Annotated in this window: 130 protein-coding genes and 1 pseudogene (1 of these 131 cut by a window edge); 54 read left to right on the top strand and 77 right to left on the bottom strand. The window is 51.0% G+C overall.

Annotated features, from left to right (window positions below):
• Positions 1–164: 164 nt before the first annotated feature.
• Positions 165–1,106 carry a PAS domain-containing protein gene (locus SE18_RS23840; RefSeq protein WP_054536992.1) on the bottom strand — a complete coding sequence of 314 codons (942 nt, stop codon included), beginning with the start codon at positions 1,104–1,106 and terminating at the stop codon, positions 165–167.
• Positions 1,107–1,190: 84 nt separating this feature from the next.
• Between SE18_RS23840 and SE18_RS23845 the strand changes: the two genes are divergently transcribed.
• The 5 genes from SE18_RS23845 to SE18_RS23865 all read left to right on the top strand — a co-directional run bounded on the left by SE18_RS23845 (position 1,191) and on the right by SE18_RS23865 (position 5,588).
• A complete protein-coding gene (locus SE18_RS23845; protein ID WP_054536993.1) occupies positions 1,191–2,123 on the top strand; it encodes a LacI family DNA-binding transcriptional regulator in 933 nt (310 codons plus the stop codon).
• A complete protein-coding gene (locus SE18_RS23850; RefSeq protein WP_054536994.1) occupies positions 2,104–3,207 on the top strand; it encodes an ABC transporter ATP-binding protein in 1,104 nt (367 codons plus the stop codon). Before SE18_RS23845 ends, SE18_RS23850 begins: the two co-directional genes overlap by 20 nt.
• A gap of 166 nt (positions 3,208–3,373) precedes the next feature.
• On the top strand, positions 3,374–3,787 hold the full coding sequence (locus SE18_RS23855) for a hypothetical protein (protein WP_152976747.1): 414 nt from the start codon (positions 3,374–3,376) through the stop codon (positions 3,785–3,787).
• A gap of 78 nt (positions 3,788–3,865) precedes the next feature.
• On the top strand, positions 3,866–4,519 hold the full coding sequence (locus SE18_RS23860; protein WP_054536996.1) for an NUDIX hydrolase: 654 nt from the start codon (positions 3,866–3,868) through the stop codon (positions 4,517–4,519).
• Between the two features lie 31 nt (positions 4,520–4,550).
• Positions 4,551–5,588 carry a glycosyltransferase family 4 protein gene (locus tag SE18_RS23865; RefSeq protein ID WP_054536997.1) on the top strand — a complete coding sequence of 346 codons (1,038 nt, stop codon included), beginning with the start codon at positions 4,551–4,553 and terminating at the stop codon, positions 5,586–5,588.
• Here the strand turns inward: SE18_RS23865 and SE18_RS23870 are convergent, their stop codons facing one another.
• Entirely contained in the window at positions 5,589–6,746 is a 1,158-nt protein-coding gene (locus SE18_RS23870) for a glycosyltransferase (protein WP_054536998.1), read from the bottom strand. It abuts the gene before it with no gap.
• Between the two features lie 6 nt (positions 6,747–6,752).
• Between SE18_RS23870 and SE18_RS23875 the strand changes: the two genes are divergently transcribed.
• A complete protein-coding gene (locus SE18_RS23875) occupies positions 6,753–8,120 on the top strand; it encodes a glycosyltransferase family 117 protein (protein ID WP_054536999.1) in 1,368 nt (455 codons plus the stop codon).
• On the opposite strand, the gene SE18_RS27635 is transcribed toward SE18_RS23875, so the two are convergent.
• The 3 genes from SE18_RS27635 to SE18_RS23890 form a co-directional block, all read right to left on the bottom strand.
• The gene (locus SE18_RS27635; protein WP_160319547.1) at positions 8,056–8,940 is read right to left on the bottom strand and encodes a PP2C family protein-serine/threonine phosphatase; all 885 of its coding nucleotides are present in this window, start codon (positions 8,938–8,940) and stop codon (positions 8,056–8,058) included. The genes SE18_RS23875 and SE18_RS27635 overlap by 65 nt on opposite strands.
• 581 nt (positions 8,941–9,521) lie before the next feature.
• Positions 9,522–9,737, bottom strand: a complete 216-nt coding sequence (locus SE18_RS23885; protein ID WP_054537001.1) for a Franean1_4349 family RiPP — start codon at positions 9,735–9,737, stop codon at positions 9,522–9,524.
• 165 nt (positions 9,738–9,902) lie between these two features.
• Entirely contained in the window at positions 9,903–10,523 is a 621-nt protein-coding gene (locus SE18_RS23890; protein ID WP_054537002.1) for a hypothetical protein, read from the bottom strand.
• Positions 10,524–10,571: 48 nt separating this feature from the next.
• Between SE18_RS23890 and SE18_RS23895 the strand changes: the two genes are divergently transcribed.
• The gene (locus tag SE18_RS23895) at positions 10,572–11,864 is read left to right on the top strand and encodes a lysophospholipid acyltransferase family protein (RefSeq protein WP_054537003.1); all 1,293 of its coding nucleotides are present in this window, start codon (positions 10,572–10,574) and stop codon (positions 11,862–11,864) included.
• A 41-nt stretch (positions 11,865–11,905) separates the two neighbouring features.
• Here the strand turns inward: SE18_RS23895 and SE18_RS23900 are convergent, their stop codons facing one another.
• Positions 11,906–12,829: an MBL fold metallo-hydrolase gene (locus tag SE18_RS23900; RefSeq protein ID WP_083470129.1), complete on the bottom strand. Its 924-nt coding sequence runs from the start codon at positions 12,827–12,829 to the stop codon at positions 11,906–11,908.
• 246 nt (positions 12,830–13,075) lie between these two features.
• Here SE18_RS23900 and rpmH point away from each other — a divergent pair, with 246 nt between their 5' ends.
• The 8 genes from rpmH to SE18_RS23935 all read left to right on the top strand — a co-directional run bounded on the left by rpmH (position 13,076) and on the right by SE18_RS23935 (position 19,261).
• The gene (gene rpmH / locus SE18_RS23905) at positions 13,076–13,252 is read left to right on the top strand and encodes a 50S ribosomal protein L34 (RefSeq protein WP_012188323.1); all 177 of its coding nucleotides are present in this window, start codon (positions 13,076–13,078) and stop codon (positions 13,250–13,252) included.
• Between the two features lie 3 nt (positions 13,253–13,255).
• Positions 13,256–13,627 carry a ribonuclease P protein component gene (gene rnpA, locus SE18_RS23910; RefSeq protein WP_054537005.1) on the top strand — a complete coding sequence of 124 codons (372 nt, stop codon included), beginning with the start codon at positions 13,256–13,258 and terminating at the stop codon, positions 13,625–13,627.
• Positions 13,620–13,826 carry a membrane protein insertion efficiency factor YidD gene (gene yidD, locus SE18_RS27000; RefSeq protein WP_012188321.1) on the top strand — a complete coding sequence of 69 codons (207 nt, stop codon included), beginning with the start codon at positions 13,620–13,622 and terminating at the stop codon, positions 13,824–13,826. The genes rnpA and yidD overlap by 8 nt, the downstream gene beginning before the upstream one ends.
• A 45-nt stretch (positions 13,827–13,871) precedes the next feature.
• Positions 13,872–14,813 carry a YidC/Oxa1 family membrane protein insertase gene (locus tag SE18_RS23915; protein WP_054537006.1) on the top strand — a complete coding sequence of 314 codons (942 nt, stop codon included), beginning with the start codon at positions 13,872–13,874 and terminating at the stop codon, positions 14,811–14,813.
• Positions 14,814–14,846: 33 nt separating this feature from the next.
• Positions 14,847–15,569 carry an RNA-binding cell elongation regulator Jag/EloR gene (gene jag / locus SE18_RS23920; protein ID WP_152976748.1) on the top strand — a complete coding sequence of 241 codons (723 nt, stop codon included), beginning with the start codon at positions 14,847–14,849 and terminating at the stop codon, positions 15,567–15,569.
• A 74-nt stretch (positions 15,570–15,643) separates the two neighbouring features.
• The gene (locus SE18_RS23925) at positions 15,644–16,627 is read left to right on the top strand and encodes a hydroxymethylglutaryl-CoA lyase (protein WP_054537007.1); all 984 of its coding nucleotides are present in this window, start codon (positions 15,644–15,646) and stop codon (positions 16,625–16,627) included.
• A 251-nt stretch (positions 16,628–16,878) separates the two neighbouring features.
• Entirely contained in the window at positions 16,879–17,700 is an 822-nt protein-coding gene (locus tag SE18_RS23930; RefSeq protein ID WP_054537008.1) for a dolichyl-phosphate beta-glucosyltransferase, read from the top strand.
• A 319-nt stretch (positions 17,701–18,019) separates the two neighbouring features.
• Complete coding sequence (locus tag SE18_RS23935) at positions 18,020–19,261, top strand: MATE family efflux transporter (protein WP_054537009.1); 1,242 nt, start codon at positions 18,020–18,022, stop codon at positions 19,259–19,261.
• A 40-nt stretch (positions 19,262–19,301) separates the two neighbouring features.
• On the opposite strand, the gene SE18_RS23940 is transcribed toward SE18_RS23935, so the two are convergent.
• The gene (locus SE18_RS23940; RefSeq protein ID WP_054537010.1) at positions 19,302–20,168 is read right to left on the bottom strand and encodes a plastocyanin/azurin family copper-binding protein; all 867 of its coding nucleotides are present in this window, start codon (positions 20,166–20,168) and stop codon (positions 19,302–19,304) included.
• 354 nt (positions 20,169–20,522) lie between these two features.
• Between SE18_RS23940 and SE18_RS23945 the strand changes: the two genes are divergently transcribed.
• From SE18_RS23945 to SE18_RS23960, 4 genes are all read left to right on the top strand, one after another.
• Positions 20,523–20,810, top strand: coding sequence for a hypothetical protein (locus SE18_RS23945; RefSeq protein WP_054537011.1), 288 nt, complete (start codon positions 20,523–20,525; stop codon positions 20,808–20,810).
• Between the two features lie 140 nt (positions 20,811–20,950).
• Complete coding sequence (gene gltX / locus SE18_RS23950) at positions 20,951–22,438, top strand: glutamate--tRNA ligase (protein WP_054537012.1); 1,488 nt, start codon at positions 20,951–20,953, stop codon at positions 22,436–22,438.
• A gap of 24 nt (positions 22,439–22,462) precedes the next feature.
• Positions 22,463–22,717, top strand: coding sequence for a hypothetical protein (locus tag SE18_RS23955; RefSeq protein ID WP_054537013.1), 255 nt, complete (start codon positions 22,463–22,465; stop codon positions 22,715–22,717).
• Positions 22,718–22,787: 70 nt separating this feature from the next.
• A complete protein-coding gene (locus SE18_RS23960; RefSeq protein ID WP_054537014.1) occupies positions 22,788–23,864 on the top strand; it encodes a hypothetical protein in 1,077 nt (358 codons plus the stop codon).
• Positions 23,865–23,915: 51 nt separating this feature from the next.
• Here SE18_RS23960 and tatC read toward each other — a convergent pair whose 3' ends face one another.
• From tatC to SE18_RS24050, 19 genes are all read right to left on the bottom strand, one after another.
• On the bottom strand, positions 23,916–24,662 hold the full coding sequence (tatC, locus tag SE18_RS23965) for a twin-arginine translocase subunit TatC (protein WP_054537015.1): 747 nt from the start codon (positions 24,660–24,662) through the stop codon (positions 23,916–23,918).
• Positions 24,655–25,125, bottom strand: coding sequence for a Sec-independent protein translocase protein TatB (gene tatB / locus SE18_RS23970; protein WP_054537016.1), 471 nt, complete (start codon positions 25,123–25,125; stop codon positions 24,655–24,657). The genes tatC and tatB overlap by 8 nt, the downstream gene beginning before the upstream one ends.
• Before the next feature lie 134 nt (positions 25,126–25,259).
• On the bottom strand, positions 25,260–25,499 hold the full coding sequence (locus SE18_RS23975; protein WP_054537017.1) for an acyl carrier protein: 240 nt from the start codon (positions 25,497–25,499) through the stop codon (positions 25,260–25,262).
• Between the two features lie 51 nt (positions 25,500–25,550).
• The gene (gene nusB / locus SE18_RS23980; RefSeq protein WP_054537018.1) at positions 25,551–25,991 is read right to left on the bottom strand and encodes a transcription antitermination factor NusB; all 441 of its coding nucleotides are present in this window, start codon (positions 25,989–25,991) and stop codon (positions 25,551–25,553) included.
• A complete protein-coding gene (locus SE18_RS23985) occupies positions 25,969–26,319 on the bottom strand; it encodes an Asp23/Gls24 family envelope stress response protein (protein ID WP_054537019.1) in 351 nt (116 codons plus the stop codon). The genes nusB and SE18_RS23985 overlap by 23 nt, the downstream gene beginning before the upstream one ends.
• Positions 26,320–26,338: 19 nt before the next feature.
• Positions 26,339–27,706 (bottom strand): acetyl-CoA carboxylase biotin carboxylase subunit, encoded by a 1,368-nt coding sequence (accC, locus tag SE18_RS23990; protein ID WP_054537020.1) that lies wholly within the window; start codon positions 27,704–27,706, stop codon positions 26,339–26,341.
• Between the two features lie 48 nt (positions 27,707–27,754).
• Entirely contained in the window at positions 27,755–28,510 is a 756-nt protein-coding gene (fabG, locus tag SE18_RS23995) for a 3-oxoacyl-[acyl-carrier-protein] reductase (protein WP_054537021.1), read from the bottom strand.
• A gap of 16 nt (positions 28,511–28,526) precedes the next feature.
• A complete protein-coding gene (locus tag SE18_RS24000; RefSeq protein ID WP_054537022.1) occupies positions 28,527–29,270 on the bottom strand; it encodes an SDR family oxidoreductase in 744 nt (247 codons plus the stop codon).
• A 9-nt stretch (positions 29,271–29,279) separates the two neighbouring features.
• Positions 29,280–30,029 (bottom strand): 3-oxoacyl-ACP reductase family protein, encoded by a 750-nt coding sequence (locus SE18_RS24005; protein ID WP_083470132.1) that lies wholly within the window; start codon positions 30,027–30,029, stop codon positions 29,280–29,282.
• Between the two features lie 23 nt (positions 30,030–30,052).
• The gene (fabD, locus tag SE18_RS24010; RefSeq protein WP_054537024.1) at positions 30,053–30,985 is read right to left on the bottom strand and encodes an ACP S-malonyltransferase; all 933 of its coding nucleotides are present in this window, start codon (positions 30,983–30,985) and stop codon (positions 30,053–30,055) included.
• A gap of 137 nt (positions 30,986–31,122) precedes the next feature.
• Positions 31,123–32,109 carry a beta-ketoacyl-ACP synthase III gene (locus SE18_RS24015; protein WP_054537025.1) on the bottom strand — a complete coding sequence of 329 codons (987 nt, stop codon included), beginning with the start codon at positions 32,107–32,109 and terminating at the stop codon, positions 31,123–31,125.
• Positions 32,110–32,228: 119 nt separating this feature from the next.
• Positions 32,229–32,420, bottom strand: coding sequence for a 50S ribosomal protein L32 (gene rpmF / locus SE18_RS27005; RefSeq protein ID WP_012188299.1), 192 nt, complete (start codon positions 32,418–32,420; stop codon positions 32,229–32,231).
• Between the two features lie 6 nt (positions 32,421–32,426).
• A complete protein-coding gene (locus SE18_RS24020; protein ID WP_054537026.1) occupies positions 32,427–32,963 on the bottom strand; it encodes a YceD family protein in 537 nt (178 codons plus the stop codon).
• A gap of 67 nt (positions 32,964–33,030) precedes the next feature.
• The gene (locus SE18_RS24025) at positions 33,031–33,543 is read right to left on the bottom strand and encodes a hypothetical protein (protein WP_201783534.1); all 513 of its coding nucleotides are present in this window, start codon (positions 33,541–33,543) and stop codon (positions 33,031–33,033) included.
• A complete protein-coding gene (coaD, locus tag SE18_RS24030; protein WP_054537027.1) occupies positions 33,540–34,037 on the bottom strand; it encodes a pantetheine-phosphate adenylyltransferase in 498 nt (165 codons plus the stop codon). Before coaD ends, SE18_RS24025 begins: the two co-directional genes overlap by 4 nt.
• A gap of 6 nt (positions 34,038–34,043) precedes the next feature.
• Positions 34,044–34,619, bottom strand: coding sequence for a 16S rRNA (guanine(966)-N(2))-methyltransferase RsmD (rsmD, locus tag SE18_RS24035; protein WP_054537028.1), 576 nt, complete (start codon positions 34,617–34,619; stop codon positions 34,044–34,046).
• A 204-nt stretch (positions 34,620–34,823) separates the two neighbouring features.
• Positions 34,824–35,171, bottom strand: a complete 348-nt coding sequence (locus tag SE18_RS24040) for a hypothetical protein (protein ID WP_054537029.1) — start codon at positions 35,169–35,171, stop codon at positions 34,824–34,826.
• A gap of 23 nt (positions 35,172–35,194) precedes the next feature.
• Positions 35,195–36,235 carry a Gfo/Idh/MocA family protein gene (locus SE18_RS24045; RefSeq protein WP_083470133.1) on the bottom strand — a complete coding sequence of 347 codons (1,041 nt, stop codon included), beginning with the start codon at positions 36,233–36,235 and terminating at the stop codon, positions 35,195–35,197.
• Positions 36,235–36,591 (bottom strand): hypothetical protein, encoded by a 357-nt coding sequence (locus tag SE18_RS24050; RefSeq protein WP_054537031.1) that lies wholly within the window; start codon positions 36,589–36,591, stop codon positions 36,235–36,237. Before SE18_RS24050 ends, SE18_RS24045 begins: the two co-directional genes overlap by 1 nt.
• Positions 36,592–36,774: 183 nt before the next feature.
• Here SE18_RS24050 and SE18_RS24055 point away from each other — a divergent pair, with 183 nt between their 5' ends.
• The 3 genes from SE18_RS24055 (at position 36,775) to SE18_RS24065 (ending at position 38,716) form a co-directional block, all read left to right on the top strand.
• Positions 36,775–37,110, top strand: a complete 336-nt coding sequence (locus SE18_RS24055) for a PadR family transcriptional regulator (RefSeq protein WP_054537032.1) — start codon at positions 36,775–36,777, stop codon at positions 37,108–37,110.
• A complete protein-coding gene (locus SE18_RS24060) occupies positions 37,094–37,630 on the top strand; it encodes an HAAS signaling domain-containing protein (protein WP_054537033.1) in 537 nt (178 codons plus the stop codon). Before SE18_RS24055 ends, SE18_RS24060 begins: the two co-directional genes overlap by 17 nt.
• 66 nt (positions 37,631–37,696) lie before the next feature.
• Entirely contained in the window at positions 37,697–38,716 is a 1,020-nt protein-coding gene (locus tag SE18_RS24065; RefSeq protein WP_054537034.1) for a ferritin family protein, read from the top strand.
• Between the two features lie 96 nt (positions 38,717–38,812).
• Here the strand turns inward: SE18_RS24065 and SE18_RS24070 are convergent, their stop codons facing one another.
• The 16 genes from SE18_RS24070 to SE18_RS24145 form a co-directional block, all read right to left on the bottom strand.
• Positions 38,813–39,178: an STAS domain-containing protein gene (locus SE18_RS24070; RefSeq protein ID WP_054537035.1), complete on the bottom strand. Its 366-nt coding sequence runs from the start codon at positions 39,176–39,178 to the stop codon at positions 38,813–38,815.
• Between the two features lie 283 nt (positions 39,179–39,461).
• Positions 39,462–39,881 (bottom strand): ATP-binding protein, encoded by a 420-nt coding sequence (locus SE18_RS24075; RefSeq protein ID WP_054537036.1) that lies wholly within the window; start codon positions 39,879–39,881, stop codon positions 39,462–39,464.
• Positions 39,878–41,434 (bottom strand): tetratricopeptide repeat protein, encoded by a 1,557-nt coding sequence (locus SE18_RS24080; protein WP_054537037.1) that lies wholly within the window; start codon positions 41,432–41,434, stop codon positions 39,878–39,880. Before SE18_RS24080 ends, SE18_RS24075 begins: the two co-directional genes overlap by 4 nt.
• A gap of 10 nt (positions 41,435–41,444) precedes the next feature.
• Positions 41,445–42,542, bottom strand: a complete 1,098-nt coding sequence (locus SE18_RS24085; RefSeq protein ID WP_054537038.1) for a PP2C family protein-serine/threonine phosphatase — start codon at positions 42,540–42,542, stop codon at positions 41,445–41,447.
• Positions 42,543–42,546: 4 nt separating this feature from the next.
• Positions 42,547–44,004 carry a CheR family methyltransferase gene (locus SE18_RS24090; RefSeq protein WP_054537039.1) on the bottom strand — a complete coding sequence of 486 codons (1,458 nt, stop codon included), beginning with the start codon at positions 44,002–44,004 and terminating at the stop codon, positions 42,547–42,549.
• A complete protein-coding gene (gene cheB, locus SE18_RS24095) occupies positions 44,001–45,083 on the bottom strand; it encodes a chemotaxis-specific protein-glutamate methyltransferase CheB (RefSeq protein WP_054537040.1) in 1,083 nt (360 codons plus the stop codon). Before cheB ends, SE18_RS24090 begins: the two co-directional genes overlap by 4 nt.
• Complete coding sequence (locus SE18_RS24100; protein WP_012188282.1) at positions 45,083–45,442, bottom strand: response regulator transcription factor; 360 nt, start codon at positions 45,440–45,442, stop codon at positions 45,083–45,085. The genes cheB and SE18_RS24100 overlap by 1 nt, the downstream gene beginning before the upstream one ends.
• A gap of 50 nt (positions 45,443–45,492) precedes the next feature.
• Positions 45,493–47,799 (bottom strand): hybrid sensor histidine kinase/response regulator, encoded by a 2,307-nt coding sequence (locus SE18_RS24105; protein ID WP_054537041.1) that lies wholly within the window; start codon positions 47,797–47,799, stop codon positions 45,493–45,495.
• 15 nt (positions 47,800–47,814) lie between these two features.
• The gene (locus tag SE18_RS24110; RefSeq protein WP_054537042.1) at positions 47,815–49,317 is read right to left on the bottom strand and encodes a methyl-accepting chemotaxis protein; all 1,503 of its coding nucleotides are present in this window, start codon (positions 49,315–49,317) and stop codon (positions 47,815–47,817) included.
• Positions 49,318–49,339: 22 nt separating this feature from the next.
• A complete protein-coding gene (locus SE18_RS24115; RefSeq protein WP_054537043.1) occupies positions 49,340–49,759 on the bottom strand; it encodes a chemotaxis protein CheW in 420 nt (139 codons plus the stop codon).
• Entirely contained in the window at positions 49,752–50,186 is a 435-nt protein-coding gene (locus SE18_RS24120; protein ID WP_054537044.1) for a chemotaxis protein CheW, read from the bottom strand. Before SE18_RS24120 ends, SE18_RS24115 begins: the two co-directional genes overlap by 8 nt.
• 508 nt (positions 50,187–50,694) lie before the next feature.
• Positions 50,695–51,012, bottom strand: coding sequence for a response regulator (locus SE18_RS24125; RefSeq protein ID WP_054537045.1), 318 nt, complete (start codon positions 51,010–51,012; stop codon positions 50,695–50,697).
• Between the two features lie 76 nt (positions 51,013–51,088).
• The gene (locus SE18_RS24130) at positions 51,089–51,799 is read right to left on the bottom strand and encodes a response regulator transcription factor (RefSeq protein WP_054537046.1); all 711 of its coding nucleotides are present in this window, start codon (positions 51,797–51,799) and stop codon (positions 51,089–51,091) included.
• Positions 51,800–51,805: 6 nt separating this feature from the next.
• Positions 51,806–53,401, bottom strand: a complete 1,596-nt coding sequence (locus SE18_RS24135) for a hybrid sensor histidine kinase/response regulator (RefSeq protein WP_054537047.1) — start codon at positions 53,399–53,401, stop codon at positions 51,806–51,808.
• 24 nt (positions 53,402–53,425) lie between these two features.
• Complete coding sequence (locus SE18_RS24140) at positions 53,426–55,306, bottom strand: ABC-F family ATP-binding cassette domain-containing protein (protein WP_054537048.1); 1,881 nt, start codon at positions 55,304–55,306, stop codon at positions 53,426–53,428.
• 20 nt (positions 55,307–55,326) lie between these two features.
• Positions 55,327–57,918: an SUMF1/EgtB/PvdO family nonheme iron enzyme gene (locus tag SE18_RS24145; RefSeq protein WP_054537049.1), complete on the bottom strand. Its 2,592-nt coding sequence runs from the start codon at positions 57,916–57,918 to the stop codon at positions 55,327–55,329.
• A gap of 333 nt (positions 57,919–58,251) precedes the next feature.
• On the opposite strand from SE18_RS24145, the gene SE18_RS24150 reads away from it, so the two are divergent.
• The 8 genes from SE18_RS24150 (at position 58,252) to SE18_RS24185 (ending at position 65,937) form a co-directional block, all read left to right on the top strand.
• Entirely contained in the window at positions 58,252–58,833 is a 582-nt protein-coding gene (locus SE18_RS24150) for a TetR/AcrR family transcriptional regulator (protein ID WP_054537050.1), read from the top strand.
• A 62-nt stretch (positions 58,834–58,895) separates the two neighbouring features.
• Positions 58,896–59,705: an SDR family NAD(P)-dependent oxidoreductase gene (locus SE18_RS24155; RefSeq protein ID WP_054537051.1), complete on the top strand. Its 810-nt coding sequence runs from the start codon at positions 58,896–58,898 to the stop codon at positions 59,703–59,705.
• Between the two features lie 87 nt (positions 59,706–59,792).
• Positions 59,793–60,794 (top strand): NADP-dependent oxidoreductase, encoded by a 1,002-nt coding sequence (locus SE18_RS24160; protein ID WP_054537270.1) that lies wholly within the window; start codon positions 59,793–59,795, stop codon positions 60,792–60,794.
• A 386-nt stretch (positions 60,795–61,180) separates the two neighbouring features.
• Positions 61,181–62,194: a sensor histidine kinase gene (locus SE18_RS24165; RefSeq protein ID WP_054537052.1), complete on the top strand. Its 1,014-nt coding sequence runs from the start codon at positions 61,181–61,183 to the stop codon at positions 62,192–62,194.
• A gap of 22 nt (positions 62,195–62,216) precedes the next feature.
• Positions 62,217–62,930 carry a response regulator gene (locus SE18_RS24170; RefSeq protein WP_054537053.1) on the top strand — a complete coding sequence of 238 codons (714 nt, stop codon included), beginning with the start codon at positions 62,217–62,219 and terminating at the stop codon, positions 62,928–62,930.
• Between the two features lie 89 nt (positions 62,931–63,019).
• Positions 63,020–64,126 (top strand): DegT/DnrJ/EryC1/StrS family aminotransferase, encoded by a 1,107-nt coding sequence (locus SE18_RS24175; RefSeq protein ID WP_054537054.1) that lies wholly within the window; start codon positions 63,020–63,022, stop codon positions 64,124–64,126.
• A gap of 169 nt (positions 64,127–64,295) precedes the next feature.
• The gene (locus tag SE18_RS24180; RefSeq protein ID WP_083470137.1) at positions 64,296–65,204 is read left to right on the top strand and encodes an undecaprenyl-diphosphate phosphatase; all 909 of its coding nucleotides are present in this window, start codon (positions 64,296–64,298) and stop codon (positions 65,202–65,204) included.
• 37 nt (positions 65,205–65,241) lie between these two features.
• Positions 65,242–65,937 carry a zinc ribbon domain-containing protein gene (locus SE18_RS24185; RefSeq protein ID WP_054537055.1) on the top strand — a complete coding sequence of 232 codons (696 nt, stop codon included), beginning with the start codon at positions 65,242–65,244 and terminating at the stop codon, positions 65,935–65,937.
• A gap of 1 nt (position 65,938) precedes the next feature.
• On the opposite strand, the gene SE18_RS24190 is transcribed toward SE18_RS24185, so the two are convergent.
• The 4 genes from SE18_RS24190 to SE18_RS24205 form a co-directional block, all read right to left on the bottom strand.
• Complete coding sequence (locus tag SE18_RS24190) at positions 65,939–66,544, bottom strand: protease inhibitor I42 family protein (RefSeq protein WP_054537056.1); 606 nt, start codon at positions 66,542–66,544, stop codon at positions 65,939–65,941.
• 101 nt (positions 66,545–66,645) lie between these two features.
• The gene (locus tag SE18_RS27010; RefSeq protein WP_201783535.1) at positions 66,646–67,197 is read right to left on the bottom strand and encodes a DUF333 domain-containing protein; all 552 of its coding nucleotides are present in this window, start codon (positions 67,195–67,197) and stop codon (positions 66,646–66,648) included.
• Positions 67,198–67,338: 141 nt separating this feature from the next.
• On the bottom strand, positions 67,339–67,746 hold the full coding sequence (locus SE18_RS24200; protein WP_054537057.1) for an EVE domain-containing protein: 408 nt from the start codon (positions 67,744–67,746) through the stop codon (positions 67,339–67,341).
• A gap of 71 nt (positions 67,747–67,817) precedes the next feature.
• The gene (locus SE18_RS24205; RefSeq protein ID WP_054537058.1) at positions 67,818–68,420 is read right to left on the bottom strand and encodes a superoxide dismutase; all 603 of its coding nucleotides are present in this window, start codon (positions 68,418–68,420) and stop codon (positions 67,818–67,820) included.
• Between the two features lie 424 nt (positions 68,421–68,844).
• Here SE18_RS24205 and SE18_RS24210 point away from each other — a divergent pair, with 424 nt between their 5' ends.
• Positions 68,845–71,370, top strand: coding sequence for a DUF3656 domain-containing U32 family peptidase (locus SE18_RS24210; protein ID WP_054537059.1), 2,526 nt, complete (start codon positions 68,845–68,847; stop codon positions 71,368–71,370).
• A gap of 85 nt (positions 71,371–71,455) precedes the next feature.
• Here SE18_RS24210 and SE18_RS24215 read toward each other — a convergent pair whose 3' ends face one another.
• The 3 genes from SE18_RS24215 to SE18_RS24225 all read right to left on the bottom strand — a co-directional run bounded on the left by SE18_RS24215 (position 71,456) and on the right by SE18_RS24225 (position 74,905).
• On the bottom strand, positions 71,456–72,241 hold the full coding sequence (locus SE18_RS24215; protein ID WP_054537060.1) for a PhzF family phenazine biosynthesis protein: 786 nt from the start codon (positions 72,239–72,241) through the stop codon (positions 71,456–71,458).
• Between the two features lie 244 nt (positions 72,242–72,485).
• Positions 72,486–73,370, bottom strand: coding sequence for an alpha/beta hydrolase (locus SE18_RS24220; protein ID WP_054537061.1), 885 nt, complete (start codon positions 73,368–73,370; stop codon positions 72,486–72,488).
• 2 nt (positions 73,371–73,372) lie between these two features.
• Positions 73,373–74,905 carry a protein kinase domain-containing protein gene (locus SE18_RS24225; protein ID WP_054537062.1) on the bottom strand — a complete coding sequence of 511 codons (1,533 nt, stop codon included), beginning with the start codon at positions 74,903–74,905 and terminating at the stop codon, positions 73,373–73,375.
• 264 nt (positions 74,906–75,169) lie between these two features.
• Here SE18_RS24225 and cas10 point away from each other — a divergent pair, with 264 nt between their 5' ends.
• The 9 genes from cas10 to csx15 all read left to right on the top strand — a co-directional run bounded on the left by cas10 (position 75,170) and on the right by csx15 (position 84,044).
• Entirely contained in the window at positions 75,170–76,993 is a 1,824-nt protein-coding gene (gene cas10 / locus SE18_RS24230) for a type III-B CRISPR-associated protein Cas10/Cmr2 (protein WP_054537063.1), read from the top strand.
• A 24-nt stretch (positions 76,994–77,017) separates the two neighbouring features.
• Entirely contained in the window at positions 77,018–78,466 is a 1,449-nt protein-coding gene (cmr3, locus tag SE18_RS24235) for a type III-B CRISPR module-associated protein Cmr3 (protein ID WP_054537064.1), read from the top strand.
• On the top strand, positions 78,463–78,867 hold the full coding sequence (gene cmr1, locus SE18_RS24240) for a type III-B CRISPR module RAMP protein Cmr1 (protein WP_054537065.1): 405 nt from the start codon (positions 78,463–78,465) through the stop codon (positions 78,865–78,867). Before cmr3 ends, cmr1 begins: the two co-directional genes overlap by 4 nt.
• 37 nt (positions 78,868–78,904) lie before the next feature.
• Positions 78,905–79,942, top strand: coding sequence for an RAMP superfamily CRISPR-associated protein (locus SE18_RS24245; protein WP_054537066.1), 1,038 nt, complete (start codon positions 78,905–78,907; stop codon positions 79,940–79,942).
• A gap of 69 nt (positions 79,943–80,011) precedes the next feature.
• Positions 80,012–80,893 carry a type III-B CRISPR module RAMP protein Cmr4 gene (cmr4, locus tag SE18_RS24250; protein WP_054537067.1) on the top strand — a complete coding sequence of 294 codons (882 nt, stop codon included), beginning with the start codon at positions 80,012–80,014 and terminating at the stop codon, positions 80,891–80,893.
• A 10-nt stretch (positions 80,894–80,903) separates the two neighbouring features.
• The gene (locus SE18_RS24255) at positions 80,904–81,359 is read left to right on the top strand and encodes a type III-B CRISPR module-associated protein Cmr5 (RefSeq protein WP_054537068.1); all 456 of its coding nucleotides are present in this window, start codon (positions 80,904–80,906) and stop codon (positions 81,357–81,359) included.
• A gap of 14 nt (positions 81,360–81,373) precedes the next feature.
• On the top strand, positions 81,374–82,297 hold the full coding sequence (gene cmr6, locus SE18_RS24260) for a type III-B CRISPR module RAMP protein Cmr6 (RefSeq protein ID WP_054537069.1): 924 nt from the start codon (positions 81,374–81,376) through the stop codon (positions 82,295–82,297).
• Between the two features lie 2 nt (positions 82,298–82,299).
• On the top strand, positions 82,300–83,640 hold the full coding sequence (gene csx2 / locus SE18_RS24265; RefSeq protein ID WP_054537070.1) for a TIGR02221 family CRISPR-associated protein: 1,341 nt from the start codon (positions 82,300–82,302) through the stop codon (positions 83,638–83,640).
• Positions 83,641–83,654: 14 nt separating this feature from the next.
• The gene (gene csx15, locus SE18_RS24270) at positions 83,655–84,044 is read left to right on the top strand and encodes a CRISPR-associated protein Csx15 (protein ID WP_054537071.1); all 390 of its coding nucleotides are present in this window, start codon (positions 83,655–83,657) and stop codon (positions 84,042–84,044) included.
• Between the two features lie 48 nt (positions 84,045–84,092).
• Here the strand turns inward: csx15 and SE18_RS24275 are convergent, their stop codons facing one another.
• The 4 genes from SE18_RS24275 to SE18_RS24290 form a co-directional block, all read right to left on the bottom strand.
• Positions 84,093–84,851 carry a class I SAM-dependent methyltransferase gene (locus SE18_RS24275; protein ID WP_054537072.1) on the bottom strand — a complete coding sequence of 253 codons (759 nt, stop codon included), beginning with the start codon at positions 84,849–84,851 and terminating at the stop codon, positions 84,093–84,095.
• Positions 84,852–84,874: 23 nt separating this feature from the next.
• Entirely contained in the window at positions 84,875–86,614 is a 1,740-nt protein-coding gene (locus SE18_RS24280) for a vWA domain-containing protein (protein WP_054537073.1), read from the bottom strand.
• A gap of 155 nt (positions 86,615–86,769) precedes the next feature.
• Positions 86,770–87,495 carry a tetratricopeptide repeat protein gene (locus SE18_RS24285; protein WP_054537074.1) on the bottom strand — a complete coding sequence of 242 codons (726 nt, stop codon included), beginning with the start codon at positions 87,493–87,495 and terminating at the stop codon, positions 86,770–86,772.
• 17 nt (positions 87,496–87,512) lie between these two features.
• A complete protein-coding gene (locus tag SE18_RS24290; protein ID WP_054537075.1) occupies positions 87,513–88,862 on the bottom strand; it encodes a CoA-disulfide reductase in 1,350 nt (449 codons plus the stop codon).
• 61 nt (positions 88,863–88,923) lie between these two features.
• Between SE18_RS24290 and SE18_RS24295 the strand changes: the two genes are divergently transcribed.
• Positions 88,924–89,700, top strand: coding sequence for a lysophospholipid acyltransferase family protein (locus tag SE18_RS24295; protein ID WP_054537076.1), 777 nt, complete (start codon positions 88,924–88,926; stop codon positions 89,698–89,700).
• Between the two features lie 548 nt (positions 89,701–90,248).
• Here the strand turns inward: SE18_RS24295 and SE18_RS24300 are convergent.
• Complete coding sequence (locus SE18_RS24300) at positions 90,249–90,476, bottom strand: SIR2 family protein (protein ID WP_054537077.1); 228 nt, start codon at positions 90,474–90,476, stop codon at positions 90,249–90,251.
• A complete protein-coding gene (locus SE18_RS24305) occupies positions 90,448–90,978 on the bottom strand; it encodes an SIR2 family NAD-dependent protein deacylase (RefSeq protein ID WP_054537078.1) in 531 nt (176 codons plus the stop codon). Before SE18_RS24305 ends, SE18_RS24300 begins: the two co-directional genes overlap by 29 nt.
• Positions 90,979–91,347: 369 nt before the next feature.
• On the opposite strand from SE18_RS24305, the gene SE18_RS24310 reads away from it, so the two are divergent.
• Both SE18_RS24310 and SE18_RS27015 read left to right on the top strand, forming a co-directional pair.
• Positions 91,348–91,656: a hypothetical protein gene (locus SE18_RS24310; protein ID WP_054537079.1), complete on the top strand. Its 309-nt coding sequence runs from the start codon at positions 91,348–91,350 to the stop codon at positions 91,654–91,656.
• Positions 91,657–91,752: 96 nt separating this feature from the next.
• Positions 91,753–92,835 (top strand): annotated as a pseudogene (locus tag SE18_RS27015) (YifB family Mg chelatase-like AAA ATPase); the annotation flags it as partial.
• Here SE18_RS27015 and SE18_RS28060 read toward each other — a convergent pair.
• The 22 genes from SE18_RS28060 to SE18_RS24425 all read right to left on the bottom strand — a co-directional run bounded on the left by SE18_RS28060 (position 92,732) and on the right by SE18_RS24425 (position 106,019).
• Positions 92,732–94,435, bottom strand: coding sequence for a recombinase family protein (locus SE18_RS28060; RefSeq protein ID WP_054537082.1), 1,704 nt, complete (start codon positions 94,433–94,435; stop codon positions 92,732–92,734). The pseudogene SE18_RS27015 and the gene SE18_RS28060 overlap by 104 nt on opposite strands.
• The gene (locus tag SE18_RS24330; protein ID WP_054537083.1) at positions 94,404–94,640 is read right to left on the bottom strand and encodes a hypothetical protein; all 237 of its coding nucleotides are present in this window, start codon (positions 94,638–94,640) and stop codon (positions 94,404–94,406) included. Before SE18_RS24330 ends, SE18_RS28060 begins: the two co-directional genes overlap by 32 nt.
• Positions 94,641–94,703: 63 nt before the next feature.
• Positions 94,704–94,937: a hypothetical protein gene (locus SE18_RS24335; protein WP_054537084.1), complete on the bottom strand. Its 234-nt coding sequence runs from the start codon at positions 94,935–94,937 to the stop codon at positions 94,704–94,706.
• Positions 94,924–95,244, bottom strand: a complete 321-nt coding sequence (locus SE18_RS24340) for a hypothetical protein (RefSeq protein ID WP_054537085.1) — start codon at positions 95,242–95,244, stop codon at positions 94,924–94,926. The genes SE18_RS24335 and SE18_RS24340 overlap by 14 nt, the downstream gene beginning before the upstream one ends.
• A 9-nt stretch (positions 95,245–95,253) precedes the next feature.
• Entirely contained in the window at positions 95,254–95,838 is a 585-nt protein-coding gene (locus SE18_RS24345; protein WP_054537086.1) for an ASCH domain-containing protein, read from the bottom strand.
• Between the two features lie 23 nt (positions 95,839–95,861).
• Positions 95,862–96,068, bottom strand: coding sequence for a hypothetical protein (locus tag SE18_RS24350; protein WP_054537087.1), 207 nt, complete (start codon positions 96,066–96,068; stop codon positions 95,862–95,864).
• 29 nt (positions 96,069–96,097) lie between these two features.
• Positions 96,098–96,319, bottom strand: a complete 222-nt coding sequence (locus SE18_RS24355; protein WP_054537088.1) for a hypothetical protein — start codon at positions 96,317–96,319, stop codon at positions 96,098–96,100.
• A 3-nt stretch (positions 96,320–96,322) separates the two neighbouring features.
• On the bottom strand, positions 96,323–96,676 hold the full coding sequence (locus SE18_RS24360; RefSeq protein WP_054537089.1) for a hypothetical protein: 354 nt from the start codon (positions 96,674–96,676) through the stop codon (positions 96,323–96,325).
• 8 nt (positions 96,677–96,684) lie between these two features.
• The gene (locus tag SE18_RS24365; protein WP_054537090.1) at positions 96,685–96,900 is read right to left on the bottom strand and encodes a hypothetical protein; all 216 of its coding nucleotides are present in this window, start codon (positions 96,898–96,900) and stop codon (positions 96,685–96,687) included.
• Between the two features lie 17 nt (positions 96,901–96,917).
• Entirely contained in the window at positions 96,918–97,289 is a 372-nt protein-coding gene (locus SE18_RS24370) for a RusA family crossover junction endodeoxyribonuclease (protein ID WP_054537091.1), read from the bottom strand.
• On the bottom strand, positions 97,286–98,266 hold the full coding sequence (locus SE18_RS24375) for a toprim domain-containing protein (protein WP_054537092.1): 981 nt from the start codon (positions 98,264–98,266) through the stop codon (positions 97,286–97,288). Before SE18_RS24375 ends, SE18_RS24370 begins: the two co-directional genes overlap by 4 nt.
• Entirely contained in the window at positions 98,263–99,948 is a 1,686-nt protein-coding gene (locus SE18_RS24380; protein WP_054537093.1) for a DEAD/DEAH box helicase, read from the bottom strand. Before SE18_RS24380 ends, SE18_RS24375 begins: the two co-directional genes overlap by 4 nt.
• Positions 99,949–99,957: 9 nt before the next feature.
• Complete coding sequence (locus tag SE18_RS24385; RefSeq protein WP_054537094.1) at positions 99,958–100,185, bottom strand: hypothetical protein; 228 nt, start codon at positions 100,183–100,185, stop codon at positions 99,958–99,960.
• 126 nt (positions 100,186–100,311) lie between these two features.
• Positions 100,312–102,336, bottom strand: a complete 2,025-nt coding sequence (locus SE18_RS24390; protein ID WP_054537095.1) for a hypothetical protein — start codon at positions 102,334–102,336, stop codon at positions 100,312–100,314.
• A gap of 21 nt (positions 102,337–102,357) precedes the next feature.
• Positions 102,358–103,344, bottom strand: a complete 987-nt coding sequence (locus SE18_RS24395) for a hypothetical protein (protein WP_054537096.1) — start codon at positions 103,342–103,344, stop codon at positions 102,358–102,360.
• A gap of 88 nt (positions 103,345–103,432) precedes the next feature.
• Positions 103,433–103,657: a hypothetical protein gene (locus tag SE18_RS24400; protein ID WP_054537097.1), complete on the bottom strand. Its 225-nt coding sequence runs from the start codon at positions 103,655–103,657 to the stop codon at positions 103,433–103,435.
• A complete protein-coding gene (locus tag SE18_RS24405) occupies positions 103,635–103,841 on the bottom strand; it encodes a hypothetical protein (RefSeq protein WP_054537098.1) in 207 nt (68 codons plus the stop codon). The genes SE18_RS24400 and SE18_RS24405 overlap by 23 nt, the downstream gene beginning before the upstream one ends.
• Positions 103,838–104,146, bottom strand: coding sequence for a hypothetical protein (locus SE18_RS24410; RefSeq protein WP_054537099.1), 309 nt, complete (start codon positions 104,144–104,146; stop codon positions 103,838–103,840). The genes SE18_RS24405 and SE18_RS24410 overlap by 4 nt, the downstream gene beginning before the upstream one ends.
• Entirely contained in the window at positions 104,143–104,361 is a 219-nt protein-coding gene (locus SE18_RS27330; RefSeq protein WP_152976750.1) for a hypothetical protein, read from the bottom strand. Before SE18_RS27330 ends, SE18_RS24410 begins: the two co-directional genes overlap by 4 nt.
• Before the next feature lie 454 nt (positions 104,362–104,815).
• Positions 104,816–105,043 (bottom strand): hypothetical protein, encoded by a 228-nt coding sequence (locus tag SE18_RS24415; RefSeq protein WP_054537100.1) that lies wholly within the window; start codon positions 105,041–105,043, stop codon positions 104,816–104,818.
• A gap of 90 nt (positions 105,044–105,133) precedes the next feature.
• Positions 105,134–105,355 carry a hypothetical protein gene (locus SE18_RS24420; protein ID WP_054537101.1) on the bottom strand — a complete coding sequence of 74 codons (222 nt, stop codon included), beginning with the start codon at positions 105,353–105,355 and terminating at the stop codon, positions 105,134–105,136.
• Between the two features lie 187 nt (positions 105,356–105,542).
• Complete coding sequence (locus SE18_RS24425) at positions 105,543–106,019, bottom strand: hypothetical protein (protein ID WP_054537102.1); 477 nt, start codon at positions 106,017–106,019, stop codon at positions 105,543–105,545.
• Between the two features lie 236 nt (positions 106,020–106,255).
• Between SE18_RS24425 and SE18_RS27020 the strand changes: the two genes are divergently transcribed.
• The 11 genes from SE18_RS27020 to SE18_RS24475 all read left to right on the top strand — a co-directional run.
• Positions 106,256–106,495 carry a helix-turn-helix domain-containing protein gene (locus tag SE18_RS27020; RefSeq protein WP_083470140.1) on the top strand — a complete coding sequence of 80 codons (240 nt, stop codon included), beginning with the start codon at positions 106,256–106,258 and terminating at the stop codon, positions 106,493–106,495.
• 96 nt (positions 106,496–106,591) lie between these two features.
• The gene (locus SE18_RS24430; protein ID WP_054537103.1) at positions 106,592–106,822 is read left to right on the top strand and encodes a helix-turn-helix domain-containing protein; all 231 of its coding nucleotides are present in this window, start codon (positions 106,592–106,594) and stop codon (positions 106,820–106,822) included.
• Positions 106,819–107,043: a helix-turn-helix domain-containing protein gene (locus tag SE18_RS24435; protein WP_054537104.1), complete on the top strand. Its 225-nt coding sequence runs from the start codon at positions 106,819–106,821 to the stop codon at positions 107,041–107,043. The genes SE18_RS24430 and SE18_RS24435 overlap by 4 nt, the downstream gene beginning before the upstream one ends.
• A 63-nt stretch (positions 107,044–107,106) precedes the next feature.
• Positions 107,107–107,820, top strand: coding sequence for a hypothetical protein (locus SE18_RS24440; RefSeq protein ID WP_054537105.1), 714 nt, complete (start codon positions 107,107–107,109; stop codon positions 107,818–107,820).
• Positions 107,821–107,860: 40 nt separating this feature from the next.
• On the top strand, positions 107,861–108,331 hold the full coding sequence (locus tag SE18_RS24445) for a hypothetical protein (protein WP_054537106.1): 471 nt from the start codon (positions 107,861–107,863) through the stop codon (positions 108,329–108,331).
• Position 108,332: 1 nt separating this feature from the next.
• Positions 108,333–108,992 (top strand): hypothetical protein, encoded by a 660-nt coding sequence (locus tag SE18_RS24450; protein WP_054537107.1) that lies wholly within the window; start codon positions 108,333–108,335, stop codon positions 108,990–108,992.
• 317 nt (positions 108,993–109,309) lie between these two features.
• Positions 109,310–109,627 (top strand): hypothetical protein, encoded by a 318-nt coding sequence (locus SE18_RS24455; protein ID WP_054537108.1) that lies wholly within the window; start codon positions 109,310–109,312, stop codon positions 109,625–109,627.
• 83 nt (positions 109,628–109,710) lie between these two features.
• Positions 109,711–110,424: a peptidoglycan recognition protein family protein gene (locus tag SE18_RS24460; protein ID WP_054537109.1), complete on the top strand. Its 714-nt coding sequence runs from the start codon at positions 109,711–109,713 to the stop codon at positions 110,422–110,424.
• 2 nt (positions 110,425–110,426) lie between these two features.
• On the top strand, positions 110,427–110,756 hold the full coding sequence (locus tag SE18_RS24465) for a hypothetical protein (RefSeq protein ID WP_054537110.1): 330 nt from the start codon (positions 110,427–110,429) through the stop codon (positions 110,754–110,756).
• Positions 110,757–110,887: 131 nt separating this feature from the next.
• Positions 110,888–111,271, top strand: coding sequence for a hypothetical protein (locus SE18_RS24470; RefSeq protein ID WP_054537111.1), 384 nt, complete (start codon positions 110,888–110,890; stop codon positions 111,269–111,271).
• Positions 111,231–111,883 carry the start of a terminase large subunit domain-containing protein gene (locus SE18_RS24475; protein WP_160319549.1) on the top strand. It continues 730 nt past the right edge of the window, so only the first 653 of its 1,383 coding nucleotides appear in the window; it begins with the start codon at positions 111,231–111,233; its stop codon lies off the right edge, out of view. Before SE18_RS24470 ends, SE18_RS24475 begins: the two co-directional genes overlap by 41 nt.

The following is a 111,883-nucleotide window of genomic DNA, read 5'->3' on the forward strand; positions in this document are numbered from 1 at the left end:
TGGGCGGGTGGTGTGGTAGAATGCATGGGGAACCTCGTGCTGCTGGTTGGGTGATTGCTTCCAGCATACCACGAGGTTCTTTGTATGCCTATCCCTAAGCCTGTCAGAGCTTAAGTTACCACCTATGCCCCTGATCCCTCGGCTTCATCCCTCATCCTTTACAGTTAGTTGCTGTGCTTGAGGCCAAACGGCAGGCCAATTTCTGCATAAATTGCTTGGCTCTCAGTGTTGGCTGGCAAAAAGGCCACAATCTGTGGAAAATCAAATTGAAAATAGCCCGCCGACATCAATAAAGGCCGCAACCAAGCCCGCTTGGGCGTTGGCTGCGTATGCGGAATTAGCGCTTCAAGCACAATCGTTGGCGATTCAAAGCCGCTGCTTGGTGGCAGAATTGGTTTATCAAGGCTGACAGTTGGCCAGTGGCTGGCAAATTCGGGCAATTGCAACAAACGAGCAACCAATTGTTGATACCACGGCTCATATTGGCACAACAGATTGGCCTGTTTAAAGCCATAGATCGTTTTGCGCAGCATATGCTGCCACGAAGCCCGATTTTGAATCAACTGCTGGTAGAGCGGCAAACTGGGGTCGCATAAGAGGCCCAACACATTCAACTGGGTTGGATCAATCGCCGCCAGCATTGCGGGAGTTATGCCAAATAAATTAAGTAAATGCTGATTAAAATAGTGCATCTGCCAATCGCGATTGATCACAAAGGCTGGCATGCTCAGTTGCTGCACAATTTCAATCGTAATTGCGAGAATTGGGCTGAGTGCCGCACCAGTCAGATAGGGCATAATTGGCGAGCTAGCGGCGGCAATTAATAAGCGATTGCGCTCATCGATCGTACAATTCAAATAATCGCCAATATCCATCACCACCTCGCGGCGGGGCGGACGAGTAATGCGGCCTTTGCGCATCTGTTTGTAGCTGCTATAGACCATATCTTCGAGTTCGCTGCGGTTCCAAGTGCGTGGCCCCCATGGGTCATCGTGTTGCCAACGATTGTGCGGCACATCGCCTTGCTGGCGACGCGCTAACAATTCTTCAACCACCTCGACAAACGCCAGACAATCGGGATGCACCAGTTGTTGCCCAAGCGCCATAGACCCTCCTTGATAAAGCCAACTTGTCAAGTTCAAGCAACTACAGTATACTTTATTTAAACGTTTAAATAGACGAGGCCAACGATGGCAACGATTAAGGATGTTGCGCAATTAGCAGGGGTTTCATTCGCCACGGTATCGTATGTCTTGAACGACAGCATGCCGGTGAGCGAAGCCACGCGCAACAAAGTGCTAGCCGCAGTCACAAAGCTCGGCTATCAACCTCATCGTCAAGGCCGCAATCTGCAACGTCAACGCACCTTAACCATTGGTGTACTGCTCCCCCAAGCCAATCTTTTATGTGAAGTTGATTTAGCAACCTGGCTGCTCGAAGCAACCAACGCTGCGACTAGCGCAGGCTATAGTCTGCTGCTGCAACCAGCAGAGAGTCAAGCTCGCGGTGATTTGGCTGATGGTTGGATTAGCTTTGGTACGCCGCTCGATCCCCAATTGCCGCAGGTTTGGGCACTCGCGCCGCCGTTTGATCAACCAGCCGTCTTATGTGACGCAGCGTTTGCAGCCCAGCGCGCGGTCGAAACCTTGATCCATTCAGGCATGCAGCGGATTGGCCTGATTACGCTGCCGCGCAGCATTCCAGGGTCGGCCCGTTGGTATCTTGGCTATCGGCGCGCGTTACGGCAGGCAGGCCTTGGCTTCGACCCAGGCTTAGTCGTTGAGCCAGCAGCCAATCGTTTTCACGATGGCGTAGCGGCCTACGAAACCCTTGCCGCCAGCGAAAACGACTACGATGGCTTGATTGTCTGTGGCCACCAATTAGCAACTGGGGTTGTGATGGTCGATCACGCCAAAGTGCCAGTGATTGTAAGCCACAGCAGCAGCCAACGCGGCATCTCTGGCTTTCGCTGGCCAACCGAGCTTTGGGCGCACACCTTGGTTCGCAAACTCCTACAACAGCTTGATGGAGCCGCCATTGCCCACCGCACATGGCTTAACCCAAGCTTGGTCATTGGTTCATTAGGTTTCAAGGAGGATCTCGATGGCTTCAATTACGTTTGATCACGTTGATAAAGTCTTTGGCGATGTGCATGTGCTCAAAGACCTCAACATTGATATTCCCGACCAAGAATTTTTGGTGCTGGTTGGCCCTTCAGGCTGTGGTAAATCAACCGCGTTGCGCTGTTTGGCTGGCCTCGAAGAAATCACTGGCGGCCAAATTATGATCGGGGATCGCGTGGTCAACAATGTTGCGCCCAAAGATCGCGATATTGCCATGGTGTTCCAAAGCTATGCCTTGTATCCCCACATGACCGTGTTTGATAACATGGCTTTTGGTTTGAAACTGCGCAAAGTGCCCAAGCCCGAAATCAAGCGTCGGGTCGAAGAAGCCGCCGAAATGATGGCAATCGGCCACTTGCTTGATCGCAAACCACGCCAACTTTCGGGCGGTCAACGCCAACGGGTTGCCTTGGGCCGCGCAATCGTCCGCGATCCAGCCGTCTTCTTGATGGACGAACCACTCTCGAACTTGGATGCCAAGTTGCGGGTGCAAACGCGGGCTGAAATTAGCAAGCTGCACCAACGGCTTAAAACCACCTTCATCTACGTGACCCACGACCAAACCGAAGCTATGACCATGGGTTCGCGGATTGCGGTTATGCGTGATGGCTTGTTGCAACAACTCGATAGCCCACAAACCTTGTACGATCATCCAGTGAACAAATTTGTGGCAGGCTTCATTGGTTCGCCTTCGATGAACTTCATCAAAGGTACCTTGACCAAAGGCGATGGCCGCTTGTTCTTCGATGGCGGCAGCTTCGCGGTGCCAATTCCTAATAGCCGCCGCGCCCACATCGAATCGCACATTGGCAAAGAAGTTGAGCTTGGCGTGCGCCCAGAAGACGTGCACGATGCAGCGCTTTTGCCACCAGGCATTAATGGCGATGCAGTCGTCGAAACCACCGTCGATGTGACCGAACCAATGGGGAGCGAAATCTACGCCTACCTGCAAAGCGGCCAACACTCGATCATTGGGCGCTTCGACCCACGAACGTCAGCCCGCCCAGGCCAGCCAATTCGCGCAGTCTACGATATGGAAAAAATGCATATCTTCGACATCGCCACCGAAAAAGCTTTAGTCTAAAAAATTGGCTTCGGCGAAGCCTAAACATCAGCGCAGCATGGTTCATGCTGCGCTGATTTGCGTTTAAATTCACCCTTGACATCACCCATAATTCTTGAAATACTAGCTAAATCCAACGTGAGATGTTGGGTATGAATCAGTTAGCGCTTCTTGATGAGAGGACACAATGCTCCGAATGTGGTTAATACTTGGATTGTGCTGCTTAAGTGCCTGTGGCAATAACCAACAGGAGCAAGCAACCATGACCGCCCAAGCAACACGCTTTATTCAGCAAATGTCAATCAAGCATGGAACAATGCATCATACCGATAACCAATTTGGCATTGGCCTAGAGTTTGTTGAAAATGGTGAATATACCGACGAACAAGGCCAAACCCAACATGGCCTATTTGCCCGCATTGCGGTCGCCGATGAAACCCAACGCGATCCAGCGTATCGGGCCACAAACATTATTGTCCACGAGGGCAGTATTTTCGAGGCTGGCGGACGCTACGAGGTGATCGAGCTGCATAAAGGTTCATCAAATGGCATGCCTGGCTCGAATAGCAGTTATATGGTTTTTGGCAAATTAGCCGATTAATTTCAGCCCTATCAACGGTATAATAAAAACTGGTGGATGTCACAATCCATCAGTTTTTATTTTAGTGGAATCAGATTTATGCCAAACCAAGCCTTCGTCGCAGCGCTCCAAGCGCAACTCGCCAATTTAAACCACGATGATGAAGCGCGCGCACGGCTGTTGCCAATCTTCGATAATGGCAACCCGAGCCGCAATTTATTGCCGCCAGCCAACATCCAACCACGGCATGGTGCTGTGTTAGCCTTACTCTATCCTGAGGCAGAGCACTTGTTTGTGCCATTAACGGTGCGCAGCGGCAACTTGCGCAGCCATACTGGCGAAATCTCGCTGCCTGGCGGCTCGATTGACCCAAGCGATGCTAGCCCCGAGGCCGCCGCGCTGCGCGAAGCCCACGAAGAAATTGGCTTGCACATTGATCAGCCGACAATTATTGGGCGGCTCAGCGAGTTGTATGTGCCAGTCAGTAATTTTCTCATCACGCCGATTGTCGCATGGCTTGATCATGCTCCCGATTTAGCGCCAAATCCCAGTGAGGTTGCCGATGTATTGCATTTGCCATTACAGCAACTTTGGGCCGCTGATGCAGTGCAAACCGAACAGCGAATGATCCGTGGCGTCGCCTTACAAGTGCCACACTACCCCTATGGCGAGCACAAAATTTGGGGCGCAACCTCAATTATTCTGACCCAATTAGCCTTACGTGCCCAAGCTGCGCTGCAACAAATAGTATAATGGCGACCTAATCATTTAGCGTTGAGAGCCAATGAAACGGATTCTTGTTTGTACTGCCCAAGTGCCTTTTGCCCGTGGTGGGGCCGAATTGCTGGCCGAAGGGCTGGTAAACGCCTTGCGCCAAGCGGGCCACGAAGCCGATTTGGTGGCATTGCCCTTCACGCGCACGCCGCATCGCGAGTTGCTCAATAGCGCGCTAGCTTGGCGCATGCTCGATCTAAGCCACGTCGAAGATCAGCCTGTCGATCAAGTGATCTGTACCAAATTTCCTTCATATGCGGTTGCGCACCCCAAAAAAGTGGTTTGGTTGGTGCATCAACATCGCCAACTCTACGATTGGCGCGGCACAAACTGGAGCGATTGGGGCAGCCAACCTGATGATGATCAATTAGCTCGCACGTTGATGCGGCTTGATCAACAAGCTCTCGCTGAGGCCAAACGCCGTTTTAGCATCTCAAAAATCGTCAGCCAGCGCTTGCAACGCTTCAACGATCTCGCCAGCACGCCACTGTATCCACCCTCGATTTATAGTGGGCGCTTGCGCCAAGGCCGCTACGAACCCTATATTTTGAGTATTTCGCGGCTGGATCAGGCCAAGCGGCTTGATTTATTGCTGCATGCGCTGAGCTACACCGAGCAACCAGTTAAGGCGATTATTGGTGGCCGTGGCCCAGCTATGGCCGAGCTTCAAGCGCTTGCCAAACAGCTTGAGCTGGAACAGCGGGTTGAGTTTCGCGGCTGGATGGACGATCAAACATTAATTGATTTGTATGCTGATGCCCGCGCCGTGTTTTATGCTCCGATCGACGAGGATTTTGGCTTTGCCACGATCGAAGCGCTTGAGGCCGCCAAGCCGGTGCTGACAGCCCAAGATTCGGGCACCGTTTTAGAGTTTATCCACGATGGACTAACCGGATTTGTCGCTCCTGCCGAGCCACGGGCCATGGCTGCGCGGCTTGATGCACTTTGGCAATCGCCCACCTTGGCGGCCCAACTTGGCAGCAAAGGCCCGGCAATGGTTGCCAATATTCGCTGGGAGCATGTCGTCAAACAGCTCGTTTTAGCTTGATTATTCTTTGTAGGTGCGGCCTTTCCAGGTTACGCCGCGCCCCGACCAAATGCGCCATGCTGCTTCTGCCGCGAGCAGCATATAACAGACAATCCCCAAAGGAAAAAGCAGCGCATGGCGCCGCGACAAGCCATACAATTGCTGCATAAAGCGGCCCCAACTCCAGAATGCAAACCCATTTAACAGCGTGGCCATGCCACTCAACAAAAGTTTTGGCCAGAATGTCCAGCGCCGCAGCCAAGCCCACATGCTCAGCAAAGCCAAGCCAAATGGCACAACTCCAACCAAAATCTGCCGGAAACCAGCCCACGAAGAACGAGCACCGCCATTGCGCAAGCCAGCAATCGCGTTTTTAACCAAACCCTCGCGCACCTCGCTGCCATTGGTATACATGCGCACCCGCAGCAACTCGCCAGCATACACGGCCTTCATCACACCGCCAGCCCGCACAATTGCTTGGGCCAATTCAACATCCTCAAGCACCCGATCCCGCACTGCTGCATGGCCGCCAGCGCGCAAATAGGCGCTGCGCCGCACCAAAATAAACTGGCCATTCGCCAAAACCACGCCAGAGCCAGGCGTATTAACTTTGCTCACCGGATAGGCCGCCTGAATAATTGAAAAAAACGCTGGCAACAAGGTTTTTTCCCAAAAACTGCCAAGCTCCGAAAAAGGCAAAAATGTTAGCAAATCGAGCTTTTCTGCTTCAGCATAGGCCAACGCTTGGGCCAACATTGCAGGCTGCGGCTTGGTATCAGCATCAAGAAACAACAGCCACTCGCTCGAACTAGCCTCGGCCAATTGCCAACAAGCCCAGCATTTGCCAGTCCAGCCAGCAGGCAAAGTTTGGCCGTGCAACAAGCGCACCCGTTGATCGTGGGCCGCAACTTCGGCTACAATCGCGCTAGTTTGGTCGGTCGAATGATCATCAAGAATGGTCAGTTGCCAATCGCTGCTGGTTTGCTGGGCCATACCGCGCAACAGATGACCAATATTGTGCGCTTCATTCCGCGCTGGCACCAGCACATCAATGCTTGTCAGTGGCTCAAGCGCTGGGCGTGGCTCAATTTGGGGAATTTTTTTGAGCAACAGCGCATCACGCACCAATAAAATCAACGAAGCCAAGCCAAAACATAGCCCAATCACAACAGGAAGCATAAATCAATGAATCCTCAAACTGTAAAACAATCAGCACACTATATCACGCAGCAGTCGCGCCAATGGATGGATCAAGTCGTGCCATGGTTGATCGTCGGCCTACTTTTGCCAGTTTATTGGCTGATGCGCAGCCCAACTATTAGCACTGCCTATGGCAGCAGTGACAGCGGCGAGTTAGCAACCGCACTCTGGTTTGGCGCAGTGCCGCATCCACCAGGCTCGCCAACCTATTTGCTGGTTGGGCAAGTTGCGCTCCACTGGTTTGGCGGCGAGCCAGCCCAACGCCTAGCATTGTTGAGTGGAGTGGCAACTGCCTTGAGTGCAGGCATCGTCGCAGCCTGTGTTGGATTAAGCGCCAGCGACCAGCCACGCTCGATCCGCTGGAGCGCAATGTTGGCCGCAGGCTTGGGCTTGGGCTTGAGCCAACGGATTTGGCAACAAGCCCTAGTGGTTGAAGTCTATGCCTTGGCAAATTTGTTTCAAGCATTGTTATTGTGGCTCAGCCTGCGTTGGCAGCGCTGGCAACACACCAGCACATTGGCGGCACTTGGCTTGGTCTTAGGCTTGGGTTTGGGCGTGCAACTGCCAGTTGCTGCGTGGTTAGTTGGCTTTGGAGTGTGGTGGTTTAAGGCCAAATGGGCGATTAAATGGCAGCAACTTGGGCTATTGTTGCTTATGCTGTTGCTTGGCGTGAGTAGCTATCTGGTATTGCCATGGCGTGGTGCGGCGGTGCCACAAGCAAGTTGGGGCGATTGGAGCAATGTTACTGGCGCAATCAGCCACATCAGTGCTAGCGAATATCGCTATTTAGTTGGCGCAGTGCCACTGAGCGAGCAACTGCAACGCTTCATTTTAGCCATTCGCGATTTACTAGCCAGCTATTGGTGGATCGTCGGCCCATTGTTAATTGGCTGTGGTTGGCTAAAAATGACGCTTGGCCAACGCTGGCTGCTTGGAGGTTGGGCTGGCGTAACCCTGCTTTGGGCTATCAGTTATGGCGGCGCTGATGCCCAAGTCTATCTCTTGCCAATTCATGGCTTAGCTGCTTGGCTGCTTGGCATGGGCGTGGTGTGGTTGGCGCAAAGGCCAAAGCTTGCAAGTTGGATTTGGCTCGCGCCAATGTTGCTGTTAATCTGCTTGCCTTTGGGGTGGCACTATTCGCTACGTGGCCAAACCCAAAACCGCGATCAAGCAATCGCGCTGTTACAACAACAGCCAACCAATGGCCAATTGCTGAGCAACGACGATCAAACAACATTTAGTGCGTGGTATGTGCAAGCGGTGTTGGGAGTGCGGCCTGACGTACAAATTATTGATCAGCGCCTACAACAACAGTTGTGGTATCAGCGACGGGAAGGGTTATCAACTCGCTAGGATCTTTAATAATATCAACGATCACCAAGGTCAGGTCGTCTGCTTGGCGGGCAGCACCACGAAAGCGATCAACATCTGCACAATAGGCATCAATTAAGCTAGAGGTATTTTCTGCTTCCAGCTCGCGCACCGCCAAGCACCAACGATCAAAGCTATACAACTCGCGTTGCTCGTTCATGGTTTCAATCACGCCATCGGTATAGACCACCAAGCGATCATTGGCTTGCAATTGGATGGTTTGCTCAGCATAGGGGAAGTTGCGAATTGAGCGCAGCGGCGTGCCAAAGGCCTCTAATTCTTGAATCGTACCATTGCGTCGCAAGAGCGGAAACGGGTGGCCTGCGTTGGCAAAGCGCAATTGATGATTACGCAAATTAAGCACCCCATACCAAACAGTCATCATCTGATTGACTGCATCATCGGCGTGCAAAATCGCGTTGACATGGCGCAACACATGGCCTGGGTTACGCGAACGGCGGGCTTCGCTGCGAATAATTGAGCGGGTCATAGCCATAACCATGGCCGCAGCAACGCTCTTGCCAGTTGCATCGCCGACAATAATTGCAATTTCATCGTCATTCAAACGAATCAGATCATACAAATCGCCGCTCGTTTCGAGCGCTGGCTGCACCGAAGCACCAATATCGAGGCATTCGCTATAGCGTTGGGGCTTCGGATAGAGGTCTTGCTGCAAATTACGTGCAATCGCCAACTCCTGACGAATCAGCGTGTCTTGCATTAATTGCTGGCGCGCTTCCTGAAGCGATTCCATTGAACGATCAAGCGTTCGTTGGTAGAGCCAAGCAATCAAAGTAATCATGATTAAGAAACCAATAATTGGAATAATTGCACCAATTGAAGGAACTTGTTTTGTTGGAATAAAAACAGCTAAAATAAAACTAATGTTAATTCCCGTTTGAATAATAGAAAATCTTGAGTTTACAACAAAAGCTGAAATTAATATTGAAAGGCTAAGAACATAACTAAATGTAATTGCTGTATCAAAAGAATTCGAGAAAAGATTAATCAGCATTGTTAATGCAATAAGCACATTAATAAAGATCGATATTATTTTTGCCGATAAATCTATCTTACCTTTTTTCCGAAGCATATCCGCATAAATTAATATACCGATACTTGATAGTATATATAAAATTGAATATATATACTTGCCATTAAAGGTCTTAAATAAAAGAAAAAAGATATATGCTAAAAGAAAGTAATGGATATAAATTACTGTTTTATTGATGTAACGCAGAAACACTGCTTTTCGTTGCAGTGTACTTTGAATTTCAAGATCTCGATTTTGAGCAGATAAATGTTGTTGAGCCATAGTATAGTACTGAGTCACAACCATTATGATTGTGACTCAATAGTTAAAAGATCATTCAATCGCTTGGGTTAATCCCAGAATGAAACACTTCGATGAAAACTCGTATCTTTATAATTAGTGGCAGATTCTTCGACTTGTTTCAATTCAGCATCAGTTAAGTTAAAACCATGGTTTTTAATAGTTTCTGCAATGTTGCTACTATCCAACAGTTCTTGACGGAAGGCTTCGTCCGAGGTGGCTTGATCGATCAGGCGTTGAAATTCATCGCTATGCTTTGAACTCATACGGGTTCCTCCAGGGTAGGATGTTGGATGACCATCATTATATGAAGATCTTGGATATTAGCAATAGGTTATTAGTTCAAACCATTCTTACAGTTCAAGCCAAGCCTCAGCTACATCAACCAATGTATCTTTGGGTACAATCGGCTGTTGGTTATGGCTCGTATATTAGTGCTTGAGTGTCGCGAGAATATAGTTAATCAGGTCGCGGTCGCGATCATCAAGGCCATGGAGTAGGCGTTGCTGGTCGCGTTCGCCAGCCCAAATTTGCTCAACTGGGTTGCTCAGTTGCCAACCAAGGCTCTCAAGGTCGGCCAAGGTCAAGCGTAATTCGACCCGTGGTAGCGCAGGATCATGAGTTGCTGCTACAATAGCATCAAGCAAACTTGCAAAATCTTCGAGATCTATTCCGCCGCTAGTATCACTCTGTTTGGCAACCAGCATTTGAATGCTCAGCAATAACTCGCCAATTTGGTCTTGTTCATGGCGCTCTAAGCGATTATACAAGGCTTGAATTTGGGCTTGATCGTTATTCAACACCGCTTCGCGTAAATCGAGTGGGAGTTGATCGATCAATTGCTCAAGGGTTGGCGCTTCTGCATAGGTGTCAAGCGCTTGCTCAATCTGGAGTTGCTGAAATTGCTCAAGCTGTTGGCTAACAAGAGTTTGTTGTTCGACTGGCATCGCGGCAAAAGCCGCTTCAAACGCCACGCTATCGCCGCTTTCTAGTGCTTGCAGCACCGCTGGGGGTAAACTGGCAAGCAAGCCACGTAGTTCGGTGGTATCCATAACTGCCTCCTTTGCAGCTATCGTATCACAGAAGTTTGGGGGACATTCATGGGTCGTTTTGTTCGTTGGTTGGTGTTTCGCCTCTTACGTTTGTACTACCCACGCATCGCTGTCGAAGGCTTAGAGCAATTGCCCAGTGGCAGGGTGATGTTTGTGCTCAATCATCCCAATGGCTTGCTCGACCCATTATTGTTGATGTTGATTCTCGGCCAGCCCGTCGCGTTTTTGGCCAAAAACACCTTTTTCAACAATCCAATTGGTCGTTGGATGATGCAGGCGTTTGGCGCATTGCCAATTTATCGCCAAAGCGATGCTGCTGAGGGTAGCAATACCCGCGATTTGAATGAACAAACCTTTGCCCGCTGCCGCCAATTACTCGCCGATCAACACCATTTAGCCTTATTTCCCGAAGGAACGTCGCACTCCGAAGCCTATCTGTTGCCGTTGCGTTCAGGCGCGGCCCGCATTGCGCTCGGCGCAGAGGCAGAACACAATTGGCAACTCGATTTAAAGATTGTGCCAATTGGCTTGTGGTATGAAGATAAGCATATTTTTCGTTCTTCAGTGCTCTTATTAGTTGGCAAACCAATTAGTGTTAATCAGTTTCAACACGCCGAGGCCGAACGCGAACAGGCAGTTGCCAGTTTGACCACACGCATGGCCGAGCATTTGGGCGGCGTGGTGTTCCAAGCGGGCAACGCCGAATTATTACGCGGCCTGCCAGTGATGGTTGGCTGGACGGTCGATCGCTTGCGGCGCAAACGCCCAAGTGGCCGCGAAGCCTATACTTCGCTCACGCCCACCGAACGGGTGCAATTGGCAACCTTGGCGGCTAAAGCTCAACGCTATGCCCGCACCTTGCGGCTTTTGGGCATCGCCGACCCTTGGGCACCGCAATTGCCCTTGGCCACCCGCTGGCGCTTTTGGCGCAAGTTTTTGTGGACGTTGCTGGCTTTTATTCCAGCAGCTTGTGGTATTGTGCTTAGCTACCCGATGTATCGGCTCAGCGGAATTATCGCCACGCGCATGACCAAAGAGCTAGAAGTGTTGAGCACGATTAAATTGATTGCAGGCATAGTTTTGCAACCAATTGGCTGGATTATAACCAGTCTGATCATTGGCTTGCTCACAACCTGGCAAGCTGGATTGATTGGGTTACTGCTGGCCCCATTATTTGGCTTTATTGCCTTGCGCTGGAGCGAGCGCTGGCGGGCTGTGCGCGAGGCAACCGCCGCTTCGTGGCTACGGCTTACCCACCCAGACCTCACCAGCCAATTGTTGCAACGTCGCCGCGATTTGGGCGAACAAATTTCCAATACCATTTTGAGCTTAAACGATTAAGCAAACAGGGCGCAAGCTGAAATTCAGCCTGCGCCCCCAATTTAAATTAATTCAACTGCCTGCGGATTACGATCAAAAAAGAGTTTTAAGCCGTGCACGCTCATCGCCAAATTGCCCCACAGCACCAAATTGAGTGCTGGCACAACCGGCTCCTTGGTTGGGAGAGCGCGCTCAACAATCGCCTCAACTGGCAATTCAGCAGCATGCAGATTATCACGCACATCACGCACGATCTTGACCAAACGCTCGTGCATTTCTTCGAGGGCCAAGGCTGGCGGCGCAACTGTCGGGCCAAAGTGCGAAGGCAACAGTTGACGAATTGGGTATTGAGCCAAGGTCTGGAAGGTTTGCAGCTGATCAACCAAATTGAAGGCTGGCGGCGGAGTGACGGGCATATTGAGCTTATAGGTGCTCATCAAAATGCCAATTGAATCGCCAGCCCACATTGTGCCCGAATTGGCTTCCCAAAACGCCAGATGATCGGGCGAGTGGCCAGGTGTTGGCACAGCTTCAAGCACAATCCCTTTGCCAAGCTCTAGGCGCAAATGCTCGGCGGCCAGAATGCGCTCGGCAGCAATAGGCAGCATCGTGCCATAAACCTGCCACATTGGGCCAACCGCCCGCTCCACACTGCGCATCAATCTGCTTGGCTCGACCAAATGCGCCGCCGTCATTGAATGTAAATAAACCTTAGCATTGGGCAAATGTTGGGCCAAAATTCCCGCCCCACCACTATGATCCATATGAACGTGAGTTAAGAGGATATGTTCAACTGCGGCGGGGTCGATTCCAAGTTGCTGCAACCCAGCCAAGGTTGCTTCAGCAGTTAATGATGTGCCAGTTTCAATCAGGGCGACCTGATCGCCTTGTACCACATAGGTTGCGCCAAAACCATCGGTTGTCAGCAGGCCATTATCGATCATGGCAATCTGATCGCTCAGTTGGGTTAGCGGAACTTGCATCATTGCACTCCGTTTCGATTACAAAATTAGTGTATAGCTATTTTACCTGATTCAGTTGAGAATAGCACTTTAGTGTTGGATATAACCAATTGCTATGATAAGCATAATACAATTTGACATGCTTCGGACGGTCAGGCTATAATAGATAAGCTACAGCGCGTCCATGGCGGCGTGCTATCAATTTTGTCTTATCTATACAGAAGCGCGAGCACGCGCTTTTGTTTCGTCTGACACCGGAGGATTCGCACAATGCCAAAACGAACTTGGCAACCAAAACGCATCAAGCGCCGCCGTGTTCACGGTTTCTTGGAGCGCATGCAAACTCGCACAGGCCGCGCCGTATTGAAAGCTCGTCGCCAACGTGGTCGCTGGAAGTTAACTGTAAGCGACAAACGCCGACCAGCAGGCCCAGGCGGTCATCGCTAAACAATGCAACGTTCACAGCGCCTTCGCTCGCCACGCGATTTTCGCCGTGTTCGCGAAGGCGGTCGTACATGGTCACATCCACTCTTGGTGCTGAGCGTCGCGCCAGCGCGGGCCAATCGCGTTCGGTGTGGGATTGTGGTTCGCAAAGCGCTGGGCACAGCCGTCGAACGCAATCGTTACAAACGCCGAGTGCGCGAAGCTATCCGTTTGATCTACGATCAGATTCGCCCAGGATGGGATGTTATTTTTATTGTACGAGCGGGATTTCGCACAGCGGCCTGGGAGCAGATTCAGCAGGCCGTTTCGCGTTTACTGCAACAAGCGCAGCTATGGCATGATCGTGAACAACCATCACAGGAAGATCGCCATGGGTAAGATCTTATTGGCACTTATTCGCTTGTACCAGCGTTTTTCGCGATATACACCACCAAGTTGTATCTATACGCCAACCTGTTCCCACTATGGCTATCAAGCTATCGCGAAATATGGGGCATTCAAAGGTACATGGTTGACACTGAAACGGATCGCCCGTTGCCATCCATGGGCACAGGGTGGTGAAGACCCTGTTCCATAAGTTGGCACAGGGTTTTTTGCTATGACAACGTAGGAATATACGGCTATGAATTTTCTAGGTCCAATCTTTTTACCATTTCTCGAATGGCTGTTCCATCTGTTTGGCAACTTGGGGTGGGCAATTATCGCTTTTACGATTTTAGTTCGTTTAGGCATGTTGCCGCTGACGCTAAAGCAATTACGTTCGCAACGCAAAATTATGGTCATCCAACCAAAATTGCGCGAGTTGCAACGCAAATATGGCAAAGATCGCGAAAAATTGACCCAAGAAACCATGAAACTCTATCGTGAGCATGGAGCCAGCCCCGTTGGTGGTTGTTTACCACTTCTGATTTCGTTGCCAATTCTGTTTGGCGTGTGGCAAGCAATCCAACTGTTTGGTAGCGAAGTTTCAACTACTGCTGAACAAGTGCAGTTTTTGTGGTTGCCCCGCCTGACGCCATTAGTCGATGGTGCAGGCAAAGCGATTGCTGGTAGCGCCAAAGACCCCTATTATATTTTGCCACTCTTGGCAATTGGCTTTCAATTCATCACAACCTTGATGGCAATGCAACGCAACCCAGACCCACAGCAAGCCTCAATGAACAAAGTGATGATGTTTATGCCATTTATTTTTGGCTTTATCTATTTCCAATTCCCATCAGGCGCAACCTTGTATTCGGTCACTGGTTCGTTGATTCAAATGGTGCAACAATATTTCACCTCAGGCTTTGGCTTGCTTTCGAAATATTTGCCATTTTTGCCCGAAAAAACTGGCTTTTTGCACCAACCATTGCCAGAATCGGCTACAATCACGATTGAAGAACCAGAAAGCCCAAGTGATCAGCCCCAACGCCGCGATTTTTGGACTGCGCTTGGCAAATTAGAACCGGTTACTGATGTCAGCGCCGCTGGTGCTGCCGCCGATAGTGGTAGCAGCGACATCGCAACCGAACAAGCAATTGAAGATGTTAAGGCGCAGCTTGGCAAGCCGAAAAAACGGCGCTAGTCTCGGCTTATAATTCGGAGGAACGTGTAGGACATGGCGTTGCAAAAAGTTGAAGTACGCGCAGCAAGCGTGGCCGAGGCCGTGGCTCAAGCCCTCGCCCAACTCGGCAAAGATGAAGATGAAGCTCTGATCGAGGTTTTAGCGCAAACCGCTGATTCAGCCCTTGTCCGCGTCAGCGTCGATGACGATGAGGATGAGTTGCTGGCTGAGTATGGCGATGATGACGATGAGGAACAACCAAAACGTCGTCGCCGCCGCGTCGCTAGCACCGATGAGCAAACCGTGGCGCTCGCCCGTCAGTTGCTTGAGGCCTTGCTCACTCGCATGAACATCGATGCCTTTGTAACGCCGGTTGTACAGAAGGCCAAAGGCTCCGATGATGAAGAAGATACCCTAACCTTGCACATCGAGGGCGTCGATGAAGAAACTACCGGCCTGATGATTGGCCGCCGTGGCGAAACCTTGCGCTCATTGCAATATCTGCTGAATGTCTTAATTCATCGCCAAACTGGGCGCTGGTCGCAAGTGGTAATCGACATTGGCCAATATCGCCAACGGCGTCAAGATTCACTTGAGGGCTTAGCGTTGCGCATGGCCGAACGCGTGCGCCAATCAGGCCGCCCAATGCCGCTTGAGCCAATGAGTTCATTCGAACGCCGCATCATCCATATGGCGCTGCGCGAAGATCCGTCAGTCTATACCGAAAGCGCTGGCGAAGGTGAGCATCGAAAAATCGTTATTTATCCAAAACGCTAGTCAATGGCGATTAGCGCTGTGGTTGCGCGGGTGTTGTTCTCAGCACCCGCCAATCAATATCCAAGGAGTCGATGATGATTCCCTTAACTAACTTGCCTGCCACAGTCAGCATCCGCGAAGTTGGCCCTCGCGATGGTTTGCAAAACGAGGATCGCATCCTCACCACCGAGCAAAAAATTCTGCTGATCAATGCCCTCAATAATTCTGGCTTGCGTCAAATCGAAGTTGGTTCGTTCGTCAACCCGCGTTATGTGCCCCAAATGGCCGATACCGCTGAGGTTTTTGCGCGCATCGAACGTCGCCCCGATGTGATTTATAGCGCAATTGCACCAAATTTACGCGGAGCGCAACGGGCAATCGAAGCCCGCGCCGATTCGGTGCAAATTTTCTTGAGCGCTTCCGAAAGCCATAATCAAAGCAATGTACGCATGAGCATCAACGAATCGCTGGCTGCTGCCGCCGATATTGCGCTGGCGCTCAACGATGCGCAAATTGAGTTCGAAGCTGTGCTTTCGGTGGTCTTTGGCTGCCCCTTCGAAAACGATGTGCCAATCGAGCGCGTCGTGAGCATGACCGAACGCCTGCTAGCGCTTGGAGCCAGCCAAATTACGCTTGGCGATACAACAGGTATGGCCCATCCGCGCTTAGTCCAAGCGGTGGTGTTAGCCTTACGCGAGCGCTTCCCGCACGCGCCGTTGCGCTTGCACCCGCATAGTGCACGCGGCGCTGGCTTAGCCAACGTACTCGCTGCCCTCGAAGTTGGCATCGATCGAATTGATGCGAGCATTGGGGGGATTGGTGGTTGCCCATTCGCGCCAGGCGCGCCCGGCAATATCTGCACCGAAGATACGGTGCATATGCTGCACGAAATGGGCATCGACACCGGCCTCGATATTCCAAAGTTGGTTTCGTGTGCCAAACTGATCGAAAGCTTGCTTGGCCACGAAGTGCCTGGGCAAGTTATCAAAGGCGGCATTTGTGGCCATATTCCTGGGGGCAGCATGCGCCCATGGAACGAAGCCGAAGTCCTAGACGCACAAACCAGCCGCACCGTTTAAGCAGCATTCACCCATTAGCCCAAGCTCCATACATTGGTTGGGCTGATGGGTTTTGCATGCCACAATTAAGCTCCTACCTTGCTTGGCTGACCCTGCACTACCCAATAGTCATGAACAACCCTGCTACGAAGCCTTATAGCAGCTTGCAAAAAGGCCTATGCTAGGGCGGACTGATAGACCATACCCGTCCTAGGCTATCAGATCTATGCTGCTTGCAAGCACAATGATTCATGCATTAAGGGATTGCCAGTATGTTTCAGCCACCACCCAAAGCCACCAATCAAGCAGTCGTTGGGCAAGCCCCTGAACTTTCGATTATCATTCCCTGTTTCAACGAACAAAAACGGATCATTCCGAGCATCGATGCAATCGTGCATTATCTCAACGAGCGAGGCCGTTCATGGGAATTAATTATTAGCGATGATGGCTCAACTGATCAAACAATTAGCTTGATCGAAGCCCAAAAGTATCCGAATTTGACGATCATTAAAAGCTCAAGCAATCATGGCAAGGGCCATGCAGTACGAGCTGGAATTATTGCAGCCAAGGGCAATTTTATTCTGTTTACTGATGCAGATAATGCGACGCCAATCACTGAGTTAAATAAATTATTGCCCTCGTTAGCGCAAGGCAACTACGATTTGGCGATAGGCTCGCGGGCCAAACAACTGCTGCAAACCAAAGAACGGCGCTTGAGTCGCTGTGTAATGAGTGCTGGGCTGCGGCTGATTGTTGAACATGGCTTGAAGCTGAATATTCGCGATAGCCAATGTGGCTTCAAACTGTTTCATCGCGCGGTAGCCAAACATTTGGCTCAAGTCCAAACCATCAATGGCTTTGCCTTCGATTTAGAGCTGTTGGTGATTGCCGACATTTTTGGCTATCAAACTAATGAAATTGCCGTCGAATGGGTTGATGTTGCTGGCTCGAAAGTCCATCCAATTCGCGATGCCTATCAGTTTCTGCGCGACATTATGACAATTCAGATCAACCATTGGCGCGGACGTTACCCAAGCTCAAGCCAAAAAAAAACAAAGTCTAAATCGCCGCAATCAGGCCAGTGGTTTGCCTAAAAAACTTGTTGCTCACTGAATAAGCATTTGCTGCTCCTCAGCCCCTCGCTACGTAGCCGAGGGGCTGTTGTTTGCCGGGTTCTATGGGCAACATTAGCGCAATTAGGGGTGAGTGCAGCATACATAGGAGCGATGACTGGTACCTATTCAAGCACCCCAATATGCTTAAAATGCAATAAGTAGCTACTACCAAATAGCCCTGTGTGGTTACTCCCTATCCAAATTAGTAGCGCTCAGATGCGTGACTATTCGCTTATTGGTTTCAGGATTAAAGCGACCTATAGTTAAGCTAACGGTATTTTTACACGAAAGCCTCGTTATGGGTGTACTTCAACGTTCTGGTTTTACCACCATCCACATTCCACTTCTGCAGCGGCTGAAACCATTAACCAAGTTCTGGCTGCTGGGCAGTATGATCTTGGTTAACCTCACGAACTATGGCTTTGCCAGCGTGCTTGGCCGTGGGCTAGGCCCTGGAGGCTATGCAGAAATCAACTTAATTCTGACGCTGTTTGGCCTCGCATCCCTCGTTAGTAGTTTCTTTCAAGTTCAAGCCACACGCTTCAGCGTTAGCCGCAACAACCATGCGCAACTGCGACAACTGCGGCGCATAGCTTGGATTGTTGGAGCGCTCAATGCCCTGCTCTGCGCAGGATTGGTCGGATTTTGGCAAAGCCTGTTTGGGACAAGCCCAACGCCGTTGTTGCTGCTTGGATTAGGCTTGATCTGTTACTATCCACTTGGGGTTGAGCGGGGCATTATGCAAAGCCAAGCAGCATTTGGGCGGCTTGCAGGTAATTTGCTGCTAGAGACCTTGCTTCGATTCAGTGGGGCAGTTATCGTGGTCGAACTTGGCTTGGGCGTATCAGCCGCTAGTGGAGCCTTTACAGCTTCATTGCTGCTAGCTTGGGGCTTGAGCTATGCCAAACCTGGCGTGACTGAGATCAGCGACACAGCGATTCAACTCCAGCCAGCAGCGCCAATTGGACTGCGCATGCTCGGCCAAGGCTTAATCCTCAATAGCGATCTGCTCTTGGTAACGCTCTGGTTTTCTAGCCAGATTGCGGGCCAATATGCAGCCTTAGCCTTGATTGGTCGAATCGGCTTCTTCATCAGCAGCACAGTTGCAAGCTTGGTGTTTGCCAAACTTCTACGCGCTGATAAGGCGCAGAGCCAACAGCGACAGGCATTTTGGCAAAGTTTGGGTATGATCATTGGCATTGGAATCATATTTAGCCTAACCTGCTGGGCCATGCCTCAGCTATTGGTTAAGTGGCTTTTTGGCTCAGCTTATCTGCCGATTGGCGGTGTGCTTTGGCGCTACGCGGCAATTGCCAGCGGCTATGCGGTGGTAAATTTCCTCGTTGCCTATCAAGTGGCCCAACAACGCCAGAGCGGGGTTTGGCTGACGCTTGGGGCTGGGATTGGACAAATCGTACTTTTGAGCGCAGCGCATCAAACAATTAACCATGTATTGAATGCTCAAGCGCTGGTTATGCTGGTTTTGCTAGCGACAGTCTGCTTGAGCGAATGGCTGGAGTACACACAAAACCGCGCTTGATTATTGAGATCAAGCGCGGTTTTGGTTGCAGCGAATCAGCTTATTTGACCGTTAGGGTACCCTTCATGCCAGCTGCATAGTGGCCGGGATAGGCACAAATATAGCTGTAGGTACCTGGCTCCAATTGAGCATCAACACTGTCAGTTTCGCCAGCATTGATCGTTTTGGTGAAAGCAAGCGCCGTATCAGCGCTTGGCGTGAAATCAGGGGCGTTAGCAACCGCTGAATCAACAGCTTTTTGCTCTTCGCCTGGTTTGACAATCACAACGTTGTGGGGCACAGCGCCAACATTATTGAAGGTTACTTTAACGTTGCCTGCGCTCGCGCTAAGCTCAGTTTGGGCAAACTTCAAATCGGCTCCAGCAGCGCTATCGACGGTTACGCCAGCACCACCGCCAGCAGGCGCAGCAGCGCCACCGCCACCAGCAGCAACGACCTTAAACGTGCCCTTCATGCCAGCTGCATAGTGGCCAGGGTAGGTACAGACATAGCTGTAGGTACCTGGCTCAGCAATGTTGAAGGTAGCTGTGTCATTAGCGCCGCCATCAATCGTTTTGGTGTGGGCTAAGGCGTTAGCAGCTTCAAAATTGGTGGCAGTTGCTGCGTCGGCCACGGTTTTATCTTCTTCGCCAGGGTTGACCAACACCCAGTTGTGGGGCACAACACCCTTATTATTGAAGGTTACTTTAATTTCGCCAGTCCCTGCGGTTAACTCGGTTTTGGCAAAGGCCAAGGTTGCACCATCGGCACTATCAATGGTCAAATCATTGCTCACTGAGCCAGCAACCGCGACATCGGGGACACCTTTAAAAACCCCTACGTTGTCGTCAGTAGTACCACCGCAAGCAACCAACGTGCCTGCTAATAAAACGCCCGCAAGCGGACGTGTCCAGCGCCGAATAGGCATCGATTTCCTCCATAAAGCATCTGTTCGTTGGCAAACGTATACACTGAATTATAGCATAATGGGTTAGGCTTGGTCTCAAAAAATCGGCATTGTTTTGGATAGGCCAATTGGTAGTCAATTGCTCACCAAATGCTCACAAAGATTCACTAAAAGTTCCTTGACGCCCCCACAGGCACTGTTATAATACACACCAAGAGGCTGCGGTAATGGAAAGGCCCACCCACATGCGAATTGAATTCGACAATTGGGTTAACGATAGCACGACAGAGGCATCAGCCTGTGTCGTTTTTTGTACCAACGCTACGGCGTGGGAACGGCTCACGGCGTTTTTCGCTATATAAGGAGGATCGTCCAATGTACTCCGATATGATTAGCAAGATCGACAAAGCCAAACGGTACGCCCAAGAACCAGAACGGATTGCAATTCAACAGTTTAGCGCTACCTTCCGTGGTGGCAATAACCACGAAGTTCAGCTATTGGCAAGCGGTGAATGGCACTGTGATTGTGAATTTTTTGCCCATTGGAACACGTGCTCACACGTAATGGCATTGCAACGGATCTTAGAGCCAATGTTAAATGATGACGCGCGCCGAGCTGGCTCGCCATTTACCTTCGATGAAATTGCCGAGGCTGTTGGCTAAAGGGTTGCTCCAAGATTACGCTTGCGCCACGTTACGAGTAGCTACTTGTCGACGTGGCGTTACTGTTTAAGCGAGAAGGGTCGGGTGCGTATATCACCGCCAGCAACGGCTATGGTATAATCGCGACGCAAGGAGGTATTATGTCGGATCGTCCAACTCCAGCCCGCACGCGCTTTGCGCCAAGTCCGACGGGCTATCTGCATATCGGTAGTTTACGTACCGTGTTATTTAGCTGGTTGTGGGCACGCCACACTGGCGGTCAATTTTTATTACGGATTGAAGATACCGATCGCAAGCGCTTTGTTGAAGGCGCAGAAGAACAATTAACGAGTTCGCTGCAAGCGATCGGCCTAATGTGGGATGAAGGTCCAATTGTTGGCGGTCCTCACACACCTTATAAACAATCCGAACGCTTGGATATTTATCAGGCTCACGCTACAAGCTTGATCGATAAAGGCGTGGCTTACCGTTCGTATGCCACCGCCGAAGAAATTGCTGCCCTCAACGCCGAGCGCGAGGCGCGTGGCGAGCCAAAGCTCTTGGTGTTTCGCAATTTGCCTGGCATCGACGACGCAGCCCGTGAAGCAGCTGGCGAGCCATATAACGTGCGGCTGAGCCTCAAAACGACAGGCAAAACCATCGTCCATGATCTGGTTCGTGGCCAAATTGAGTTTGATAATGCGGCCTTGAAAATGCCCGATCCTGTGCTGTTGAAAACCGATGGCTTCCCAACCTATGCCCTCGCCGCTATGGTCGATGATCACTTAATGGGGATCACCCACGTGTTGCGGGCTGATGAATGGCTGCCAACTTGGCCAATTCATCACCAGATTTACGAGGCCTTTGGCTGGGAGCAACCGGTTTGGGTCCATGTGCCGCAAGTGTTGGGCAGCGATGGCAAGAAGCTTTCCAAACGCCATGGCGATACCTCGGTTACCGAGTATATTGAGCTTGGCTTTTTGCCCGAAGCAATCATCAACTATTTGGCTTTAATTGGCTGGTCATACGACGATAAAACTGAGTTTATGACCCTTGCAGAGTTGATCGAGCGCTTTGATCTGAATCGGATTCGCCCATCGGGCGGGGTGTTCGACCGCGATAAGCTCTTGCACTTCAACGGGGTTTATTTGCGCAATTTGGCTGCTGCTGATTTGGCGCAACGCATCGCCCCCTATCTGAGCAAGGCTGGCTTGATTAGTGCTGAACCAAGCGAGGCCGAACTAGCCAAGGTGGCCGAATACTTGCCATTAGTCCAAGAACGGATTAAGCTACTCAGCGAAGCACCAGAATTGCTTGATTTCTTCTTTGTCGACCCCCAAGGCTACGACCCAGCCTTATTGGTGCCAAAGAAGGGCGACCCAGCGCAAACAGTCGAGGTTCTTGGCCAAGTCAAGGCCAGCTTGGAAGCTCTCGACACGTGGGATAGCCCAAGTTTAGACAAGCTTTTGCATGATTTTGTCAATCAACTTGGGCTAAAAATCCCCCAAGTCTTTATGCCTATTCGGGTTGCGCTCACTGGGCGAACCACCTCGCCAGGCCTGTTTGAAACCATGGCCGTGTTAGGTAAAGCTGTGACGCTTGCTCGAATCAGCACTGCTGCTGCGGCGCTTTCCTCTGCCTCTGTATAGTTCGATTAGTCAGGAGGATGTTCAATGACGCTTGACGATGCCAAAACCGAATTGACCAACTTGGTCTTGGGAGTTTCGCCCGATGCCGTGTTACGCTATAAAAAACGGGGTAGCGATGAGTTGGCGATTCGGGTTTATGCCCCAGCCGACCACGAGGATGCCATTCGTGAAGCAACCCGCGAACGTTCAATCGCCTTGTTAACCGAACACGATTTGGATGTTCAGATTTTGATTTACGATATTTCAACCTCGTTGCCAACCGAAGAAGGCGCAGAGTAACCTGCACCTAACGGAGCCAACGGCCTCTAGCAGCAATGCTAGGGGCTGCTTTTGATTAAAGGGAAAGGCCATGGATTCTTATCAACCAACCAGCGATGAACGCCAAGCGATGCGCGCATTTCTGCAACGCGCCGAAGTGCGGATCTCGACGATGCACCGCATTGCAGGTGTCTTTTTGAATGGCGCAGGCTTATTGATTTTGTTGCCAGTCTTTTTTCGCGATGCGATTAGCGACATCAACGAGATTGTGCTCACCCAGATTGCCCAGCTCTTTACGCTGTGGCAAGCTGGCCAATTTTCGTGGTCGGCAGTTGCCGATTTGAGCCTCTACACGCTACTGTTTATTCCGTTTATCGCAACCTTGGGCATTCCGCTGTATGCATTTTTGCTGTTGCTGAAGGATATTGTCTACTTTTATTTTGCCAACCAAAGCCCTGGCTTTACCCATAAACTGTTTAACCCGCGCTTTATTCTTTCGGGCTTGGCGTTTTCCACCGACGAAGCGCCAGCAGTCAAACGCGCAGTTATTCAGCATCAATATAATTCCGATTTGCTGGAGTTTATTTTACCCTTCGAGCGCCACGAAGCAGCATTTTATGATCATGTTTATCAGCAAAGCGAGGGCTTGATCGTGCCACCCAGCCGTGATGCGGCTCAACTAGCCAGCCAAGGGGTCAACCAAAGCCAAATCAGCCAGCAAGCAACCGAGCGTTTTAACACGGCCTTGGGCTTATCGGGCTTTCTCGATCGCACCTTGATTGAAGAAGTAGCACGCACTGAAATTTCGGTAGTGCGCTATGCGTTATGTCTACGACGTTTGGTGTTGCGCTATATCAAAGCCTTGTTGATGTTTGTTTGGACGACCTTGCTCTCGTTTATTTTGGTTTCGTTCCTTGAGCACTTGCAGCCGCTAGCGATTTTGGCGGTGGGCTATGTAGTCTGGTCGGCACTTACGCCGCTGGTCGTGCGCATGCCCACCAACTGGATCTGGCAAGCCCTGCGTGAGGATGTCAATCTCAAAGGGGTGGCTCGTGATGAGGAAATTACCCGCTTTGAACGCTTTGTCGTCAAGGTTTGTCGTTTGACCCTAGCAATTGCGCTGTTGACCTTGCTCAGCGAAATTGGGCGGCTGATGGTGAATGTTTAGCCACGATGCCTAAGAGCCAGCCACCAAACTCGAGAGCTGGCTCTTGGCGGCTTAGACTTTGGGCTGAGCCAAGCGGCCTAGCAACAAGCCAAATTCAAACAAGAAATACATCGGCACCGCCAAAAATGCGAGGTTGGCGGGATCGCCGGTTGGAGTCAGAATTGCTGCCGCCACCACCGTGATCAGCACAACATAGCGGCGATAGCGCCCAAGTTTGCGCGGGTTGAGGATGCCAATTTTGGTCAGGGTAAACATGATCATTGGCAACTCAAAAACAATCCCGTTGATCAGCAGCAAGCGGGTCAGAATCGAAAGAAAATCATCGAGCCGTGGCTTATTTTCAATCAAATTGCCAGCATTCTCAGTGCCAAAATTGATCAAAAATTTAATGGCAGCAGGCGCAGTTACAAACCAGCCAAAAGCGATGCCCCCAACAAAGCAGAAAATCACCAACGGCAAACCAATAAAAATCCATTTGCGTTCGGTGCGGGTCAGGCCGGGCGCTAAGAAGGCCAGCAGTTGATAGATAATCACTGGCATTGCAGCGGCAATCCCAAGCGTTAACGCGGTGCTGAGGTAGGTAGTGAAGGTTTCGGTGACTTCGGTAGTTTGCACGCCCTGCTCGCCAGCGAAGCTCAAAATCAGATATTTGATAAAGCCAGTGCTATTGACGATATAAAAGCCGCCAAGCATGCCAATTAAGACTGCAATCGAAACTTTGGTGAGGCGTGAGCGCAACTCGCGCAAGTGATCGAGCAAGGTCATGGTGCCATCAACAACAGGTGTAGCTTTAGCCATTGGTTTGCTCCTCGGCGGCTGAGGCACGCAATGCCTGATCGAGTGGTTGGTCAAGCAAATCGTCATCGAGCATCATACGAGCTTGGTTGGCAATCTCTGGGCGAGCCATGGGTGGTTTGGGAGTTGGATCAATCACGTTGGCAGCGGCAGTGGTTTTGGGGTCTAAGCCGAGGTCGACGATCATCGCCCGATCATCATCGGAGAGAATCGAGCGCCCAAGCTCCTGAATTTGGCGGCGCGGATCGAGATCGCGCAGCTGGCGGGCCATCTTCTCGACTGATTCATAATCGTCGCCCAACTCGTTGCGCGCCTGATTGCGCAGATCGTTAATCAGCTTGCGGCCTTTGCTGATCCACTGGCCAATTTGAAACAGCATTTCAGGCAAGCGTTCAGGGCCGACGACCACGAGGGCAATCACCAAGATGATCACAAATTCAAACGGGCCAATCCCAAAAATTGTCATAAGCGTCTGACCACTAGCTAAAGGCTTTGGGGATACGCTTTACGCAAGTATTAACCTCAAGCCCAACAAAGAACAAATGGACAATGCCGCAAGGTTTAAGCCTTGGGTGGCATTGTCCACTGTTCGCATACAAATTACTCTTGGATGTGTGCTTTGATAAATGCTTCGGCATCGCCGACGGTGCGCAATTTCTCAGCTTCTTCGTCGGTAATTTCTACGCCGAATTCTTCTTCGAGCGACATGACCAACTCGACCAAATCGAGTGAGTCGGCGTTGAGGTCATCCAAGAAGGTTGCGCTTGGGACAATTTTTTCTTCTTCGACGCCCAATTGTTCAGCAACCAATTTCTTCAAGCGTTCGTTTAAGTCTGCCATTGGTAGAATCTCCGTATAGAAAATAAGTCCGAGGCGCGCCACAATGCTGCGTTACTCCTCGGATTCAGGTTTATTGACCACGGTACTGAGCACGCCATTGACAAATCGGCCAGAATTATCACTGCCGAAATGTTTGGCCAGCTCGACCGCTTCATTAATCACGGCTTTAACCGGAGCTTTATCCGCTGCCGCATCGTAAAGAATTTCAAACAAGGCGATGCGCAGCACCGCAATATCCACGCCTGGCATTTGGTGGACGGGCCAAGATGGGGCAATTTTAGCAATTAAGTCATCAATCTCTTGACGATTGCTCCATGCGCCATTGACAATACGGGCAAAAAAATCACGACCTTCTGCGCTGAACATTTCATCATCGCTGATGCGTGCAACAACCGAATCAAGGTCGTGGGTGGTTTGATCAAGTTCAAAGAGTGCCTGAAGTGCCGCAGCACGCACTCGGTGGCGAAGGCTACCCACGGTTCTGCTCGACATCCTGAATATAGACGTTAACGCCACGGACGGGCATCCCGACCATTTCGTTTAACGCTTCGGTTACCGCCGATTGAACACGAGCACCGAGATCAAGCAAGTTGATATCGGGTTGGGCGATCAGGTAGCAATCGGCACTGACACTATCATCGACAACCCGAATTGCCACGCCATCAGCGTTGGCACTTCCGCTCCCTAGCATGCTGCCCATCCGTTGTTGGCCGGGCACGCTGCCCAAACGCGCAACGCCAGCAACATCTTGGGCCGTCAGCGAGACAATCGCTGAAAGCACATCGGGAGCAATTGTCACAGTTCCAAATGGTTGATTCACGGTTTTCTCCACGACTGCCCTAGGCTGTCGCTTCTTTGGCAGTCTGTTGATTTAAAATATCAGCCAAGGTGTGCGTGGCAACGTCACCGCTCACAAAAGCTGGTTCGTTCATCATGCGCAGTTGAAATGGCAAGGTGGTTGTAATGCCACTAATCACACACTCGCTTAATGCCCGCCGCATCCGTTCAATGGCCTCAAGCCGCGTTTCGCCCCATACGATCACTTTGGCTAACATCGAATCGTAGTTGGTGGGGGTGCGATAGCCTGAATACAGATGTGAATCGACCCGCACGCCTGGGCCACCTGGCGGTAAATAGAGATCGACAGTCCCGCCAGCAGGCATAAAATCACGGTCAGCATCTTCGGCATTAATCCGACATTCAATCGCATGCCCGCGTATTTTAATGTCATCCTGAGTGAGCGTCAAGCGTTCGCCAGCAGCAATCCGAATTTGCCACTTAACCAGATCAAGCCCAGTGAGCCATTCGGTCACGGGATGCTCGACCTGTAAGCGGGTATTCATTTCCATAAAATAGAAATTTCCCTGATGATCGAGCAAAAATTCCATGGTTCCAGCGTTGTAGTAACCAATTTCGCGCACGCCATGCAACGCGGCTTCGCCCATTTTTTGGCGCAATTCTGGGGTCAGGGCTGGCGATGGGCCTTCTTCAACGACTTTTTGGTGGCGGCGTTGCAACGAGCAATCGCGCTCGCCCAGGTGAATTGCATTGCCATGCTGGTCGGCCAAAATCTGAATTTCAACGTGGCGCACAACAGGCAAGTATTTTTCCATATACAAATCGCCACGACCAAAGGCGGCTTCGGCCTCAGCGCGGGCGGTATTAAAGGCACGGGCCAATTCGTCAGGCTGGTTGACCACACGCATGCCGCGCCCGCCACCGCCAGCGACAGCCTTCAAGAGCACTGGGTAGCCAATGCCATCGGCTAGGCTTTGGGCTTCTTCAACGCTGGTCAAAGGGTTTTCGGTGCCAGGCACAAGCGGCAGGCCAGCAAGTTTCATGGCTTGTTTGGCAAGGGCTTTATCGCCCATCCGCTGAATCGAATCTGCCGAAGGCCCAATGAAGGTCAGGCCACATTCGCGGCAGCTCTCGGCAAAATAGGGGTTTTCCGAAAGAAAGCCGTAGCCAGGGTGAATCGCATCGCAATCGCTAATCAGCGCGGCACTAATCAAGGCTGGCGCGTTCAGGTAGGATTTAGCGGGAGCTGGCGGACCGATACAAATTGCTTCATCGGCCATGCGCACTGCCAACGAATCACGATCGGCCTCGGAATAGGCGGCAACCGCTTTGATGCCTAGTTCATGGCAGGCGCGAATAATCCGCACGGCAATTTCGCCACGATTGGCAACCAGAATTTTGCGTAACATGGTGGTTCCTCAGCTAAAGCGTTCAAGCAAGCGACCCAACGCTGCTCTCTAATACATGGTCATGCCGCCATCGACGGCCAAGGTTTGGCCAGTGATATAGCCAGCAGCATCGGAAGCCAAGAAAACTACCGCGTTGGCGATTTCGGCAGGTTGGCCCATGCGCGCCAAGGGAATCCGATCCAAGGCTTTGGAGATCAAATCTTCGGACATGGCGTTGCGGGTCATATCGGTTTCAATAAAGCCTGGGCAAATTGCGTTGGCAGTGATCCCGCGCGACGCCATTTCTTGGGCCACCGATTTGCTAAAGCCAATCAGGCCTGCTTTGGCGGCAGCATAATTAGCTTGGCCAGCATTGCCCGTCAGGCCAATCACTGAGCTAATCGTAATCACGCGACCCCATTTATTTTTCATCATCGGGCGTAGCACAGCCTTGGTAAGCAACATTACGCCACGCAAGTTGGTTTGCAACACATCATCGACTTCGCTCTCTTTCATGCGCAACAATAGGTTATCACGGGTAATGCCAGCATTGTTGACCAGAATATCGACCCGCCCAAAGGCTTCGGTCGTCGCTTTAAGCAAGGTTTCGTGGCTGGCAGGGTCGGCGACATCTGCTTGAACAGCCAGCGCTTTGCCACCCTTGGCCGTAATTGCCGCAACAACCTCAGCCGCTGCTGCCTCGCTGCCACGATAATTAACCACCACAGCTGCGCCACTCGCAGCCAAGGCCTCGGCAATCGAACGTCCGATGCCGCGTGAAGCTCCAGTCACAATTGCGACACGACCGGTTAAATCTAGTTGCATGCTTGCTCCTTCAACACTAAACCATGCGCCAACCGCCATCGACTGGCAGCACTTGGCCGGTGATATAGCCCGCCTCTGGATTGGCCAACATAAAAATCGCTGGCGTAATCTCGGCAGGCGCGCCCAACCGTTTGAGCGGCACAATATTGGTGGCCCATGGGATATAACTTGGGTCAAAACTCGACATATGGGGCCGCGAAATTAGGCCCGGGGCAACGCTATTGACCGTAATGCCCCACGGCGCTACCTCGCGGGCCAGCGATTTCGAAAAGCCAATAATTCCGCCAAGCGCAGCAGCATAATTGGCTTGGGTCAGGCCGCCAGCCAAAGGCTGATAGCCAGTAATTGTAATAATCCGCCCATAGCGGGCTTTTTGCATTGGCCGCAACACCGCGCGGGTAATGCGGGTTACGCCACGCAGCATCGTCTCAAGCACATCGTTCCATTGCTCCAGCGTCATCTCCGCAACTGGCGCGTTGTTGACTGCTGAATGGGCGGTGATCAGCATATCGAGCCGCTCCCAGCGCCGCACCGCCACCTCAACAAGGCTGTTCATGGCTTCAGCATCGCGCACATCGGCCTTGATCGCAATTAGGCGTTGTTCATCGGCAATCGTAGCGCACATTTCTTCGGCCAGCTCATCGCGTTGACGATAGCAAAAAACCACGCGGGCACCACGTTGAATGAGGCCTGAAACAACTTCGCGCCCAATCGCGCCAGTGCCACCTGTGACAATCGCCACTTGATCGTTGATACTCATTCTGCACCCCTATGGCATGACCCAGCCGCCGTCAATCGTCAGCACATGGCCAATAATATACGATGCAGCAGGCGAGGCCAGAAAGGCAACGGCTGGCGCAACTTCTTCAACTTTGCCAAAGCGTTTGAGCGGAATCACATCAAGCGCCCAGGTTCGCAACCACTGCGGAATATGGTCGATAAAGTCAGTGTCAATATAGCCAGGCGCGACCACGTTGACCACAATCCCATCGGCGGTTACTTCGCGGGCCACAGCCTTGGAAAAGCCAACCAAGCCCATCTTGGCCGCAGCATAGTTGGTTTGGCCAACATTGCCCGCCAAGCCCGCCAACGAGGCAATGCTAACGATTCGGCCATAGCTGTTGGCCCGCATCGCTGGCAACACCGCTTGGGTGCATAAAAACGCCGAGGTCAGATCAGCTTTGATCACATCGTCCCATTCCTCGTCTTTCAAACGCTGAAACAGGTTGTCACGGGTAATGCCCGCATTGTTGATCAAAATGTGAATCGCGCCCCATTCAGTTAAGGTTTGGGTCACCATGGTTTCAACTGCCTGCTGATCGGTTACATCTGCTTGAATCGCCATGGCCGTGCCACCAGCAGCCTGAATTTCACCAACCACGGTTTCAGCTTTGGCGGCACTTGATTGATAATTGACAACGACTTTAACGCCCCAACTGGCTAGCTCCAAAGCAATCGCTCGGCCAATGCCGCGCGATGCTCCGGTAACAATCGCCACATGGTCTTTCATTCCCCGCATAGCAAATGCCTCACCCATGTACATTACTGGGCGTTATTGTACTCGCCAATCTTCGCTATGTCATCAAAGCTGGCAAGATTCAGGCGTTGCAAGCTGGGATCGATGCGCTTAACCAAGCCAGTCAGCACGCTGCCAGCGCCAATTTCAATCACAGTTTGCACACCTAAGGCTGCCATTTGTTCGATCGTGGCAATCCAGCGCACTGGAGCCGTAATTTGGGTCACTAACTCGGCCCGAATCTCGGCGGCGCTACTGATTGCTTGGGCGGTGCTATTGGCAATCACTGGCACTTGGGCAGCAGCAATCGTCGCTGTGGCAATTGCGGGAGCCAAACCAGCAGCGGTTGCTTCCATCAAGGGCGAGTGAAAAGCGGCGCTGACATTCAAGGGCATGATTTTTTTGGCCCCAGCAGCTTTGGCTTGTTCGCTGGCTGCCGCAACCGCTGCACTTGTGCCGCTAATCACCAATTGGCCAGGGGCGTTTTGGTTGGCGACGACACACGCACCAAGCTCGCTCACATTGGTGCAAACGGCTTCGAGCGGCGCAAGATCCAGCCCAATGATGGCGGCCATTGCGCCTTCGCTGGCTTGAGCCATCAATTCGCCACGTTGGCGCACCAAACGCAGCGCAGTAGCAAAATCAAGGGCTTTGGCAGCAACTAAGGCGCTATATTCGCCCAACGAATGGCCCGCAACCACGCTTGGCTTCAGTACTATACCTGCCTCTGCAAGCGCCGCCAACAAGGCCACGCTCACGGTCAACAAGGCTGGTTGGGTGTTTTCAGTTGCGGTTAAATCAGCTTCTGGCCCATCAAAGCACAACGCCGCCAAATCAAAGCCCAGCACTGCGTTGGCTTCGGCAAAAATTGCCCGAGCCGCCGCCGATTGTTCGTAAACCTCACGGCCCATGCCCACTTTCTGCGAGCCTTGGCCAGGAAAAAGCAATCCGATTGTCATTGGGTATCTTTCTATCTATGCTGGGGATCGGGAATTGGGGGTTGGGGATCGGTTTTAAAACCGCGAAGCATGTTCCGATCCCCAGCACCCAACGACCGATCCTCAACCTCTATGTTCTGTGCTCTATGCTCTATGTTCTACTTGCCGCCCCACACCAACACGCCCGAAGCCCAGGTTAGGCCGCCGCCAAATGCGGTCAGCAAAATCGTGTCGCCTGGCTGCATTCGGCCAGCATCGGCGGCTTCGGCGATCGCTACGGGCAAGGTGGCAGCTGAGGTATTGCCATATTCTTGAATATTGACAAACACCTGCTCCATTGGCACGTTGAGCCGCTTGGCGACGGCTTCGATAATGCGTAAATTCGCTTGATGCGGCACGACCAATTGCACATCGGCAGGCGTTTTGCCAACTTGCTGCAACACATGGACTGAACTTTCGACCATGGCGCGCACAGCATACTTGAACACTTCAGCGCCATTCATCTGAATATATTGTTCAGACTGATCAAGCCGCTCGTGAGTTGCAGGGTAGAGCGTTGCGCCAGCTTTGATCCACAATAATTCGGCGGTATCGGGGATTGCCCCCAACTTATAAGCTTGCAGCCCGCGTTCTTGCTCGGTTGCTTCGAGAATAACCGCGCCAGCAGCATCGCCGAAAATCACGCAGGTATTGCGATCCTGCCAATTTAAGAATGGCGAGATGGTTTCTGCTCCGCAGAGTAATACTTTACGCACACCACCACCGCGAATCATGGCGGTGACTGCGCTGAGCGCATATAAAAAGCCACAGCAAGCGGCGTTCATATCCATCACGCCAGCGTTGATTGCGCCCAATTTGGTTTGGACCAAAGCGGCGGTTGAGGGCAAGAGCAAATCGGGCGAGGTGGTAGCAACCACAATCAAATCAAGCTCTTCCGGCTGCACGCCAGCTTTAGCGAGCGCAATCCGCGCGGCGCGGCTGGCCATATCCGAGGTTGCTTGGCCTTCGGCCACAATATGGCGGCGCTGAATCCCAGTGCGCGATTGAATCCATTCGGCATTGGTATCGACAATTTGTTCAAGCTCTTCGTTGGTAAGCACCCGTTCGGGAGCATAGCGCCCCCAGCCAGTAATTGCTGCATTCATTGCAAAACACTCCCCTGATGAAGCCGTTTCATGCTGCACTGCACAATAAACCGCCTAAAATGCGAAAGGGACGAGAACCATGTTCTCGACCCTTTCGCTGCTTTGCTGCCAAACATGGCTTATGCTTCAGCATTGTCCTTCTTGAGGTATTGGCGACCCTTGTAGGTACCGCAATTCAAGCAAACGCGGTGTGGACGGCGATAGCCGCCACAGTTTGGACAAGCCGACAATGAAGGTGCGGTCAAAGCAAGGTGTTGGCGGCGGTGCCCGCGTTGTTCGCGGGTAATTTTACGTCGTGGCAATGCGCCCATGAGAAACTAGGCTCCTTTCAGCAATTGTTTGAGCGCGGCTAAACGCTCATCGATCACTTGATCGTCCAGATCGTCGGCTGCTGGGTTATCGTTGCGGTTTTGGCCGTCGAACGACAATCCACGACAATCTGGGCGACAAATCGGCGCGATTGGTAAGTTGATGAGCGTGTATTCACGGGCAGCATCGCCAAGATCAAGCAAATGGTTGCCGTTAATTTTGAACACATCAGGCTCTTCTGGTTCTGGCAACGGTGCGCCCGTCGTTGCATGAACCGTCGCAAAATATTCTTCAGCGAAATCGAACTCAACAGGTTGGCTGAAATCGCTTAAGCATCGCACACATTCTACGGTGACGTTGCCGCTCATCGCGGCATCAACTAAGACCCCATTTTTGGTGCGGGTCATTTTAACATCGCCTTCGGTAATCCTCAGGCTCGTACCATCACCCAAATCAAGTTGTTCGTTTTCATATGTATACTGGCGGGTCGCCCCAACGTATTCTTGCAACAGTTGGGATACATTGAATTGGAGTTCGGATGACATACAGTGACCTCCTGCTGGAATTCAACCCGCAAGCGACGTGACATTATAGGCGCGAGAGCGCGCTCTGTCAAACTACGCCCAGTTCATCGAGGCCATTTTGAATAATTGTCAGCGATTTGCCGATATGTTCTTCAAGGTTGAGCAACACTTGACGCGCATATTCATCGGCATCAGAGCGCACTTTGGCTGCTTCTGATTCTGCTTCGGCAATCATTCTGGTGCGTTCGCGCTGGGCAATTTCAAGCATGCCCTGTTCCGAAAGCGTTAACGCAATTTTCTTTTTTGTTGCCTCGATCAGTTGGTCGCGTTCGCGCACAATCTGGCGTGCTTGGCGTAATTCATTGGGAACCGCAACCCGCATCCGGTCGATAATGTCGAAGACTTGCTTCTCGTCGATCATTAATCGGCTGGTTAAGGGCACACGGCCACCACTCGCTAAAACCTCTTCCAACTCGTTAATCAGGCGCTCAAACTCGGCCTCAGCATATTCTGGGGGGCGCTGGTGTTGCCCGACTGGCTCCACGCTGGTTGCTTCCTGATGTTCACTGGGCTGTTCTCCCCATTGGGCTTGTTCGCTCATGTGCGTGACTCCTCATGCTTTTGATAGGCTTGCTTGAGCGCAAGGGCAATATGGGCGGGCACAAACGAGCTAACGTCGCCGCCATAGGCCGCAATTTCGCGCACCGCGCTTGAGCTAAGCAACGTAAAGCGTTGATCAGCCATCAAACAGACCGTATCAAGCGTGGGAGCCAAGTGATGATTGATATGCGCCATTTGAAATTCGTGCTCAAAGTCGGTCGAGGCCCGCAAGCCGCGTACCAAGACCGTCGCATTAATCCCAAGCGCATACTCCACAACTAAACTCGAAAAAGCATCCACCCGCACATTTGGCAGGTGCGCTACCGATTCGCGAATCATGGCAATCCGTTGCTCGGTGGTAAAGAGCAACTTTTTGTACGGACGATCAGCTACCGCTAAGACCAACTCATCAAACAACCGTGATGCGCGCTCGGTAACATCAAGATGTCCGTTGGTAATCGGGTCGAAGCTTGCAGGGTAGACAGCAATAGTCACAGGTGATTACTCCGATTGCGGCGGTAACGCTGGGCTCAATTCATACATTGAGAAACAGGAATCGCCGATACGCCGATGCTTGAGTAAACTCAGTGGCCCAAGTTGGGGCGGCATCACCAGCTTTGGCCAATGGCCTAAAACTAATACGCCATTTGGATCTAAAATGCCGCGTTCAGCAACCCGCACCACAAGGTCGGGAATGCCTTCCATAGCATATGGCGGATCGAGCAGGATTATAGCATATTTTGTTTTTTCGTCGATGATTTGCAGAAATTTATCGACGGAAATATTCCAAACTTTGGCTCGCTCAGCCAGTTTGGTCGTTTTGAGGTTGTCTTTGGTAACCGCCGCCACATGGCTGCGCGCCTCGACAAAATCGGCCCATTCAGCCCCACGCGATAAACACTCGATGCCCAACGATCCGGTGCCAGCAAATAAATCTAAGGCACGGCCTTCAAAGGCATCAAAGCCCTCTAAAATAGCAAATAACGATTCTTTGACCCGATCAAGCATCGGGCGAGTGCCAATATCCGGCGGGCCTTTTAATTGTCGCCCCTTGGCACTGCCAGTAATCACCCGCATTGGTAGTAACCCCGTAAATAAAGTCAGAAGTCAAAGGGCAAAAGTCAGAAGTCAGAAGTCAAAAAAATGCCAAGAATTATTGATCAAAGATAGATAAAACTTGGTATTGATCAAATGCTAGCTAGAGATTGGTTTGGAACTAGACTTTTTTGATTTTGTTCTCTACTTAATATTTTGCCCTTTGACTTTTGATTTTTGACTTTCCTAAAAGACTTCTGCCCCGAATTCGGCTAGCTCGTCGGCAATCGATTCAATATCGTGGATGGTGCGCATTTTTTTGATCAGCCCAGTATATTTTTGACGATTGGCATCGTGGGCCATCACCGCCCGCTCAACATATTGGGTCAAATACAGTTTCAAAGCCGCTAGTTGGCCTTCATCCAGGCGCTCGCCGTTCATATAAGCATCGACGGCAGCTTCTAACACCCCAGTTTGTTCTTCCATCCAAAAGCGTGGTGGCACTGCCACCTTAAATGGATAGGGATATTCGCGGTTGGGCACAAATACTAAATTGCCAATTTGCTCGGCATCTTCTGGCCATTGCTCTGTCATTTTCGCAGAATCCTTCAGTAGATTTAATTCTGAATATCGTTCAAGCTCGCCAAGGGCACAATTGGGTCGATTTGCTGGACGCTATTGCTTTCAGCAGCGTCAATTGCCCGCATAATTAAGCGCCAATCAGCCAACGCGCTTGCCAACGTAGCCACAATTGGCTCATCATCAACAATCGCCGCGTAAAAATTACGAAACTCGCTTTCGTAACCACGCAAATCACGAGCTTGGTAGTGTTCTATTGTACCATCAGCCCGATATAATGTCGTCTGATCGCCACGAATCGTAATACTACCGCTCGTGCCATGCACTACCGTCCAATCAAACGAGGGCTGTTCGGTTTTTACCGCGCCCGAAAAACACAGCGAGCCAAGCACGCCCGAGGCAAAACGCAAATTTAGCACCATCGTGTCTGGGCCACGCAGTACCGGATGCACATCTTTAATGAAGGCATGAGCGCTTTCGATTGGCCCGCCAATTTCGCGCAACAAAGCAGCTTGATGCACGCCAGCATCGGCAAGCACTGCACCACGATATTGATGATCGTGGCGCCATGGCGTTGCGCCAAAGCCTTGGGTTGGATCGCTCCAAAAGGTTGCACGCACATCAATTAACACCACAGCGCCAATTGCGCCTGCATCCATCCAAGCCCGCGCTTGTTTAAGATCATCGCGATAGTGGAAATTCTCGGCAATCAGGATTTTAACCGGAGCATGTTTGCACGCTGCAACCAACGCTTCGGCCTGCGGCAAATTCGCCGCCAATGGTTTTTCGCAAATCACATGTTTGCCAGCAACCACTGCCGCCTGAATTGCTTCGGCGTTACGCTGAATTGGCAACGAAATTAACACCGCATCGATCGACGAGTCAGCAAAGAAATCCACCCACGAATCAGTGATCGTTGGGTGGACATCCAGCAGGCCTGCCAACGCCTCAGCATTTGCCCGATTATGGTCGCAAATGCTAACAATTTGAAAGCAATTCGGTAACGCTTTGAGCGCTGGCAGGTGTAAATGTTTGACCGCTAAACCAGCTCCAAGCACTCCTAACCTGATCGTTTGCATTAATGACGGGCCTCACGCTGGAAGCGGCGACGTTGCATGAGAGTTGGGCGGCGGCGAATTTTGAACGGCGATGGTGGCGTTAATGGATCATCAGCAGTCAAACGGGCGCGGCGCTTTGGACGTTCAAAGCGATAATAATCAAAGCCAACTAAGCCAACCCCAATCACGGCGGCAACCGCGATAATGACCGAACCAACCAAGCCTTCAGCATTGCGGGTATACACCAAGCCGCTCACAAAGGCAGTTGCGAGGGTTAGCCAGCCCAACGCACCTTGCCAGCGCTTGCGAAAAACAAACAACACAAGAACAGCAAACACCGCTAAAAAGCCGAAAACGAGCCAATCAACACCAGTCATAACGTGCTCCTCTAAGTCAAAGCATGGCGGTTAATACTGTAGCACACAATGGGCCATGCCTTCCGAGCCAATTCCGATTGATTATGGTTAATCATGGGCCATAATTCCATGTTTGACAAGCAGCCTTCAGATCTATTATTCTATACCTTGTATAACAAAGTATCCTTTATCACAAGGTAGCCTATGTTTGAACGTGAACTTCTTAAAGGTAGCCTCGGTTTGATGCTGATGGCACTCATTGAGCAAGGCCCAATGTATGGCTACCTGATCGCGAAGGAAATCCGTGCCCTCACCGATGATGTAATTGATCTGAAAGAGGGTTCGTTGTATCCTGCGCTTCATCGATTGGAAAAAGAAGGGATGATTGAAGGCTTCTGGCAACGCCGTGAAGACGGTGTTGACCGCCGCTACTATCGGATAACGGCAGCTGGACAAGCTGTCTTAGACGAACGTCGCGCCCAATGGAGTCGATTTAGTGCCGCAGTTTCAAAGGTGGTCTCCGATGCACCGTCCCAATGATAGCTATTTTGCTGAACTTGAACATGAATTAGCAGCGCTCAGCTTGGCCGAACGTGAAGCCATTCTGCGCGAGCTTCGTTCGCACTACGACGATGCCGCTGCCGATCCCACTGCTGATGATCAGACATTACGCTTAGGTTTGCCGTTTCAGGCCGATCAAATTGGGCGCAAGCTCAAGCGGATTCATCGCTCGGCCAAACGCGAGGCCGCCAAACATCGCACGATGATGATCATCGCAACCGTGATTGCCAGCATTGCAATTGTGCTCTCGTTTATCTTTCCATGGATCGATGGCAATCTTTTGGCCTTCATCCTTGGCGGCACAGCCGTGGTCTGCTCAATTCTCTCAGTCGTAGGAATTTGGCTGCCAAAACAAACGGTCGGCCAATGGCTCTTTTGGAGTGGCAGCACCGGCCTGACATTAATCGGCCTGCCATCGGTAATTAGTTTCAGTAGTTTCTATCTCATCTTCGGCCCTTTGTTGTTGTGGACAGGAACCCGACTACAACGGACGTATTAAGCCGCTAATGTGGCTGCCCCGTTCGAGCGGGGTTTCTTTAGTGTGCCTAAAACAAGGAGTAGCTCTGTGTTACACGAACAACAAACCCCTATCACTCCCATAGTTATCAATGGCCCATGGACGCGCGAAGCCCGCGAACGGGCGATTGCCGAAGAAGTAAAATTAGCCTATATCGAATATTTTCGCAAAGCTGTCAAAACCCGCAATTGGTTGCCATGGGACGATTTGCCCTTGCGCGAGATGGAGCAATATGGTCATCTGCTGAGCGAAGATACCGTAACCTTGGTCGAAAGTTTCCTCGGCGTTGAAGATTACGTTGGCGATTATGTCGAGGATACGATCAACATTGTGCATGGTAAACGCGAACGGCGCAATATTCAATTGCAATGGGGTGCTGAAGAATCGAAGCATGCAGAAGCATGGGAATTAGTACTGTTGCACTCAGGCCGCCGCACCAAAGAGCAATTAGAAAGCTATCGCGATAAAGTGGCCGAGCATCGCTGGACGATGTATGAAAATCACCCTGGCTTTGACACGCCCTTAGGTGTTGCCGCCTATGCCATGGTCCAAGAACGCGCTACCTATTTCAATTATGAAGAATTGCGCAAACGGATTCGCAGCGAATATGGCTTGCCCGAGCACAGCACCGAAGAAGAACGCAAACGCGGCAAGCAAATTGGCGCAGCCGCAGCCTTCAAAATTGTTGGCGTTGATGAAATTGCCCACCACGGCATGTTTTTGCGGGTGATCGATATTTACAAGCGCTATTTGCCCTATGAAACGCTCGATATGGTGTTTCGGGTGCTGAATGGTTTCAACATGCCAGCGCTGCATATTTTGCCCAATGCAGAGGAACTGAAAGCCTCCTTGGAACGCACCAAGCTTTACACGCCACTCAAGCATGGTCGTTTTGTTGCCAACCCCGTGCTCGATGCCATGGGCTTTAACAACAAACGCGCGCTCGAACGGGCCGTGCAACACGCCAAGCTTTTGCCAACCGGCCTTGGCCCTGAGCACGTCGCAATTGGCCGCGATGGCGAGTTTGTGATTTCAATGCAGCCAGACGCCGAAGTTGAAGCCGCCTAAGACGTTACTTAAAGCCCAAAGCGCAGGGAGCATTGAATCCCTGCGCTTTGTTGTTTAACCCAGCATTCACCGAACAACAAATGGTTAAGAAGAACGTTAAGAATTGGAGATTGATGATTGTTGGGTGTTGGTGTAGGCCGCCAAATCTTGTTCTTCAATCACTGGCATAAAGCGCGTCATCTCCACCATCTTGAAGATTTTTTGATGATGAGGGCTAACATGGAGACAAAAGACTTTATAGCCATTCTTGCGCGCAGCCACCACAAACTTCAGCAACACCGAAATGCCAGCAGAGTTGATAAAGGCCACATCGGCAAAATCTAAAACCGTAATTGGTTTCATGTGAGTACAAGCATGTTCGATCGCTGCCGCCGAAACGGCATCGACGCTGTTGGTCAGAATATGCAACAGCACGACATCATCCCACTCTTCTCGGCGAATTACCGATTGTACGTCGCTCATAATAGATCTCCTAGGTTGGTCAACGCGGCCAACTCTCCCCTGATCATAGTTGAGCAAGCGATTTTTGGCAACCAAGCTGCATGAAATTTTGATGACAGATCCAAAGAACATAGAGCATTGATAAGGATGAAGGATGAAGGATGAGGGATGAGAGATGAAGCCTAAAACCGATTGCCCTTCGCGTTCTTCGCGATCTTTGCGGTTCTATTCTTCGTGCGCTTCGTGTCCTTCGTGGATCAACACTAGCCCCCGACCCCTGATCCCCAGCCCCCAATCCCATTCGCTACTTTGCTTTGAAAATCCGCAGCCGCAAACTGGTGCCAGTGCCAGAGCTTTGCACCTCATATTGATCGACCAATTCGCTGATCAAATATGAGCCAAAGCCACGCAACATGCCTGATTCGAGATTATCTTCCTCGACCACCCGGCGCTCGGTGTTGAAGTGCTCGATGCCTTTGCCATGATCGATAATTTCAACTTCTAGTTGATCGGCGTGGAGCGAAAAAATGACTTCAACCGAGCCAGCCACGCCGCCACCACCGCCATGCTCAATCGCGTTGGTGACGGCTTCGCTCACTGCGAGCTTGAGATCTTCGACGCGCTCGCGCGGAAAGCCCATGGTGCTGCCAAGCTCGGCGGCACTAGCCCGCACAACCCGCTCAAAAACCAAGTCAGATGGAATGTTAAGGTGAATCCGATTCATCGTGAACCTCCACGGGCCATTGCGCGGCCCTTTTGGGGTAATTGTTCTTGTTGATTGATCAGATGTTCATAGCGACGAAGGTAGGCTTTGCCCAAGGAACTGTTGCCAACTTGGAGATAACATGCCCCCAGATAATACAGTGCTTGGGTATGGCGTGGGTTACGTCGCAGCACTTTTTCAAATAACGGGATGGCTTGGGCTGGTTCGAGCATTTCTTTATAACAGGTGCCCAGCATAAAAGTGGTTTCAATATCATCGGGCCAGTGCATCAGCACATGGCTAAATTCACGCGATGCCAAATCGTAGCGCCGCCGCCGCGTGTACATATAGCCCAAATCGTAGCGTAGCGAATGCGCATGCGGTGCTAATTCCACCGCTTTACGCCAAGCAGCCAAGGCCCAACTTTCGTGGCCCAACACGGTATACATAAAGCCCAGCAAATAGTAGGCATTGGGATCTTTGGGCAAGAGCTGTACCGCACGTTCAAAGGCCCGCATGGCGGCATGATGTTTTTCTAAATCATAGAGCAGCTTGCCCATTTGTAAGAAAATTTGGCCATCGTTGGGGCGCAATTTGGCGGTGCTATACAAATGGTTGTAGGCCTCGCGATGTTTGCCTTGAAAACGCAAAATTGCGCTGATGCGGAGCCGCGCATCAACATAATAGCGATCTTGCGGTGGAATCTGGCCATACTCTTGAAACGCCAATTCCCAGCGCCGCGCCCGCGCCAACAAATTACCAAGCAAATAGCGCGCCCGCTGTTCGGTTGGCCGCCATTTGAGCAAGGCTTCGTAAATGCGCTTAGCATCTTCGTCGTAGCCTTGAGCTTTAAGGTCATCGCTCAAACGGTAATACCAATTGGCAACCTCTTGCTCCGATTTGCTCACCAGCACTTCATCGGGGCCAACGCTGGGCGAGATAAAGGTTGGTTCAACGCGCAGCGCCTCGGCAAAACAGCGCTGGGCCAATTCGTGAGCGCCATGGGCTTGGTGCATCAAACCCATATAATACAAAGGTTCGCCAGCATAGGGACGCAACTCACGGGCCGAGGTAAAATGAATATAGGCCCGACCAGCATCGTCGAGCATTTGATAGGCGCGGCCAAGCGCAAAATGGGCTTCGTACAAGCCATTGTTATGCTCAAGCGCTTCCTTGAACGCACCAATTGCGCGATCGATTTGGCGCATCGCCCCAAAAGCCACGCCCAAATTGTAGTGCGCCTCGGCTAGTTGCGGATCGGTTTGTACCGATTCCAAATATTCACGCTGGGCAGTTGGCCAATCATCTTGAAACGCACAAGCATTGCCAATATACAAATAAATAATCGCCCGCTCACGATCATAAATTTGCGATTTCTCATCGCCCTCGACATAGGCCGCGATCAACGCGGTTTTGAAATGCTCGATTGCATCAGGATAATTGGCGGCCAAATAGGCTTTGATCCCGCGTCCAAACGCAGCACCCAAGCGCGTTCCAGCCATAAAACGCTCGCTCCCAGCAAAGGTATCGAGGTCCAGCGGCATTACATTGAGCGTGTCAACATTGGTAGTCATAACAGTTCCCTTAGGACGATCCTTTGGTGGATTGGAGCAAGCGATATTCTTCGATCACTGGGCGCAATTGCGCTTGAAGTTCGCGGGCAATTCCACGGCCAAATTGGCTGGCAACCATTTCATTCAACGGACGCAATAGCTCTAGGCACTGGTCGGGCGTGCGGCTTGCGCCAACAAGCGCTAAGCTTTGCCACCATTCATCAGCAGTCATTGGCCCAACCACATCGGCCACAATGCTATGCATTTCATCAAGCAAATTGGCCAAACGTCGCCGCACGAGCACCATCGTCACATCATCGTGTTTGAGTTGGCCTTGGGTCCAAGCGCGAACTTCGCTGAGCACGCGGGCCATCAACGCCCGTGGCTTAAGGTGGCCAACTGTTTGTAAAAGGCTTTGAAAGCGTGGGTAGCCATATAAAACTTGATGTTCATTGGTCGCTTCAACCACGCCATCAGTGTACAACATGACTGAATCGCCATAATTCAGTTGCAAGGTGGATTCAGTATAGCAATCGATCTCCATCACGCCGAGCGGCACACCTGACGTTTCGATTTCAACAACTTGATTATTGATCACAATCAGATAATTGTGACCAGCATTTGCCAATTGCATCATGCCAGTTTGCGGGTTGATTAATGCATACAGCATCGTAACCATGCCCTGGGGCATTTCTTCGATCAAAATATTATTAACTGCAGCCAGGGTGTGGCCTGGCGATTGACCGCGCCGCACTTCGGCCCGAAAGACCGTGCGCGCTACCGCCATGCGCAAAGCCGCTGGCAAGCCCTTGCCGCTCACATCGCCAATCATAATCCCCTGCGAGCCGTTCACCGCCAGAAAATCATACAGGTCGCCGCCAAGCTCACGAGCTGGCAATGAGACTGCGCTTAGCTCCCAGCCGGGCAAGCGCGGCACGGTTTCGAGCATCAAGCCTTGCTGCAAATCACGCGCCAATTGCAAATCTTGTTCCAACTCAGCTTGACGTTGGTCGGGCACTGATGCTTCGGGCACTGGCGCAGGCAATGCTGGCTCAAGCGGAATCGCCACCCGACCATGAGCACGGTGACTAAGCAGTGAACTATAGATTACTGGCTGTACTTTTTGCATAAGATTAAAATGTTCCTTGGCTGGCTTCTAAGCTGCCAATCCAGCGTTCGCAGGCTGAACGCAACCAGCCAACTGCGATGCCGTCAATGACTGTGCTACTTGAATGTTGGGCCAACTTGCGTAAGGCATGTTGATAATAACGTAAGGCTGCGGTTTCGCGCCCTTGGTGGCGATAGCTTTCGGCCAAATGAAAAGCGATTGTCGGCGATTCGGGCACCAAATAGCTAGCACGCTCCAAATAATTAATCGCTTTATCCCACGCACCTTGGTTGAGCTCGATCATGCCCAGCACCACATAGGCGGCATCTTGCAAGACATCAAGTTCTAAGGCGCGGCGGGCTTCAGCAGCAGCCTGATCGTTTTGGCCAAGGTCAGCATGCAATTGCGCCGCCAAGGCCAAAATTGCTGGCTGGCGCTGATTGGGCGCAATAGTTGCCAAAAGGCTCAAGCCGCGTCGCTGTTGGCCTTGTGCCCGCAAGGTACGCGCTTCGGCCAACAAACTGGCTACATCAGGCACTTTTGGCACATCAACGCTAACGCTGGGCCGCGTACTTGGCCGTGGTCGTACCGGAGTTGGCTCAACAGGCTTATCAAGTGGCTTGGTAATTGGCCGTTCGACCGTTGGGCGTGGCTTGGGTTGGCCATCGCCTTTGCGATAGATAAATGCGCCAGCCACCTCGACCGTTTCGAAGCGATCAAAAATGCCCCACAGCGATTCCGAAAAGCCCAAGAGCAAATAGCCACCAACCGCCATCGCCGCATAGATCCGTTCGATCAACTGGCGACATGTTTCGAGCTGAAAATAGATGGTGACGTTTTGGCAAAACACCACATCAAGCTGATAGGCCCAATGCGGCAGGGCGTCAAGCAAATTGTGCTGCTCGAATTGTACCAAGGATCGCACTGCTTCGCTGACACGCAGCGACCCATTGGGCTGTTGCTCAAACCATTGTTTGTAGTCGGATTGAACGTTAGCCAACGAACGCCCACGATATTCGCCAGCAATCGCCCGCTCAAGCGGCACATGGCTTAAATCGGTGGCCCAAATCGAAATTGGGCGGCTTGGCGGGTTGCCCCATTGCTGCAAGGCAACCATGGCCATGCTATAAGGTTCCTCGCCAGTTGAGCAGCCAGCGCTCCAGCAACGCAGCGGACGCAACGGCGAACGTACTCGCTGAAGTTCAGGAAAAATATGCTCGCGCAAAGCCCGAAAATGAGCTGGGTTGCGAAAAAATTGAGTTTCGTGATTGGCCAAGCGCTCAGCCAACCATTGCACCTCGCTTGCATTGGTCGGGTCTTGAATCCGCAACGTATAGGCTGCTGGGCTAATTTGCAATTGGCGATAGCGTTCCTGAACAAACATGCGCCCTTGGCGCATGCGACTATCATCGAGATACAAGCCCGCTCGGCGAGCGAGATAATCGCGGATGATCGTCCATTGTTCAGTGCTTAACTCACTCATCGACGTTCAGCTTCACTGAGCAGCGCCACCAAACGCGGCGCAATCAAATCGGCGGCCAAAAATTCCATCGCAGCCCCAACCTCCTCTGCGGCACGCGGCATGCCCCAAATCGCGCTGGTTGTACGATCTTGGGCAATTGTGCGAGCGCCTGCCCGCCGCAAGGCCAATAACCCTTGGGCGCCGTCGCGGCCCATGCCAGTTAACAGCACGCCAATCGTTTGCTTGGGCAAAACCTTGGCAGCTGATTGCATGGTTACGTCAACTGACGGATACAACAAATTATCAGGTTGCAACTCAAGATGCACCGTCCAGTTGCCATCGATGCGCAAATGATGGGTATCGGGGGCAACATAAACGTGGCCAGTTTTCAAACTCATGCGATGCTGTGCCAATTCCACCTTCAAGGGCGAATGATTGTCCAACCAGTCTACCATTGTACCAACAAATCCCTCGGCGATGTGCTGCACAATGATAATGCTTGCGGGGATGCTCGCAGGCAGGCTATGCAGGAGTTTGTATAACACGCGTGGGCCGCCTGTCGAAGCACCGACGACAATCAACCAGCGTTGGCTTGGTGGGCTAATTGCGGCCATCAATAAGGGAATATTGGTTTCGGTAGTTGGCGATTTGCGCCGACGCCCGCGTAAATGGGTTACGACTTTGACCCGCGAAAGCATCTTAACCCGCTCCAATAGGCGCATCCGATTGGCTTCACCTTGGGCAAGGGTTAAATCGGTGGGTTTTTCCCACACTTCCAAAGCTCCGGCGTTGAGCATCTGAAAGGTTAAATTGCGATCATGACGGGTCAGCGATGAGGTAATCACCAGAATTGGCGTGGGATGATAGGCCATAATTTCTTCAGTGGCCTGCAAACCATCCATCACCGGCATACGCACGTCCATCGTGATAATATCTGGTTGCAAGGCTGCCGCCAACTGCACCGCCTCACGCCCATCGCGGGCCTCGCCAACCACTTGAATCGCTGAATCACTGGCTAAAATAGTGCTGATGACTCGGCGCGAAACCGCCGAATCATCGACAACTAAGACGCGAATTGGTGCAAGCGGCCCTGGCATCATTACATACCCAACAACAGTTTGACGCGATTGGGCAAATCGAGCAAATCAAGATCTTTGTTGAGATAATCATCGACTCCGGCCTCAAAGCCTGCCCGTTTATCATCCATCGAGGTCAACATGATAATTGGCAATTCTTCAAATAAAGGATTGGCACGCAACTGACGGCAAACCTCGTAGCCATCAATCCCAGGCATTTGCACATCCAGCACCACTAAATCAGGCGTGAGATCGCCGATTTTTTGCAGCGCTTCTTCGCCGCTATAGGCCAAATCGACAGCATAGCCATACATTTCGAGCCGCATTTTGACAATATCGGTAACCAGTTTGCTATCGTCAACAACTAAAATTCGTTCACTCATTGAAAAACTCCTCGCAGGGAAAGATTGGCAGTAAGCAAGGCCAAGCTACTTTAGCGGCCAAGTAATTGATGAATCGTTTCGAGCAAGTTGCTTTGATCAAACTGGCTTTTGACGATATAGGCTTGTGCGCCAGCCAATAAGCCTTCACGCCGATCACTATCACGGGCTAGGCTTGTAATAATGATAATTGGCAGTTGGCGCAAACGTTCATGGGCACGCACCCGACGGGTCAACTCAAAGCCAGTCAGCAACGGCATTTCAACATCGCTTACCAGCAGATCGTAGGAATTGAGGTTGAGCTTGTCAAGCGCATCTTGGCCATTAATTGCGGTCTCGACGATGTAGCCCGCCGATTGGAGCATCGAGCGTAGTAGTTCGCGGGTGGTAAACGAATCTTCAGCAACCAGCAATTTGGCTGGCTGACGTTTGCTTGGCGCTGGCAAAGCCACTGGTTTTCCCCATTCGCGCGCCCGAGCCGCAATCGCCAACGGATTAAGCACCAGCACCAAACGCCCATCAGGTAGGGCAATCGCCCCAGTGCATAAACGCTGTTCATGCAATAGTGCGCCCAACGATTTAACCACTACTTCGCGTTCATCAACCAATTTATCGACCAGCAAGGCCAAAGGTCGATTGGCTGGCCCCAAAACCACCAAATTGGAAATATCCGATGGCTGGGGCAACGGCCCGCGTTGCTCAAGCAAGGGCGCAAGCGCCACAATGCTCACGCTCCGCTCATCGACGCGCACGCTTGGCCGACCTTCGACCATTTGAATCTGCGCCCCAGAAACCCGCCGCCCACCCAAACAGGCGGTCGATGGCAAGGCATAGGTTGTTCCAGCCACATCAAACAACAGTACCCGTGTAGTCAGCAAGGTAATTGGCAAAATGAGGGTGAAGGTCGTGCCTTGGCCAAGCACTGAATGCACATCAACTCGTCCGCCAACCTCGCTCACAGCGGCGCGCACAACATCCATGCCCACGCCACGCCCAGAAACATCGGTGATGATTGCGCTGGTGGAAAAACCAGGCTGCCAGATCAATTCCAAGGCTTCTTCAGCGCGCAACCGAGCAGCCGCTTCAGCATCGATAATCCCACGCTTAATGGCTGTTGCGCGAATCACCGCTGGATCAATGCCACGGCCATCGTCGCTGATGATAATTTCAATCGTGCCGCCCAACGAGCGTGCTTGCAAGCGCAAGGTGGCCTCAGCAGGCTTGTTGGTTTTAATCCGATCTTCGGGCGTTTCAACCCCATGATCAAGTGCGTTGCGCACCAAATGCAGCAACGGATCTGCCATCAACTCGATAACTTTGCGGTCGGCCTCGGTGGTTTCGCCCTCGGTGATTAAATTAACTTCTTTGCCCAACGAGCGCGCCAATTCGCGCACTGCCCGCGGAATCGGCGCAAACAAACCAGCGACTGGCTGCAAGCGCGTTGCCATCACCTCGGCCTCAAGTTCATCGACCAAGGCCTCGCTGGCAGCGCTATGGCTGCTCCAACGTTCGCTGAGCAAACGCAATTGGTTGCGCGTCGATTGCGCCAGATTCTGCAATTGGCTCGCAAGTTCGCTAGCCTCACGCCGTTGCTGAAAGGTCACGCGCTGACCAGTTAAACGCTCGCTCAGTTGTTGGCTTAGACGTTCGCTTTTGCTCAGCAATTTATCTAAGGCTTCAAGATCGGCCACATGCTCAAGATGCAACTGACGGGTGACAACCAACTCACCAGCAGTATTCAACAAGCGATCCAAGCGTGAAATTGGCACGCGCACTGTTGAACGCGTAGTGTTGATCAGCTTTGGAGCTTCGCCCGTAGGCCTGGCTTTTTTCGGTGCTTGGGGCGCGACAACTGGGGCTGGCTCAGGCTTGGGTTGCTCAAGCACAACTGGCACTGGCTCGGGTTCTGGTTCAGCCACAGGCTCAACAATTGGCGCTAGCTTTTTGGTCGGTGGCGCAGCTGGCAGGCTTTCGCCAGCAGCCAAAGCATTCAGCTGCTCGACCAACATATCAACGTTTGGATCAGTCGGCGGCGGCTCATTGACGTTGGCATTCAAAGCCAACAGCACATCAACACTAGCCAGCAGCACATCGTTAATGCTTGCATTCATGGCCAGCATGCCACTGCGCAAAGCCGAAAGCAAGCTTTCCATCGAATGCGCTAAACGCCCCATATCAATTTGGCCGAGCATGCGGGCTGAGCCTTTGATCGTATGAGCCGCCCGAAAGATCGTATCAATCGCTTCGCGATCGCCTGGGTTTGACTCCAAGGCCAACAAGCCTGTGGTCAAGGCCCGCACATTCTCTTCAGTTTCTTCGCGAAACTGGCCAAAAAATGCTGATAAATCAAAACCGCCCATGCGATAGCTCCTCGCTTAGCGTGTATTGGCCTCGATGTTGACCAACGAATGCAAACGGTTTGCAATCGCGGTGAGTTTGGATGCTGCATCGGCAGTTTGGCGCGAACCAGCAGCCGTTTGACGTGAGACTTCGGCAATTTCACGCATGGTTTCGACAACTTGCTCGGATGCAGTTTGTTGCTGAGCAGTCGCTAGGCTAATTTCTTGGGCCAATTGGGCGGTATGTTCACCCAACACCACAATCGAATCCATTTCTTGGCCTGCCCGATGCGCCAAGTTGACCCCTTGAACAACTTCTTTGACGCTTTCTTCGGTCGCCAGCACCGAGGCATTGGTTGCAGCCTGAATTTCGGCAATCACATCTTTGACTTCGCGCGAAGCAGCCAAGGTACGGTTGGCCAAGCTCTTGACTTCGGCGGCAACCACCGCAAAGCGTCGACCATGCTCGCCAGCCCCAGCAGCTTCAATCGCCGCATTCAAAGCCAACAGGTGAGTTTCATCGGAAACATCGTCAATCAAGGCGATAATTTCGCTAATATGATGCGAACGTTCGCCCAAGCTCAAGACCCGCGATGAAACCTCTTGCACTCGTTGCTTAATCCGTTCCATGCCTTGAATCGCTTCATCAACCGATTGCTGGCCCATGGCCAATGAGGTTAAGGTTTGTTGGGCGGCAATGCTGACTTGATCCGAGGCGCTAGCGATTTGGCGCGCGGTAAAGCCCAATTCTTCAATCGTTGATGAAACTTCGGCGACTGCCGAAGCTTGTTCAGTTGCGCCCGAAGCTTGTTGCTGCGAGGCTGCCGACAATTCGGTGGCAGCAAACGAAAGATCGGTGCCAAGCTCAATCTGCTGGATATTTTTCTCGATCAACTGCTCGTTGGCACGCATCAAATCGGCAGTCCATTGCTCGCTTTTGAGCGCATATTCGGCCAAGGCTTTGCTGAAAATCGTGGTTAGCACAATCGTTGTGGCCAAACCCACAAAAAACAGCACAGCGCCAACGCCATACACGCCAGCATCACCAGCAGTTAACGTACCTTCGGGAACTCTGAATGAGCCGAGATTATCTTTGAGCAGCAGCAACATACCATAAGCAAAGGTGATCGAAATGCCATAGGCCACAATTTCGCGCCAGGTTGCCACCAAACCAACAATAAACAGCATCACCAGCAATAACGAAATGATCAAACTTTGATCGATCCCGCCATAGCGCACAGCACATGCCAAAGCAGCCAGCGAAATCGTGCCAATCAGCACATAGGTGGCAATTTGTTCTTGGCCTTGGCGAATCATGCGCAGGCTAAAAAAGGCGACCAGCAAAATCGCGCCCATCGAAACAAATAGCACTCCGAGGGCATTCCACAATTGAGGATTATTGCGCTCGTAGATCCACGCTACCAAGGTTACTAACAAGGGCACGACCAAGGCAGCCAAGGCGACAATCCGCATAATCACGCGGCGGCGGTCAGCCAAATTCGTAAAATCGAGCGAGAAAAGCGAACCTAAATTCGCCATGAGCAGACTCCTTGGCACTGGTCTAGCGCGTTGCGTGTACCAGCACAAACAGTTCGAGATCAAGCATGAGGCATGGACGTTCATCGAGCATAATAATGCCCAAAATGCTGGGGTCGAGCAAGCTATCGGAAACTAAACTTGGCAATGGTTGCACGGTCAGTGCGGCCCGAATCGGGTCGCCTAATTGATCAACAACTACGGCCAAGCTTGCTCGTCCAGCCACAAATAAGGCTAAGCGATTAGCTTGTTCGCCAATTGGCTGTTGCAACCACTGATTTAAATCGATCACGTCGATTGGGTTGCCGTGTTGAATCACGCGGCGAATTGGTTGCCCGCTATTAGCAACATAATCCACCCCTACCAAGGCAGTTTGGCGAATTAAGAGCGTTTGATCACCGACACTCAGCGGATACAAATCGCTGACAACTGCTGGACTAACCATTGTTGATCGACCCAAGCAGCGCCGCCAGATCAAGCCAGGTTGCAAATCCAAATGGCGTTGGCAGCAAGCCTCTACTGGCAACCGTGCCGCGATGCGGCGTTGGCTCAGCCAAACTTAAATCAAGCTGCAACATATCGAGCACTTGATCAACCGCAATTGCACAGTCAATCTGTTCGTGAACCAATAAAAAGCGGCTGCGGCGGGTTGGCGTAATTGGCTTCATGCCCAAGATAACCCGCATATCAACCGCTGTCAGCAATACGCCACGCTGATTGATAATGCCCATAATCGCCGCCGCCGTGCCTGGGATTCTGGTTGGCGTGCGCCAACGCTCGATGCCACGGGCTTGCTCGACTGGCAAGGCAAAGCGTTCTTGATCGAGGATAAAAACCACAAATTGCGCCAATTGATCCGTAACTTGGCTCACAGCAGGCTCCCTCATGATTCAATGCTGATAGCTTGGCCAAATACCACGCAACCAACGACCAAATCACCACACATGGCGCATTCTAAAGCAGCAAATCGTAGCTTAGCATAGTCGCAAGGTAGCCCAACTGTCAAGCGTACTAAACCAAGTAATTCAAGGATGAATTATGAAGGATGAGGGTCTACAGAACAAAGAGCATAGAACATAGAACATAGAACATAGGGATCAGTCTCTAAGCTATTGGCTTGTGGCTAGCGGAAGATTATTCGTGGAATTCGTGGAATTCGTGGAATTCGTGGCTAAAAACATGTGACTATTGGCTATTAGCTTGTGGCTCTGGGAATATAATCTGTGGTCATCTGTGTCAATCTGTGGCTAAAATGGTCTTCGCGATCTTCGTGGTTGCAAACTTCGTGCTCTTTGTGCGCTTCGTGGATCAGTTTTTAACGCATGGCTTTTGCCTTCTGACTTGGGCTTTATCCTTCATCCCTCATAATTCATCCTTGAATTACAACGTTTGTAATTGCGAGATCAAGTGCTGGCCAGTGATTGGCTTGGCAAGGCTCAGGCAGCCAGTCGTTTGCGGTTGGGGTAAATCGGTCAGCAGAATATAGTTCTGATGAGCGGCGTAGTTCAACGCATTGCGTGGTTCACTCGAAATCGCTTCATCAAGAATGACAAAGTGTGGTTGATATTGCTGATTTAATTGTTCAGCCAGCAGCGAACTATCAGCTTCGTAGACTGTGTACCCTGCTCGACAAAGGTGATAGCGCATAATGGTTCGGGTAATTTGATCAGGATCGACGAGCAAAACAGTCATTCGCATACAAAGTATCCTTATAGTGATGGATCAATTCGGCAACCATCACCATCACTATAAGCACACAAGTTTACGAGTCAGATTACAAGCCCCGCCGCGGTTGGACATCAAAGACGTAGCCCACTCCACGCACGGTTTTGAGGTAGATTGGCTTAGATGGGTTGTCCTCAAGTTTGGTGCGCAATGAGCGAATTCGCACCCATAACGATGATTGATCGCCCTCTTCACCCAAGCCCCACGCTTTGCGCAACAAGGTTGTAGTGGCTACGGCCACAGTTGGCGTTTGCAGCAACAAATACAACACTCGCAACTCAATCGGCTCCAAGGGAATTGCTTCGCCTTTGCGCATCAAAATATGTTGGCCGAAATTGACCGATAAATCTTCGTCTATCACAATCAACTCGCCTGGGTGCAAGCCACCTTCATACGATTTGGTCAGCAGCTTGTTGACCCGCGCCCGCAATTCTGGGTAGCGATAGGGCTTGGTCATATAATCGTCGGCGTGTTGCTCCAGCCCGCGCACGGTCGTAGCTTCATCGGAAATTGAAGTCAACATGATGATCGGAATTTCAACATAGCGCCGCAAGCGATCAGACAGCTCAAATCCGGTCATGCCAGGCATCATCAAATCGAGAATCGCCAAATCGGGCCATGAGCTTTCGACCATCGCCAGCGCCGATTGGCCTGATTCTGCCGCCATCACTTCAAAGCCATCGTTGAGCAAATTGCTCACCAAAGTCCGTCGAATAATCGTATCATCATCAACCACCAAAATCCGCCATCGTGCTGGCATTGGCTCTTACTCCTTCCAAGGTAGGTGTATGGTGACGGTCGTCCCCTTGCCTACTTGGCTATCAACGCTAATTGTGCCGCCATGAGCGCCAACTGCTAAATTACAGAAGGTCAAGCCCAGCCCTGTGCCGCGCGACTGTGCAGCAGTCCGTCCTTGGTAAAATTTATCGAAAATATGTGGAATATCTTCGGTGGCAATGCCCTGCCCAGTATCACTAACCAACAACGTAATTAATTTGGCCGCTTGATCAACCGTGCCAATCACCCGAATTGTACCGCCTGGCTTGGTCCATTTGATGCCATTGCTAACCAAATTGGCCAAGACGCGCACCATTTTATGCTCATCAAGCACCACCAATGGCGCAGCAGGCAGATTTAGCTCGAATGTCAGTTGTTGCTCAACCGTAATTGGCAGCACTTGCTCGCTCAGCAATTCGCCAATTCGTTCAAGGCTGGTGGTTTCTTGGCTCAGCACCAAGCGCCCAGCTTCTGCTTTGTACACATCAAGCAAATCGTCGATTAGGCGTTGTTGCGCTGCGCCAGCGCGAAAACCTAGCTCGACAAACAATTTGCCATCGTCATCAAGTTGGGTTGTCATCAAGGCATCGAAGCAGCCAACCATGCCCGCCAATGGCGCGCGCAAGTCGTGAGTCAACATCTGAATAAATCCGTCGCGGCTATCTTCGGCCTCACGCAAGCGCGTGTAGACCGCCGCGTTGGTCAGGGCAACGCTCAATTGATCAGTCAGGGCTTTGATCAAGGTTTCTAGCTCGGTCTTGAAGAAATTGCGCTGTGGATGGACCAAAATAAACACGCCGATAATCGTATTTTGGGCATAATTATGCAATGGCAAGGCCAGCGCTGAGCCAATTTCCTCGCGATCATCATAAAAATGTTTCCAGCGTGGATCGTTTTGGGCATCTTCGACAATTTGGACTTCGCCAGTGCGCAAGGCATACGAGGCTAGCCCTTCGCGCAGCACCGCCTCAATCGCTTGCTCTGCCTCTGCTGGCGGTAAATGTGGCCGAAACAGAATGCGCCGCCAAACCCGATTTTGATCATCGAGCAACAAAACGCTGCCACGGCTAGCTCCCAGCAGCTCGTTAATCGCATTCAAGGCTTCGGGTAACACCTGATCAATATCCAATGAGCGATGTAAGGTTTGCGAAACGCGATAGAGAAAGCGCAGCCGTTCTTGTTCACGGTGCAAAGCGCGGCGGGTGTGCTTCAAGCGCAACAGCACCCGCATGCGCGCCAGCAATTCATCACGATTAACTGGCTTGGTCACATAATCGTCGGCGCCAAGATCCAAGCCCGTAACTGTGTCGGCAGTGGTTTGCTTGGCCGAAACAAAAATAATCGGGATAAACGGCAGATGGTTGCGCTCGCGAATGGCTTGCAGGGTTTGATAGCCATCCATTTCAGGCATCATGACGTCAAGCAAAATCAAATCGGGGACTTGCTGTTCGAGCATTTCCAAGGCTTCGAAGCCGCTGCGAGCACAGGCGGTTGCATAGCCAGCGCGTTCCAACATACGCTGTAACACCATCACATTGGTGGTTTGATCATCCACAATCAAAATTAGTTCGGGTGTTGCTTGCATTCCTGTGCTCCATATCTCTGAACATTACGAAGCTGCGGCTAGCTCCGAAAGTTCCATCCAGCGTTCATAGCTTTGTTCTAAGGTTTGGCTTACCTGCTCAAGCTCGTTGCTCAAGCGGTTATAGGCCTGATAATCGCTGCCAGCGCTATTCAATGCGTCGTTGATTTCGGTTTGGCGGGCTTCCAAGCTGGCAATTGTTTTTTCAAGCTCGCTTAATTCGCGTTGTTGCTTAAAGGTCAGTTTACGTGGTTTTTCTTCGCGTGGGCGCTCTTGAGTTGACGGTTTGGTTACAGCCTTGGCGCTGGCTTGCTCGCGTTCGGAGGCCTCGCGATAGGCGCTGTAGTCGCCTGGGAAGTGGCGCACCTTGCCATCGCCCTCAAACACCAGCAAATGATCAACCGTGTTATCGAGAAAAGCGCGATCGTGGGAAACCACAATCACTGCGCCGTTGAATTGCTCAATGTATTCTTCCAAAATCGCAATCGTTTGGACATCGAGATCGTTGCTTGGTTCGTCGAGCAGCAACACATTTGGGTTGCGCATCAGGGTGCGCAATAAATACAAGCGGCGGCGTTCGCCCCCAGACAAGCTGTGGATATAATCCCAGTGCTGGCTGTTGGGAAACAAAAAGCGCTCAAGCATTTGGCTGGCGGTGCGCAAACCCTCGCCAGTTTGCACCAACTCTGCGCCATCGCTCACATAATCGATCAGGCGTTGGTTGGGGTTGAGATCGCTGCTGCTTTGATCGTAATAGGCAACGTGGATGGTTTCTCCAACGATCAACTCACCGCTATCTGGCTGCAAACGCCCAGCGATTAAATTGAGCAAGGTCGATTTGCCAACACCGTTGGGGCCGATAATTCCCAAGCGATCGTCGCGAGTGAGCTGATATTCAAAATCCTGCAATAAGGTTTTGCCAGCAATTTGCTTGTTCAGGCCATGCATTTCGATCAGCTTTTTGCCAAGCCGTCGCCCAGTTGATTCAAGCTCCAAGGTACCGCGCTCTTGGCGACGTTCTTGGTTGATCAAGGCATTGGCGCGATCAACGCGGGCTTGTTGTTTGGTGGTGCGGGCTTGGGCTCCTTGGCGCAACCACGCCAATTCGCGGCGCACTTCGTTGCGATGATCAAGCTCGGCCTTGGCTCGTTGGCGTTCGCGCTCAATCCGCTCGGCCACAAAGCGCTCGTAATTGCCAGGGTAGGAGTGCAGTTGGCGATCTTCAAGCTCGATAATTGCCGTCACCACCCGATCCAAGAAGTAGCGATCGTGGGTGATCATCAACAATGCGCCTTGGAGATTGGCCAAATAGCCTTCGAGCCAAGCGACCGTAGTTGGGTCGATGTGGTTGGTTGGTTCGTCGAGAATCAACAAATCGGGCTTTTCGATCAACACCCGCGCCATCGCCACGCGCTTGCGTTGGCCGCCAGAAAGCATGCCAAGTTGGGCATCGAGCGTAGTAATGCCAAGCCGCGAAAGCACAGTGCGTGCGCTTAACTCTGTATCCCAAGCGTCAAGCGTGGTCAGGCGTTCGCTCAACTCGGCAACGGCAGCCAATGCATTGGCATCGTTGGGATTTTGCTCAAGTTGCAAGCTGGCGAGCGTATATTGGCTGAGCAAAGTTGCGCCTTCGCCCGCCGCAGCATAGACATATTCAAGCACCGTTTGGTTGGCATCCATCGGCGGATCTTGGGCCAAATAGCCAACCCGACAATCTTTGCGCAAGGTTACGCGGCCAGTATCTGGTTGTTCTAAGCCAGCCGCAATTTTCAAGAGGGTTGATTTACCGCTGCCATTGACCCCAATTAAGCCAATTCGATCGCCATTTGCTAAGCCCAAGGAAATATTTTCAAACAACACTTTAGGGCCATAGGCTTTGGAAACAGTTTCTAAATTGATAATGTTCATGAATTCCTAACACAACTAATTTATGGTGCGACATCCTGCGCACATCGAAAACCAACATTAATATTGGCAAGCTCAGGGCGGAACGAATTGCGGCCTGTCGTATGCGCCGACATCAAATCATCGAACCACGAGCCACCACGCAACACCCGCGAACCATCGCCGCTAGCCAATTCGCGCCCATCATTGGGATGATAGGGATAGGGAATATACAGCGATTGGGTCCATTCCCACACATTGCCTGCAAGATCTAGTGTGCCATAGGGTCCAGCGTTTGGCAATGAACCAACAGGCATGGTACGGCCTGGCCCAAAATCTTTGATATTTAGCAAATCTGCGTCTGCTTGGTCGCCCCACGGAAAGATCGTGCGTTGATCGCCACGGGCAGCCCGTTCCCATTCGGCTTCGGTTGGCAAGCGCTTGCCGCGCCATGCACAATAGCTGCGGGCATCATCCCAAGTTACATTGACCACCGGATGTTGGCTTAAGGAAATTGGCACGGTGCGATCAGGCAACCACAGCATAAGCCCAACCGGATCAAACGAGTTAGTCGGCACTGGGCGAGCGGTGGCGCTGATAAATTCGGTATAGGCTTGGTTGGTCACTTCAGTATGGTCAAGGTAAAAGGCGGTGGTTGAAATGGGCGTTGATGGTTCTTCATTCTGCAAGCCTTCCCAGCCATAAACCTGTTTATAATGAGCCAAATCTTCTGCTGTCGCACCCATCGTCCAGCGCCCGCCAGCAATAAAATCCATGCCTTCGGGCACATAAAAATTGGTGGTTACGCAGCGAAAGCCAATAATATTCAAGGGCAATTCGGGGTCGCGGCGTTCGCGCCCAGCAGCGCGGGCATTCTCAGGGTTCGTGCCGCTAAAACTACCACGCACAATCCGCGCTCCAGGTTGGGTTGGCACTTCGCGGCCATCGCCAGCATTATAGGGATACGGCAAATCAAGGCTGCTCGTCCATTCCCAGACATTGCCCGCCAAATCGAGCACGCCTTCGGGCGTTGCACCAGTTGGATAGCTGCCAACCTTTTGGGTATCGCCAGCAACTCCAGCGCCCCAAGCATTCAGCAAACTGGCATCCCACTGGTCGCCCCACGGATAGCGGCGGCCTTCAGTGCCACGGGCTGCGCGCTCCCATTCGGCCTCGTTGGGTAGACGCTTATTTTGGGCTTGGCAATAGGTTGCTGCTTGCTGCCATGTCACATTGATCATGGGGTAATCGTCATACGCTTGGTTATCATAATAATCAGCGACCGTCAGCGAACTGCGATCTGCTGGCTCGCTACAACGTTGTTGGGCCACACACTCGCGATAGGCGGCGACAGTGATCTCAGTGCGATCAATATAAAAGGTTGGCAAATAGCCACGGCCAGTTGGCTGCTCATTGGGCGGGCCAGCAGTGCTGCCAATCACAAACGTCCCAGCCGGAATCGCAACCATGCCCGGCGGTGCTGGCCCAATCACGACTGGCACAATCGGGGCCTCAGTTGGGGTTGCTACTGCAAGGCTCGGCGTACTTTGGGCAACGCTGGTTGGCGCAAGTTTGGTTTCAAATAGGCCGAAACTGCGGGCCAGCATAAAGCCAATCACGCCAAGGCTCAGCACAGCTAGCGCCAGCCACCACCAATTTGAGGCTTTAGATTTGGGCTTTGGCGGCGTTGCTTGATGGATTACTGTAGCATCAGGCAAGGCGGCAACCTGATTTTGATTTAATGAATTATCGACTGCCATTTGAAAATCGCGCATTGATTGATAGCGATCGTCGGGATTGGGATGCATCGCGCGATGCAGGACATCGCTCAAGGCTGTTGGCACGGTTTCGCGCAAATTATGGGCTAATGGCGGGCGGGTACTTTCGCGTTTGGCAGGCTCAAAACGGGTGATAAGTTCGTGAATAACCATCGCCAAGCTATAAATATCCGAGCGCTGGTCGGTTTGGCCAAAGCCATATTGCTCAGGCGGCGCATAGCCAGGCGTGCCATAAATCACGGTATCGCCTTCTTGACCATGCTTAAACAAGCGAGCGATACCAAAATCGATCAGAGCAATGCGGCCATCAGGGCGCAGCATAATATTGGGAGGCTTAAGATCGCGATAGATAATCGGTGGGTTTTGATTATGCAAATATTGCAGCACATTGGTTAATTGGCGCATCCAATCGATCACGGTTTCCAAGGCCAATGGCTCAACGCGGCCTTCCAATTCGGCACGCAGGGTTTGGCCCTCGACATATTCCATCACCAAAAACTCGTTCTCGGCGTGGCGGAATTGGTCGATAACCCGTGGCAAATTGGGGTGGCTCAAGCGAGCCAACAAGGCTGCCTCGCGCCGAAACTCGCCAATCGCCCGTTCCCAAGCATCGGTATCGCCTGGTTGGTGCAAGCCCGTCATCTCTTTGAGCGCAACTGGCGCATCACCAAGCCGCCGATCGGTTGCCAAATAAACCGCGCCCATGCCACCACGAGCCAACGGGCGGACGACGACATAGCGATCAATCAATACATCGCCATTGGCAAGGCGGCCAGTCCAACGGGGCAGACCAGCACCACACTTAGGGCAAAAGCGCGCCCCAGTTTTCAATTCAGTTGAACAGCGTGGACAAACCATGGATTACGCCTCGTTTGCAGCAGCAGTGTCATCCTATTGTAGCATCTCGATCAAGCCAGCTCAATCGTTAGAATCGGCTATTTACCAAGCCTGCTAAGCTGAAAACCCTTGACACTCAACCCCTAGAGGGGATTCGCCTTGGATAGCCCAAGCCAATAGATAAACTTGTCTTTGTTGATGGCTGCTCGCAAGCGTTTGAGGTTAAAACTACTGTGCCCCATTCTTAGCCCAATTGAATGAGGATAATTTGCCTTCGTACTTTCATGTATAATCATTGACTTATCGTTCCAACATGTGCTATACTTCGCGACAAGCAGGAGTATGAGACGACTTATGGCAGGTAAGAAAGCATTTGAGCCTCAACGGGTTCTCGAAAAAGCCATGAACGCCTTTTGGGAACGTGGTTATGAAGGGCTATCAATTGAAGATCTCGTCCAAGTTACGGGGATCGGGCGCGGTAGTCTCTATGGAACGTTTGGCGATAAACATGCGCTATATCTAGCGGCGCTTAATCAATATACTACCGCTATTAAAGCCCAAACTATGGCTATTTTGGCGCAAACTGGCTCACTCCAAGGTGTATTAGGCCAGCTTTTCCAAGCACAGGTTGATGCCTTGCTGCACGACCCAGCGCGGCGTGGATGCTTTTTGGTTAATGCATCCTTAGAAATAGCTCCGCATGATCATGCCGTTAACGAGATCATCCAGTCGGCATTAAACGAGTTCGAAGAAGCACTCTATCGGCTGCTGATCAAAGCGCAAGTTGCGGGGGAACTTTCGTGGCAACACGATCCCCATCAATTGGCGCATTTCTTGGTAGGAACCTTTGTCAGCCTACGCGTGCTTGCGCGCAGCCAGCAGCAGCGGGGAATGCTCGACGATATTGTAAAAACGGCTTTATCGATTTTTAACTAAATTTTTTTGGCTTCATTTTTGAATGATCATTCAAACATGGCTATTCATGAAGGAACAGATTAATGACATCGCAGCAAAAGGTCGTGCTCATTACGGGCGCATCATCGGGGATTGGGCAAGCAACTGCGGAACTCTTGGCAGCCAAAGGATTTCGGGTTTTCGGCACGAGCCGCAACCCGATTGCGCACAAGCATTCATTTACTTGGCTACCACTGGATGTCCGCTCGGACGATTCGGTGGATGCAGCAGTTCAATCGTTACTAGGCCAGACTGGACAACTTGATATCCCCGTCAATAATGCAGGTTATGTGCAGTTTGGCGCGGTTGAGGAAAGTAGCATTGCCGATGCGCAAGCTCAGTTCGACACCAATCTGTTTGGTGTTATCCGCATGATCAAGGCGGTAATGCCGATTATGCGCCAGCAAGGGAGCGGACAGATTATCAATGTTAGCTCAATCGTTGGGCATATTGCGCCTCCATATGGCGGCCTGTATAGTGCAAGTAAATTTGCCTTGGAAGGCCTGAGCGAATCTCTTAGCGCCGAGGTTCGGCAGTTCGGCGTGAGCGTCTCGCTGGTCGAGCCAAGCTATGTGAACACGCCGTTCGTTGCCCAATGGCCGACCACCGCGATTGACGACTATACCCCAGGTCGCCAAAGTGCTCAGCAAAGCCTTGTCACGAATGCCAAGAAAGGAATGGACCCTGGCGCAGTAGCCCGTGTGATCCTTCGCGCCGCAACGAGCAAGCCTCGTCTGCGCTATCCCGTTGGCGTAGATGGAACCATCGCCCTGATGCTCCAGCGTGTGCTTCCAGAGACAGTATTTGAGGCGTTCAAACGCCGCCTGTTCAGTTGTGGCAAGACCGCTGCCTAGTCTATAAACTACGAACGGCAGCACGCTGATGGGAACCGAAATTCCCATCAGCAGCGCCAGATACAACAATAGGAGCAACACCATATGATGAAAGCCTTCTTCATCGAGCGCTATGGAAACAAGGATCGCGTGCAGGCTGGCGATCTGCCAATTCCAGAACTGCGGGATACTGATCTATTGATTCAGATCCACGCCGCTGGAGTTAACCCGTTGGATAATAAAATTAGGGATGGCGCGTTCAAAGCTATCTTGCCATATCGCTTCCCGCTTATTTTGGGCAATGATGTCGCTGGAGTTGTGGTTAAGGTTGGATCAAAGGTACAGCGATTCAAGCTAGGCGATGAGGTTTATGCTCGGCCAGCTGCCGACCGGATTGGAACCTTTGCCGAATTCATTGCTATCAGCGAAGCTGATGTCGCGATCAAGCCCAAAAAACTAAGCATGGCCGAAGCGGCTTCCTTTCCGTTGGTCGGACTGACCGCTTGGCAAGCCTTGATCGAACAAGCACAGCTCAAAAAAGGCCAAAAAGTTTTCATTCAGGCCGGCTCTGGCGGGGTTGGGACAATTGCAATTCAGCTGGCCAAACATGTGGGGGCGATTGTCGCCACAACCACGAGCAAGGCAAATTTCGATTTTGTGAAGCGCCTTGGGGCCGATATTGTGATTGATTACAAGACCGAGGATTTCGAAACAATCCTGAAGGACTATGATGTAGTCCTGAATAGTCAAGAGGGAGCGATCGTCGAAAAATCGCTTCGCGTACTAAAGCCTGGCGGAACGCTGATCTCGATTTCGGGACCACCGGATCCCGCGTTTGGTCAAGAAATTGGCGCGAAGTGGCCCGTTCGCATGCTTTTGCGCTTTTTGAGTTCTCGTATTCGCAAAAAAGCTCAACAACAGCAGGTACGCTATTCATTTCTGTTTATGCGGGCGCACGGCGAGCAGCTCAGCGAACTTAGTTCGTTGATCGACGCTGGAATTATCAACCCCATTGTGGATCGAAGCTTTGCTTTCGAAGCAACCAAAGAGGCCTTGGACTACGTAGAAACAGGCCGCGTAAAAGGCAAGGTCGTTATCACGATGCGCTAAGTTGCGTTTCATTACGTTTTGGGAGATGGGAATGCTTTATCTATTAAATGATGCCCGTCAAGGTATCAGCATGGATTTTCATTCGATGTAGTATAGATTTTAAAACCCCAATCAATCGATCTAGTCCTCTGATCAAGATTGTATGCATTCGACGGAATAACTTCTGGAGCACCCCGAAAAGCAGGCTATTCCGTCGGATTGAGCCATTGGTGGTTGGCGCTAGCTAGTAGGCCACGCGAAAAACCACCTGATCGCGTATCTCTCCTAGATAAACATTTACAACAATTAAAATCCCCCCGTATGGGGGTCAAACGGCTGTTGCATCACCCGTATGGCGTGCTATACTTCAGATCTCAGAACTAGTACCATGATGGAAGGAAGTCCTTGTGGCTGATGCAGCAGCGTTACTTACCCAAGCACAGACCCAATTGGCGCATGCCTTGCAGGCCTTGCGAGGTGAGGCGGCGCAACTACGCGAGCAGCATACCGCAATCACTCAACAAGGACGCAAAATGTATCGCACTGCTGATGAACTTGCGGTACAACGAACCTTCGCCGAACAACTCAACACGCCAGCAGTTGGCCGTTTGCGCCAACAAGAAGCAGAGTTGCGTAGCAAAATGGCGGCGATCGATGCCGAAACGAGTGCTACTGCTGAAGCACTCAAACGCCTCGAACAGCTCATTCGCCAGATTGAGATGAGCAGCACCAGCCTCAGTGGCACAACCAGTATTGGCCAACAAAATGATCCGTGGGCCTTAGCCTTACGCGGTCAGATTGTCCAAGGCCGCGAAGACGAGCGCTTACGCCTGGCCCGTGAAGTCCACGATGGGCCAGCCCAAGTTTTAGCCAACGTCTTGATGGGCTTGGAACATGCCATGAATTTGCAGCAGAGTAATCCGGCCCAGCTTGAGCCATTTTTAAACGAATTACGCAGCGCTGCTCGCCAAGGACTCCACGAAGTGCGTGGCTTTATCGCCGATTTGCGGCCAGGTGCGCTCGACCAAGGCTTCCCCACCGCCTTAGCCGATTATGTCCAAAAATATCAACAAACCACCAAGGTCAAAGTCACAATTGACCTGCTCCACTGGCCAACCCGCCTTCCTGCTGAAGCTGAGATTGTGCTCTATCGGGTAACACAAGAAGCATTGCAAAATATTCACAAACATGCCCGCAATGCCAATGTTTTGATCCGCAGTGTGTTGCAAGGCAACCTGCTGATCGTCACCATCCGCGACGATGGCCCAGGCTTTGATCCACGCGAAGTTGTGCGGCGCTCTGGCAAAGAGAGTTGGGGATTGACCAGTATGCGCGAACGAGTCGCCTTACTTGGCGGAGATTTTGCCATTGCTTCACGCCCAGGGGCTGGCACTGAAGTGACCATCAGGATTAGCATCTAAGCTCACCCAGAAGGAGATACCCATGGAGCAAATTCGCGTTCTTATTATTGATGATCACCCGCTTTTTCGCCAAGGCATCTGCTGGAGCCTCGGCCAAGAAAAAGATATCGAGGTGATTGGCCAAGCAGAAAATGGCGCTGAGGCCATTAAACTCACCGAAACGCTCAACCCCAATGTTGTGCTGCTGGATATTAATTTGCCAGGCTTGAATGGCTTGGAAGTTGCCCGCGTGCTCAAACGCCGCGCCCCACGTATGGGCATTATTGTGCTCAGCATTCACGACGACGATGAGCAATTGTTCAACGCAATCAAGGCTGGCGCTGCTGCCTATGCTTCCAAGGAAATCGATCCCACCCAACTCGTAGGCATGATTCGCGACGTCGCTCATGGCCGCTATGTGATCAACGAAAGCGTTATGTCAAAGCCGCATGTCGCAACCCGCGTGCTCAACCAATTTCGCGAGCTTTCGAATGTTGCCAACAGTAGCGAAGATACCTCGGTGATGTTTGCACCCTTGACCAGCCGCGAAATTGAAATTCTCGATTGTATTGCCCGCGGCCTTTCCAACAAAGAAATCGCCAACCAACTTTCAATTAGCGGTCAAACCGTCAAAAACCATATCACCTCAATTCTCAGCAAGCTCCAAGTCAACGACCGCACGATGGCTGTTATTCATGCTATTCAACAAGGTTGGATCAAACTAGGCTATGATGAAAGTCGCAGTCGTACCGCTTGACGAACAGACCGTCTCTCGGCTAAAGTTGGCTCATCGCTGGTAATTGGCAGCCTCGCTCCGGCGGGGCTGTTCTTTTTTTAGGGGGATTAATGTCGATTGCATTTAACGATCTTGGGCGGCATGTGGCCACGATGGAAGCAGAGATTGAGGCTGCCAGCCTGCGGGTGTTGCGCAGTGGCTGGTTTGTGCTTGGCCCAGAAGTTCGCGCCTTTGAAGCAGAATGGGCGGCCTATTGTGGTGCACGCCATTGCATTAGCCTCGCCACTGGCACCGATGCCCTGATTTTGGGGCTACGCGCCTTGGGCTTGCAAGCAGGCGACGAAGTATTGACCGTAGCCAACGCAGGCAGCTACACAACTTTTGCCACCCACACAGTTGGCGCAACCCCACGCTATGTCGATGTTGATCCACAGCACTACACGCTTGATCCAAGCCAATTGGCGGCTGCAATTACGCCTCGTACCAAAGTGATTGTGCCTGTGCACTTGTATGGTCAAGTTGCCAACCTTGAAGCAATTTTGGCTGTTGCCACTGATCATCAGTTGCCGGTGATCGAAGATTGTGCGCAAGCCCATGGTGCGCGCTATCAAGGCCAGCACGTTGGCACGTTCGGCGCTTTAGCTACATTTTCATTCTACCCAACCAAAAATTTAGGCGCGTTGGGCGATGGCGGAGCCATTATCACCAACGACGATGCCCTGGCAGCCAAAATCAAACAATTGCGCACCTACGGCTGGGCCAGCAAATACCAAGTGACGCTTGAAAATGGCACCAATAGCCGCCTCGATGAGTTGCAAGCTGCGATTTTGCGGGTCAAATTAGCCCAGCTTGATGCCCAAAATCTGCGCCGCCAAGCCTTGGCAGCCCGCTACAACGCAGGCCTCGCCTCAACTCCAATCCAATGCCCACAGCTTGATAATGCTCAACATGTGCAGCATTTGTATGTGGTGCGGGTTGCCGCCGAGCAACGTCAAGCCCTGCGCGAACATTTACAAGCAGCAGGCATTGGCAGCGATATTCACTATCCAATTGCCGATCATCAGCAGCCTGCTTGGGCCGAGCGCTATCAGGATGTACATTTGCCAGTAACCGAAGCCCTCAGCGCTGAAATTCTGTCGTTGCCCTGCTACCCAGAGTTGAGCGATGCAGAGGTTGATCAGGTTATTAGCTGCATTCAAACCTTTTTTGCCAAATAGTAGCAGCATTAGGCAGGCAGCAGCCAACCAGCACTTCGCCATGGGTGCTGCTGCCGCTAAAACCTCAGTTCTGCCCCATGCGTCAAATTGCCATCTCACCTATCCTGCGTATAATGCAAATCGCTGGCCATCGGCTCGATGGCTATTTATTTGAACACAAGGATGAGCTATGGCACAAACATCACTCGAACAAACCGGCCTTTCGCCACGGCGCGAGGCCTTACAGCTCTGGATTCCGTTGGGAATTGTGCTGTTTTTGACCGTTGTCACCGCCTTTTTTCTAACTGGGCAGTATCAAATTGCCGCTGGCAAGGGGATTGTGCAAGGCTTAGGCGAGCCATTGCCAATTTCATCGTCGGCGCATTTGATTGTTGTGCCATGGTTTTTCGATTGGCATGATCCTTTTTTCCAAACTCAAACCTTCGATGTAGCGCTGCATATGGGCACATTAATTGCGCTGTTGCTGTTTTTTTGGCGCGATTGGTTGAATTTAGTTTTACACATGCATCAACCACGCAGCCAACAAGGCCAAATGTTTTGGTTTATCGTGTTGGCCTCGATTCCAGCAGGGATTGTGGGCTTGCTGCTCGATAGCTTGGCCGAAGAATATTTCATTGATAAATATTTGGTGATTGCCGCCACGATGAGCATTATGGGCGTTGTATTGTATATTGCCGATCGCTTTGCGCCGCGCCGTTATGAACTGAGCGACCTCACGTGGAAGCATGCCTTGTTGGTTGGTTGCGCCCAAGCGTTGGCCTTGATTCCTGGGGTTTCGCGCTCAGGCAGCACCATGACGATGGGTCGGGCATTGGGCTTTACCCGTGAAACCGCCGCTCGTTTCTCGTTTTTGATGGCGATTCCGATTACCTTTGGGGCGGGCGTGCTCAAACTGCGCGATATTGATAGCTCACAATTGACTGCACCCTTTTGGCTCGGCATTAGCGTCTCATTCGTGGTCGGTGCATTGGCGGTTGGCTTCTTGCTGCGCTATGTTCGCACCAACTCGTTTTTGCCGTTTATCATCTATCGGCTGATCTTAGCAGCGGTGATTGTGGCCGTCTATGTAGTTCGCTAAGTTGGCTGTTCTGGCCCAATTGATTGCAGGAGGACGCATGATTTGTAGCGCTTGCCAAGCCCAAGTTCGCGATAGTGCCGAGCATTGTCAGGCCTGTGGAGCGAAAATCGTTCAAGCAGCACCAGCAACGCCAATCACTGGGCCGTTGCCCCAAGCCAAAGCAAGCAAACCACAGCGACGCTTGGTTAAATCGTGGTGGAGCTTTACCCTCGGCGTCTTGAGCACTGGCGTGATCTTGCCACTCGTCGCAATCATTGGGTTGTGGATTTTTGGCGGAACAAACCCAGCCCGCACGCCTTCAGCAGTGCCAGATCAGCGCCCAGACATTAGCGTTGACGTTGATCATAGCTATATCGAAGAGGCAATTGCCACCAACCCTGATTTTCACAATCCGCTCGTGGTATTGGGCAATCATCCGCAAGGCGGCGTGGCCATGACCGTGACGGTTGGCTATGGATTGCCCTTGGTTGGAGTGCAAACGATTCAGGCCCGCACCCAAATTGCCGCGATTGATGGCAACCTCGTGGTCACAACCGAGAGCGTTGGCTTGGGTAAAAATGGCGGGCTTGGCATTCCAGGTTCGTTTATCGAAAATATGCTTAGCTCAACCCTCAACCAAGAGATTGACAAACGGCTACGCTCAAACCCGCAACTAGAGATTGCGATTATCAACACCAGCACCAATAATCAAGTGTTGCGGGTTGCAGCGATTATCAATGCCAACCCAAAGTAAACTATGGCTCGGTAATCGTCATAAAAAAACTAAACAGAGAGTAGGGTTCATTTGTAGAATCCATAATCCGTTGATCAGTAAACGATAAACGGGTCTTCCCAACGTCAGTGGCTTCAAATACGAGGATTTCGAAGCCTTCGGCATCACTAAGGATGCTTGATGCTTCAAATTCTAACGAAGGGAGTTGTTGCAAAAGTCTTAATTTCGGCGATGTTACCCACTTAAAGCCAATTGAAGGGCTACTTGCCAAACGTATCTCGAGAATATCGCCTCGCTTGAGCTCCAATTTACTACCCTCATCCGCACGCGAAAGCCGAATTCTACGAGGTTCATAGGGAATCGCAGTTGATTCGATGGTGGCGGTTGATTTTATGAGATCAGTGCCACATAGCAGGTAATTAGGATTCTCAACATAGGGGGTAGGCGACGACGGCTCAAGCGTTGGCGTTGTTACAATGCGCGAATGCTGGCGATAGTTAGCAGTTTTCAGCTCTCCTGCTGGCTGGTTAAGTTCACTGATTTGCTCCGATGTTTGGCTTAAACCGCAAGCCGAAAGGCCGATTAATATGAGTATCGATAGCCCAAACCGCCGACATAGATAGTTCATAGATATCCTTTCTCTCTATTTAGGATAAAATTTGTATCTCTTGGTTATATTGTCTAAGCCAAAGGGCTAAGGTTTAAACTAACCCTTTGGCTATTATCAAACTACTCGCTAATTTCAAGTTCAATTAAGAACATTTCGCCAGCATCAAAACCACGTTGATACACCAGTGCAAAGCTGCCTGAACCAACCTCAACCGCCTCAAAAGAGAAAGTTTCCGTGCCGCCAGAGCCAGGCTTCGGATTCGGGTCGGAAGCGTGATATTGAGCTTGGCCTTGTTGTTGCAACAATTTGCCAGCATCAGGGCCAACGCTCCAGCTATAGCCAGTGCTTGGGTTGCTATCCAGCACAATTTGAATCCGATCGCCTTTTCTGAGCTTCAGCGTGCGATTATTATCCTGCATCGTCAGTTCGTAAACGCGGATATTAGCTTGATTTTGGCTGGTTGGGCCACACTCGCCGCGCTGAAAAGCCCATTCTTCACATTCGCTGCCATCAGGAAAGCCACAAAAACCAGTTTGATTGCCAGCAGCATCTTGGCGAATAGTCAGCGTGCCACCATGTTCAGTACAAAATACTGAAGCCGGATTAGCCATATCCACTACTGGAACCGGCGTTGCGCGATTTGCACCACAAGCGATGAGTACGCTTGCCATTAGCCCCATTCCCACGCTTAGCATTGATCGACGAATCATCATGTGGCTCCATTGCTCTGGATTTCATATCAGGATTTGCAGTTGTAGTAGCAAACGTGCTTGAATGAGTAATTGTTCCCAATTGAGCTAACAAGTGCCAACTTAGCGCGCAGCTTGATCGATAACCCAAGCCCATTGTTCAGGGCTGCATGCCACCACCGAAAGCCGCGATTGGCGTACCAACATCCAATCGGCCAAGCTTGGCTCGGCTTTGATTTGGACCAGAGTCACTGGCTGTTTGAGCGCAACCACTGGCTCAATCTCGACCACCACATGCTTAGGGTTGTCGCTGCTTGGATCGGGATAGGCGGTGCGGCTCACTTGGGCAATCCCGACTGCGGCTCGCACATCGCCGCTATGATAAATCAAACATTGATCCTCAAGCTGCATCGCACGTAAATTGATCAAGGCTTGGGCGTTGGTCACCCCATTCCAAACGGTTGAACCATCGCGCACCAAATCATCCCAACTAAACTCGTTTGGCTCAGTTTTGAGCAACCAATAGGCCATGGCAGCGGCTCCTTAACTCAAAAGCACGGATGGTTTGAGCCATCCGTGCTTAAACATGCGCTTAATCAAGCTTACTTATCGTTTTCAGCGACCTTGTTCCAATCCAGCACTTCCCACCAGGTTTTGATGTAGTCTGGGCGGCGGTTTTGGTAGCGCAAGTAGTACGCGTGTTCCCAAACATCCAAGCCCAACAATGGGGTTTGGCCTTCCATGACTGGTGAGTCTTGGTTGGCAGTACTGGTTACGGCCAATTTACCATCGGCATTACGCACCAACCAAGCCCAGCCTGAGCCGAAGCGAGTGGTTGCAGCCTTAGCAAATTGTTCTTTGAAGGCATCCAACGAGCCAAACGTAGCGGTGATTTCTTCGCCAAGTTTGCCAGCTGGTTCGCCGCCACCATTGGGGCTAAGGATATTCCAGAACAAGCTGTGGTTGGCGTGACCGCCACCATTGTTGCGCACAGCGGTACGAATATCTTCTGGCAGGCTGTTCAAATCGCTGATCAATTCGTGCAATGATTTGCTTTGCAATTCGGGATACTTTTCCAAGGCAGCGTTGAGGTTATTCACATAGGCAGCGTGGTGCTTGCCATGGTGAATTTCCATGGTTTGCGCATCGATTGCTTTTTCTAAGGCATCGGTTGCATACGGCAACGCTGGCAGTTCAAAAGCCATTGTATGGACTCCTTTTGAGCTCAATGATGCGTCTAGCGGCGCATCAACACACGGTTCCCACATCTATTGTAGCAGAAGTTGGGCCACGCTTGATGCCAATCTTGCGCACATTTGGGAGCATGGGGGTCGGTTGTTGGGGATCGGGGATCGGAACGGCGAAGGGTACGAAGGGATGAGGGGTCAGGTAACGCAACCACGAAGAGTCTTTTAACGCAGAGGCGCAGAGGAAATGAGGCTATTAGCTATCGGAAAATGCATGGGTTTGACTTAGAATCTGGAGCTTGAGCAAGTAACCGATCCCCAGCCCCTAGCCCCCGATCCCTCGTTCGCAAGCACCCAATTGGCTAAAATGTGTTAAGCTTAATCCTAACGATGATTAATCACGGGCAATCACAATTGCCACCACCATAGATTTAGGAACTTCATGAGCGAACAACGCCGTTTTCCCAAGCCCGAAGTGATGAGTCCAGCGGGCTATTGGCCGCAGTTGCACGCCGCAATCGAAGCAGGCGCAGATGCGGTTTATTTTGGCTTGAAACATTTTACCGCTCGCGCTAAGGTCGGTTTTACCCTCGGCGAATTGCCCGACGTGATGCGCACCTTGCATCAACGGGGCGTGCGCGGCTTTGTGACCTTCAACACCTTGGTGTTTGAGCACGAATTGCGCGAAGCCACCCGCTCATTGGCTGCCATCGCCGAAGCTGGAGCCGATGCGGTAATTGTGCAAGATATTGGCATCGCTCAGCTTGCACGCCAAATCGCCCCCGAAATGGAAGTCCATGGTAGCACCCAGATGAGTATTACCAGCGCCGAGGGCGTTGAATTGGCCCGTAAATTCGGAGCCAATCGAGTGGTGCTAGCGCGCGAATTATCGCTCGATGAGATTGCCGCAATTCGCCAAGCAACCGATTGCGAGCTTGAAATGTTCGTCCACGGCGCCTTGTGTGTCTCGTATTCTGGCCAATGTTTCTCCTCGGAAGCGTGGGGCGGACGCAGCGCCAATCGCGGCCAGTGCGCCCAAGCCTGCCGTTTGCCCTATCAAATGTTGGTCGATGGCAAGCACAAACCCTTGGCTGATGCGCGCTATCTGCTGTCACCAGGCGATTTATATGCAGTGCCCTTGATGCACGATATTATCAAATTGGGCATTTCGTCGTTGAAAATCGAAGGCCGCTACAAAGATGCAGATTATGTGGCCCTGACCACCAGCGCCTATCGCAAAGCTGTTGATGAAGCATGGGACGGATTGCCCTTGAGCATCACACCCGCCGAAGAATTGCAATTGGAGCAAGTCTATTCGCGGGGCTTGGGCACGTTTTTCATCGGCGGAACCAATCATCAAACCGTGGTCAACGGTCGTGCGCCACGCCATCGCGGCGTGTTGATGGGCTACGTCAGCGATATCTATGGCGAACGGATTGTGCTCAAGCCGCACGAAAATCATGCAATTGCCCCGCTCAAGGCTGGCGATGGCGTGGTGTTCGATGCAGCCAATTGGCGCAGCCCCGAAGAACGCGAAGAAGGCGGGCGGATTTATGGCATCGATCGCTTGCCAACTGGCGAAATTGAGTTGCGCTTTGGCCCGCAAGCAATCAGAGCCAATCGGATTCGGGTTGGCGATTTGATTTGGCGCAGCCACGATCCTGAGCTTGATCGCGCCGCCAAGCCATTTTTAGAGGCCGCCGCGCCCGTTGCCAAACAACCATTGAACTTGCATGTAGTTGCCCACGAAGGCCAGCCTTTGCAATTAACTTGGACGCTGAGCAACCAACCTCAATTGAGCGTAACAGTTCAATCGCCAGAGCCATTGCCGCGCTCGCAAAACCGCGCCTTGACCAACGAATTTTTGTACGATCAAGCGAGCCGATTGGGCAACACCGCCTATAGTTTGGCCGAAATGCATATCGATAGCAGCGGCCAGCCGTTTGTGCCAAGCTCATTACTCAATAATTTGCGCCGCCAAGCAATCGAACAACTCAGTGCCTTGCAAGCAGCCGCGCCAGTTCGCCAGATTCAAGCGCCGCTCGATATTTTGGCTCAAGCCCAGCAGACTTTGCAACCAGTAGCTAGCTCAAGCAGCACGCCACAATTGCATATTTTGGTGCGCACGCCTGAGCAATTGCAAGCAGCCTTAGCCGCCAAGCCTGCCAGCATCACGCTCGATTATTTGGAACTCTATGGTTTGAAGTCAGCGGTTGAATTGGTGCAATCGCATGGGATTAAAGCCCGCGTGGCTAGCCCACGGGTGCTCAAACCAAGCGAACAACGCATCATTCACTTTTTGCTCAAACTTGGCTGCGAGATTGTGGTGCGCTCGACGGGCTTGCTCGAAGCCTTGCGTCATGAGCAACACCCAGCATTAATTGGCGATTTCAGCTTGAATGCAGCCAATAGTGTAACCGCCAATACCTTGCTTGAATTAGGCTTGGAGCGCATCACGCCAACCCACGATTTGAATGCGGCGCAAGTGACGGCTTTGGCGCAACAGTTGGGCAGTGCAGCAATCGAAGTCATTGCCTATCAACATTTGCCCGTGTTCCACACCGAGCACTGCGTGTTTTGCCGCTTCCTCTCAAATGGCACGAGCTTCAAAGATTGCGGTCATCCTTGCGAGAAACATCGGGTTGAATTACGCGATCTGAATGGCCGCGCCCATCCAGTCATGGCTGATGTGGGCTGTCGCAATACGGTGTTTGGCGCAGAGGCCCAAACTGCGGTGGAGCATCTTGAGGAATGGCAGGCAGCTGGGATTGTGCATTATCGCTTAGAGTTTGTGCATGAAACCGCCGAACAAGTTGCAAGCGTGATCGCCGCCTTTGATCGCACGCTGCAAGGCCAGCAATCAAGCACTGCCTTGGCCGAGCAATTGCGCAAGGCAGCACCGCAAGGCATTACTCAAGGCAGCTTGTTTATTCCCAACGATTACCTGCGCGTGCCGTTGATGCAGTAGCATTTGGGGATCGGTTGTTGGGGATCGGGGATCAGGAATGCGGTACTAGCACTAATGCTAGTACCGCACTCTTGGTGCTTTCGATTTAAATTTCAATCGTGCCTTCAAGATAGAAGACACACGAGCCAGCTAATTCAACGCGGTCGCCAACCAGCCGACAATTAATTTCGCCGCCCCGCTGCGAGGCTTGATAGGCGCGGAAACTGGTTTTATCCAAGCGCTCGGCCCAATAAGGCGTTAATGCACAGTGGGCAGCACCAGTCACCGGATCTTCAGGAATGCCCTTGGCAGGCGCAAAATAACGGCTGACAAAATCGTAGCCCTGATCGCCAGCCGCAGTTACCACCACCCCACTGCGATCAAATTGGGCGATTGCCGCTAGATTTGGTTTTAGCTCACGCACAAGCTGGGCATGCTCAAGTATCGCTGTATAATTAACAACATCGCTCAGCACCTCAACTGGCATCACCCCCAAGGCTTCGGCCAAACCTGGTGGCAACGCAACCCGCTGCCATGGCCGAATTGGAAAATTCAGCACATAGCCATCATCATTTTTGCTGACCATCAACGGCCCACTTTTAGAGGAAAATGTGACTTGGCTGCGGCTTGGCTCCAAGCGCTCGATCACCACCGCCGCACTTGCCAAGGTCGCATGGCCACACAGCGCCACCTCGGTGACTGGCGTAAACCAGCGAATCGCATATTGCTCGCCAGTCGGCACGATAAACGCCGTTTCGGCCAAATTATTTTCGCTGGCAATCGCGTGTAACACCGCATCAGCAGGAAATTCATCAAACAGCACAACCGCCGCTGGGTTGCCTGCAAACCGCCGCGTCGTAAACGCATCAACTTGAAAGATCGGCACGTGCATTATGAAATCCTTTGGGCAAAATGATGGCAGAAGCGAAGAAATGGGGATCGGTTGTTGGGAGCTGGGGATTGGTTATTGAGGGCTGGGAATCGGTCATTGAACAGATGATCAGAGACCATTGTGCAACTAAGCACTACCCCCGACCCCTAACTATGAGGGCTAGGGATCGGTCATTGAAACAGAAAATCGGCGACAGTTGTGCCAACCAAGCCCGATCCCCGGCCCCTAACCCCCGACCTCCAACTTACAAATAGCGCTCGAAAAACTCGGCCACTCGTTTGACATAGGCTGGTCGATCGGCGAAATACGCGCCACAATGTGGCATATCTTCGACAATCCAAAGTTCTTTGGGGCCTTGCGCGGCAGCATGCAAATCGTAGGCATCGATCACCGGAACGACTGTATCGCCAGTGCAATGAATCACCAGCAAAGGCCGTTGCCCATAGCGTATCAAGGCCTCGATTGGCCGCACAGCTTCGAAGCGATAGCCATAGCGCTGGGCCGTAATCTGGTCGGCCAACGCGCGCAATGGGCGAGGTGGTAAACGTCGATTAGCCAAAGCAAAATCAACCAAATTAGCCATCTCAGCAAAGCCACTATCAGCAACGACCGCCTTGACCGCTGGTTGATCGGCGCTGCCCAACAAACTTACAGCCGCGCCCATCGAATAGCCAATTACCCCGATTTGGGCCTCTGGCATACGATCTTGGACATAGTTGATCGCGCCATGCAAATCGCCAACTTCATGGTAGGCCAACGAGCAAATTGAATCGTCGCTCTCGCCACGCCCACGAAAATCGAAAATTAACACATTCATGCCAGCACGCCACAAGCCCGAGCCAATGCCCAATAATTCGTCTTTGCGCCCGCGATGACCATGGCAGCCAATCACGACGCGCTTACTTTCAGGCCGCGTCAGCCACCAAGCTCGAATTTGCAGGCCATCGACCGAATTAAAGCGCACTTCTTCCCAATCAACGCCAGTTTCAAACGGCGTGAAGGCAAACAGGGTTTCACGTTTGAGCGCAGCAGTCGGGCCGCTCAAGCGATGAGCAGCATAGGCAGCAATTCCGGCGAGCGTACTAGCGGCGGCACTTAGGCCAGCCCCAACCAACAATTTACGTTTCATAACTACTCGATACTAAAGACCATCTCAACATCGCCAATCCGAATTCGGTCGCCTGGCCGTAGATGGTGCGGTTGGTAGGCGGTCATCGGCACGCCGTTGATGCTGGTGCCATTGATACTGCCCAAATCAATTAATAAATGATGATCGCCCTGTTGCTCAATAACAGCATGACGACGGGAAGCTACGCCACGATCATGCTCAGCCAAATCGATCTCAGGGTGATGATTTTGGGCAGGATCACGCCGCCCAATGCGGCAAGGAAAATGAGTTAATGCTAATTCCCAAACCGCGCGCGGCGAGGTAATGACCAGTTTTGGCACAGCTCGCTTGATTGCAGCGCCACACCCAGCGCAAAATCGTGCATTAGGCTTATTCATGCGCCCACATTGATCACAAATTGGGCCATTGGCCTGTGGTGGCGGCGACCAAGCTGGAGTCTGAACTGGTGGCGCCCACGATGGCACTGATTGCTGTGGCACCGGCTGCGCCATTGGTTGCTGATAATTTGGCTGTTGCGGCGCACCCCACGCTGGTGCTGGATTGGGATTCGGATTGCCCCACGCTGGTGCTGGATTGGGATTCTGGTTGCCCCACGCTGGTGCTGGATTGGAATTCGGATTGCTCCACGAAGGATCAGGATTGTTAAACACTGGCGCTGGCGTTGGCATCATCGTCGGATCATCAAGCTTATCGGGCACGATAACCCCACGATCAACCGCCAACAAGGCTTGCTCAAATGAAGCCATAGTTTGAAAGCGCTTATCGCGATCCATCGCCATGGCCTTGATAATCACCTGTTCCATCTCCGGTGTAACCGATTGATTATGTCGAATCAATGAGCCATCTTTGGGGGTTTGCAAGGGCACAGGCGGCAAGTTGGTGAGCATATGCAGCAAGGTCGCCCCCAAAGCATAAATATCGGCACGGGCATCAGTTTGGCCCTTGCCATATTGCTCTGGTGGTGCATAGCCCGCCGAACCCATTGCCACCGTATCTTTGCTTTTATTGGTTTTGTAGGTACGCGCCACGCCAAAATCGATCAGCTTAATAATGCCCTCAGGCGTAAGCATCACATTTGGCGGCTTCATATCGCGAAAAATAATTGGCGGATTTTGGGTGTGCAAATAATTCAACACCCGCGCAATTTGAATTCCCCAATTGACCACATCGCGTTGAAAAAATGGCGCATTCGTTTCACGCTGCTTATCTTCGAGCGTTTTGCCTTGCACAAACTCCATCACCAGCGTCGGGCGCCCAGCCTGATCGAAAGAATCGATCACTTTGGGTAAGTTTGGATGATCGAGCGTTTGCAACAATTGCGATTCTTGGTCGAAAAGCTTGCGATTTTCGGCAATTTCTTCAGGCGCAGCCTCAACTGGTGGGCGCATCTCTTTTAATGCCCAGGTCGAGCCATCGCTCATGCGTTCACAGCGATAGACCGCGCCCATGCCGCCGCGCCCAATGAGGCCGAGAATCCGATATTGATCACGTTGTCCTTGAAGTATCGTGCCATCAGGCAGCAAATCAGCAAACACAGTTTCTCCCGCCGCTACATGATTGCGTAGCTTGTATTATCACCGATTGATACGTCAAAAGTCAAAGGGTGGTGGCAACCATTAATCAACAATTAAGCAAGCATTGCCCCAATCACATGCAAAAAATCACCAGAGATTGCATCTATACCTAGTACAGGCTGTGCTTGACAATCCTTGGTAGGATAGGAGATAGCTCCTAGCATTCCACCAAGCCACTCCAACTATACCACTCTCTGTTGCCAGTTAGTTCTTTGGGGAGTTGTAATGTCAAATTTATTCCTGATCGCGATCGGCCCAGTTCAAGATTTTATCGCCAGTGCTCGCCGTACCCGCGACCTCTGGTTTGGTTCGTGGCTACTCAGCGAATTAGCCAAAGCGGTAGCAAAAAGCATTTATGAAAAAGAGGGAAAAGAAGCGCTGATCTTCCCCTATCCAACCGATCTACCTCAAGATTTAGAGCCAAACAGTACATTCAACGTCCCTAACAAAATTCTCGCCAAAATTAAAGACGATCCCACAGGCCAAGCAGTTTTAGCTCGTGAGGCCTTAATCGCTCGATTGAATGAGATTCGCGAGGCAGCCTTTGCCAAAGTTAATGGCAAAATTGAGCGAGAGCGAGCGATTGAACAAATCGATGCATTAGTTGAATTCAATTGGGTTGCATTACCCTTAGCAAGCGATGATACTTATCGTGCAACCCGCCAGCAACTTGAGAACATGATGGCGGCGCGGAAAAATACCCGTAATTTTGGTGCGGTAACGTGGGGTACCAACGATCCAAAATCCTCAATCGATGGTGAACGCGAATCGGTGATTGCTGAAAAATACTATCCCCCTCCTCAGTTGTCTAATACCTCACCAGAATACGCCAAAATCGTTGTCGATCTCTATCGCAATTATGGAATCAACGTTGGCGAACGTTTATCAGGCGTTGATATGCTCAAGCGTCATGGTCAAAAAGGCAAAGATTCAAGATTTCCAAGCACCTCACATATGGCAGCTGTACCAGTTTTTAATTATTTGCTTGGAATGAATACCAAAGAGCAAAGTAAAAATAAGGTAGCCGAATCCTGGGATACATACATTGCTAATTTAAATACTATTCTTGCTATGCGAGAATATATTCGCAATGAAGTTACCCCCAAATCACAGGATATTTTTGAAGATTATGATGGTTCGCTTCTCTTTGCCGAACGTTTCAACGATGCCTTAGTAGGGGAAGATATTCAAAAGGCGCAACAATTTCTACATACATTTCTACAACCATTTCTTGGTACAAAGGTTCCCATTCCCTACTACGCCATTCTCCATGCTGATGGCGATGCGATGGGGAGTGTGATTAATAAACAAGAAGAGTTAATTGATCACCAAGATATTTCCAAACAATTAACAGTCTTTGCAGGGGAAGTAAAATCAATCGTTGAAGCAAATCAAGGAGCCTTAGTCTATTCCGGTGGCGATGATGTTTTAGCATTTTTACCGTTGCATACTGTATTGGAATGTGCCGATGCGTTGGCTAAAAGGTTTCAAACGCTGTTAAGTAACTTTAAAGATAAAACAGATCGTTCGCCAACGCTCTCGGTCGGCATTGCAATTGTGCACCACTTGGAGCCATTATCCGATGCCTTAGAGTTGGCACGCGCTGCCGAGAAAAAAGCCAAAGGCGTAGCAGGCAAAAATGCACTGGCCATCAATCTCAGCAAACGTGGCGGCACAGATCGAATTATCGTTGGCTCATGGATTGAAAGCACATATTCATTTTACAATCGACTTAAAAAATTAATTGAATGGCATCAAAACGATAAAATTCCCCTTAGCTTTGCTTTTGAACTGCATGATTTATCCATTCGCCTAAAAGACTTGCCTGCCAATATTTTTCACGCCGAGGCCAAACGAATTATCGAGCGCAAACATACCAGCAACGGGATAAAAGTTGACGGTGATATTGCGCAAAAACTCCTCTCCATGATTCATGATTTGGTTCCAGAAACGCTGACCGAAGCACACACACTGATCCAGCAATTTGCCGATGAAGTGATTATTGCGGGGTTTATTGCTCAAGCCCAAAACCTTAGTAACGGCAAATAACACAACATTTTGAGGAGGATTACGATGGCAAAACAAAGCCGCCGCGAACGGCATAACCAAAAACAACAAGCAAAAAAGCAAATGCATGCGCAAAACCAAATAGCCGACCCAATAATCGAGCATACTAGCCACGTTCAGGTCGAAACATATGAGAATCCACCAAACACCAGCTGCGAAACACCAACCCAACAAACATGGCTGATCGAACCGCGTGATCCGTTGATTGTGCGCGATGGCCGACCATTTAACAACACACCTGGAGCACGCGCCTATACCCAGTCGTTCCCGCCGCCATCAGTTTTGGCAGGGGTTATTCGCTCACAAACTGCCTATGCTTCAAAACTCCAATTTACTCGTAACTCCGATGACAACCGACAGCAGGGAAATAAATTACAGCCAATTCAAATCTATGGGCCTTTATTATTCAAATTGCCCAATCCAAACAAAGAAAAAGATGAGCCTGAATTCTTATGCCATGCACCTGCCGATGCACTGTTATTTGAGCCTGAGGCCAAAACCAAGGCCCAAGAATCTGACAATCAACAATCACCACCAACTAGACCTTGGCTCTGCCGCTTGGTGCCAATTCAGGTTCCTGAAAGGTTCGTCTGCGATTTTAATGAACTTGGCTTGGTTGGTTTAGTCAAAGCTGATCCACGTAAGCCAGCCAAAGATCAACCGCAATTTTGGTATTGGGAACATTTTCTGCACTGGTTGCAAGATCCTGAAGGATTGATCAATAAGACCAATCCTCAAGCCTCAAACCCCAAGACAATCGCCGTGGGAGATTTGGGAATTAAAGGCTTGCCAATTGATCAACGAACTCATGTACAGATTGATAGTGAGAGCCAAAGTGCTGAAGATGGCCGCTTATTTCAAACCCGTGGCCTAAGTTTTACCCAAACCAACGAGCAACAATTGGCCGAAGCGCGGCGTTTGGCATTATATGTGCACGCCGATTACCGCGATACAACTGGTTTAACTATCCCACAACCAAGCATCGCACCATTGGGCGGCGAACGCCGTTTGGCTCATTGGGCAAAAACCGATCAGAGCTTACCAGCATGCGATCAAGTTATCGTTGATGCAATCGTAAAAGCCAACGCATGCCGCGTGATTCTGCTCACCCCAGCAATGTTTAGTGAGGGCTATCGCCCAACGTGGCTATTCCAAGATCCCCAAGGTGTTCAGCCAACGCTTGCAGCAATTGCGATCAAGCGTGCTCAAGTTATTTCAGGCTGGGATTTGGCAATTCATAAGCCGAAACCAACTCGCCGCCTAGCTCCCGCTGGCACGGTCTTGTTCCTGAAATTCGCTGAAAAGGAAAATTCGGCGGCAATTGAAGCATGGGTTCGTAACTATTGGATGCAATGCATCAGCGATGAAGAGCAAGATCGCCGCGATGGCTTTGGCTTGGCCGTATTTGGAACTTGGGATGGCGAGTTTGCTGAAATTAAGGGGGAAACTAAATGAATCGTAAGCCAAGAATTCCTGCACCAGAGCCTATAAAGTATCAAGCGCCAAATGAATTTACTGTTGGAGAACACACCTATATCACCAAAACCCGCAGCTACAAACTGATCACCCCATTGTTTGGTGGTGGCGTTGAAGCTGGGCTGAACGACCCACTCACGCCAATTCGCGCTAGTGGCATTCGCGGCCAATTGCGCTTTTGGTGGCGAGCTATTCGCGGCGGCGGCTATAGCTCAGTTGATGATTTACGGGCAAAAGAGGCTGAAATTTGGGGTAGTGCTGGAACTTCGTCTACTTCTGAAAAGAAAAAGGTGAATCAAGATTCTAGTAATCTAGTAGATGATCAAAATCAAGAAAATAATAAATTAAAAAAATATCATTCCTATTCAAATCTCTGTTGAGATAATTTCTGATGGAGAAGAAAAATATCCATATGTTATGGAAAAGAATGCTAGAGGAAATTATAATCCAGAGCCTATATCTAGTACTGCGCCTGCATATGTATCTTTTCCATTAAAGCCAGAAAGGAACGCTATAAGAAAATATGGATCTCAAACTCCTATCAATCCTATTCGTAATAAGATTATTTTTAGATTAAAAATTACCTACTATCAGCATCATAAACTGGAAATTCAAGCTGCACTATGGGCATGGGAGACGTTTGGTGGAGTTGGTGGTCGTACCCGCCGTGGATTTGGTTCGATCACTCAGTGTGATAGTGATAATAAACCACAAAATGCAGAATCAGTTACGCAATGGCTAAAACAAAACATTAACAATTATACAGAAGATATTTCAAAAAGAGGTTTTAATTGGATTAATAATATTCCTAATATTGTAGAAAGTATTAACGAGAGTAAATTTTTCTGCTCAAAACAAAGCTTAAATGCTTTAAGTATTTGGAGTGATATGATAAATATGTTACAAATATTTCGTCATCAACGCATTCAGTATGGAAAAAAATTTGGAAGAAATTATTGGCCTGAGCCAGATTTTATTCGGAGAATTACCAAGAAAAGATCATATAGTCATAATAAGGATATAGTTACGATTAATAAATTTCCGCGTGCAGCTTTTGGATTACCAATAATATTCCAGTTTATCAATCGTAAAGATGAAAGTAATCCTAATGCTCCTAGAGATCCTTATGATACAACGCTAGTGCCCAAAGGTTTTGAGCGCTTTTCTAGCCCTTTGATTATTAAGATTATTCAATGTACCGATGAAAGTTATGTTGGAATTGCACTTATTTTGAGCAAAACCCAAGTCCCTAATCAATTACAACTGAAAAAGGGTGGAACTCCATTGCTCAATCCTAACGATCAAACCGAAGATTTTCAACATCTCTTGACACCTAATGAAGCACAGAAAATCAAGCAAATTGAAGCTAATAAAGCGTCAGGCTCATTACTGAATCAAGGAACCGATATTCTTAAAGCATTTTTAGCCTATCTTAAGGAAAAAATGCCGCAATAATCTACTGTTACTAGGTAAAAAATACTGTTCTCAAAGCATTTTTAGCCTATCTTAAGAAGGAGCTAGATAATGACCACCAAACTCGTTTTTGTCCATGCCCTTTCACCACTCCATGCTGGCACTGGCCAAGGTTCCGGCGTGATCGATTTGCCGATTGCCCGCGAAAAAGCCACCAATTTGCCCTATTTGCCTGGCTCATCGCTCAAAGGCCCGTTGCGTGATAGTTACACTGGCGCTCGTAAAGATGAAATTTTTGGAACAGCATCAGATAACGCCACTGGTAGTGCAGGCTTTGTACAATTTTCTGATCTGCGCTTGTTATGCATGCCGGTGCGCAGCTTGTATGGAACCTTCGCATGGGTCACTTCGCCGTATATTCTCAATCGCCTTGCCCGTGAAATCAAAGACCTTTTTACTGAAAATATCCCACCAAGCTGGATCAAAACCCCTGATGTGGAGCAATGTTTTGTTGCTGCAAACTCAGCACTTAAATCAAACTTACCAAAATCAGCAAAGCACAAGGATATTTATTTAGAAGATTTGGATTTTGAATATCAAGCGGATCAAGCTGAGCTAGTAACCCAATGGGTTGAGTGGCTGAAAAAACGTATTTTTGGTGATTCACCAGAGTGGCAAACGATGTTTGTTGAGCGTTTTTGCATCGTCAATGATGATGTGTTTAGTTTTCTTTTGAATACTGCCACCGAAATAACTGCTCGGATTCGGCTTAACGATGAAACCAAAACCGTTGCTGATGGTCAACTTTGGTATGAAGAAGCCTTGCCAGCCGAATCGATTTTGACTGGCTTGATGTTAATTGCTCCGCCAGCCTCAAAAACAGAGGTAGGAGACAGCATTAAGACTGAGCTACCACGACTTTGGCAAAAACCAATTCAACTTGGAGGCAAGGCCACCGTCGGGCGCGGAATTTGTCGCGTGATTGTGAAATAGGAGTAGCACTATGAGTAATTCAGTTTTTCAAACTCGTGATCAGAAATTTGCTGCTTCAGCGTATGCTCATATTGAAACAGTCTTAAAACAATATCCAAAACCAGTTGATAAACCCAACACTGAGAAATCCAAAGAAGAGAAATCTATTGAGGCAAAATATCAAACGAGTCGCAATGTATATGGCTCGATGGCGCACAAATTACCAATCTTGATTAGAAATGCAGGTTTAGTTCAAGCTTTAGCATTTGCCCAATCACGCGATAAGTCAGAGATTAACTTATTTCTAGAACATCTTGCCATAACTATTAACTTTACCTGTAAAGCTCAAGATTTCGCTGCTAAAGTAGCTGAATTAGAATTAGCTGAGTATATGTACCGAACTCAGCAAGCTTTAGATGCATTACTTTGGTACAAGCGTTTTGTTCAAAGCATTCTTGATATTGATCCAAGCAATGCAATTCAATAAACATTGAGGTATTTATGAATAGTCGGCGTGATAGTTTAAATAAGGTCACAGTAGACAATGTAGCGCATGCAGGCTTATGGCTTGACCGCTATTTGCCCGAACAACCTGAAAATAAAGCGAATCAGCAACGTCCGAATAATGCACTAGTCGGAAAACATCCAGTTAAACATGATGAATGCACATCAGATAATCCATTAACTAAACATTTTTGTAGAGGTTCGCAGATTGCCAGAAAAGAACCAGTATTAAAACTCTATCAACAATTTTTTGCTCGCTGGTTGAACGCGTTAAAGGAAATTCCCGATATTTGCTTGCTGAAGGCGGAAGTCAAGGGTCGCATGGTCGTGGGGCTGGGAGCCGAAAGCGTGCTCGAAAACTCGATTGCTTTGCAGCGCACCTATGGCATGCCGTACATTCCTGGCAGTGCCTTGAAGGGATTGGCATCGAGCTTCGCCCACCAACGCCTCGGCCAAGGAGCTGCCAATGCAGATACACCCAACGATTGGGCAAAGGGTGGCAAATTTCATCGCGAATTATTTGGCACAACCGAGCTAAGTGGCTGCGTTAGCTTTTACGATGCCTTGTATATGCCTGATACTGCTGAAACTGGAGGCCCATTACATCCCGATGTGATTACCGTGCATCATCCTGAGTATTATCAAGGCAAGAAAAAGCCTAATCCCAATGGTGATCAAGACCAAAGTATGCCACCAGCCGATTGGGATAGCCCGACGATTATTCAGTTTCTCAGCGCGACTGGTCACTATTTAGTAGCACTCAGCGGAGTAGAAGGTTGGCGTGATACCGCCCGCACATTGCTAGCCAATGGCCTTACGCATATAGGCATTGGCGCCAAAACTTCTAGTGGGTATGGACGGATGGAGCTTAAATCCCTTAATGAAGCCGAGATTGTAAAGTTATTAAATCAAGGAGTTTAATTATGACTAAGAAAGCCATCGCATTTTTAGGCAAAGGCCGCTATAGTTTTACCCAATATTGTTATACAGATTCTAAAACTGGAAATGTTATCAAAGCCGATTGGAATAAATATTTCAGTGCAACATTAACATTTTTCTATCCTGATATTGAAGAACTATATATCGTTATGACAGAAGAGGCGAGAAAAGAGCATTGGGATAACTCGGAAAATCCTAAAAATCTCAAAGAAACCTTGAAATTGCAAAAAGTTCGGGTGATACCTGTTCCTATTGATTCTGGAAGAAATGATACGGAACTTTGGGAAATTTTCAAGTCTATCGTTAAGGTTATTGATTATAATGATGAGATCATTTTTGATATTACAAATGCTTTTCGCTCACAACCAGTGATAACAATGATTATTGCATCATTTATTAAAGTTATTAAAAACGCCAAAATTACCCATTTGGTGTATGGTGCTTGGGATGCAAGAGTAGAAGAGAAAGATTCAGAAAATAACATTAAATTCTCTGAATCTCCTGTTTTCGACCTGTCTGCCTTCTTAACCCTACTCGACTGGACTACTGCCACCAACACCTTTATTCAAACAGGTCGTGCCGAACAATTGACCAAACTTGCTGAAACGTTTAAAAACGATGCAGTTGAAGGTTTTGCCAAACAAGTACACAAACTTTCGCAAGAGTTATTAACTACCCGCCCAGTTGGCGTGATGCAAGCTGCCTCAGGCTTTGAGCAAGCCTTAGCCAAGGTTGAAGCCGCCGTGCAACAAAACCCAGCCATGCAACCGTATCAACAGTTGTTGGAACGGATCAAAGATGAATATAGCCCGTTTGCGATTGCTACTGAGCCGATGGCAGATTTGAGTGAGGCTTATGCGACAGCTCGCCAGCAACAACGGGCTTTTTTAGCAGTCCAACTCGAGATGATTAAGTGGTATCTCGAAAAGGGATTACCAATTCAAGCTATGACTTTAGCCCGCGAGTGGCTGATATTGTTGAGTGTCTATTACCAAAATGCTGATGGTGAGAAAGTTGATATGTTTATTTATAATGAAAAGAAGGTTATTGAGAGTTTTATCAATGGCTATTCACCTCAGCAAAACAATAACCGATCACAACGAAATGACAACAAGAAACCTAAAATGGTTATGTCGGCTAAACTACAAAAGTCAATCGAAAAAATACAAGCTGTTTGGGATAGCGAAGATGCTTCAATTCGCACTATTCGTAATGATATTGCTCATTGTGGGCTGGATATAGGTAATAGCCGAACCGCCACAGAAATTGCTGAACAGGCTGAAACTATCTGCCAACGGCTGTATGCTTTATTACCGACCGAATAATTGAAGGAAAGCCTATGCTTCTGATTAACTTTGCCCATCCATTGACTGATGCGCAGTTTAGCCAAGTCGTGGCCATCGTTGAAGAAACTCCACAACTATGTTTTGTCGATACCCAAGTGAGCCGGATGCGGCCTTTGGGCGAGGTTGCTTATGATTTGGTTGAAAGCGTTAGCTTGAAAACCGCCGATTGGCAAACTATACCGATTATTATCAATCCCCCAGGCTTGGCTCCATTGGCCTTGGCAGTTATCGCCGAGTTGCACGGGCGTTCAGGCTATTTTCTGCCAATTATCAATATGCGGCCTGTGCCCAAGACTACCCCAACCATCTTCGAGGTAGCAGAAATTTGCAATTTGGATGCAATTCGCCAAGTTGCACGTACACGGCGCATTCCCAAGCTGTAGTCCAAGCACAGGGTATAGATCAAACTAATCTATGCCCTGTGCTTGGACTTAGGCAAAGCGCCCCACATAGACCGTCGTGGTGTATAAAAAGGCGACCTTGCCAGCAACTTGATACGCTTGCCAGGCATCGATTAGGCCTTGACGTAGGGCTTGATAGTTTGGTTGCTCCGGCGTGGGTGTGTACGATGAGGAAAATGCGCGGCCAAGCAAGCCTGCTTGATCAAAATATTGGGCATTTTGGGCGGTGTAGCAGGCTGGTTGCTGGCCAAAAAAGTCGCTAATCAGTTGTGGATCGATATTGGTATGTTTGACGGTGGAGTAATCATTGCCAAATTGGTGTAAGAGCGCTTCGTATTGGCGCAAAAAGGGCGTAGCATCAAGTGAGCGTTGGTTCCAAATCAGCGCAACCCAGCCCTCAGGCCGTAAAATTCGCTGCCATTCGCGGCGCGTAGCGTTTGGCTCAAACCAGTGAAACGCTTGGGCTGCCGTAATCCAATTAACGCTCTGATCAGCTAAACCAGTGGCTTCAGCGCTGCCATCAAGCACTTGGAAATTAGGATAGCGCGCACTACGTTGCAAACTAGCTTCACGCATTGGTGCGTTTGGTTCAATTGCATAGACGGTTGCGCCATGCTCCAATAATTGCTCGCTCCAAATGCCCGTGCCCGCCCCAATATCGGCCACGATCGAGCTTGAACCAAAGCCATGCTGGGTTTGTAATGGCTCAAAAATTTCGCGTGGATAGTTCGGGCGAAATTGCACATAATCGGCAACTCGATTGCTAAACCGTTGACGGTTATCACTCATTGTTGGTCTCCTTCACACTACGCTTAGCTGCGAAAGCTATACCACCATTCAACCACCAGCAACGCTAATGCCAAGCCAATCAAAATTGGCCATAATGGCGTGCCTTGCGGTACTAAGCGGTCGCCCTCAGGCTGAGCAATTTGACTGATTGTTGGTTGGGTTTGTTGCTGAAGATTCGATTCCTGGGGATCGCCAAAATTGACCGCAATTCCGCCACGATTGCTACCAACCACCCGATATAAACCAGCTTGGTTCAGCCGTTGATCAAGCGCTTGCTGCTGGCCATCAGGACGCGTCAATGGCGTATTCGGAGCAAAACTGCCAGCTGCCAGCTGTTCAGGCAACGATCCGCCAGTGAGATTGGCAATGCTGGCCGCCGTCAACAAAGGAAAGGCCAATTTTGCACTCAGATTGGTGTTATCCAAATTAAACAGCCAAACGATGGTGGCTTGCTCTTGCCACGTGCCACGCAACACCAAAGGCAATTGGGTATCAGTTTCAATCACACTGGTCAGGCCGGTTGGAATATTCTCACGCGTCATTGGGCGTCGACCACCCCATTGCACACTCGACAGATCGATGCCAGCAAAATCAGCATCAAGCACCGCACTACTGGCCTGTTCACCTAAAATGCTATCCTCGGTGAGCAAACGCTCGTCACGCGGTGGATTAACAATCAACAGCGCACTGCTGGGTAATTGCTCAGGCAATACGCCATTCAGCACCGTCAAATCAACCCGCTGATTGCTAACCCCCGTGCCAACGCTCAACTCGATATTAGGCAAACTCCGCAGCATCCGTTCCAGCGGCGAGGGCGTTAATGTCGCTAAATGCACCCGCAACGAGCCAGAACGATCAAGCGACACCAGCGCCCGATCATCAACTGCATAATCGTCGTTGGGGCTAAGCTGCAATTCAGCCAATTCGCCAGTACCCACTTCCCATGTACGTTCTTCGCTACCGCCCGGCTGAATCACGATGTTTTGCTCGGATTCCAGCTGGCCATCAAGCAACAGGGTCAAGGTTCTGGCTGCTGGCAAATCGCTAAAATTGGTCACGCGGGCATACAATGCATTGCGTTGATTGGGCAAGCGGCGGCTGGCAAAGGTCACGATGCCGCTGTTGGCGGTGCTTTCGCCCAGCGTGCGCCATTCCAATTCGGCTGCAACCGAGAGCGGTGTGCTACTAGCAGGCAAGGCGCCATCGCTCAACACCAGCATTTGATTTAGGCGATCGTTGGCGATAGTGGCGTTGGCAATGCTCAGCGCTTGAGCCAGATTGGCATTATTGCCAGCAGGCGCAAGCTCGGCCACAATTTGGCGCAATTGTTGGCGCTCTGCATAGCCGCCATAACCCAACAAGCGGGCTTCACTGTTGAGCTCAACCAAGGCCACGCTATCATCACGGCCCAAATCGCTAAGCACATTTTGGGTTTGTTGTTGGGCTTGGGCAAACGTGCCGTTGGCCAGCATGCTTGAGGTTGTGTCGAGGATAATCACCACATGGCGAGGATCGTTAAGCCCAAAAATCCAGCTTGGTTGGGTGAGGCCCAAAGCTAAACATGCAGCAACCAAGAGGTGTAATGCCAATAAAAGCGTTAATGGCAATTTGCGTTGCTGGCGCTCAGGTGGTGGTTTGAGCGCCGCCCACAGCCGAATTGTGGGAATTCGCAAGCGCTGACGGCGCTGCCGCACCATATGCAAAATTGCAATGATTGGCAACGAAATTAAGCCAATTAAGCCCAAGGGAACAAGCAAATTCATAAGGCTCGATGCTTCACAAGCATCTCGGTGCAGGCCCAGATGATTGCGCTGAATGAACAAACAGCATGGTGTTGATTGCACCATGCTGTCGTATTATAACGAGCTTTTGGGTCGCAGCGAAAGTAATGCAGCAGAAGAAGGCTGCAATCCCAAAGCTAGCGCTGTGGTAATTCGCGCATAAAGGTTTGTTGTTGCTCATCGATTGCGTGTTGCAACTGATTGCGCGAGAGCATGCCCGAAAGCACCAGTAACTCGCCAACCTGAAAATGCTGGCCGCGCACTTTCAAATCTGCTTGGCGGGCAATCACCTGATTCAGTTGGGTGCGGGTAATCAGGCCTTGTTCAATCAGATGTTCACCCAAGCGATTGACGGTGCTTGCTTGGCCACCTTGGGCCCGAGCCATTTTTTGCACTTCCAAGACCTTGCCCAGTGCTTGGGTGGTCAGCCAGCGGCGGCGCAGCAAAATATCACCTAGCGGCACAATCCGGCCATAGCGGGCTTCTTGGGATTGCTCGCTCAAGGCAGCTTCAAGCTGGATTTGCTTGATAAATTTTTGCTCAACCAAATATTCGCCCAAACGTTTGACCGCTGCAACCGATTTTTCAACCGGCGCTGCTGGCGGCGTTTGATCAACCACGACTTGCAAGCGCAAGAATTCCAAGCCCATGAGCGCTGCTTCGTTCGTTGGATCAAGCTCCAGCACCCGTTGCAAACAATCACGGCGTTTTTCTGGCTCCTCCAAAACCCCGCTGAGCCACAGCCAAGCTGGCGCAAAATCGGGATTTTCATGAATAATTGAAATTAATAAGCTGCGCCCCTCCTCCTTCCGGCCAGTGCTAATCGCAGCACGGGCGTGGGCAAAAAGCGTTTCGATGCTCACAGAATGTCCTTTCAAGCTTAGCCTTTAGCCAATGCTTGGGCAGCAACCAAGAGTGGGTCCCACACCGATGAAAATGGCGGTGCATAACTTAGGTCTTGCCAAGCAAACTCATCTACCGTCATTCTTCCCGCTAATGCCACCGCTACCACATCAACCCGCTTTGCCACATCGTCGTAGCCAATAATTTGGCCACCCAACAATGTGCCGTCGGCTGCGTTCGCAACCAACTTAACCGTAATGGGCCGAGCATTGGGGTAATACCCCGCATGATCGGTCGAATGGATGATTTTGCTACGAACGTGGTAGCCATGGTGGAGAGCTTGCTCAACACTTAATCCGGTCGCGGCAATGTGTAAATCGGCAAATTTGGTCACCGATGTGCCAACAACGCCGCGAAATGGTCGCTCGTGGCCTGCGAGAAAGGCGCCGAGGGTTCGACCTTGTTTATTTGCAGTGGTACCAAGCGGCATATACACTGGCTTATTTAAGATTCGATGATCAACGGTACAGCAATCGCCAGCAGCAAACACCCTATCGACCGTAGTACGGCCTACTTGGTCGATTTTGATTGCCCCAGCTTCGCCAAGTTCAGCGCCGCAACTTGCAGCCAGTTCGCTATTGGGCTGCACTCCAGTGGCGATAATCACCAATTCGGCGGGATAATCGACCTTGCCAGCAACCACATGGGTCACTGTATCAGCCTTGCCTTCGAGGCCTTCGAGCGCCGCACCAAGCGCTAAATGCACGCCCGCTGCTTCAAGTCGTTCGATAATCTGATTACTCATATCGTCATCAAGCGAGCTTAAAACCGTTTTGCTGCGGTTGATTAAGGTCACGCTAATGCCCAAATCAAGCAAAGCCTCGGCCATTTCTAACCCGATATAGCCAGCGCCAACCACCACCGCATGCTTGGGCTGCTGCTCATTGATATAGGCTTGAATTGCTAAACCGTCATGCATTGAGCGTAACCGAAAGACACCCTGTAGTTCAATCCCTCTTACTGGTGGACAATTGACTCTTGCGCCAGTTGCCAGCACCAAGCGATCAAAATGATCGTGGAATGTCGTATTCGTGGCCAAATTGCGCACCGTCACCCGCCCAGCAGCCACATCAAGATCAGTCACTTCATGTTCAGTTTTCACCGTCACGCCATCGCGGGCAAATTGGGCTGGAGTACGGGCGATTAACGCCTGATAATCAGCAACTGCCCCGCTAATCAAATAGGGCAAGCCACACGCCGAATAGGAAACATGGGCTTCGCGGCCATACACACAAATATCCAAATCCGGATTGGTACGCTTGGCCTTGGCCGCAGCACTCGTTCCGGCGGCGACGGCTCCAATCACGATCACGCGCTCGCTAGCCATTGCAGGCTCCTTTAGCTATGCTACTATTTGGACAGATTGTCACTAGCATGAGACCTTGATTATGCCACTAAGCTCAGCCAATAATCAACCACGTTTGCCAGCTCAACCAAATCGTTTGGGCGCATGGTTGGTCTATCGGGCACTCATTCGGCCAGCCTTGCGCAAAACCTTCGATCAAGTATTGCTCAATGTTGGGTCAGCGGGTGACATTTTGCGCAGCCGCGAGCCAATTTTGTGCTATGTGACCCATACAAGCTGGTGGGATGGTCATCTTGCCTTTGAGCTATTTCGCAACAGCTACCCCCGCCGCCATTTTCTGATGATGGAAGAAGCGCAGCTCGCTCGTTATTTCTTCTTCCGCTGGTGTGGTTGCTTCTCGGTTAACCGCCAAGAACCGCGTGAGGCCCTGCGCTCAATACGCTACGCCAGCACCCAGCTTCAACAATACAGCCACTCATTAGTTTGGATTTTTCCGCAGGGCCAAATTATACCGCCAGATCGCCGTCCGCTCCAACTTTTTCGCGGTGTTGCCGATATTGCCACCCGCACTGGCAATGTGTGGTGTTTGCCAGTTGCCCTACGCTATGAATTTAGCGGCGAACAACGCCCAGTTGCCCTAATTCGCTGTGGCGAGCCAACTTGGGTCGATGCTGGTACAACTCGCGAGCAACTACAACCAACCTTAGAGCGCAATTTGACCAGCGCCGCCGACCAACTCCGTGACGAGTGGAATCAGCAAGATCTTGCCAATTTTCAATCAATTTTGCAGGGCACAGCCTCAGTTAATCACCGCTTCGACCAAATTTTGGGGCCAATCGTGCGTTGGTGGCAACAATAATCAACATTTGGAGATCGGAACAAACGAAACCGCGAAGAGCACGAAGACCGCAAAGGTTGGGAAGCGGGGAAATAAAAAATTAATCAAAACAATCCACAAACTAAATATTTGGGGGTGCTGGGGGCTGAAAACCCCCGGCGTTTCCCTCCGGCGGAGGGACGGAAGGGTGGCGAAACGATTGCTTGAAGATCGAGTGTTGGCGGTTAGGGATCAGGATTCAGCGACAAGGGATTAGAGTTCAGCAACGGCGAAGAGCACGAATATTGTAGTTAAAGAAACATACCAATAATCCAACAAGATCACTTAACGCAGAGGCGCAAAGGAAATGTGGCTATTGGCTATTGGCGTTGGGCTTGTGGGAACAGAATCCAAATAATCTGTAGCTACAAAAAATTATCATTCGTACAATTCGTGTAATTCGTGGCTAAAATAGAGATTTGGCTATAGGTTTTGGGCTAGCAGAAACCAAATCCTAAAAATCTGTGGCTAAAAAAATAATGCTTCGTGTAATTCGTGCAATTCGTGGCTAAAAAATCTTCGTGGGCACATTAAAGCCACACAGCCTCAATCAATCGAGGCAACACCACATCAGCACTACCCGCCAACGAATAGCTCGCAATCCCACGCAACGGCATATCAGGGTTAATTTCAATCACCGTCTTTTTGCGCCGCAACGCTCGATGCGGCAACGAAGCAATTGGCTCAACAATCGCTGATGTGCCAATTACCAAAGCCACATCGCTGCGATCAAAGGCATCCTTTGCCGCTTGCAGCATCGCTGCATCCAAATAATTCGCCAAACCACACAATATCTGGGCGCAACGGCGCACCACAAGCAGGACAAATTGGTTGCTCAACATCCCACGTTTCAACCAAGCGCCGTTCACGCGCGCAAATTGTGCGCGCCAAACTGCCATGCACCTCAAAAACATTGCCTGAGCCAGCCCGTTGATGCAAACTATCAATATTTTGGGTAAACAGCTTAAAGTCTGGAACCAATTGTTCAAGCTGCGCCACTGCATAATGGCCAGCATTTGGTTGCGCCGCTTCGCATTGACGCTTCATCGTTTGATACACCTGAAAAACGCCAAACGGATCGCGCTCAAAGCCCACCAAAGTTGCAACCTTATCAGGATCATAGGCTGTCCAACGAGCATCAGCAGCAGCACTACGATAGGTCGGAATTCCGCTTGGTGCTGAAATTCCAGAGCCAGTTAATACAACCATTGATTGGGCTTGACGCAAATGGTGGATTAAATCAGCAGCAAATTCACTCATTGATCAATATCCTCGCAACTCAATTAAAAGCACGCTTGTGCTATTTGCTACCACAGCGTGTGATAGGAAATAGCATCGAGATAATCAAATTTTATTAACAGTTTATTATTTGCATAATAATTTAGGCCAAAATCTATTGAAATTCGGCTACGAATGTTTTACTATCACTATGAGACAGATTTATGGATGTAGATGCTCTTTAGCAACGCTTCACTTTTGCATTCGACTACTTGAGCAAATGGGTTGAATTTGTGTCTAGCTGTACGTGATTACGATTGCGTGCCGCTATTTTTATGATTTTGCCAATACCCACTGTGGTATTTGCCGATAAACGTCCTATCAATCCTTCATGCCAAAGGATCGCAGACCATGCAAACCGAACGTGTTAAAAGCCGTGGGGTCTTGCTCAAAGTAGCAAGCCATATAGTCCAATTAGCCGTCATTGTCCGCGAAGCCGAAGGTATCAACGATAACGATGCCTACATGGTTGCTGAACAAATTATAGATCATGTGAGTGCCTCACATCACGTACCAAGCCAAGATTGCTGGCCGGTTCAGGTTGTCTGCCGCGCATGGCAGGTGGTTGTACAACATCAACCAAGCTGCCGTTGCCGTGGAGCCGATATGAATACGGTCGCCGATAAATTGGTTAAACTCGATTGGGTTGCCGTTAACTAACTTCGGCTAATTTCCTCAATTATTCCAACTCCATGCCAAAAATCGCCAACATGTGGCTCTATTTCCCGATAGCGTTTTGTTACGGGAGGTATCATCATGTTGGCGAAAGTTTGGAGTTGCGCCGTGGTTGGCCTCGATGGCGCGTTAGTCGAAGTCGAAGTTGATCTCAGTCGTGGTTTGCCGACCTTTACGATTGTAGGCTTGCCCGATACCGCCGTGCAAGAGGCCAAAGAGCGAGTCCGCGCCGCCGTACGCAATAGTGGCGGTTCCTTTCCGGATAAACGACTAACCGTCAATTTGGCTCCTGCTGATTTACGCAAAGCAGGCCCAGCCTACGATCTGCCAATTGCCGTGGGCATTTTATTGGCTTCAGGCCAAATCGCTGCCGATGTGAGCCAAGCACTGTTTGTCGGTGAGCTATCGCTTGATGGAGCTTTGCGCCACACCGATGGCATCTTGCCAATGGTCACGATTGCCCGCCGCGAAGGCTTGCAAACTGTTTATGTACCACATTGCGATGCCGCTGAAGCCGCTTTGCTTGGCGATATTACGATTATTCCTGTGCGTTCCATCGTCGAGATTGCTGCCCATCTCAATGGCGAGCGCTATATCGCAGCCTACGAAGGCCAACCACCAGCCCCAGAAAGCCTCAGCTATAGCGTCGATTTTGCCGATGTCAAAGGCCAAGAACACGTCAAACGTGCTTTAGAAGTTGCTGCTGCTGGTGGTCATAATGTATTGATGAGCGGCCCACCTGGCTCTGGCAAAACCTTACTAGCTCGTTGCGTACCTTCGATTTTGCCACCGCTAAGCCTCGACGAAGCCTTGGATGTCACCAAAATTTATTCGGTCAAAGGCCTGTTGCCCAGCGATCTGCCGTTTATTCGCACTCGCCCATTTCGCTCGCCGCACCATACAATTTCCAATGCTGGCCTCGTTGGTGGTGGCCGCACCCCGCAGCCAGGCGAGATTTCGCTGGCCCATCGGGGCGTGCTGTTTCTCGACGAAATGCCGGAATTTAGCCAACAAGTGCTCGAAGTCTTGCGCCAACCACTTGAAGATCATACAGTGGTGCTCAGTCGCGCCGCAGGCACCTTGGCATTCCCGGCAAACTTTGTGCTAATAGGAGCCATGAACCCTTGTCCGTGTCTTGCTCATTCTCACAGAATGCCACCGTGCGCATGGTTAGCGCAACCCGTAATTCCCCATCAACTCGCCGAAGTTCTGCATGTTTCACCAGCTTGGTAATAGGATTCCGTAACCGCTCAATCACCGTTGGGTCATCAAGCTGCGCAAGAATCCGCGTGGTCAGCATGCCATCAAAGAAGGCGGCACGCAAACTGCGTGCCTGCTCATCAAGCGTCTCAATCGCCCGAGTCAGGGTGGTGCGCTGGTCGTCCATCGTTGCCAGCTTCGCTTCCAAGGCCTCGGCTTGGGCATTGATTGCTTGGACCAATGAAGCGGTCAGGGCATGATGCAGCACCCGTTGGGTGAGGCTGGTAAATTCTGCCTGCACCACAGCGCGCTGGCGCTCGAGGGCTTCAATGCCATGCACGAGGGTTGCTCGGGTGCGATCAGCGGCAGCGGTCAACTGCTGATCAAAAGCGGCATGCTGGGCTGTTGCATACTGCACTACCGCTTTGACCACAGCCCCCTCAAGGCGATAGGCGCGAACGCGGGGCATGGTGCATTGTCCTGCATAGGCACCACGGCCATTGCATGCGTAAATCCGATAGTAGTAGCGCTTGCCCTTGCGGTGGGTTCCGCTGGTGTTGCCGTGAATGAGTAGCCCACATTCCCCACAATGCAGCTTCATCAAGAAAATCCCCCGCGCATTCAGGGCATAGTTAGGGATCGCAAACTCAGCAACACGCACCCGCTCAATCAAGTCAGTTGGAATCAGCGGCCCACTGGGGAGTGCTACCTTCAGCACGGTCTTGGCCTGCCCATCGCTCACCTTATTGGTGCGGTTGTGTTCACGGCCCCATTGCAACTGGCCCGCGTAGATGCCATCAATCGCTTGGCGGCAGATATGGCGAATCGTGCTCATATTCCAAATATTGGTAGGCTGTGGTTTTACCACATCAATAATGGCCCCTGTGGTAGGGTCAACGCGCTCTTGGGTGGGCTTGGCAATCCATTGCAGCATACCAGGTGTATCAGGGCGGCCATAGGGTGTTTGCGCGGTATTCAGCAGGCGGGTAATTCGCAGGTAGCCCATCCCTAACCCGCGCTGCTCAAGAATCCACAACAGAATCGGGTAGGTGTCAGGATTCGGCTTGTAGCCGGTGCCATCAAAGGCAAGACCATAGGGCGCTGCACCACCATAGCGGTGGCCGCGTTCGATGCGGGTCTTCTGGCGGGCATAGGTGCGTTGCGAGGTGCGACGAATCTCATCAGCGGCTAAGGCCGCTTTGATGTCCCGCATAAAGGAACGGCTATCATCGGTCATGCCTGGCGATTCATCATTGAACACAATATCAACGCCCAAGCGCTGCATATCGTGCTCAAATTGCTTCCATGCCATAACATCGCGATGACTGCGGTCAAGTGACTCACAACGAATCCGTTGAAAGAATCCTGCCGCCGCATCGGCCAGCATTTGCTGGTATTCACTGCGGCGGGTCGTGGTGCCACTCTCGGCTTGGTCAATATAGAGCTTGGTGACGGTCTCGCCATGCTGATCACTGGCACGGCGCAGGGCATCCAACTGCGATTGCAGCGATGCCCCACGAGTTTGCTGGTCACTACTGTACCGAATGTAGTGCGCTGTCTTCATAGGCTTGCTCCAGTGCGGCTATTTGGCGCTTGAGTTGTATTTGGCGCGCCGTTGTTAAGGTGGTGGTATGCAGCGCATTATGCGCAATCTGCATGGCTGCGTCAAGGCCAAGCGCCTGCACCACCAGCACCTCGGCAAGACACGCCAGCGCATCGCTTGGGGCTGGCTCGGGGTCGATAAGAATAGCAACAGGTAATTCATCCATGGCAGCTCCTAAGAAACAACAAACCCGCCACGAGGGCGGGTAATCAATAGGTGATGGAAGGTTTCAATCAAGCACCCCCAAGCACATTGCAACGAACAATAAGCGCTCACGTCCGTCAAATCGCTCAATATCCATCGCAGCGGTCAAGGGTTGTTCTTCAATTAATTCTTTTGCAACACGATCCCAAATGGGCTGCCAAAAATCGGTATCGTAGCGCAAGCACCATTTACCGTGAATAATCTCGCGATCGTCATACCACAGGGTTGGCCATCGTGAATCTTGCTTAAGTTCCCACATGTTCAACCTCACTCTCTATTGGCTGCACCTCAAGCAGAATGTCATCCTTGAAAACCTTATAGCAACGATGGACTGAGACTGCCACGATAATCACAGGGCGTGCATTACCAAGCGCTGGTGGCCCTTCCTCGGTTGCTAAGCAATCGTAAACATTGCGATGGCCGATAATCATGCCCGTGCGAATCCTACCCATGCTTTGGCGTGTGGGCTGTCCATTCAGGCGCGAAACAACCCACTTGAATTTGACCCATTCCCCCAACCCGTAGGGGTCATGTGGTTTGGGCTGTGCTTTTCTGCCGCGTGCCATAGTTACTCCTTAGGAAATTCGTTCAAATTTCACAACCCAGACCCACGGGTTGCTATCCCATGATCCTTGGCCATTGATGCGAATCCAAAGTTCACGAAATGCCGCCGCTGATTCAACCCCTTCGGCTTTTGCGTCGTCGTCACTAATGGATTGCACTCGCTCAACATCAAAATCGACAACCTTCAAATGGATGCGGCATAGCGCCTTAGGCATATGGATTGAGGGCTTCCACCTTACACCATAAGCCAGTCGCGCCTCTTTGACCCATTCTTTTTCATCCCCATCTTCATCAACCGCATTGGCAAGGTACGTTGTACCACCATCCCAAACTGCAAACGATTCACGAACCCAGAGCGTATCACCGCGCATTCCATAGGGGCATGGGTATTGGCACGCATAATCGCAGTAACTGGGGCAATCATTGGCGTGGACGTGAATAAACTCACCCGTTGGCTCGTAAAATTCAACCGCATCTTGGTCTTTGATAATGCGGCGGGTTTGCGTTTTCTTGCCATCGAGGATGGCCTTGGCCATCAGTGGGCTAAATAAAATCGGGCGGTCTTTTATTTCTCGCTCATAGTGAAATTCAATCATCGGTTGCTCCTGTCAGGGTGTTACTAGTGGCCTCGCAATGTTTCAAGCAGCACGCGGGTTTTGCGGCTGCTGTGGTAGGTCATTCGCCACAGGGTTTGTTGTTGTTCTCCGGTCAGGCGTAGTTGCTTGACCGCGTTGGCCAACAGTTTGGCGGTGATTTTGCATGGTGAGCAATAATGATCCGATGGCATGGCCTGCTCACCACAGTGCGAACATTGTGTGCCTTTCATAACTACTCCTAGGTTGGTTGGTTGTCGTTCTATTTGGGGCTTGCGCAGTGCTGGCAGAGCCAACGCTGGCGATCGATATTAAAGGTATTGGCTGGCTGACCGCAGGTGCAATGCGGTTGTTTTGGTTGCCCTGGGCGTGGTTGATATAAGGCAGCAACGCGCTTCGCTTGCAATTGTTCACGTGGCATCAAGCGCAGCTCACGATCAAACTGGGCTTGGCGTAGCATTGGGGTGTAATCAGGATCGTTCATTGGTTAGACCTCTAGGGCTAGTTGGAATGCCGGTTGCTTAGTGGTTGATTGCTTAACTTTCTTCACGGACACAGGCTTGGTTATCATGAGATGACAACAGGTGCAGTAGCCATTGAAGCGCTCAAGTACATCTTGGTGATCAATTGGGCAGACCGTTTGTGCTTCAAGTGGGGCGGCTGTGCGCAATTCACTCCACCAGTGCCAATAGAGTTTGTGGCCATGCGCATCTCGTAGCATGCGGTCGATTTTGACGATATGCTCAGGTGGTAGATGTTTTTGGCACAGCGCACGAAATTGCATTGCCGGCTCACGATGCAATTCACGCCATGCCTGATAGCGTTCATGGAAGCTGCTCATCGCTACTCCTAGGTTGGTTGGTGCTTATCGCTCAGGCGTTTGCTGATGTCGATGGCGGCTTGCCGCTCGGTTTCGGTTGCGGGTCTGGTGAGGAGTGTATAGACCAACTTGTTGAGGTATTGTTCCGCTTCAACATAGGTTGGCTTGCGGTCTCGCAATTCGCCATCAAGGTAGCACAGGAAGTCTTGTGCCGTGCGGTCATAGACAATCATTTTGCGGTACAACGGTTGCTCCTCTTAGATTAGATAACTTCCAAGACAATCTCCGTGCGGGGCCACGCCACATCAACGCCGCCACGCTTGCTTGAGACCTCATCCACAGCACGATCATTGAAGCCGAGCGCTTCAAACAGCGCATCTTCAGCAACCTTGATGCGATTCGACATATCGCTTACGGTGCAGCTGCGCTTGTCTTTGAAGTAGTGGGTCAAGCGCAGGCTATAGCGGGCATTGGCTGGCGGCGTAAACGCAGTGGCCGCATCGCGAATCAGCGGCACGGCGCGGTTTTTGAAGGCCGTCAATTCCTTGCTTGGGAAGCGACGGCCTGTTTTGCGGTTGGTGGCGTAGGCGTTGTTCAGGCTTGGGCTAAGGGGAATAACAATCATTAGTTTCATGCAGCACCTTGTAAGCACCAACCCAAGTCAGCCTTGGGCGGCGCACTCATTGGCCATTGATAGAGCGTCACGGGTTGATGCAGGGCAAGCAGTTGGTTGGCAATCTTTGGCCCTGCTGGCTCGGGTGGTGTTGGGATACGGGGTATCTTGCCCTCAGCAACGCGCTGGTGCATCGTCGTGCGCCATTGGCCAAGCAGGGTGCGGTACATCGCTCCGCTGGCCTGCCCTGCTAAATCGTTATCAAGCCACACAATCACGCGCTTGGGCTGTGAGGCGGCGATCAATTCACACCAGCGGGTCAGATTCTCACCAGCCCACGCCACACCACCCGAGGCAACCGCAACCACATCAGGGCGGTCTTGCATCGCAATGATGGCATCGACTAGGTTTTCACCGATGATCACGGTCTTGCCAGGTGCGAGGTATTCGGCGTTGTATAAGACATCCTTGCGGCTGCCGCCACTGGTGAGCCACTTCGCATCGGTATCCTCGGGTAAGTAAGCCCGCCCATGCAGCGCCACCAGCTGGCCGGATTCAAACACGGGCACAATCAAGCGCGGCATCTGGCAGCGGCTCGCTGGCAACACGCCCACGCCTAAGCGCCACTGGGCGATACTGCGTAGGTTGAGCGGTTTGTAGGCCTGCCACAGCGGTACACGGTTCAGGTCTGCCCCAAAGCGCCCAAGGTAGAAATCGGCATGCTTGAGCCAATTGGCATGCTTGTGCTTGGGCTGCATCGCCTTGGCTTGCTGCCGTTCGGTTGTGGGCCCAGTAGCAACGCCAAGGTAACGGGCAAGGTGGGCGATACTGCCCGTGTGTTGGCAGACGAAACATTTGTAGCGCCATTCGCCATCCGCGTTGTAGCAGGAAAAATGGGTTTGCCCGCGCTTGGTGTCCTTGCCGCAAAACGGGCAGCAGGCATGCCATTCATTGCGCTGCCAGTGGCCGATGGGTAACAGATCAGGTGGGGTGATCATCGCCACATCCCAACGCGCTCAAGCGCTTCTCGGGTTTGGTAGTAGGTGATCAGCGTAGCCGCATCACCTTTTGATAGGAGTTGCCACTTGATCTTGTCGCCACTGCCTCGGGCCAAACGGCGTAGGTATTTGATTTGGCCTTCACTCGCCGGCTGATGCTTCCAACTCGCCGTCTTCAGCATGAGGTTTCGCGCCCCACGTTCTTCGGCATACTGGTTGGCAACCTCGGCTAACTCGCCAAAGTTTTCAGCACTGGCCAACTGCTTGGCTGACCAGTCCCACGTGCCCTTGGGTTTCATCAAGCCAAACAGTTTGAAGGGATCGGTCATCATCGGCGGCGTGATTGCCAAGATGCGTTCATACCCATCGCCACCCTCACCCAAGCCAAGAATCATCCACCCGTCGCGCCGTTCCCAGTGTAATGCTGTGCCCTTCAAGTAATCAATTTGGCGGGCGACGAGTTCGAGCGGATTACCTTCAAGGCCGTGGACATCTTGGCCATCAAAGGACATGCCGCCAATAACATCGCCCTCTTCGGCTTCGTCAGCGGCTTGACGTGATGCTTCAATCACCTCGCGTGGTAAGCCAAGCACATCGCCCAGGCTGGCCAAGTTATGGCCGCTACTTGGTGCAAATTCCAAGACTAGGCAATCATCTTTGCCAGGCGCGGTGCGCAGCCCACGACCCACACACTGCACAAACAGCGAACGATTCACGGTAGGCCGCACCATCATGACACAGCCAATGTCTGGCTGGTCGAAGCCTTCAGTCAAGACTGCGCAATTCGTCAGCACCATGTATTCGCCGCGGCTAAACGCTGCCAAGATGCGGCGGCGTTCCTCTTTTGGGGTGGTGCCATCGATCGCGATCGCGGTGATCCCGCGTTTGGTGAACGCTGCGGCTAAGTCGTGCGCCCCTTCAACAGACACCGTAAAGGCAATCGACTTGCGTCCCTGGGCGTATTTGATATAGCTATCGACCACCAGCTCAAACACGTTGGATAGTTCAAACACATGCTTGAGTTGACCAGCATTCAGGTCGTTGCCCGTTTTCCGCACGCCCTTCAAGCTCGTGCGGGTGGCAAGCTCTAAGCTTTTGAAGGGGACTAAATACCCTTCACGCACCAAATAGCCAATGTCGATGGCAAAGCTATTTTTCTGGTACACGGTAATCAGGCCGATGTCATCAGCCCGCTGCGGGGTTGCCGTCACCCCCATGTGGCGCAGGTTGGGATTCGCTTTCTTCAGCGCTTGGTACAATTCCATGTAGCTGTCAGCGGTGGCATGGTGGCATTCGTCGATCGCAAGATAATCAATCGGGCCATAGTGGAGTAAGGTTTGCAGCCGCTTGGCGTGCAACGATTGCACCGTGGCGATCACCATTTGCCGATGCGGTTGGTTTTCCTCAGCCTTCACGATGCCAACATTGGGCAGCCAATGCTTCCAATAGCTGGCAATCCGTTCATAGGGCTGGCGGATTAACTCTTCACGGTGGGCAATGAGTAAACCGCGCTTGCCATCGACCAGCACGGGGGGAATATCTGCATGGCCCAACATCGTGCTGAGCATGATTTGGGTTTTGCCTGCACCCGTGGCCGCAACCCCAAGCACATCGGTTGCACCGTCTTGCCAGTCCTTCTGCACTGAGGTGACGGATTCAATTTGATAGAGTCGTAATTGCATCGCTTCTCCTTAGTGCAAGAGCTGACCGCAATCACCACAAACAGGCTTGCCGTCCTGTCCATCGTGCGGGCATTCAACAGGGTCAGCAGGTTCAACGAAGGTCAAGATCAATTCTTTGGCAACGATCAGATCGCCAGGTGAGGCTGATGAATCACGATAAAACCGCATCACCTCGTCAAGGGTGGCAGCACGTTCGATCATCTTCTCGCTGCCGTAGGTGGTTATGAGTAAATACATCGCTTCTCCTTTAAATGAGCAACCCCGCCAAAAGGCAGGGTTTTGGGGTAATAACCGCATTGAAACCTAAAGAAACCTATTTAAGTTCCTATGCGGAAATAGAAGGGGTAATAACCGCATTGAAACCTAAAGCGGGCTTCGTGCTTTTATGCCACGTAAAGCCCTTCCCGCTCTTCCGGTATTGTTTGGCACTAGCGCCTGTTCCCATTGGTCAGGGTGTAATTCTCGCAATAGGGTTATATATTTTTGCGCGGTTCGCTCCGCACAATCGAGCAGGGTCATAATGTCTTTGCTGGTCAGCGGCTCACCTGATTCATACGCCACGCTGGCGATGTCCATAAAGTCACGCCACTGATACACATCAACCCCATCCGGCGCATCGAACAGGTCACGCACGTTCACCAGTTCATCGGGCGGCAATTCGGCAATGGGAATGTTGGTCAGCAACCAGACATCAACCGCATGGCGCACGGGGCGCACACGGTGGGCTGCTTGAATAACCTCAGCCTCACGGCCTTGCCAGAGCAGGGCTTGTAAATCCGCATCAGCATAGAAGCCACTGACTAAGTAACTGTGTGGGTGATTCACAAAGGGCAAGTCTTTTTCTTGCCACTCAGTGTTGAACGGGGTCATGCGCTCGTGGTAGATCATCGTTGCCGTGATGGCAATATCATCAACGCTTGGTTGTTGTGCGCCGATGATAAAGGCCACATCGCAGCCCTCGTATTTGTTGGTCCCACGTTCACCACCAAAGTGCCCAACCATGCCGAGGTCACGAAACGAATCGACCAGCGGTAGGTGGGTGATAATCACCGGGTTGTGATAGTTGTGTTTGGCGATGATCGCGTGCAGCTGCTCGCGCAACTGGGTCACTTTGGCCTTGTCGATTTCACCAGCCTTGATCAACTTGCTGCGATTATTCAGTGATTCATAGACCTGATAGACCTTGCCTTTGAGTTCGATGGCAGGCTCTACTACTTCCACAGGCCGCTGAAACACGGTGTGGTAGAGATGGGCATTGGCCGTAGCATCAAACCAGATGATGTGCGGTGGCGCGTGGTCATTGATCACGTTACGCTTGAGCAGGTGCAGTTTGCCATTGACCAACCGCACGCGGCTGACGTAGCTCTTGCCCGTTTGTGCTGCCTCACATTCACGCTCGAGCAACTGCACCAAATCGGGCAAGTGCCAGAACGGTGCATCTTCGGCATCCGATGGATACCAGATGCGCGGCAGCAGTTTTTCGTAGACCTCAGGCAAATCGAGCATAGCGCAGGCTTGGGCCACCGATTCGGCACCACCAAGCTTGTCTAATAGCTCTTTGCCAAGAATGGGCTTGCGGCTGGTCTCGCTTTGGCTGGCCAAGCCTTGCATCTTCAGCAACAACTCGGTGAGTGGCTCATCATAGGGCATGCCATCCGGCATGATCCACCGTTGGGGGATCACCCAGTTATCAGGAAATGCACCAAGCGGCGATTCGTCGCCGATGATGAGCTTGCAATGCTTGAGTAATGGATGGCCTGCGGTGAGGTGCTGGTGTTGGATATATAAGATGGGCGTGGCCTTGGCCTCGCGTTGCTGCTCGTAGTAAGGACAGCCATCTTTGATGTAATCCCAGCCGCAGACCTTTTGGCAAAAGTCCATCGCTTCATAGCCACGGTGCAACCACGTGGCCATGTGTGGCTCATGACGGCAGGTTTCCTCTTTGCCGTTATCATCGCCCCGCTGTCTAGGCAGCCAGTGAAACCATTGGTCAGGGTCGCCGCCCTGCTTTGCCACTTCGTTCATCACATCATCAAAGAAGTTGTGCCGTGGGCCAATGTAGGCCACGCGCCACCCCAGTTCATTGGCTGCATATAAAGCAAGCTTGACTCCTAAATAGGTTTTACCCGTGCCTGGAGGCATGCGCCCAAGGATGAAATGCGCGGGTTTTTCAAGCCCAAGATAATCGATCGCTTTGTTCCAAAAGAGGGCTTGGGCGGTATGGGATGAGACGGTTGTTTGGGTAACCGTGATGCGTTGGTGGCTCTCCAGTTTGCGACGGCCACGCCTGCCACTGGGTGAGGCGGGTAGCTCGCCGCTGCTTAGCTCTGGTGGCGGCTCGGGTGGCTGATCGATCGAGGCCAACGCCACATCAAAAATGGTTGCCATGGTGGGTTGACCTCGTGACTATTAGGCGGCAGGATTACTGACAAGGATGTCAACGGCATCAAATGCTGAAACGGATTTGACCTGTGCAGCGCGTTCAATCTTTTCATCGTGACGCATGCGCAGCACTGCACCAAACTCGGTCAAGCCATCCATGCTGTATTCATCAAGGTTAATAGTTAGCTCATCGGGTGTGCCAACCTCGCGGAGCAGCTCGCGAATACGGGCAATGTATTTGACACGGGTTGCATCAACGGGTGGCGCATCATCAACAGGGGTTACGGTACCCGTCTTGGGTTTGCGATGGTCGTCAGCATTCGGGCAGGTTTGGAAGTGAATCACATCGGTGCGAATTCCGTTGATCACATCGAACGGCGCATTCTTGCCATTTGGCGTTTTGGCCCATGCGATGGTTGCGCCACAGGATTGACACTCAGCTAAGTCTTTGGCGGCGCGTGGTTGCCGCTGCTCGGCTGGCGCTTGGAGTTGTGGCCGCGTTGATACCGCTTCGCTGGTGTTTTCAATCTCGCCATGAGCATTAACTTTTACTTCATAGGCGCTTGGAATGCTGCTGGTCTCAGTTTCATCGAGCATGCCCAAACCTGCAAAACTCAGGGTCACGCGGCGTTTGGCTTTGGTCTCAGCCTTCATAATGGCATTGGCTCGTGCATCGCCTTTCAAGTTGCCCAGTGGCACGGCCCCGATGGATTCATCACAGCGCCCATTGGGGTCAACGGCGCGGGCAGTCACGACATAGACCTCTTCAACCACCTCACGGCTCACGATGCTAATACTAATGCCGTCACGCTTCCGCAGCTGCTCGGCACAATCCTTGGTGGCATAGAGTTGCAATTTGCCATTCAACTGCAAGTAGTGAAACGGGCGGGTGAGAGGATTCAGGTTCAAGCTTTCACAAACCCGATTGTAATATTCCACCCGCTGCGGTGGACTCAGTTTGACCAGATCGCCTTGCACCAACACATGTTCAATCACCGATAGTTCTGTACTCATACAACCTCACTGTGGTATACTAAAGGCGGGTGACCTATCGTAACTAAGTCACCCGCAATAACCTCTAAAGACAAGCCCGCAAGCACCACTATGCTGCGGGTTTTTTCGTAGGCCGCACATGGCGGGCAACCGCACGCAAGGCCTCTTCGTTCTGGGCGATTTCAATCCATGCCCGCACTTCGGGGTCATTCTGTGATGCAATAAATGCTGCTCGCTGCTCGGCTTCCTCAGCCAGGCGTTGGCGCATCCGCCATGCTGCAATCACCTCGCCCAGGTCGGTCGATTCGCCATCAGGGGTGTAGATTTTCGCCATCCTGATCTCCTTGTGTAACGTGGTAGGTTGGCATGCAGGCGCATGTGGTTGCTTCCATATCCGCAAACACCGCCCGCACGGCCTTGGTCAATTGGCGCTGAATAATCAGCGCTTCATCGTGGTCAAGCTGGCCGATTTGCAGCGGTGTTTGAACTGCACCATAGTTCAAAATAATTTGAATCATTGCTTATCAATATCCTCTTGAGTCAACGGGGTGCTAATCATTGGTCGTTGATGCTCGTGTTTGAGCGCTGCAAGGTGCTTAGCCATTCCCATGAAGAGACTGCTTAGGCCAACCACGAGGGTAAGCCATCCGGCAAAGACCGCAAACAATAGGTACATCGGCTCAATCAAGACACACCAGACGGCAAACCAGAACAATGAGGCAATGACAACAACAATAAGTTGATGTGTCCGGTTGCGAATGATGAACGATGCTGCAACCGCACTAGCGGCGGCGGCGATGGTGCATAAAAGAGATTCAATCATGCTGTTGCCTGCTTTCGTGCATAGGCTTCGAGGAAAGCGGCATCATCGGGTGATGTTGCGCCATCTTGAATGGCTTGCACCCATATCGCTTGAGCTTCGCAGGCGATGCATGGGCGATCTGCCGCATCTATCTCTGCACATAAACAATCCAGTTCCATATCAATCCTCATGAATAAAAAACAATTCAATGTGTTTGTTGCAATTCCATCATTCAACTGCGCTGCGCCTAGCGCGGTTCGCTCGTGTGGTCATGGCAAACCGTTGGCTCTGCGGCGGTATTTGAGTAGGGACGGCTAGGCCATTCCTTGAAGGCGAACCCGAAAGTTTGCCCCGCTGCGCTGGTTGATTGATAGTGCCTTGAAATCCTTGCCCAGTGGGTAGGGGTCAGGCTTGGTAAGGTGCGGGTGGTCATCGCTTAGGTTCATCGGGCTAGCGGCGATGAACTGCTAGCCCTGTCTAGATCATTTAGGTATCGTTGCCCTGCATCGCTGCGATAAAACACTGCTTTAGAACCTTCTAGATTTCATCGAACGATGGGCTTTTATGTGGCGGTAGGCCTATTAGGAACGGCCCATAGAGCACCTCACTTTCTGCATGCATTCCAAACTGCCAAATCGTTGCGCCATCGTGGGCACTGGTGAGCAGGTAGGACTGCTCAGGCCATGTCCATCAAAACGGGAGTTCATCATCGGGATAGGGCGCATCCGCTTCAATTTCAATTGAATCTTCAATCATCGTGGTTTCAAGGTCGGCCAAATAATCACCGTCAAGCTCATGGCCACAATGCGGGCATGGCTCAGCGGTTATCCAGCTTTCGCATTCGTCACTATCGCGATCAATCTGTGGATCGAATTCTTGCCCGCATTCAGGGTTCGGGCAGGTAATTTCACGGCTCATCTTGGCTCCTCTTGGTGATGTTGATACTTGGGTGCCGGTGACGCTTCCGGCGTTGCCGTTGAGGCCTGCAACCGCTTGGCCTTGTTGGGATTAGTGGGTTGGTGTGAAATCAATCGGCTCGAGCGCTTGCCAGTAGCTGACTTGGCCAAAGCCCATCAGCACGGCGGTCACGGTCATGCCTGGTGCGAAGGTCTTGGAATAATCGCGAACGGTGTGGCGATCATCAGCAGTGGTGACAATCAAGGTGTTGTGGTCAACAGCGCCATACAGGGTTGAGACTGTTCCGGTAATGGTTGGCAGTGGTTGGCTCATCGGGATTACTCCTTGGGTTGGTTAGGCGGCGGTTTTATCGCGTCCCGCTGCATCAGCAGCGAGGGCTTCGTAGTACCCTGGGGGGTACTTTGGCTTTCTCTTGATCAAATTGGTAAGCGTTCGCGGTGCAACACCGAGTGCATTAGCTTGTTGTTCACGGGTTGCACCGAGCGTGGATAAATAGATCTCAAAATGGGAGCGGCGTTTCGCCAAAGAATTCTTTTGCGGCATGTTCAACCTCTAAATAGCTACCCCGTGCCAGCAATGGTTCAGGATTGCCAGCGAGGTAGAGGCCAAATTGATCAGTACAAGGAATGAGGGTAATGACCCGCCGAGTAGCACGGGTTTCGTTGATTTCTTGGATAGCCTCAGGAACGCCGGCAGCGGCCTCCATTTCAACTAAGGTGCGGTGGATTTGAATCTCTTCAATGGTGTTCATGGCTGCATCGCGTAGGGTTGTTTCAGCATCCATGCGATCTGGTTTGGTGCAGATGAGGGTTTTTGAATCGCCATCGATCAGGTAGGCAGCGTGATCAACATCACGGCCTACAATGGTTGTGTGAATTTCAAGGCGCAGGCCATAATCTTTGTGCAGTTCTGTGGTAATGTCTGAGATGAAGGGCTTGAGGGTTTTGGCTTTCTTGGTTGCTTTACGGGTAGTCATTGCAATTAGTCTCCGTAAATTTATTGACGGTAATTTATTTCCTGTACTATTTATAACAGGTAATTTATTTCCTATCAATAGCCATACAGTACTAATAGCATACTAGTACTCATTTTTAGTACACATGTTTGTCTAGGCAATTTTTTGCCGATTGTGTATAATGCTTAATGCCAAACGATGTAGTTTAGTAGCGAGGTGAAGGCGCGCTTTTTAATTATCAGTTGAGGCTAATTGCAATGAGTTTTCAAGACGTAAGACCGTTTACCTTTGGTGAGTTCATCAAGTTCCGCCGTGAGCAACTTGGGATTAGTCAATCACAGATTGCGCGTAAATTAGAGGTGTCAGAGCGTCAGTACCGAAACTGGGAGTCTGATAAATTCAAACCAAACCTTGATAGTTTATTGCCATTATTGCGTGCTCTTAATTTGCGACTACAGGATATAGAATCGGTTCTCGAATCAGAATCGACAAGTTAGGTATTGACATATGTGCTACACTAACGGCGCAATTAGTCTTGAAAACGTCCTACTGGCTGGCGCTGGTGGGGCGTTTTCGTGTATCTAGGGGATGGTATGAAAACATTTGGGGAACAATTGCGCTATCGTCGCCAACAACTTGGCTTTACCCAAGAACAAATAGCACGTAAATTAGATGTTACGGTGCGACAATATTGCCGATGGGAGACCGGAGAAACAAAAATATCAGTGTATTACCTTGCTAAATGGATTGAATTATCTGGCACGGCTTACGAAGACATTCATGAATCCCTTTTGCTTTATGGCGAAAGTGAGAAGCTGCAATGAAAGAACTAGGACTCTATATGCGGCAACGGCGTGAATTATTAGGGTTTACCCAAGAGCAGGTTTCACGACGCATTGACATTTCACTACGACAGATAGCCAAATGGGAAACTGGCAATGCAGCGCCAAGTATTGAAAATTTCGCCCGTTGGCTCATTGCGCTTGGAGTGGACTATACCGAGATAGAGCATTTTCTACTTGCAAAACCAGAAACCACTAATTAATCTACAAAATTCACCCGATTATTGTATCTAAGATCAAGAGAAGCCTTTATTTAGGAGATTCGTATGTCTAGCTACACTGCCACGATGATCGCCCGTGCCAAGCAGGCGATTGCCGAGGATCGCAAAGCCGATGCCTATGCGATTATCAAGCCCATTGTTGATGCTGAGCCAACGAATGCTGATGCATGGCGGGTGCTGGCCAATGCGACGAGCGATCCGCAAGAGGCTGAAATTGCCCGCGCTCGTGAGGCACAAGCTCGACCACTGCACACCCCACGCCCAACCCCGCAATCCGCTCGATCAGCATCACCTACCCTCGCACCTGCGCTACCCAAGAAACCTGCCATTGCTAGTGGGTTGATTCTTGGCGGTGCTTTACTTATTGGCCTTGGTAGCATCATGCCGTGGCAAGAAATCACCAGTGGCATTTTCAATAAAACGGTGGTTGGTACCGATAAGTTGGGGTTTTATACACTAGCGTGCGCTGCACTACTATTTATCGCTGGCCTTGTTGTATTGTTTCGCGATGGCACACCAGCTCGTGGCGGTGCTGCTCTTGCCGGTCTTGCGGCATTAGGCATCGGTGGCTATACCGCCTATGATATTTTGAGCCGTGCTGCTGATGTGGATAAATTGCGCCAAGTTGAATCAGCTTTAGGTGGCAAATCAACCGTACCAGCGGTTTTTAGTAGCGTGCCTGGCATTGGTATTTACGCAATCTTGCTTGGCGCACTGCTGGCCATTGCTGGTGCGTTGGTTCAGAATCAATCCTCATAATTCAAGCCAAGTGCAGCCAATAGGCAAAAGGATAGTCATCGTGCCACGAAAGCAGCGATCCTCGAAAACAATAACCCGCGTGACGATTAAGCCACCATCAACGCCTGGACAGATCACCATATCACCAGGTCGCACCCCGATTAATACCGAAGATTCAAAACCTGTAGCATCGAAGTCTGTACCACAAGTGTCCGCACCGCTTACCGAGGAACAGGCTATTTATCGAAGAATAAAACTTGATTTTCTCGGGATGATTGAGAAATGCAGCCACGTTGTTTTTACTACATTACCCTACCTTCTTGCCATGCTTGCAGGTCATTTCGCGAATGAATTTTATGGCTTTCTTGCAGAAGGAGCCCTTGAAAAATTATCAGAATTTCGGAATTATGGTAACATGGTGGAAGGCGGATTATTACTAATCGGTGGGGCAGGTATCGTTATTCATAATATTTTTGACTTGTTGACGCAAGCAAAAGCCGATTATGATATCTTCAAAAAAGGTGGGAAATGATATGAAGCGCTTTCTTCCGATCACTTGGCGAACGCGCAAAACATTCCTTCGGACTATGGCATATACCTTCGGAACGCTTTTCGCATCATGGGCAACATTTATTTTTACTGGCTTGTTATTGATTCGCTACACAACGTTTACCACAAGCCATAGCTTCCTTATCAGCCTTATCTTGGGTATCATTGTTATGGTGCTTGGTCAGATCAATCGAGTCTACCCATTCACCTATGTGGTTACTGTGTTTAGCTCGGTAGCGGACAAGCTCAAGAAGAATCGGGTAATGCTGGACGAAACAGAAGGTCGTATTCTTCGATTGTATGCACGCATAGAAGAAACCGAAAAACTAGCGTTCGACCATCTTTCAACGAAGTCTATACGTCCAAGCTATGCTTCTCGCAGTAATCCAAAAGCATTCAAAAAAGGTGTTCAGTCCAGTCTTGAACGAACACAAGGATATAAGGCTGAATTAGACGATTTTTTGAAAACTCTTGATCGTATGCGTAATGACTTAAGCACGCATGAAGCATTTGTGGCGAATATTGATTCTTTTCTAGAACACCCTACTACTCCTATCCCAAATGTATCTGATGTTTCACTACAAATCCAAAAACAGGTTAGTATTATTCAAAAAGAACTTGATAGCCACTTCGCATTCGCCTGATCAATGGTAGAACCACAATCAAAGCCACCCCAGTTGGGGTGGCTTTTTTGTATCCAACTATCCATGATCGCATGCTCTCACTGGCACATCTGTGTGTTAATGTGGGATATGTGGGATAACTCTGTATCTATTTGTTGACAATAAGCACGGGTGTGCTATACTCACCGCAGGCAACAGGGGTCGCACAGACCAATTTAACCTGTTGCCTTTTTGATCTCTTCTGTGCGTCCTCTGCTGCGGTTGCTCCTTACTCCTTGGGCGGTTGGTTGGTTATCGGGGCACATTGAACCTGCCCCGATTCATCCTGAAAGCGCAGTATGACTGAAATCGAATCCCTCTTTAAATTATTCGGGACACCTGGGGCCATCCTTGGCGGCATTATCTACGTCGCCAAACTGTTTGCGCCCATGGTGCAAAAGTACCTCAATAACAACGAGGTCACCCTGAAAAGCATTGCCACCTCTTTGTCTGAGAGTGTTGTTTGGCAACGGATGGCAGATCTTCGCTTGGAGCGCCTCGAGCAGCAAGGTGAGGAAAATACCAACGTTCTGATGCGGTTGGCCAATGCCAATGGCGTGGCGCATCCTCGTCCGACCAAACCCAAAAGACTGGTGGGAACCAATGAAGACCGCTGATAAGGCCAAGCTTGCGCTTGGATTTTTGTTATTGATTGCGATCTGCATGTTGATCGTGGTCTACACCATGAGCTGAGGTTGGTATGGCTCTCGTGATTCAAGATTTCCGCGCATCCTTGCCCCGCGCTACCTGGTCAATTGGGACGCGCATTGGCAAACCATGGTATGTGACGTTGCACTACAACGGGCCAATGGTCAAAAACCGCACACCAGCTGGTGAACGCGCGCAGTTGATTTTTGATGCCGAGTATCACATGGGGCCATACCTGAATGCTGACGGTCTTCAATATCACGGCGCTGGCTTGAGTGATGGTGCTGTTTTGCAATGTCGATCGTGGGATGACATCCTGTGGCACTGTGGTCATCGGCTTGGCAATGCCCAGTCACTTGCCTATCACCTGCCACTTGGTGGCAACCAAGACGCAACAGATGCCCAATGGACAAGCGCGATTGCCTTCTTTGAATGGTCAATGGCGATGTGGGGCATTCCGCGCAGCAATGTACGCGGCCATTGGGAATGGAATGGCAGCGCTTGCCCAGGCCCACACTTGAAACGTCGCTTGTTAGCGTGGCGCAATAACCGGCTCGGTCGCTATGAAGTTATTACGAGTGATGGGGCTAATGTTCGCCAAGCACCCACGACTGCCGCCAAAATCGCCGTGGTCTATCCACGCGGTCATCAATTCGATGTTGATTCTATTACGCGGGGTCAAACCATCGCTGGCCAAAATGAATGGCTACATAGTGCCGATGGTCGTGGCTTCGTTCATCCTACAACCGTGCGAAAGGTAACCTAGCTATGAGTATTGTTCAACTTGCTGGTGTGTTGGCGTTGGTCGTGGTGATTGTGGTGGCGGTGGCGTTAGTCAATGCGTTTGCCCCAAAGGCTGCCGAGGCTTTCAAGGGTTGGGCTGATGCGCATTTGGGTGCTGAACAGCGTGAGGCGATTTATGGTGCGGTCAAGGCTGGCCTTCGGGCTGCCGAGCAGCATGGTTTTCGTGCTGATGAGTTGTTTGCTAAGGCGGCCAAAGTGGCCAGTGAGTATCTCAAGACCTATGGCCTTCCAATCAGCGAAGAGCTGTTGAGTGAATTGGTGCGAGCTGAAAAGCAGAAGAAATTAACTGAGTGATTTGGATTGCGCTCGTCTACATGGGCTTTGTCTACGTTTGGTTTATCGGTGCGTGTCTTGACCTCAGTGGTGATTTTTGATTGTTTTGATTTCTTGATGGCTTTTTTTCAAACGTGCAAGGGTGGCAGGGTATGGCAGCAACACGTGGTGGTCGTCGCCCAGGGGCAGGCCGCAAAACAAAAACAGAGAAATATGCACGTCCGATCAATAAGGCTGAAAAGCAAATTGTTGATCACCTGCCACAACTCATCACCAATATGTTGACGCTGGCCAGCGGGGTCACGGTCGAAGAGGTTGATATCACCGATGGCACCGTGCTGGTGTACAAGAAGCCCCCCGATCGCAAGGCCAATGAATATCTCATTGATCGAATCCTTGGCAAGCCTACGGTGCATGTGGAGGACAACACCGAGCACGAGCGACGGCTCCCACCTGACCTTGATGCCATGATTGACCAGGTGTATGGAGCTGGCGATGGTGATACCACCGAAGGCGAGTCACAAACGGTTTGTTGAAGCAGCAAAGTGCGCGGGTGTGCCGCGTGATCAACTCACCAACTTCTTACGCCTTGGCTGCATTATGCAGCCCCGCCAGCTTGCTGCCAGCGCTGCGGCTCGACGCTGTGATGCGCCTGATGGCCCAACCGAGCTTGGCTATGGTGGCGCACGGGGTGGTGGCAAAAGTCACTGGTTGCTTGGCCAATTAGCAGAAGACTGTTTACGGTACCCGGGACTCAAGTGTCTGTTGTTACGCAAGGTCGGGAAAGCCCTTGCTGAAGCATTCTTCGATTTACTGCCCAAGGTCATGGGTGGCATTCATGGGCAATACACCTATGTACCGTCCAACAGCACCCTGACCTTTGCCAACGGGTCGCGCATCATTATTGGCCACTTCCAAAAGGAAAGCGATATTGATGCCTACCTTGGGCTTGAGTATGACGTGATTGGCGTTGAAGAAGCCACCACGTTGACCGCCCAAAAGTATGTTGATATTCGCACCTGCTGCCGCTCCAGTAAACCCAATTGGCGGCCACGGACATACTCAACAACGAATCCGGGCAACATCGGGCACGCGTGGTACAAGGAACGATTCATTACCAATCGGGATGCAGATCGCGTTTTTATTCC

The organism is Herpetosiphon geysericola (assembly GCF_001306135.1).
In the GTDB taxonomy this organism is placed as follows: domain Bacteria; phylum Chloroflexota; class Chloroflexia; order Chloroflexales; family Herpetosiphonaceae; genus Herpetosiphon; species Herpetosiphon geysericola.

Coding starts and splice junctions, on each gene's coding strand:
- SE18_RS23840 (WP_054536992.1), bottom strand. CDS start 1,106: ATGGCGCTTGGGCAACAACTGGTGCATCCCGATTGTCTGGCGTTTGTC.
- SE18_RS23845 (WP_054536993.1), top strand. CDS start 1,191: ATGGCAACGATTAAGGATGTTGCGCAATTAGCAGGGGTTTCATTCGCC.
- SE18_RS23850 (WP_054536994.1), top strand. CDS start 2,104: ATGGCTTCAATTACGTTTGATCACGTTGATAAAGTCTTTGGCGATGTG.
- SE18_RS23855 (WP_152976747.1), top strand. CDS start 3,374: ATGCTCCGAATGTGGTTAATACTTGGATTGTGCTGCTTAAGTGCCTGT.
- SE18_RS23860 (WP_054536996.1), top strand. CDS start 3,866: ATGCCAAACCAAGCCTTCGTCGCAGCGCTCCAAGCGCAACTCGCCAAT.
- SE18_RS23865 (WP_054536997.1), top strand. CDS start 4,551: ATGAAACGGATTCTTGTTTGTACTGCCCAAGTGCCTTTTGCCCGTGGT.
- SE18_RS23870 (WP_054536998.1), bottom strand. CDS start 6,746: ATGCTTCCTGTTGTGATTGGGCTATGTTTTGGCTTGGCTTCGTTGATT.
- SE18_RS23875 (WP_054536999.1), top strand. CDS start 6,753: ATGAATCCTCAAACTGTAAAACAATCAGCACACTATATCACGCAGCAG.
- SE18_RS27635 (WP_160319547.1), bottom strand. CDS start 8,940: ATGATTACTTTGATTGCTTGGCTCTACCAACGAACGCTTGATCGTTCA.
- SE18_RS23885 (WP_054537001.1), bottom strand. CDS start 9,737: ATGAGTTCAAAGCATAGCGATGAATTTCAACGCCTGATCGATCAAGCC.
- SE18_RS23890 (WP_054537002.1), bottom strand. CDS start 10,523: ATGGATACCACCGAACTACGTGGCTTGCTTGCCAGTTTACCCCCAGCG.
- SE18_RS23895 (WP_054537003.1), top strand. CDS start 10,572: ATGGGTCGTTTTGTTCGTTGGTTGGTGTTTCGCCTCTTACGTTTGTAC.
- SE18_RS23900 (WP_083470129.1), bottom strand. CDS start 12,829: ATGATGCAAGTTCCGCTAACCCAACTGAGCGATCAGATTGCCATGATC.
- rpmH (WP_012188323.1), top strand. CDS start 13,076: ATGCCAAAACGAACTTGGCAACCAAAACGCATCAAGCGCCGCCGTGTT.
- rnpA (WP_054537005.1), top strand. CDS start 13,256: ATGCAACGTTCACAGCGCCTTCGCTCGCCACGCGATTTTCGCCGTGTT.
- yidD (WP_012188321.1), top strand. CDS start 13,620: ATGGGTAAGATCTTATTGGCACTTATTCGCTTGTACCAGCGTTTTTCG.
- SE18_RS23915 (WP_054537006.1), top strand. CDS start 13,872: ATGAATTTTCTAGGTCCAATCTTTTTACCATTTCTCGAATGGCTGTTC.
- jag (WP_152976748.1), top strand. CDS start 14,847: ATGGCGTTGCAAAAAGTTGAAGTACGCGCAGCAAGCGTGGCCGAGGCC.
- SE18_RS23925 (WP_054537007.1), top strand. CDS start 15,644: ATGATTCCCTTAACTAACTTGCCTGCCACAGTCAGCATCCGCGAAGTT.
- SE18_RS23930 (WP_054537008.1), top strand. CDS start 16,879: ATGTTTCAGCCACCACCCAAAGCCACCAATCAAGCAGTCGTTGGGCAA.
- SE18_RS23935 (WP_054537009.1), top strand. CDS start 18,020: ATGGGTGTACTTCAACGTTCTGGTTTTACCACCATCCACATTCCACTT.
- SE18_RS23940 (WP_054537010.1), bottom strand. CDS start 20,168: ATGCCTATTCGGCGCTGGACACGTCCGCTTGCGGGCGTTTTATTAGCA.
- SE18_RS23945 (WP_054537011.1), top strand. CDS start 20,523: ATGTACTCCGATATGATTAGCAAGATCGACAAAGCCAAACGGTACGCC.
- gltX (WP_054537012.1), top strand. CDS start 20,951: ATGTCGGATCGTCCAACTCCAGCCCGCACGCGCTTTGCGCCAAGTCCG.
- SE18_RS23955 (WP_054537013.1), top strand. CDS start 22,463: ATGACGCTTGACGATGCCAAAACCGAATTGACCAACTTGGTCTTGGGA.
- SE18_RS23960 (WP_054537014.1), top strand. CDS start 22,788: ATGGATTCTTATCAACCAACCAGCGATGAACGCCAAGCGATGCGCGCA.
- tatC (WP_054537015.1), bottom strand. CDS start 24,662: ATGGCTAAAGCTACACCTGTTGTTGATGGCACCATGACCTTGCTCGAT.
- tatB (WP_054537016.1), bottom strand. CDS start 25,125: ATGACAATTTTTGGGATTGGCCCGTTTGAATTTGTGATCATCTTGGTG.
- SE18_RS23975 (WP_054537017.1), bottom strand. CDS start 25,499: ATGGCAGACTTAAACGAACGCTTGAAGAAATTGGTTGCTGAACAATTG.
- nusB (WP_054537018.1), bottom strand. CDS start 25,991: ATGTCGAGCAGAACCGTGGGTAGCCTTCGCCACCGAGTGCGTGCTGCG.
- accC (WP_054537020.1), bottom strand. CDS start 27,706: ATGTTACGCAAAATTCTGGTTGCCAATCGTGGCGAAATTGCCGTGCGG.
- fabG (WP_054537021.1), bottom strand. CDS start 28,510: ATGCAACTAGATTTAACCGGTCGTGTCGCAATTGTGACTGGAGCTTCA.
- SE18_RS24000 (WP_054537022.1), bottom strand. CDS start 29,270: ATGAGTATCAACGATCAAGTGGCGATTGTCACAGGTGGCACTGGCGCG.
- SE18_RS24005 (WP_083470132.1), bottom strand. CDS start 30,029: ATGCGGGGAATGAAAGACCATGTGGCGATTGTTACCGGAGCATCGCGC.
- fabD (WP_054537024.1), bottom strand. CDS start 30,985: ATGACAATCGGATTGCTTTTTCCTGGCCAAGGCTCGCAGAAAGTGGGC.
- SE18_RS24015 (WP_054537025.1), bottom strand. CDS start 32,109: ATGAATGCAGCAATTACTGGCTGGGGGCGCTATGCTCCCGAACGGGTG.
- rpmF (WP_012188299.1), bottom strand. CDS start 32,420: ATGGGCGCATTGCCACGACGTAAAATTACCCGCGAACAACGCGGGCAC.
- SE18_RS24020 (WP_054537026.1), bottom strand. CDS start 32,963: ATGTCATCCGAACTCCAATTCAATGTATCCCAACTGTTGCAAGAATAC.
- SE18_RS24025 (WP_201783534.1), bottom strand. CDS start 33,543: ATGAGCGAACAAGCCCAATGGGGAGAACAGCCCAGTGAACATCAGGAA.
- rsmD (WP_054537028.1), bottom strand. CDS start 34,619: ATGCGGGTGATTACTGGCAGTGCCAAGGGGCGACAATTAAAAGGCCCG.
- SE18_RS24040 (WP_054537029.1), bottom strand. CDS start 35,171: ATGACAGAGCAATGGCCAGAAGATGCCGAGCAAATTGGCAATTTAGTA.
- SE18_RS24045 (WP_083470133.1), bottom strand. CDS start 36,235: ATGCAAACGATCAGGTTAGGAGTGCTTGGAGCTGGTTTAGCGGTCAAA.
- SE18_RS24050 (WP_054537031.1), bottom strand. CDS start 36,591: ATGACTGGTGTTGATTGGCTCGTTTTCGGCTTTTTAGCGGTGTTTGCT.
- SE18_RS24055 (WP_054537032.1), top strand. CDS start 36,775: ATGTTTGAACGTGAACTTCTTAAAGGTAGCCTCGGTTTGATGCTGATG.
- SE18_RS24060 (WP_054537033.1), top strand. CDS start 37,094: ATGCACCGTCCCAATGATAGCTATTTTGCTGAACTTGAACATGAATTA.
- SE18_RS24070 (WP_054537035.1), bottom strand. CDS start 39,178: ATGAGCGACGTACAATCGGTAATTCGCCGAGAAGAGTGGGATGATGTC.
- SE18_RS24075 (WP_054537036.1), bottom strand. CDS start 39,881: ATGAATCGGATTCACCTTAACATTCCATCTGACTTGGTTTTTGAGCGG.
- SE18_RS24080 (WP_054537037.1), bottom strand. CDS start 41,434: ATGACTACCAATGTTGACACGCTCAATGTAATGCCGCTGGACCTCGAT.
- SE18_RS24085 (WP_054537038.1), bottom strand. CDS start 42,542: ATGCAAAAAGTACAGCCAGTAATCTATAGTTCACTGCTTAGTCACCGT.
- SE18_RS24090 (WP_054537039.1), bottom strand. CDS start 44,004: ATGAGTGAGTTAAGCACTGAACAATGGACGATCATCCGCGATTATCTC.
- cheB (WP_054537040.1), bottom strand. CDS start 45,083: ATGATGCCAGGGCCGCTTGCACCAATTCGCGTCTTAGTTGTCGATGAT.
- SE18_RS24100 (WP_012188282.1), bottom strand. CDS start 45,442: ATGAGTGAACGAATTTTAGTTGTTGACGATAGCAAACTGGTTACCGAT.
- SE18_RS24105 (WP_054537041.1), bottom strand. CDS start 47,799: ATGGGCGGTTTTGATTTATCAGCATTTTTTGGCCAGTTTCGCGAAGAA.
- SE18_RS24110 (WP_054537042.1), bottom strand. CDS start 49,317: ATGGCGAATTTAGGTTCGCTTTTCTCGCTCGATTTTACGAATTTGGCT.
- SE18_RS24115 (WP_054537043.1), bottom strand. CDS start 49,759: ATGGTTAGTCCAGCAGTTGTCAGCGATTTGTATCCGCTGAGTGTCGGT.
- SE18_RS24125 (WP_054537045.1), bottom strand. CDS start 51,012: ATGCGAATGACTGTTTTGCTCGTCGATCCTGATCAAATTACCCGAACC.
- SE18_RS24130 (WP_054537046.1), bottom strand. CDS start 51,799: ATGCCAGCACGATGGCGGATTTTGGTGGTTGATGATGATACGATTATT.
- SE18_RS24135 (WP_054537047.1), bottom strand. CDS start 53,401: ATGCAAGCAACACCCGAACTAATTTTGATTGTGGATGATCAAACCACC.
- SE18_RS24140 (WP_054537048.1), bottom strand. CDS start 55,306: ATGAACATTATCAATTTAGAAACTGTTTCCAAAGCCTATGGCCCTAAA.
- SE18_RS24145 (WP_054537049.1), bottom strand. CDS start 57,918: ATGGTTTGTCCACGCTGTTCAACTGAATTGAAAACTGGGGCGCGCTTT.
- SE18_RS24150 (WP_054537050.1), top strand. CDS start 58,252: ATGGCAGGTAAGAAAGCATTTGAGCCTCAACGGGTTCTCGAAAAAGCC.
- SE18_RS24155 (WP_054537051.1), top strand. CDS start 58,896: ATGACATCGCAGCAAAAGGTCGTGCTCATTACGGGCGCATCATCGGGG.
- SE18_RS24160 (WP_054537270.1), top strand. CDS start 59,793: ATGAAAGCCTTCTTCATCGAGCGCTATGGAAACAAGGATCGCGTGCAG.
- SE18_RS24170 (WP_054537053.1), top strand. CDS start 62,217: ATGGAGCAAATTCGCGTTCTTATTATTGATGATCACCCGCTTTTTCGC.
- SE18_RS24175 (WP_054537054.1), top strand. CDS start 63,020: ATGTCGATTGCATTTAACGATCTTGGGCGGCATGTGGCCACGATGGAA.
- SE18_RS24180 (WP_083470137.1), top strand. CDS start 64,296: ATGGCACAAACATCACTCGAACAAACCGGCCTTTCGCCACGGCGCGAG.
- SE18_RS24185 (WP_054537055.1), top strand. CDS start 65,242: ATGATTTGTAGCGCTTGCCAAGCCCAAGTTCGCGATAGTGCCGAGCAT.
- SE18_RS24190 (WP_054537056.1), bottom strand. CDS start 66,544: ATGAACTATCTATGTCGGCGGTTTGGGCTATCGATACTCATATTAATC.
- SE18_RS27010 (WP_201783535.1), bottom strand. CDS start 67,197: ATGGCAAGCGTACTCATCGCTTGTGGTGCAAATCGCGCAACGCCGGTT.
- SE18_RS24200 (WP_054537057.1), bottom strand. CDS start 67,746: ATGGCCTATTGGTTGCTCAAAACTGAGCCAAACGAGTTTAGTTGGGAT.
- SE18_RS24205 (WP_054537058.1), bottom strand. CDS start 68,420: ATGGCTTTTGAACTGCCAGCGTTGCCGTATGCAACCGATGCCTTAGAA.
- SE18_RS24210 (WP_054537059.1), top strand. CDS start 68,845: ATGAGCGAACAACGCCGTTTTCCCAAGCCCGAAGTGATGAGTCCAGCG.
- SE18_RS24215 (WP_054537060.1), bottom strand. CDS start 72,241: ATGCACGTGCCGATCTTTCAAGTTGATGCGTTTACGACGCGGCGGTTT.
- SE18_RS24220 (WP_054537061.1), bottom strand. CDS start 73,370: ATGAAACGTAAATTGTTGGTTGGGGCTGGCCTAAGTGCCGCCGCTAGT.
- cas10 (WP_054537063.1), top strand. CDS start 75,170: ATGTCAAATTTATTCCTGATCGCGATCGGCCCAGTTCAAGATTTTATC.
- cmr3 (WP_054537064.1), top strand. CDS start 77,018: ATGGCAAAACAAAGCCGCCGCGAACGGCATAACCAAAAACAACAAGCA.
- cmr1 (WP_054537065.1), top strand. CDS start 78,463: ATGAATCGTAAGCCAAGAATTCCTGCACCAGAGCCTATAAAGTATCAA.
- SE18_RS24245 (WP_054537066.1), top strand. CDS start 78,905: ATGGAAAAGAATGCTAGAGGAAATTATAATCCAGAGCCTATATCTAGT.
- cmr4 (WP_054537067.1), top strand. CDS start 80,012: ATGACCACCAAACTCGTTTTTGTCCATGCCCTTTCACCACTCCATGCT.
- SE18_RS24255 (WP_054537068.1), top strand. CDS start 80,904: ATGAGTAATTCAGTTTTTCAAACTCGTGATCAGAAATTTGCTGCTTCA.
- cmr6 (WP_054537069.1), top strand. CDS start 81,374: ATGAATAGTCGGCGTGATAGTTTAAATAAGGTCACAGTAGACAATGTA.
- csx2 (WP_054537070.1), top strand. CDS start 82,300: ATGACTAAGAAAGCCATCGCATTTTTAGGCAAAGGCCGCTATAGTTTT.
- csx15 (WP_054537071.1), top strand. CDS start 83,655: ATGCTTCTGATTAACTTTGCCCATCCATTGACTGATGCGCAGTTTAGC.
- SE18_RS24275 (WP_054537072.1), bottom strand. CDS start 84,851: ATGAGTGATAACCGTCAACGGTTTAGCAATCGAGTTGCCGATTATGTG.
- SE18_RS24280 (WP_054537073.1), bottom strand. CDS start 86,614: ATGAATTTGCTTGTTCCCTTGGGCTTAATTGGCTTAATTTCGTTGCCA.
- SE18_RS24290 (WP_054537075.1), bottom strand. CDS start 88,862: ATGGCTAGCGAGCGCGTGATCGTGATTGGAGCCGTCGCCGCCGGAACG.
- SE18_RS24295 (WP_054537076.1), top strand. CDS start 88,924: ATGCCACTAAGCTCAGCCAATAATCAACCACGTTTGCCAGCTCAACCA.
- SE18_RS24300 (WP_054537077.1), bottom strand. CDS start 90,476: ATGCTGCAAGCGGCAAAGGATGCCTTTGATCGCAGCGATGTGGCTTTG.
- SE18_RS24305 (WP_054537078.1), bottom strand. CDS start 90,978: ATGAGTGAATTTGCTGCTGATTTAATCCACCATTTGCGTCAAGCCCAA.
- SE18_RS24310 (WP_054537079.1), top strand. CDS start 91,348: ATGCAAACCGAACGTGTTAAAAGCCGTGGGGTCTTGCTCAAAGTAGCA.
- SE18_RS28060 (WP_054537082.1), bottom strand. CDS start 94,435: ATGAAGACAGCGCACTACATTCGGTACAGTAGTGACCAGCAAACTCGT.
- SE18_RS24330 (WP_054537083.1), bottom strand. CDS start 94,640: ATGGATGAATTACCTGTTGCTATTCTTATCGACCCCGAGCCAGCCCCA.
- SE18_RS24335 (WP_054537084.1), bottom strand. CDS start 94,937: ATGTGGGAACTTAAGCAAGATTCACGATGGCCAACCCTGTGGTATGAC.
- SE18_RS24340 (WP_054537085.1), bottom strand. CDS start 95,244: ATGGCACGCGGCAGAAAAGCACAGCCCAAACCACATGACCCCTACGGG.
- SE18_RS24345 (WP_054537086.1), bottom strand. CDS start 95,838: ATGATTGAATTTCACTATGAGCGAGAAATAAAAGACCGCCCGATTTTA.
- SE18_RS24350 (WP_054537087.1), bottom strand. CDS start 96,068: ATGAAAGGCACACAATGTTCGCACTGTGGTGAGCAGGCCATGCCATCG.
- SE18_RS24355 (WP_054537088.1), bottom strand. CDS start 96,319: ATGAACGATCCTGATTACACCCCAATGCTACGCCAAGCCCAGTTTGAT.
- SE18_RS24360 (WP_054537089.1), bottom strand. CDS start 96,676: ATGAGCAGCTTCCATGAACGCTATCAGGCATGGCGTGAATTGCATCGT.
- SE18_RS24370 (WP_054537091.1), bottom strand. CDS start 97,289: ATGAAACTAATGATTGTTATTCCCCTTAGCCCAAGCCTGAACAACGCC.
- SE18_RS24375 (WP_054537092.1), bottom strand. CDS start 98,266: ATGATCACCCCACCTGATCTGTTACCCATCGGCCACTGGCAGCGCAAT.
- SE18_RS24380 (WP_054537093.1), bottom strand. CDS start 99,948: ATGCAATTACGACTCTATCAAATTGAATCCGTCACCTCAGTGCAGAAG.
- SE18_RS24385 (WP_054537094.1), bottom strand. CDS start 100,185: ATGTATTTACTCATAACCACCTACGGCAGCGAGAAGATGATCGAACGT.
- SE18_RS24390 (WP_054537095.1), bottom strand. CDS start 102,336: ATGGCAACCATTTTTGATGTGGCGTTGGCCTCGATCGATCAGCCACCC.
- SE18_RS24395 (WP_054537096.1), bottom strand. CDS start 103,344: ATGAGTACAGAACTATCGGTGATTGAACATGTGTTGGTGCAAGGCGAT.
- SE18_RS24400 (WP_054537097.1), bottom strand. CDS start 103,657: ATGGCGAAAATCTACACCCCTGATGGCGAATCGACCGACCTGGGCGAG.
- SE18_RS24405 (WP_054537098.1), bottom strand. CDS start 103,841: ATGATTCAAATTATTTTGAACTATGGTGCAGTTCAAACACCGCTGCAA.
- SE18_RS24410 (WP_054537099.1), bottom strand. CDS start 104,146: ATGATTGAATCTCTTTTATGCACCATCGCCGCCGCCGCTAGTGCGGTT.
- SE18_RS24415 (WP_054537100.1), bottom strand. CDS start 105,043: ATGAGCCGTGAAATTACCTGCCCGAACCCTGAATGCGGGCAAGAATTC.
- SE18_RS24420 (WP_054537101.1), bottom strand. CDS start 105,355: ATGAGCCAACCACTGCCAACCATTACCGGAACAGTCTCAACCCTGTAT.
- SE18_RS24425 (WP_054537102.1), bottom strand. CDS start 106,019: ATGACTACCCGTAAAGCAACCAAGAAAGCCAAAACCCTCAAGCCCTTC.
- SE18_RS27020 (WP_083470140.1), top strand. CDS start 106,256: ATGAGTTTTCAAGACGTAAGACCGTTTACCTTTGGTGAGTTCATCAAG.
- SE18_RS24430 (WP_054537103.1), top strand. CDS start 106,592: ATGAAAACATTTGGGGAACAATTGCGCTATCGTCGCCAACAACTTGGC.
- SE18_RS24435 (WP_054537104.1), top strand. CDS start 106,819: ATGAAAGAACTAGGACTCTATATGCGGCAACGGCGTGAATTATTAGGG.
- SE18_RS24440 (WP_054537105.1), top strand. CDS start 107,107: ATGTCTAGCTACACTGCCACGATGATCGCCCGTGCCAAGCAGGCGATT.
- SE18_RS24450 (WP_054537107.1), top strand. CDS start 108,333: ATGAAGCGCTTTCTTCCGATCACTTGGCGAACGCGCAAAACATTCCTT.
- SE18_RS24455 (WP_054537108.1), top strand. CDS start 109,310: ATGACTGAAATCGAATCCCTCTTTAAATTATTCGGGACACCTGGGGCC.
- SE18_RS24460 (WP_054537109.1), top strand. CDS start 109,711: ATGGCTCTCGTGATTCAAGATTTCCGCGCATCCTTGCCCCGCGCTACC.
- SE18_RS24465 (WP_054537110.1), top strand. CDS start 110,427: ATGAGTATTGTTCAACTTGCTGGTGTGTTGGCGTTGGTCGTGGTGATT.
- SE18_RS24470 (WP_054537111.1), top strand. CDS start 110,888: ATGGCAGCAACACGTGGTGGTCGTCGCCCAGGGGCAGGCCGCAAAACA.